This is a genomic window from Streptomyces sp. NPDC088553 (assembly GCF_044752965.1).
GTDB lineage: Bacteria > Actinomycetota > Actinomycetes > Streptomycetales > Streptomycetaceae > Streptomyces.
Genome location: NZ_JBIVMG010000008.1, coordinates 312,586 through 426,385, shown reverse-complemented (window position 1 = coordinate 426,385; position 113,800 = coordinate 312,586). Strand labels below are relative to the sequence as shown.

95 protein-coding genes, 3 pseudogenes and 1 riboswitch (1 of these 99 cut by a window edge) are annotated in these 113,800 nt (G+C 71.5%); of the genes and pseudogenes, 22 read left to right on the top strand and 76 right to left on the bottom strand.

Annotated features, from left to right (window positions below):
- A protein-coding gene (locus ACIP8Z_RS28290; protein ID WP_402088225.1) for a hypothetical protein crosses the window boundary here: on the top strand, window positions 1-1,126 show its 3' portion. 500 nt of this gene lie to the left of the window's left edge; the window shows 1,126 of its 1,626 coding nt (coding positions 501-1,626); its start codon lies off the left edge, out of view; the stop codon is at window positions 1,124-1,126.
- A gap of 144 nt (window positions 1,127-1,270) precedes the next feature.
- Here ACIP8Z_RS28290 and ACIP8Z_RS28285 read toward each other — a convergent pair whose 3' ends face one another.
- On the bottom strand, window positions 1,271-2,770 hold the full coding sequence (locus tag ACIP8Z_RS28285; protein WP_402088223.1) for a PLP-dependent aminotransferase family protein: 1,500 nt from the start codon (window positions 2,768-2,770) through the stop codon (window positions 1,271-1,273).
- 64 nt (window positions 2,771-2,834) lie between these two features.
- Here ACIP8Z_RS28285 and ACIP8Z_RS28280 point away from each other — a divergent pair, with 64 nt between their 5' ends.
- The 4 genes from ACIP8Z_RS28280 (at window position 2,835) to ACIP8Z_RS28265 (ending at window position 6,374) form a co-directional block, all read left to right on the top strand.
- Window positions 2,835-3,542: a YitT family protein gene (locus ACIP8Z_RS28280; protein ID WP_402088220.1), complete on the top strand. Its 708-nt coding sequence runs from the start codon at window positions 2,835-2,837 to the stop codon at window positions 3,540-3,542.
- Complete coding sequence (locus tag ACIP8Z_RS28275) at window positions 3,539-4,303, top strand: glycerophosphodiester phosphodiesterase family protein (protein WP_402088218.1); 765 nt, start codon at window positions 3,539-3,541, stop codon at window positions 4,301-4,303. The genes ACIP8Z_RS28280 and ACIP8Z_RS28275 overlap by 4 nt, the downstream gene beginning before the upstream one ends.
- 70 nt (window positions 4,304-4,373) lie before the next feature.
- On the top strand, window positions 4,374-5,744 hold the full coding sequence (locus ACIP8Z_RS28270; protein ID WP_402088216.1) for an MFS transporter: 1,371 nt from the start codon (window positions 4,374-4,376) through the stop codon (window positions 5,742-5,744).
- A 255-nt stretch (window positions 5,745-5,999) separates the two neighbouring features.
- Window positions 6,000-6,374 carry an RNA polymerase-binding protein RbpA gene (locus ACIP8Z_RS28265; RefSeq protein WP_015032218.1) on the top strand — a complete coding sequence of 125 codons (375 nt, stop codon included), beginning with the start codon at window positions 6,000-6,002 and terminating at the stop codon, window positions 6,372-6,374.
- A 119-nt stretch (window positions 6,375-6,493) separates the two neighbouring features.
- On the opposite strand, the gene fxsA is transcribed toward ACIP8Z_RS28265, so the two are convergent.
- From fxsA to ACIP8Z_RS28245, 4 genes are all read right to left on the bottom strand, one after another.
- Entirely contained in the window at window positions 6,494-7,087 is a 594-nt protein-coding gene (gene fxsA / locus ACIP8Z_RS28260) for an FxsA family membrane protein (RefSeq protein WP_402088213.1), read from the bottom strand.
- Window positions 7,088-7,161: 74 nt separating this feature from the next.
- Window positions 7,162-7,938, bottom strand: coding sequence for a polyprenol monophosphomannose synthase (locus tag ACIP8Z_RS28255; protein ID WP_402088212.1), 777 nt, complete (start codon window positions 7,936-7,938; stop codon window positions 7,162-7,164).
- A 570-nt stretch (window positions 7,939-8,508) separates the two neighbouring features.
- Window positions 8,509-10,152 carry an amidohydrolase gene (locus tag ACIP8Z_RS28250; RefSeq protein ID WP_402088210.1) on the bottom strand — a complete coding sequence of 548 codons (1,644 nt, stop codon included), beginning with the start codon at window positions 10,150-10,152 and terminating at the stop codon, window positions 8,509-8,511.
- 144 nt (window positions 10,153-10,296) lie between these two features.
- The gene (locus tag ACIP8Z_RS28245) at window positions 10,297-10,737 is read right to left on the bottom strand and encodes an Lrp/AsnC family transcriptional regulator (RefSeq protein ID WP_017242178.1); all 441 of its coding nucleotides are present in this window, start codon (window positions 10,735-10,737) and stop codon (window positions 10,297-10,299) included.
- A gap of 225 nt (window positions 10,738-10,962) precedes the next feature.
- Here ACIP8Z_RS28245 and ACIP8Z_RS28240 point away from each other — a divergent pair, with 225 nt between their 5' ends.
- A complete protein-coding gene (locus tag ACIP8Z_RS28240; RefSeq protein WP_266963850.1) occupies window positions 10,963-11,331 on the top strand; it encodes a hypothetical protein in 369 nt (122 codons plus the stop codon).
- Window positions 11,332-11,365: 34 nt separating this feature from the next.
- Here ACIP8Z_RS28240 and ACIP8Z_RS28235 read toward each other — a convergent pair whose 3' ends face one another.
- The gene (locus ACIP8Z_RS28235; RefSeq protein ID WP_402088207.1) at window positions 11,366-12,457 is read right to left on the bottom strand and encodes a phosphotransferase family protein; all 1,092 of its coding nucleotides are present in this window, start codon (window positions 12,455-12,457) and stop codon (window positions 11,366-11,368) included.
- 10 nt (window positions 12,458-12,467) lie between these two features.
- Window positions 12,468-13,604, bottom strand: a complete 1,137-nt coding sequence (locus tag ACIP8Z_RS28230) for a hypothetical protein (protein WP_402088205.1) — start codon at window positions 13,602-13,604, stop codon at window positions 12,468-12,470.
- A 160-nt stretch (window positions 13,605-13,764) separates the two neighbouring features.
- Between ACIP8Z_RS28230 and ACIP8Z_RS28225 the strand changes: the two genes are divergently transcribed.
- Window positions 13,765-14,112 carry a hypothetical protein gene (locus tag ACIP8Z_RS28225; RefSeq protein WP_402088203.1) on the top strand — a complete coding sequence of 116 codons (348 nt, stop codon included), beginning with the start codon at window positions 13,765-13,767 and terminating at the stop codon, window positions 14,110-14,112.
- 148 nt (window positions 14,113-14,260) lie between these two features.
- On the opposite strand, the gene ACIP8Z_RS28220 is transcribed toward ACIP8Z_RS28225, so the two are convergent.
- The 9 genes from ACIP8Z_RS28220 to ACIP8Z_RS28180 form a co-directional block, all read right to left on the bottom strand.
- Window positions 14,261-14,824, bottom strand: a complete 564-nt coding sequence (locus ACIP8Z_RS28220) for a dihydrofolate reductase family protein (protein ID WP_402088201.1) — start codon at window positions 14,822-14,824, stop codon at window positions 14,261-14,263.
- A 66-nt stretch (window positions 14,825-14,890) separates the two neighbouring features.
- Window positions 14,891-16,066, bottom strand: coding sequence for an acyl-CoA dehydrogenase family protein (locus ACIP8Z_RS28215; protein ID WP_402088198.1), 1,176 nt, complete (start codon window positions 16,064-16,066; stop codon window positions 14,891-14,893).
- A 378-nt stretch (window positions 16,067-16,444) separates the two neighbouring features.
- Entirely contained in the window at window positions 16,445-16,600 is a 156-nt protein-coding gene (locus ACIP8Z_RS28210; protein ID WP_402088196.1) for an SCO1431 family membrane protein, read from the bottom strand.
- 301 nt (window positions 16,601-16,901) lie between these two features.
- The gene (locus ACIP8Z_RS28205) at window positions 16,902-18,143 is read right to left on the bottom strand and encodes a hypothetical protein (protein WP_402088193.1); all 1,242 of its coding nucleotides are present in this window, start codon (window positions 18,141-18,143) and stop codon (window positions 16,902-16,904) included.
- A 152-nt stretch (window positions 18,144-18,295) separates the two neighbouring features.
- A complete protein-coding gene (locus tag ACIP8Z_RS28200) occupies window positions 18,296-18,607 on the bottom strand; it encodes a hypothetical protein (protein ID WP_402088190.1) in 312 nt (103 codons plus the stop codon).
- A 15-nt stretch (window positions 18,608-18,622) separates the two neighbouring features.
- Window positions 18,623-27,478, bottom strand: coding sequence for a SpvB/TcaC N-terminal domain-containing protein (locus ACIP8Z_RS28195; RefSeq protein ID WP_402088187.1), 8,856 nt, complete (start codon window positions 27,476-27,478; stop codon window positions 18,623-18,625).
- Between the two features lie 203 nt (window positions 27,479-27,681).
- Complete coding sequence (locus tag ACIP8Z_RS28190) at window positions 27,682-28,341, bottom strand: hypothetical protein (protein ID WP_402088184.1); 660 nt, start codon at window positions 28,339-28,341, stop codon at window positions 27,682-27,684.
- A gap of 44 nt (window positions 28,342-28,385) precedes the next feature.
- Entirely contained in the window at window positions 28,386-30,395 is a 2,010-nt protein-coding gene (locus tag ACIP8Z_RS28185; RefSeq protein WP_402088181.1) for an RNase A-like domain-containing protein, read from the bottom strand.
- Between the two features lie 184 nt (window positions 30,396-30,579).
- Window positions 30,580-31,992, bottom strand: a complete 1,413-nt coding sequence (locus ACIP8Z_RS28180) for a peptidase C39 family protein (RefSeq protein ID WP_402088178.1) — start codon at window positions 31,990-31,992, stop codon at window positions 30,580-30,582.
- 352 nt (window positions 31,993-32,344) lie between these two features.
- Between ACIP8Z_RS28180 and ACIP8Z_RS28175 the strand changes: the two genes are divergently transcribed.
- Together ACIP8Z_RS28175 and ACIP8Z_RS28170 are read left to right on the top strand one after the other, a co-directional pair.
- Window positions 32,345-32,974 (top strand): uridine kinase, encoded by a 630-nt coding sequence (locus ACIP8Z_RS28175; protein WP_402088175.1) that lies wholly within the window; start codon window positions 32,345-32,347, stop codon window positions 32,972-32,974.
- A 309-nt stretch (window positions 32,975-33,283) separates the two neighbouring features.
- Window positions 33,284-35,209, top strand: a complete 1,926-nt coding sequence (locus ACIP8Z_RS28170; RefSeq protein ID WP_402088172.1) for an AAA family ATPase — start codon at window positions 33,284-33,286, stop codon at window positions 35,207-35,209.
- A gap of 25 nt (window positions 35,210-35,234) precedes the next feature.
- Here ACIP8Z_RS28170 and ACIP8Z_RS28165 read toward each other — a convergent pair whose 3' ends face one another.
- The 10 genes from ACIP8Z_RS28165 to ribD form a co-directional block, all read right to left on the bottom strand.
- A complete protein-coding gene (locus tag ACIP8Z_RS28165) occupies window positions 35,235-36,284 on the bottom strand; it encodes a hemolysin family protein (RefSeq protein ID WP_402088169.1) in 1,050 nt (349 codons plus the stop codon).
- Window positions 36,281-37,717, bottom strand: coding sequence for a CNNM domain-containing protein (locus ACIP8Z_RS28160; protein WP_402088167.1), 1,437 nt, complete (start codon window positions 37,715-37,717; stop codon window positions 36,281-36,283). The genes ACIP8Z_RS28165 and ACIP8Z_RS28160 overlap by 4 nt, the downstream gene beginning before the upstream one ends.
- Window positions 37,718-38,071: 354 nt before the next feature.
- The gene (locus ACIP8Z_RS28155) at window positions 38,072-38,527 is read right to left on the bottom strand and encodes a PH domain-containing protein (protein WP_402088164.1); all 456 of its coding nucleotides are present in this window, start codon (window positions 38,525-38,527) and stop codon (window positions 38,072-38,074) included.
- Between the two features lie 41 nt (window positions 38,528-38,568).
- A complete protein-coding gene (gene hisG, locus ACIP8Z_RS28150; RefSeq protein WP_030316372.1) occupies window positions 38,569-39,417 on the bottom strand; it encodes an ATP phosphoribosyltransferase in 849 nt (282 codons plus the stop codon).
- 65 nt (window positions 39,418-39,482) lie between these two features.
- The gene (locus ACIP8Z_RS28145) at window positions 39,483-39,764 is read right to left on the bottom strand and encodes a phosphoribosyl-ATP diphosphatase (protein WP_073818722.1); all 282 of its coding nucleotides are present in this window, start codon (window positions 39,762-39,764) and stop codon (window positions 39,483-39,485) included.
- 35 nt (window positions 39,765-39,799) lie between these two features.
- A complete protein-coding gene (gene ribH / locus ACIP8Z_RS28140) occupies window positions 39,800-40,285 on the bottom strand; it encodes a 6,7-dimethyl-8-ribityllumazine synthase (RefSeq protein WP_015032243.1) in 486 nt (161 codons plus the stop codon).
- Window positions 40,286-40,315: 30 nt separating this feature from the next.
- Complete coding sequence (locus ACIP8Z_RS28135; RefSeq protein WP_402088161.1) at window positions 40,316-41,608, bottom strand: bifunctional 3,4-dihydroxy-2-butanone-4-phosphate synthase/GTP cyclohydrolase II; 1,293 nt, start codon at window positions 41,606-41,608, stop codon at window positions 40,316-40,318.
- Window positions 41,605-42,201, bottom strand: a complete 597-nt coding sequence (locus ACIP8Z_RS28130) for a nicotinamide riboside transporter PnuC (RefSeq protein WP_402088339.1) — start codon at window positions 42,199-42,201, stop codon at window positions 41,605-41,607. Before ACIP8Z_RS28130 ends, ACIP8Z_RS28135 begins: the two co-directional genes overlap by 4 nt.
- Before the next feature lie 44 nt (window positions 42,202-42,245).
- Window positions 42,246-42,854: a riboflavin synthase gene (locus tag ACIP8Z_RS28125; RefSeq protein WP_402088159.1), complete on the bottom strand. Its 609-nt coding sequence runs from the start codon at window positions 42,852-42,854 to the stop codon at window positions 42,246-42,248.
- A 2-nt stretch (window positions 42,855-42,856) separates the two neighbouring features.
- Window positions 42,857-43,954: a bifunctional diaminohydroxyphosphoribosylaminopyrimidine deaminase/5-amino-6-(5-phosphoribosylamino)uracil reductase RibD gene (gene ribD, locus ACIP8Z_RS28120; protein WP_402088156.1), complete on the bottom strand. Its 1,098-nt coding sequence runs from the start codon at window positions 43,952-43,954 to the stop codon at window positions 42,857-42,859.
- Window positions 43,955-44,127: 173 nt separating this feature from the next.
- Window positions 44,128-44,257, bottom strand: a riboswitch (FMN riboswitch).
- Between the two features lie 242 nt (window positions 44,258-44,499).
- Between ribD and ACIP8Z_RS28115 the strand changes: the two genes are divergently transcribed.
- Together ACIP8Z_RS28115 and ACIP8Z_RS28110 are read left to right on the top strand one after the other, a co-directional pair.
- Window positions 44,500-46,881, top strand: a complete 2,382-nt coding sequence (locus ACIP8Z_RS28115) for a chitinase C-terminal domain-containing protein (RefSeq protein WP_402088153.1) — start codon at window positions 44,500-44,502, stop codon at window positions 46,879-46,881.
- Window positions 46,882-47,019: 138 nt separating this feature from the next.
- Window positions 47,020-47,793 (top strand): SDR family oxidoreductase, encoded by a 774-nt coding sequence (locus ACIP8Z_RS28110; RefSeq protein ID WP_402088150.1) that lies wholly within the window; start codon window positions 47,020-47,022, stop codon window positions 47,791-47,793.
- Window positions 47,794-47,853: 60 nt separating this feature from the next.
- Here ACIP8Z_RS28110 and ACIP8Z_RS28105 read toward each other — a convergent pair whose 3' ends face one another.
- Window positions 47,854-49,044, bottom strand: coding sequence for an ROK family transcriptional regulator (locus ACIP8Z_RS28105; RefSeq protein WP_402088147.1), 1,191 nt, complete (start codon window positions 49,042-49,044; stop codon window positions 47,854-47,856).
- A gap of 124 nt (window positions 49,045-49,168) precedes the next feature.
- On the opposite strand from ACIP8Z_RS28105, the gene ACIP8Z_RS28100 reads away from it, so the two are divergent.
- The 3 genes from ACIP8Z_RS28100 (at window position 49,169) to ACIP8Z_RS28090 (ending at window position 52,752) form a co-directional block, all read left to right on the top strand.
- Window positions 49,169-50,383 carry an MFS transporter gene (locus ACIP8Z_RS28100; RefSeq protein ID WP_402088144.1) on the top strand — a complete coding sequence of 405 codons (1,215 nt, stop codon included), beginning with the start codon at window positions 49,169-49,171 and terminating at the stop codon, window positions 50,381-50,383.
- A 130-nt stretch (window positions 50,384-50,513) separates the two neighbouring features.
- Window positions 50,514-51,944, top strand: a complete 1,431-nt coding sequence (locus ACIP8Z_RS28095) for a uracil-xanthine permease family protein (RefSeq protein WP_402088141.1) — start codon at window positions 50,514-50,516, stop codon at window positions 51,942-51,944.
- A gap of 169 nt (window positions 51,945-52,113) precedes the next feature.
- Window positions 52,114-52,752 (top strand): DUF5995 family protein, encoded by a 639-nt coding sequence (locus ACIP8Z_RS28090; RefSeq protein WP_402088336.1) that lies wholly within the window; start codon window positions 52,114-52,116, stop codon window positions 52,750-52,752.
- Window positions 52,753-52,800: 48 nt separating this feature from the next.
- On the opposite strand, the gene ACIP8Z_RS28085 is transcribed toward ACIP8Z_RS28090, so the two are convergent.
- Both ACIP8Z_RS28085 and ACIP8Z_RS28080 read right to left on the bottom strand, forming a co-directional pair.
- Window positions 52,801-54,498, bottom strand: a complete 1,698-nt coding sequence (locus ACIP8Z_RS28085; RefSeq protein ID WP_355963711.1) for an NAD(P)/FAD-dependent oxidoreductase — start codon at window positions 54,496-54,498, stop codon at window positions 52,801-52,803.
- Between the two features lie 67 nt (window positions 54,499-54,565).
- Window positions 54,566-55,372 (bottom strand): carbon-nitrogen hydrolase family protein, encoded by an 807-nt coding sequence (locus ACIP8Z_RS28080; protein ID WP_402088138.1) that lies wholly within the window; start codon window positions 55,370-55,372, stop codon window positions 54,566-54,568.
- A gap of 287 nt (window positions 55,373-55,659) precedes the next feature.
- Here ACIP8Z_RS28080 and ACIP8Z_RS28075 point away from each other — a divergent pair, with 287 nt between their 5' ends.
- On the top strand, window positions 55,660-56,226 hold the full coding sequence (locus tag ACIP8Z_RS28075; RefSeq protein ID WP_402088135.1) for a Repetin: 567 nt from the start codon (window positions 55,660-55,662) through the stop codon (window positions 56,224-56,226).
- Window positions 56,227-56,330: 104 nt separating this feature from the next.
- Here ACIP8Z_RS28075 and ACIP8Z_RS28070 read toward each other — a convergent pair whose 3' ends face one another.
- Together ACIP8Z_RS28070 and ACIP8Z_RS28065 are read right to left on the bottom strand one after the other, a co-directional pair.
- Window positions 56,331-56,786 (bottom strand): Lrp/AsnC family transcriptional regulator, encoded by a 456-nt coding sequence (locus ACIP8Z_RS28070; RefSeq protein WP_015032260.1) that lies wholly within the window; start codon window positions 56,784-56,786, stop codon window positions 56,331-56,333.
- A 10-nt stretch (window positions 56,787-56,796) separates the two neighbouring features.
- Window positions 56,797-58,284, bottom strand: coding sequence for an amino acid permease (locus ACIP8Z_RS28065; RefSeq protein ID WP_383585250.1), 1,488 nt, complete (start codon window positions 58,282-58,284; stop codon window positions 56,797-56,799).
- 289 nt (window positions 58,285-58,573) lie between these two features.
- Here ACIP8Z_RS28065 and ACIP8Z_RS28060 point away from each other — a divergent pair, with 289 nt between their 5' ends.
- Entirely contained in the window at window positions 58,574-59,638 is a 1,065-nt protein-coding gene (locus ACIP8Z_RS28060) for a GDSL-type esterase/lipase family protein (RefSeq protein ID WP_402088132.1), read from the top strand.
- Here the strand turns inward: ACIP8Z_RS28060 and ACIP8Z_RS28055 are convergent.
- The 8 genes from ACIP8Z_RS28055 to fmt all read right to left on the bottom strand — a co-directional run bounded on the left by ACIP8Z_RS28055 (window position 59,619) and on the right by fmt (window position 67,222).
- Window positions 59,619-60,143: a GNAT family N-acetyltransferase gene (locus ACIP8Z_RS28055; protein ID WP_402088129.1), complete on the bottom strand. Its 525-nt coding sequence runs from the start codon at window positions 60,141-60,143 to the stop codon at window positions 59,619-59,621. The genes ACIP8Z_RS28060 and ACIP8Z_RS28055 overlap by 20 nt on opposite strands.
- A gap of 75 nt (window positions 60,144-60,218) precedes the next feature.
- Window positions 60,219-61,661 (bottom strand): GuaB1 family IMP dehydrogenase-related protein, encoded by a 1,443-nt coding sequence (locus ACIP8Z_RS28050; RefSeq protein ID WP_402088126.1) that lies wholly within the window; start codon window positions 61,659-61,661, stop codon window positions 60,219-60,221.
- A gap of 105 nt (window positions 61,662-61,766) precedes the next feature.
- Entirely contained in the window at window positions 61,767-62,099 is a 333-nt protein-coding gene (locus ACIP8Z_RS28045; RefSeq protein ID WP_402088124.1) for a barstar family protein, read from the bottom strand.
- A complete protein-coding gene (locus ACIP8Z_RS28040; RefSeq protein WP_402088121.1) occupies window positions 62,089-62,547 on the bottom strand; it encodes a ribonuclease domain-containing protein in 459 nt (152 codons plus the stop codon). The genes ACIP8Z_RS28045 and ACIP8Z_RS28040 overlap by 11 nt, the downstream gene beginning before the upstream one ends.
- Window positions 62,548-62,611: 64 nt before the next feature.
- Complete coding sequence (locus ACIP8Z_RS28035) at window positions 62,612-63,628, bottom strand: sugar-binding transcriptional regulator (protein WP_030316333.1); 1,017 nt, start codon at window positions 63,626-63,628, stop codon at window positions 62,612-62,614.
- 180 nt (window positions 63,629-63,808) lie between these two features.
- Window positions 63,809-64,492, bottom strand: a complete 684-nt coding sequence (gene rpe, locus ACIP8Z_RS28030; RefSeq protein WP_383868776.1) for a ribulose-phosphate 3-epimerase — start codon at window positions 64,490-64,492, stop codon at window positions 63,809-63,811.
- 150 nt (window positions 64,493-64,642) lie between these two features.
- The gene (locus ACIP8Z_RS28025) at window positions 64,643-66,055 is read right to left on the bottom strand and encodes an RsmB/NOP family class I SAM-dependent RNA methyltransferase (protein WP_402088118.1); all 1,413 of its coding nucleotides are present in this window, start codon (window positions 66,053-66,055) and stop codon (window positions 64,643-64,645) included.
- Between the two features lie 234 nt (window positions 66,056-66,289).
- The gene (gene fmt / locus ACIP8Z_RS28020) at window positions 66,290-67,222 is read right to left on the bottom strand and encodes a methionyl-tRNA formyltransferase (protein WP_402088115.1); all 933 of its coding nucleotides are present in this window, start codon (window positions 67,220-67,222) and stop codon (window positions 66,290-66,292) included.
- Window positions 67,223-67,481: 259 nt separating this feature from the next.
- On the opposite strand from fmt, the gene ACIP8Z_RS28015 reads away from it, so the two are divergent.
- Window positions 67,482-68,000: a hypothetical protein gene (locus tag ACIP8Z_RS28015; RefSeq protein ID WP_319322078.1), complete on the top strand. Its 519-nt coding sequence runs from the start codon at window positions 67,482-67,484 to the stop codon at window positions 67,998-68,000.
- Window positions 68,001-68,129: 129 nt separating this feature from the next.
- Here ACIP8Z_RS28015 and ACIP8Z_RS28010 read toward each other — a convergent pair whose 3' ends face one another.
- From ACIP8Z_RS28010 to pyrR, 14 genes are all read right to left on the bottom strand, one after another.
- Window positions 68,130-70,268, bottom strand: coding sequence for a primosomal protein N' (locus tag ACIP8Z_RS28010; RefSeq protein WP_402088112.1), 2,139 nt, complete (start codon window positions 70,266-70,268; stop codon window positions 68,130-68,132).
- A 94-nt stretch (window positions 70,269-70,362) separates the two neighbouring features.
- Window positions 70,363-71,571 (bottom strand): methionine adenosyltransferase, encoded by a 1,209-nt coding sequence (gene metK, locus ACIP8Z_RS28005; RefSeq protein WP_030316322.1) that lies wholly within the window; start codon window positions 71,569-71,571, stop codon window positions 70,363-70,365.
- Between the two features lie 235 nt (window positions 71,572-71,806).
- Window positions 71,807-73,018: a bifunctional phosphopantothenoylcysteine decarboxylase/phosphopantothenate--cysteine ligase CoaBC gene (gene coaBC / locus ACIP8Z_RS28000; protein ID WP_402088110.1), complete on the bottom strand. Its 1,212-nt coding sequence runs from the start codon at window positions 73,016-73,018 to the stop codon at window positions 71,807-71,809.
- A gap of 97 nt (window positions 73,019-73,115) precedes the next feature.
- A complete protein-coding gene (rpoZ, locus tag ACIP8Z_RS27995; protein ID WP_030316319.1) occupies window positions 73,116-73,388 on the bottom strand; it encodes a DNA-directed RNA polymerase subunit omega in 273 nt (90 codons plus the stop codon).
- Window positions 73,389-73,452: 64 nt separating this feature from the next.
- Window positions 73,453-74,025, bottom strand: coding sequence for a guanylate kinase (gene gmk, locus ACIP8Z_RS27990; RefSeq protein ID WP_073914561.1), 573 nt, complete (start codon window positions 74,023-74,025; stop codon window positions 73,453-73,455).
- A gap of 73 nt (window positions 74,026-74,098) precedes the next feature.
- Window positions 74,099-74,422 carry an integration host factor gene (locus ACIP8Z_RS27985; protein WP_030204477.1) on the bottom strand — a complete coding sequence of 108 codons (324 nt, stop codon included), beginning with the start codon at window positions 74,420-74,422 and terminating at the stop codon, window positions 74,099-74,101.
- 331 nt (window positions 74,423-74,753) lie between these two features.
- Complete coding sequence (pyrF, locus tag ACIP8Z_RS27980) at window positions 74,754-75,566, bottom strand: orotidine-5'-phosphate decarboxylase (RefSeq protein ID WP_402088333.1); 813 nt, start codon at window positions 75,564-75,566, stop codon at window positions 74,754-74,756.
- Between the two features lie 71 nt (window positions 75,567-75,637).
- Window positions 75,638-76,747, bottom strand: a complete 1,110-nt coding sequence (locus ACIP8Z_RS27975) for a quinone-dependent dihydroorotate dehydrogenase (protein WP_402088107.1) — start codon at window positions 76,745-76,747, stop codon at window positions 75,638-75,640.
- A 55-nt stretch (window positions 76,748-76,802) separates the two neighbouring features.
- Window positions 76,803-80,111, bottom strand: coding sequence for a carbamoyl-phosphate synthase large subunit (carB, locus tag ACIP8Z_RS27970; protein ID WP_402088104.1), 3,309 nt, complete (start codon window positions 80,109-80,111; stop codon window positions 76,803-76,805).
- On the bottom strand, window positions 80,104-81,246 hold the full coding sequence (carA, locus tag ACIP8Z_RS27965; RefSeq protein ID WP_402088101.1) for a glutamine-hydrolyzing carbamoyl-phosphate synthase small subunit: 1,143 nt from the start codon (window positions 81,244-81,246) through the stop codon (window positions 80,104-80,106). Before carA ends, carB begins: the two co-directional genes overlap by 8 nt.
- The gene (locus ACIP8Z_RS27960; protein WP_402088098.1) at window positions 81,243-81,815 is read right to left on the bottom strand and encodes a hypothetical protein; all 573 of its coding nucleotides are present in this window, start codon (window positions 81,813-81,815) and stop codon (window positions 81,243-81,245) included. The genes carA and ACIP8Z_RS27960 overlap by 4 nt, the downstream gene beginning before the upstream one ends.
- Complete coding sequence (locus ACIP8Z_RS27955) at window positions 81,812-83,098, bottom strand: dihydroorotase (protein ID WP_402088095.1); 1,287 nt, start codon at window positions 83,096-83,098, stop codon at window positions 81,812-81,814. Before ACIP8Z_RS27955 ends, ACIP8Z_RS27960 begins: the two co-directional genes overlap by 4 nt.
- A 2-nt stretch (window positions 83,099-83,100) precedes the next feature.
- Entirely contained in the window at window positions 83,101-84,087 is a 987-nt protein-coding gene (locus ACIP8Z_RS27950) for an aspartate carbamoyltransferase catalytic subunit (RefSeq protein WP_402088092.1), read from the bottom strand.
- An 87-nt stretch (window positions 84,088-84,174) separates the two neighbouring features.
- A complete protein-coding gene (gene pyrR, locus ACIP8Z_RS27945) occupies window positions 84,175-84,741 on the bottom strand; it encodes a bifunctional pyr operon transcriptional regulator/uracil phosphoribosyltransferase PyrR (protein WP_329276711.1) in 567 nt (188 codons plus the stop codon).
- 246 nt (window positions 84,742-84,987) lie between these two features.
- Between pyrR and bldD the strand changes: the two genes are divergently transcribed.
- Window positions 84,988-85,488 carry a transcriptional regulator BldD gene (gene bldD / locus ACIP8Z_RS27940; protein WP_015032294.1) on the top strand — a complete coding sequence of 167 codons (501 nt, stop codon included), beginning with the start codon at window positions 84,988-84,990 and terminating at the stop codon, window positions 85,486-85,488.
- A gap of 217 nt (window positions 85,489-85,705) precedes the next feature.
- Here bldD and nusB read toward each other — a convergent pair whose 3' ends face one another.
- From nusB to ACIP8Z_RS27895, 9 genes and pseudogenes are all read right to left on the bottom strand, one after another.
- Complete coding sequence (gene nusB, locus ACIP8Z_RS27935; RefSeq protein ID WP_189832318.1) at window positions 85,706-86,143, bottom strand: transcription antitermination factor NusB; 438 nt, start codon at window positions 86,141-86,143, stop codon at window positions 85,706-85,708.
- Window positions 86,144-86,145: 2 nt separating this feature from the next.
- Window positions 86,146-86,712: an elongation factor P gene (gene efp, locus ACIP8Z_RS27930; RefSeq protein ID WP_030316297.1), complete on the bottom strand. Its 567-nt coding sequence runs from the start codon at window positions 86,710-86,712 to the stop codon at window positions 86,146-86,148.
- Between the two features lie 49 nt (window positions 86,713-86,761).
- Window positions 86,762-87,874: an aminopeptidase P family protein gene (locus ACIP8Z_RS27925; RefSeq protein ID WP_402088088.1), complete on the bottom strand. Its 1,113-nt coding sequence runs from the start codon at window positions 87,872-87,874 to the stop codon at window positions 86,762-86,764.
- A gap of 127 nt (window positions 87,875-88,001) precedes the next feature.
- Window positions 88,002-89,123: an AAA family ATPase gene (locus tag ACIP8Z_RS27920; RefSeq protein ID WP_402088085.1), complete on the bottom strand. Its 1,122-nt coding sequence runs from the start codon at window positions 89,121-89,123 to the stop codon at window positions 88,002-88,004.
- 113 nt (window positions 89,124-89,236) lie between these two features.
- A complete protein-coding gene (gene aroQ / locus ACIP8Z_RS27915) occupies window positions 89,237-89,683 on the bottom strand; it encodes a type II 3-dehydroquinate dehydratase (RefSeq protein WP_319318030.1) in 447 nt (148 codons plus the stop codon).
- Entirely contained in the window at window positions 89,680-90,777 is a 1,098-nt protein-coding gene (aroB, locus tag ACIP8Z_RS27910; RefSeq protein WP_402088082.1) for a 3-dehydroquinate synthase, read from the bottom strand. Before aroB ends, aroQ begins: the two co-directional genes overlap by 4 nt.
- On the bottom strand, window positions 90,774-91,295 hold the full coding sequence (locus ACIP8Z_RS27905; RefSeq protein WP_319318034.1) for a shikimate kinase: 522 nt from the start codon (window positions 91,293-91,295) through the stop codon (window positions 90,774-90,776). The genes aroB and ACIP8Z_RS27905 overlap by 4 nt, the downstream gene beginning before the upstream one ends.
- Window positions 91,292-92,476, bottom strand: a complete 1,185-nt coding sequence (gene aroC, locus ACIP8Z_RS27900; RefSeq protein WP_319318036.1) for a chorismate synthase — start codon at window positions 92,474-92,476, stop codon at window positions 91,292-91,294. Before aroC ends, ACIP8Z_RS27905 begins: the two co-directional genes overlap by 4 nt.
- A 457-nt stretch (window positions 92,477-92,933) precedes the next feature.
- Window positions 92,934-93,179 (bottom strand): annotated as a pseudogene (locus tag ACIP8Z_RS27895) (IS5/IS1182 family transposase); the annotation flags it as partial.
- Here ACIP8Z_RS27895 and ACIP8Z_RS27890 point away from each other — a divergent pair.
- Window positions 93,132-94,239 (top strand): annotated as a pseudogene (locus ACIP8Z_RS27890) (IS110 family transposase). The pseudogenes ACIP8Z_RS27895 and ACIP8Z_RS27890 overlap by 48 nt on opposite strands.
- Here the strand turns inward: ACIP8Z_RS27890 and ACIP8Z_RS27885 are convergent.
- The 9 genes and pseudogenes from ACIP8Z_RS27885 to ACIP8Z_RS27845 all read right to left on the bottom strand — a co-directional run bounded on the left by ACIP8Z_RS27885 (window position 94,220) and on the right by ACIP8Z_RS27845 (window position 103,532).
- Entirely contained in the window at window positions 94,220-94,852 is a 633-nt protein-coding gene (locus tag ACIP8Z_RS27885) for a transposase (RefSeq protein WP_402088079.1), read from the bottom strand. The pseudogene ACIP8Z_RS27890 and the gene ACIP8Z_RS27885 sit on opposite strands and share 20 nt — an antisense overlap.
- 282 nt (window positions 94,853-95,134) lie before the next feature.
- Window positions 95,135-95,611, bottom strand: coding sequence for an RICIN domain-containing protein (locus ACIP8Z_RS27880; RefSeq protein ID WP_402088330.1), 477 nt, complete (start codon window positions 95,609-95,611; stop codon window positions 95,135-95,137).
- Between the two features lie 257 nt (window positions 95,612-95,868).
- Window positions 95,869-96,645: pseudogene (locus tag ACIP8Z_RS27875) on the bottom strand (IS5 family transposase).
- Window positions 96,646-96,845: 200 nt separating this feature from the next.
- Complete coding sequence (locus tag ACIP8Z_RS27870) at window positions 96,846-97,670, bottom strand: shikimate dehydrogenase (RefSeq protein ID WP_402088076.1); 825 nt, start codon at window positions 97,668-97,670, stop codon at window positions 96,846-96,848.
- Window positions 97,667-99,493 carry an endolytic transglycosylase MltG gene (gene mltG / locus ACIP8Z_RS27865; protein WP_402088073.1) on the bottom strand — a complete coding sequence of 609 codons (1,827 nt, stop codon included), beginning with the start codon at window positions 99,491-99,493 and terminating at the stop codon, window positions 97,667-97,669. Before mltG ends, ACIP8Z_RS27870 begins: the two co-directional genes overlap by 4 nt.
- A 102-nt stretch (window positions 99,494-99,595) precedes the next feature.
- Window positions 99,596-100,060 carry a Holliday junction resolvase RuvX gene (gene ruvX, locus ACIP8Z_RS27860; protein ID WP_030316278.1) on the bottom strand — a complete coding sequence of 155 codons (465 nt, stop codon included), beginning with the start codon at window positions 100,058-100,060 and terminating at the stop codon, window positions 99,596-99,598.
- 2 nt (window positions 100,061-100,062) lie between these two features.
- On the bottom strand, window positions 100,063-102,732 hold the full coding sequence (gene alaS / locus ACIP8Z_RS27855) for an alanine--tRNA ligase (protein ID WP_402088071.1): 2,670 nt from the start codon (window positions 102,730-102,732) through the stop codon (window positions 100,063-100,065).
- A complete protein-coding gene (locus tag ACIP8Z_RS27850; RefSeq protein ID WP_402088069.1) occupies window positions 102,732-103,088 on the bottom strand; it encodes a DUF6167 family protein in 357 nt (118 codons plus the stop codon). The genes alaS and ACIP8Z_RS27850 overlap by 1 nt, the downstream gene beginning before the upstream one ends.
- Window positions 103,089-103,094: 6 nt before the next feature.
- Window positions 103,095-103,532, bottom strand: coding sequence for a DUF948 domain-containing protein (locus tag ACIP8Z_RS27845; RefSeq protein ID WP_383868851.1), 438 nt, complete (start codon window positions 103,530-103,532; stop codon window positions 103,095-103,097).
- A 158-nt stretch (window positions 103,533-103,690) separates the two neighbouring features.
- Here ACIP8Z_RS27845 and ACIP8Z_RS27840 point away from each other — a divergent pair, with 158 nt between their 5' ends.
- On the top strand, window positions 103,691-106,003 hold the full coding sequence (locus ACIP8Z_RS27840) for an ATP-binding protein (protein WP_402088066.1): 2,313 nt from the start codon (window positions 103,691-103,693) through the stop codon (window positions 106,001-106,003).
- A 49-nt stretch (window positions 106,004-106,052) separates the two neighbouring features.
- Here ACIP8Z_RS27840 and rpsD read toward each other — a convergent pair whose 3' ends face one another.
- The 5 genes from rpsD to ACIP8Z_RS27815 form a co-directional block, all read right to left on the bottom strand.
- On the bottom strand, window positions 106,053-106,667 hold the full coding sequence (rpsD, locus tag ACIP8Z_RS27835) for a 30S ribosomal protein S4 (RefSeq protein WP_024758279.1): 615 nt from the start codon (window positions 106,665-106,667) through the stop codon (window positions 106,053-106,055).
- Window positions 106,668-107,130: 463 nt separating this feature from the next.
- Window positions 107,131-108,483: a replication-associated recombination protein A gene (locus ACIP8Z_RS27830; RefSeq protein ID WP_030316266.1), complete on the bottom strand. Its 1,353-nt coding sequence runs from the start codon at window positions 108,481-108,483 to the stop codon at window positions 107,131-107,133.
- Window positions 108,484-108,547: 64 nt separating this feature from the next.
- The gene (locus ACIP8Z_RS27825) at window positions 108,548-109,174 is read right to left on the bottom strand and encodes a vitamin K epoxide reductase family protein (RefSeq protein ID WP_319318052.1); all 627 of its coding nucleotides are present in this window, start codon (window positions 109,172-109,174) and stop codon (window positions 108,548-108,550) included.
- A 165-nt stretch (window positions 109,175-109,339) separates the two neighbouring features.
- The gene (hisS, locus tag ACIP8Z_RS27820; protein ID WP_402088063.1) at window positions 109,340-110,602 is read right to left on the bottom strand and encodes a histidine--tRNA ligase; all 1,263 of its coding nucleotides are present in this window, start codon (window positions 110,600-110,602) and stop codon (window positions 109,340-109,342) included.
- Between the two features lie 10 nt (window positions 110,603-110,612).
- The gene (locus ACIP8Z_RS27815) at window positions 110,613-111,320 is read right to left on the bottom strand and encodes an MBL fold metallo-hydrolase (protein ID WP_030316256.1); all 708 of its coding nucleotides are present in this window, start codon (window positions 111,318-111,320) and stop codon (window positions 110,613-110,615) included.
- Between the two features lie 172 nt (window positions 111,321-111,492).
- On the opposite strand from ACIP8Z_RS27815, the gene ACIP8Z_RS27810 reads away from it, so the two are divergent.
- Window positions 111,493-112,296: a peptidylprolyl isomerase gene (locus ACIP8Z_RS27810; RefSeq protein WP_402088060.1), complete on the top strand. Its 804-nt coding sequence runs from the start codon at window positions 111,493-111,495 to the stop codon at window positions 112,294-112,296.
- Window positions 112,297-112,526: 230 nt separating this feature from the next.
- Window positions 112,527-113,756, top strand: coding sequence for a DUF349 domain-containing protein (locus ACIP8Z_RS27805; RefSeq protein ID WP_402088058.1), 1,230 nt, complete (start codon window positions 112,527-112,529; stop codon window positions 113,754-113,756).
- Window positions 113,757-113,800 lie beyond the last annotated feature (44 nt).

Here is a 113,800-nt window from a genome sequence, read left to right as displayed (position 1 = left end):
CCCTCCGTACTTCACCGACGGCGAGCCCGCCGCACGCGCGCGCATCGAGCAGTTGCTGCACGCCAAGTCCGGGCGCGGCCGTGAGTACCGCTTCGACTGGGACGAGGAGGGCAACCGGCTCGTCATGAGCGTGCTGCCCGCCCTGCCCACCACCATCGCCGCCCAGCGCTTCGTCACCGTGCCGGGCGAGACCGTCCTGGGCTTCACCGACGCGGACGCCGTCCAGCGGACCGTCCCCGTGGTCGGCTCCGACGGTACGGAGGACGCGCCGGCCGTGGTCTGGCGCACCGGCCCCCGCTCCACCGAGCCGCATCTGCTGGTCGTCGGCCAGCCGGGCAGCGGCACCACCTCCCTGCTGCGCTCGATCGCGCTCCAGGCCCTCCCCCACGGCGACGTGCTGATCGTCGAGGGCGGCGGCACCGGCGAGTACGCGTGCCTCACCGGCCGCGACGGCGTCCTGGCCGTCGAGTGCGGGCTCTCCGGCGCACTGGCCACCCTGGAGTGGGCGGCGCACGAGACGGAACGACGGCTCATCGCCGCCAACCGGGCCCGCCAGGCGGGCCACCCGGCCCCCGAGGACACCCGGCGACCGCTCTGGATCCTGCTCGACCGGCCGGGCGTCCTCGCCGACCTGGCGGCCGCCAACGGCCGCCCCGACCCGCAGGAGCTGCTCCAGGTGCCGCTGCGGCACGGCCGCGCGGCCCAGGTCACCGTGGTGGTCGCCGAGCAGTTCGACAGCGCGGACACCCTGAGCGAGGCGGTACGGAGCCACACCAGGGCCCGGATCGTGCTCGGCCCCGCCACTCCCGACCAGATCGCCGCCGTCCTCGGCACCGAGCCGCACACCACCCCGACGCCCCAGGTCCCCGCGGGCCGCGGCTACGCGCGCCTGGGCACCGGCCCGGTGCTGCGCCTCCAGGTGCCGGCGACCCCCGACCCGTACGACGACGCGACCAGCGAGGCGCACCGGCAGGCAGTGCTCGAACTCCTCCCGGAGCGCCGCGCGGCGACGACCATGGCCATCGAGACGGTCACCGTGAAGAGCCCCGAACCGGCCCCCGCGCCCCGCGCCGAGCCGACCCCCGGACCCGCCCCGCTGCACGCCCCCGTCCCCGCGGAGGGCTGAGCACCCCGCGCGCGTGAAGAGGCCGGTACGGACCCCCCCAGGTCCATACCGGCCTCTTCGCGCTTCACGGGTCCGTACCCGGCCTCTTCGCGTGACGCGGGTTCCGTGCCGGCCTCTTCGCGTGACGGGCGAGCCCGCGGGCGGCTACGCCACGAACGAGCGCGGCGGTTCGGCCCCCCCGCCCGCGCCCGACTCGACCAGCCGGGCCGCGGCCGCCAACCGGGCGGCGGCCTCGTCGGCCACCGGTCCGCCGACCGTGAAGGGCAGCCGGACGAAGCCCTCGAAGGCCCCGTCCACGCCGAACCGGGGGCCCGAGGGGACCCTGACGCCGACCCGCTCCCCCGCCTCGGCGAGCCGGGAGCCGGAGAGACCGCCGGTGCGGACCCAGAGGGTGAGGCCGCCGCGCGGCACCGAGAACTCCCACTCCGGGAGTTCCCTGCGGACCGCGGCGACCAGCGCGTCCCGGTTCTCCCGCGCCTGGTCGCGGCGGAGGGTGACGGCCTCCTCCCAGCCGCCGGTGCGCATGAGCCAGTTCACGCCGAGCTGTTCGAGGACGGGGGTGCCGAGGTCGGCGTACGCGCGCGCGGCCACCAGGGAACGGATGACGTCGGGCGCCGCCCGGACCCAGCCGATGCGCATGCCCGCCCAGAAGGCCTTGCTCGCCGAGCCGACCGTGAGGACGGTGGAGCCGGCCGGGTCGAAGGCGCAGACCGGCCGGGGCATCTCCAGGTCGTCGTCCAGGTGGAGCTCGGCCATGGTCTCGTCGACGACGAGGACGGTGCCGGCCGAGCGGGCGGCGTCCACGAGCTGCCGGCGCTGGTCCTCGTCGGCCAGGGCGCCGGTCGGATTGTGGAAGTCGGCCACCACGTACGCGAGACGGGGTGCCGCGTCGCGCAGCACCTGCCGCCAGCGGCCCAGGTCCCAGCTGCCGAGCCCCTCGGACATGGCGACGGGCACGAGTCGGGCCCCGGCCTCCCGCATCAGCTGGAGGATGTTGGCGTACGACGGGGACTCGACGGCGATGCGCTCGCCGCGGCCCGCGAAGAGGTGACAGATGGCGTCGATGGCCCCCATGGCACCGGTCGTGACCATGATCTGCTCCGGCATCGTGGGGATGCCGCGCGCGGTGTACCGGTCGGCGAGCATCTGCCGCAGCGCGGGCAGCCCCGCCGGGTAGTCGCCGTGCGTGTGGGCGTACGGGGGCAGTTCCTCCAGGGCGCCCTGGACGCCGCGCGTGAGCCAGGGCTCGGGCGCGGGCAGCGCCGCGCAGCCGAGGTCGATCATCGAACCGAGCGCCTCCGGGGGCAGCGGTTCGAGTCCTCGCGCGGGCAGCGGGTTCCCGGCCGGTACGGCGGTCCAGCTGCCGGCCCCCCGCCGCGACTCCAGGAAGCCCTCGGCGCGGAGCGCCTCGTAGGCCGCCGCCACCGTCGTGCGGCTGACGGTCAGGGCGAGGGCGAGTTCCCGCTCGGCGGGCAGCCGGGCGGCGACCGGGACGCGGCCCTCCAGGACGAGCAGCCGGATCCCGTCGGCCAGGGCGCGATAGGCGGGCGGCTTCCGCGTCCCGGGTCCGGCGGGCCGCGGCTGCTGCGCCTGGAGCTGCCGGGCGAGCTGAGCCGGTCCTACCGCCGAAGTCCACTGGGCCATCGAAATCAGTCCACCTTCCTCGAATTGGCCATGGTTGGCACCCGTTCCACCGCCACAGAGTGTCATGAGCCAGTCCACTACCACCACCCTGGGGGGAAGAACCTTGTCCATCGCCTCCGGCCTCCACGGCCGGCACCTCACCCGTCGCCTCGTCCAGCTCTACGTGGGGCTGACGCTGTACGGGGTCAGCTCGGCGCTGCTGGTGCGCAGCGGTCTCGGCCTGGAGCCGTGGGGCGTGCTCCACCAGGGCCTCGCCGAGAAGACGGGCCTGACCATCGGCGTGGTGTCGATCATCGTCGGGGCCGTGGTGCTGCTGCTGTGGATCCCGATCCGGCAGCGGCCGGGGCTCGGCACGGTCTCCAACGTGTTCGCGATCGGCCTGGCGATGGACGGCACCCTGGCGCTCGTCCCGGACGTCCACGGTCTGGCGGGGCGGATCCCGCTCCTCGTGGCCGGCATCGTCCTCAACGGAGTGGCGACCGGTCTGTACATCGCGGCGCGGTTCGGCCCCGGTCCGCGCGACGGCCTGATGACCGGTCTGCACCGGCTGACCGGCCGCTCGATCCGGCTGGTGCGGACGGCGATCGAGGTGGCGGTGGTCGCCACCGGCTTCCTGCTCGGCGGCTCGGTCGGTGTCGGCACGGTGCTGTACGCGCTGGCCATCGGGCCCCTCGCCCAGTTCTTCCTTCGCTGGTTCGCCGTTCCCGAGCCGGAATCCGGAAGCACCGCGGTCGCCCCCGCGACACCGGAAGACGCCATACTGCGGCGGTGACTCGCGTACGCCACCCCTACCTCGACCACCCCACGCCCCTCCCGTTCGCCCACCGCGGCGGCACGGCGAACGGCCTGGAGAACACCGCGGCCGCCTTCCGCCGGGCCGCCGCCGCGGGCTACCGCTACTTCGAGACCGATGTGCACACGACGTCGGACGGAGCTCTCGTCGCCTTCCACGACGCGACCCTCGACCGGGTCACGGACGCCTCGGGCCGGATCGGCGACCTGCCGTGGGCGGCGGTGCGGGAGGCCCGCGTGGCGGGCAAGGAACCGCTGCCGCTCTTCGCCGACCTCATGGACGAGTTCCCGGAGGCCCGCTGGAACGTGGACCTCAAGGCCGAGTCGGCGCTGCATCCGCTGGTGAACCTGATCCGCAGGAAGCGCGCCTGGGACCGGGTCTGCGTGGGCTCGTTCACCGAGGCCCGGGTCGTTCGGGCCCAGCGGATGGCCGGTCCCGAGCTGGCCACCTCGTTCGGGGTGCGCGGCGTGATCGGGCTGCGGCTGCGCTCGTTCGGCATCCCGGCGGCGGTTCGGGCCGGGGCGATCGCCGCGCAGGTCCCCGAGCGGCAGGGCGGCATCCCGGTGGTGGACCGCCGCTTCGTCCGGGAGGCGCACGCGCGCGGGCTCCAGGTCCATGTGTGGACGGTGAACGATCCGGCCCGGATGAACGCTCTCCTCGACCTCGGGGTCGATGGCATCATGACCGATCAACTGGAGACGCTGCGCTCGGTGCTGACCGAGCGGGGTGTGTGGGTCTGAGCGCGCGTCCCGGTCGCTCCGGACCCGGATCACCGGGCCCGGCCACGGGGACGAACGAGGGGGCGCGGCCTTGACCGCTGGAACCACCGAACCGGAGGAGTACGCCTCCGATCCCGCCGAACGCAAGCGGGAACAGCGGGGCTGGTACTTCTACGACTTCGCGTGCTCCGTGTACTCGACGAGCGTGCTCACCGTGTTCCTCGGGCCGTACCTGACCTCGGTGGCCCGGGCGGCGGCCGACGCGGAGGGCTATGTGCACCCGCTCGGGATACCCGTGCGGGCCGGCTCGCTCTTCGCGTACGCCGTGTCGGCCTCGATCGTGGTCGCGGTGCTGCTGATGCCGCTGGTCGGCGCGATCGCGGACCGTACGGGCCGGAAGAAGCCGCTGCTCGCGGCCGCGGCCTACGTGGGCGCGACGGCCACGGCGGGGATGTTCTTCCTGGCCGGCGACCAGTATCTGCTGGGCACGTTCCTGCTGATCGTGGCGAACGCCTCGATCTCGGTCTCGATGGTGCTCTACAACGCCTATCTGCCGCAGATCGCGGAGCCTGACGAGCGGGACGCGGTCTCCTCGCGCGGCTGGGCCTTCGGCTACACGTCCGGCGCGCTGGTCCTGGTACTGAATCTGATCCTCTACTCGGGCCACGACTCCTTCGGCCTGACCGAGGGCGAGGCGGTCCGGATCTGTCTGGCCTCGGCCGGTGTCTGGTGGGGCGCCTTCACCGTCGTACCGCTGCGGCGGCTGCGGGACCGCCAGGTCGGCCCGGAGGGGCGGGAGGGAGCCGGCGGGGGCACGGTCGGGAGCGGCTGGCGGCAGCTGCGGGCGACCCTCAAGGACATGCGCAGGCATCCGCTGACGCTCTCCTTCCTGCTCGCCTACCTGGTCTACAACGACGGCGTGCAGACGGTGATCTCCCAGGCCTCGGTGTTCGGTTCGGAGGAACTGGGCCTCGACCAGACCACGCTCATCACGGCGGTGCTGCTGGTCCAGGTGCTCGCGGTGGCGGGGGCGCTCGGCATGGGGCGACTCGCCCGGTCGTACGGCGCCAAGCGGACGATTCTGGGATCGCTCGCGGTCTGGACGCTGATCCTGGTGGCGGGTTATCTCCTGCCGGCCGACGCGCCCGTGTTCTTCTTCTGTCTGGCGGCCGCGATCGGCCTGGTACTGGGCGGAAGCCAGGCTCTGTCGCGCTCGCTGTTCTCGCATCTGGTGCCGCGCGGCAAGGAGGCCGAGTACTTCTCGGCGTACGAGATGAGCGATCGGGGGCTCAGCTGGCTGGGTCCACTCGTGTTCGGTCTCGCGTATCAGCTGACCGGGAGCTACCGGGATGCCATCATCTCCCTGGTGATCTTCTTCGTGGTCGGCTTCGTCCTGCTCGCGCGGGTGCCGGTTCGGCGTGCGGTGGAGGCCGCCGGCAACCCGATACCCGACCGTATTTAGACGTGGCAGTGAAAGGGCGGTAGTGTACGCGTTTGGCCTGCCAGGCGGACCGTTACTGCGTGCTGCTTTGGTGAAGACACCGGGTCACATCTGCCGTCAGATGTGACAAAACGGGCACTGGTGGGTACAACAAGGGGCGGCACGACGGGCGACGCATGACCCGGCACGGGAATCTTTACCGCCGACCGGACGTTGACCGGATAACGACGACAGCGACACCTGTCCTGTGGGCGACAAGCCCGGGAGGCACGATTCATGAGTGAGCGAGCTCTTCGCGGCACGCGCCTCGTGGTGACGAGCTACGAGACCGACCGCGGCATCGATCTGGCCCCGCGCCAGGCCGTGGAGTACGCATGCGAGAAGGGCCATCGTTTTGAGATGCCCTTCTCGGTGGAAGCGGAAATTCCGCCGGAGTGGGAGTGCAAGGTCTGCGGAATCCAGGCACTCCTGGTGGACGGGGACGGACCTGAGGAGAAGAAGGGCAAGCCTGCGCGTACGCACTGGGACATGCTCATGGAGCGACGCACCCGCGAGGAATTGGAGGAGGTCCTCGCCGAGAGGCTGGCCGTCCTTCGTTCCGGCGCCATGAACATCGCCGTGCATCCGCGCGACAGCCGCAAGTCCGCCTAGCGGACGCACCGGTAGAACAACGCCGCGGGGCCCGGTACACGAACTGTGTACCGGGCCCCGCGGCGTTTTCCGTGCCCCGCTCCCTCACCGCGGTGAGGGAGCGGGGCACGGGTCAGACATCAGGGCGTCAGGGGCGGGCGGTGCTCCTCGACCCTGCGCGGGCCCTGAGCGGCGTCCTCGCGGATGACCTCACCCTGGACGACCTTGCCGTCCGGGCGGTGGATACGAGCCTGCTGAAAGGCGTCCTGGAGGCTACCGGGAGGCGCGGCGGCCATCCGGCGCTCGGCGGCCCGGTCCGCGTACCGCCCGAGGAGCGAGCGGACCGGCGGGATCAGCAGCAGCAGACCGAGGGCGTCCGAGATCAGGCCGGGGATCACCAGGAGCAGACCGCCGAGCATCAGGAAGCCGTTGCGGTCCTCCGCGCCGGTCCGCTCGGGAGCCGACGGCACGGTGCCCGACTGCGCGGCGGCCTGGGCCTGCTGGAAGGTCGAGGAGAGGTTGCGGAAGGCACGACGGCCCGCCCGCTTGACGACGGCGGCACCGAGCACGATGCCGCCGACGAGCAGGGCGAGGACGGTGAGTCCGCCCGCCGCGTCCGCCACCACCGTGAGCAGCCAGATCTCGAGGACCAGCCAGGCGGCGACGGCGAGCGGAAGGAAAGTACGCGCGCGTGAGCGCTTCGGGGCGAGGGGAGGCGTTGCGCCGGTCGTCATGGTCCCCAGTGTGCCTGGAGCCCCGCCGGAACGTCGTAAAGGAAGGATCAGCACAGGACGCCCCGGCAGGGGCGTCAGGAGGCCTTGCGGCCGAGCAACCGGCCGACCTTCTCCGCCCGCGCCGACAGACCCCAGCCGGTGACCCGCCAGAGCGCCTCGACCACGATGTTCCGGCTCATCTTCGAGTCGCCGATCTCGCGCTCCACGAAGGTGATCGGGACCTCGACGACATGGAAGCCGGCGGCGACGGCGCGCCGGGCCAGGTCGACCTGGAAGCAGTAGCCGGCCGAGGCCACGTCCTCCAGGCCCAGGCCCTCCAGGGTCTCCTTGCGGAAGGCCCGGTAGCCGCCGGTGACGTCGCGGATCGGCACGTCGAGCATCACACGCGAGTAGAGGCTGCCGCCCCGGGAGATGAACTCGCGGGACTTCGGCCAGTTCACGATGCGGCCGCCCGGCACCCAGCGGGAGCCGAGGACGAGGTCCGCGCCCTTGAGGGCGGTGAGCAGCCGCGGGAGCTCCTCGGGCTGGTGGGAGCCGTCGGCGTCCATCTCGACGAGGACGCCGTATCCGTGCTCGATGCCCCACCGGAACCCGGCGAGGTAGGCGGCGCCGAGCCCCTCCTTGCCCTTGCGGTGGAGGACGTGCACGTGGTCGTCCTCGGACGCGATCTCGTCCGCGAACTTGCCCGTACCGTCAGGGCTGTTGTCGTCGGCGACGAGGATGTGCGCCTCGGGTACGGCTTCCCGCACCCGCGCGACGATCGGCTTGATGTTCTCCGCCTCGTTGTAGGTCGGAATGATCACCAAGGCCTTGCCGAGCGGGCCGTAACGCCTCTGGCCACCGTCGTTCACTACTGCCCCTTCGGATACATACACAGGCCACCACCATAGCGAGGTCCCCGGAGTGCTCCGGCGCGGCGGGTCGACCGCGAGGGGCGGGGCGGCGGCCGGACGGAGCCGGAATCGCGGGCTCCGCGGCGGCACGGCGGGGCCGGATCGCAGGTGGGACGGTGGCCCGGCGGGGCCGAACGCCCGTGTGACGTGCGGTGCGGGGGGGCGCCGTACACCCGCCTGACGTGCGGTGCGGGGCCCGTCGTCCTTCGGTCCGACCCGGGATCCGCTGGCGGCGGATCGACCGAAAGCCGTTGTCTACTGAACGTCCGGGCCCCACCCGGGTCGCACCTTCCGCCGGAGAAACCTTCCCTCGCGGCCGAGGCGCGGGCGGCGTTCGGCGAATGCGTGGAGATGCTGTCCGGTCGGACGTCCTGTGGTGGACGCGGAGAACCTACCCGCCCCTGACGGTCGACTGTCAACACCCGCTTGACCTGCGGATACGTCCCAAAAGGCCAGGCCGGAGGGGAAGATCCGCAGGTCGGGGACAAGCGTACGGAAGAGGTGTCCCGGGTGGGACATATCCCTACATCACTCGTTCGGCCGTACGAACACCGGCTGTCCGTGCACGACCGTCCGCAGGCAGACGGGGAGATCCACTCCGGGGGACAGATCGGGCAGACCGGGTGTTCCGGAGCGCGGGTCGGTGGACCAGCGGGCCACTCGGTCGTCGGGGGCCTGGACGACGAGTTCCTCGGTGCGCCAGACCGCGTAGTCGGCCGGGGCGCCCGGTACCAGCGTCCCCGCGTCGTCCCGGCCCACGGCCCGCCAGCCGCCCCGGGTGTGGGCGGTGAAGGCGGCCCGGGCGGAGATCCGGTGCTCGGGGGTGCGGTGGAAGGCGGCGGCCCGGACGGCGCCCCAGGGGTCGAGCGGGGTCACCGGGCTGTCCGACCCGAAGGCCAGCGGCACACCGGCGCGCAGCAGCGCCGCGTACGGGTTGAGGGTGCGGGCCCGCTCGGCGCCGAGCCGGTCGGCGTACATGCCCTCCTCGCCGCCCCAGAGCGCGTCGAAGGCCGGCTGGACGGAGGCGGTGAGGCCGAGCTCGGCGAAGGCGGCGACGGTCTCGGGGGTGAGCATCTCGACGTGCTCGACGCGGTGCCGGGCGGCCCGGATCCTCGCCATGCCGAGCTTCTCGGCGGCCGCCCTGACCCCCTCGACGACGGCCGTCACGGCGGCGTCCCCGATGGCGTGGAAGCCGGCCTGGAGGCCCGCCTCGGTGCAGGCCACGACATGGAGGGCGATGGTGGCCGCGTCCAGGTGGGCCGCTCCCGTGTGGCCGGCGTCGGCGTGGTCGGCGTACGGCTCGTGCAGGCAGGCCGTGTGGGAGCCGAGGGAGCCGTCGGCGAACAGGTCGCCGGCCGCGCCCAGGGCGCCGAGGGCGCGGGCCCGCTCGACGTCGAGGTCCGCCCAGTAACCGACGATCCGGGGGCCGGCCTCGTCGCGGGCCAGGTCCAGGAGGCCGGTGAAGTCGTCCTCGGAGGAGATGCGGGGGCCGCCGCACTCGTGCAGGGTGCCGATGCCGAGGGAGGCGGCCCGGCTCCGGGCCGCGCGCTGCGCCTCGGTGCGCTGGCGCGCGGAGACGGCGCCGAAGGCGGCGGCCCGCACGGCGTGGTGGGCGTCGCCGGTGAGCGGCCGCTGTCCGTCGTGGAAGCCGTCCAGGTCGCGGACGCCGGGGACGAGGTCCAGGAGGGCGGTGGTGACGACGGCCGAGTGGACGTCGATACGGGTGAGGTAGAGCGGACGGCCGCCGGTGAGCTCGTCGAGCTCGGCGCGGGTGAACGGCCGGCGCTCGGGCCAGCGGGAGGCGTCCCAGCCGTGCCCGATGAGGATGCGGTCATCGGGGCGGGCGGCGGCGTGGGCGCGGATCAGCTCCGCCGCCCCGGCGAGCGAGGCGGCGGCGGACAGGTCGAGCCCGGTGAGGGCGAACCCGGTGGCGGTGGTGTGGACATGCGCGTCGACGAACGCCGGGGTGACGAGCGCGCCCTCCAGGTCGACCACCTCGTCCACGCCGGTCGCGAAGGCGTCGGCCGCGCCCTCCGAGCCCACCCAGGCGACGTGCCCGCGCTCCACCACCATGGCGGTGGCGAAGGGGTCGGCGGGGCTGTGGACTTCTCCACCGCGCAGCAGCACGGTGCGGTGTTCGGCGGGAGACGCAGGAGGCATGGACTCACTCATGCGACCAGGCTAGGACCTGCCGGGACCCGGTTTGTCCGGCAGGTCCCCCGTGAGGGCCGCACGCGCGCGTCGTACGGCCCTCACGCACACGTCGCACGGACCCACGCGCGCGTCGTACGGCTCCGCCCCGCGCGGCCGTCCCGGTCAGATGCGCGGCGGCCGCGCCTCGTACGGGGTGGAGAGGACGACGGTGGTGCGGCTGGAGACGCCGGCCTGGGAGCGGATGCGACTGAGCAGGTGCTCCAGCTCCAGCGGGGTGGCGACCCGGACCTTGAGGATGTAGTTCTCGTCACCGGCGACGCTGTGGCACGCCTCGATCTCCGGGATGTCGGCGAGCCGGTCGGGGGTGTCGTCGGGGGCGCTGGGGTCGAAGGGTTTGACCGAGATGAAGGCGGTCAGCGGCAGGCCGACGGCCTCCGGGTCCACGACGGCCGCGTAGCCGCGGATGACTCCGCGCTGCTCCAGACGGCGGACGCGCTGATGCACCGCCGACGTGGACAGGCCCGTGGCCTTGCCCAGGTCGGTGTAGCTCATGCGCCCGTCCTTGACGAGCAACTCGACGATCTGACGATCCAGCTCCTCCATGCGGTGACCCTATTGCTCCCGGAGGGGAGCGGCACCGCCGGGGCCGACCGCAATCGGGCGGTATGGGTCATCACGGGGCACCCTCGGCGGGCATGTGACGAACGCCACAGGTTTGCGTCCGGCCTCGGGTACTGCCACACGATTATGCGGACGGCCGCATGGGAAGTGCTTGCTGTGGTCGAGGCCGTACAGATCCGGCCGACCCACCCGAGGGGGAGATTCTCCATGCAGGAGCCTGTTGATTCGGTCGACACGTCCGAAGAGCTCGACGCGTACGACACCTTTGAGATGTTCCGGGTCATCTGCCCGGAGTGCGTGCAGCCGATCGCGCTGCTCGCGGACGAGGACGCGCTGCCGGAGCACGCGCTCTGCCCGACGCCGTGGAACCCCTTCGTCCTGACGGTCTGCCCGGGCACGGGCCTGTCGGCGACCGAGGCCCGCCCCGCCGACGACACCCTGGAGGTCCAGGAGCAGGACACCGCCCTGCTCCTGACGCTCCCCCAGGGTCTCGACTGGCGCACGCAGCCGTTCTCGCACGTCGGCGGACCGGGCTCGCGCCCGATCCGGGTGCCGCAGATGCGGCGCGCGGCCTAGGGCCCGTCCGGACGGGGCCTCCGGGCCCCTCCGCTCACCAGTAGCTTCCCCGCACCATCGCCGCCAGGGTGGCGTGGTGCAGGATCAGGCCGTCGGGGTCCGCGGGTACCTCGACCTCGCCGAAGTGGGCCTGTCGGTACGCGATCCTGAGCATCACGATCGCGTGCCGCAGTGCCGCGTAGAGGGTGTGGAACTCCATGTCGCGCGGGGTGTGTCCGGTCAGCTCCGCGTATCGCCGTTCGACCGCGTCGCGCCGCAGGAATCCGGGCAGCCCGGGCTGGCCGAAGCCGACGGTCAGGTCCTGGAAGAAGCGGTGCAGGTAGACCGCCCAGCCGAGGTCGACCTCGCGCGGGACGCAGGCCGCCATCTCCCAGTCCAGGACGGCGGCGGGGACGAATCCGTCGTAGACGATGTTCCCGATGCGCGCGTCGCCCCAGCCGAGGACGGCCGGGCCCTCGTCGGCCGGCCAGTGCGCCTCCAGCCAGTCGAAGGCCGACTCGATGAGCGGCGAGGGCGCCAGCCCCTCCACCACCCAGGCGTAGTAGGCGCGTTGGGCGTCGACATGACGACGCAACGGCGTCCCCGGGCCGTCCGGCAGCAGGAACTCGGCCTCCTTCGCCGGGAACTGGTCGTGCAGCCGCGCGAGGACGGAGACGGACTCGGCCTCCAGCAGGGCGCGTTCGTCGTCGGTGGCGGCGTGCAGCCAGTTCCCCTCGTACGTGTAGGGCATGACGTCCGGCGGGACCCGGCCCTCGGCGTGGGCCATCACGAAGAAGGGCGCGCCGAGCGGCTCGGGGTCCTCTTCGAGCCACAGCACACGCGGTACGGGGATGTCGGTGTGCTCGCCGACCAGCCGCATGACCCGGTGCTGGCGGGCCATGTCGTAGACGGGGAAGACGGTGTACGCCGCGGGGTCGGCGGCCAGCCGCAGGGCGCAGCCGCGTACCGGGGCCTCCGGGTGCTCCAGGTCGAAGAGCAGGGTCTCGCTGGACATGCCGTTGGAACCGGGCACGGCGAGCCCGGTGACACGGGCACCGGGCAGCTGCCGGTCCAGCCAGGCGGTGAGCCGGCGCCCGAGCTCCTCGGGGTCGCGGGTGGTGGTGCGGGGGCGGGGCGCAGAGGTCAAGGGAAGCTCCTCAGAGGGCCGTCGACGTGTGGTCGGCGAAGCCACTGGGGTCGTGGCGGCCGAACGAGCCGTGCTCGAAGATGCCGTAGCCGGTGTGGCCGTCGAGGGTGAAGCGGGCGGCGTGGTCGGTGACGCCGTACGCCGCCATGGGGTGGGCCGCCGGGTCCGTGAGGTCGTAGACGCGCCGGTCGGTCCAGCCGCGGCCCTGCCAGGTGCCGTGCTGCCAGTCGCTGGCGGGCGGGTAGCCGGCGCCGACGGCGAGTGGGGAGGAGGCGAGGATGTGGACGCCGATCTCCAGGGGCTTCCCGGTCGGGTCGGTGAGGTGGACGGTGGCCCGTTCCGGGTGGCGGGTGCCCGTGCGGTACGTGATCTCGGTTCGGGGCCAGCCGAGTTGGGTGTCGCGGTGGCCGTTCCGTACGAGCAGGGCCTCGTTGAGGGTGCGGTAGCCGTCGGCGTCCTCCTGGGCGATGACCATGAGGAACCGGTCCTCGAAGCGCATCGGGATCCAGAGCCAGTGGAAGCCCTCGGGGCGGAACTCGGCGCCGCGGCCGGGCTCCTCGCCGGGGATCGGGCGGACGCCCCAGCTGCGGTCGCGGGTGCCGGTCCACTCCCCCGGCGTGACCGCGAACTCCTCGCCGCCCGCCCTGATCGTGCCGGCGCAGCGGCCGGCCTGGACGAAGCGGCGGCCTTCCAGGGTGAGGCGGCCGCCGTGGCGCTGGGTGTGGTGGGGTTCCCAGACGGCGGGGAAGTCGCCGGTCCAGCTCAGGTCGTACGAGAGCCCCTCGGGATCGTCCGGATCGGCCGCGCAGCGCAGCGAGAGGCGCTTGAGGGGCTCGTCGACGGTGATCGTGAACGGGCCGACGGAGAGGTTCATGCGGTCGTCGCCGAGCGCGTCGGAGGCCCGGACGGCGTGCAGCCGGTCACCGACGCGGAGGGTGGCGTAGGCGTCGACGACCCCGGTGTTCGGATAGACCCCGAGACCGGCGACGAGCAGGGCGCGGCCGGTGTGGTCGAAGACGTGGAAGATGCACCGGTCGTAGGCGTTGCGGTCGCCGCTGACGTGGTGCTTCATCGAGAGCGGGGCCTGGTGCACGGGGTATTCGTCGAGTGCGACGGGCCGGTCGTCGACGTGCCGGTGCACGGACATGGCTGACCTCCTGGTCGGCGAACGCGTGTCTTCCGCGAGGGAAACTGACGGTACGTCAGGTTCGCGGCGGGGGGCCAGAGCCGTGCACCGGGTACCGGACGAACTGCCGCACGAATCCCCTCGGCGGTGACCACGGCCGCCGGGACGCGTTGGTCCGGGCATGACCACGCTGTACACGACCCCCAGCGGAATCGGTCGGCACCGACAGGCCGAGCCGCGCCTTGAAGAATCGGTTCCTCGCCCGCCGTCGGCGGCCGCCCCGACGGCCACGCCGGCGCATCCGCCCGCACCGGTGCCCGTCCCCGTACCGGCGCAGGCGCCCGCGCCGACCCACCTCCCCTCCGACCCGCCCATCTACAAGGCCGTGCTCTCCCTCTGGGCGAGCCAGGGACGCACCCTCCCGGGCCACCGCGACCAGGAGTGGGCGCGGCTCGCCTCCGGCCCCGTCTGGGCGGACCGCACGGTACGAGTCAGCGGGACTCTGGTCCGGCCGGGCGAGGCGCGGTGACCACCCGCCGGATCTGACGGGAACGGACGCGGACACACGGTGCGGAGGGGTGGACCCGGCCTGCCCGGCGTGTGGATCCGGCCTGCCCTCGCACGCAATGGCCTGGCTCGAGCGTGAGCCCGCGCTGCCCGCGCGCGAATCGGCCGGTCTAGCGCGCGACGCGGTAGCGCAGGTACACGACCCTGGGGCCGAACCTGCGCGTCTCGACGAGTTCGAGCTCGACCTGGCGCTCGTTCCGGGCGAAGAACGGAATGCCACCGCCGACCAGCACCGGGTAGACCATGATCTGGTACTCGTCGATCAGGCCCAGCTCGGCCGCCTCGGCCGCGAGCGTCGCGCCGCCGATCGCGATGTCGCCCTCCCCCGGCTCGGCGCGCAACCGCTCGATCTCCTCCGCCAGCCCACCGGAGGCGAGGCGGGCATGGCCCCGCACCTCCGTCAGCGTGCGGGAGAAGACCACCTTCGGAAGCGGATTCCAGAGCTCGATCCACTCACGCCCGTCGTCGTCGAGCGACTGATCCTGGTCGGCGGTCTCCCAGTACAGCATCGTCTCGTACAGCCGCCGCCCCAGCAGATGGACGCCGACGCCCCGGATCTCGTCGATCCAGAAGCGGAAGACCTCGTCCTCGGGGACCGTCCAGTCGAAGCCGCCGTCCGGCCCGACGATGTAGCCGTCGAGCGACATGCTCATCGAGTACGTCACGCTGCGCATCAGAAGTCCTCCTCGGGAAGGGGAGCCCCGCGCGGAGATCGTCGCGAAGGCGGTCCGGCTGCCCTGCTACCTTCCCCCCTTCAGCAGCGATCTGCTGATCACCACACGCTGGATCTGATTCGTGCCCTCGACGATCTGGAGCATCTTCGCCTCCCGCAGATACCGCTCCACGGGGAAGTCCGCCGTGTACCCGTAACCCCCGAGCACCTGCACCGCGTCCGTCGTGATCTGCATGGCGGCGTCCGAGCAGAACAGCTTGGCCATCGCCGCGCGGCGGCCGAAGGGCCGCCCCTCGTCCCGGAGCCGGGCCGCCTCCAGATAGAGCGCCCGGCCCGCCTCGATCCGGGTCGCCATGTCGGCGAGGAGGAAGCGGATCCCCTGGAAGTCGGCGATCGGCCGGCCGAACTGGCGGCGTTCCACCGCGTACGCCAGGGCCACGTCCAGTGCCGCCTGGCTGAGCCCGACCGCGCAGGCGGCGATGCCCAGCCGCCCCGAGTCCAGGGCGTCGAGCGCGATGGCGAAGCCCTGCCCCTCCGCGCCGAGGCGCCGCGCGTCGGGGACCCGTACGCCGTCGAAGTGGAGCTGCGCCGTGGGCGAGCCCTTCATGCCCATCTTGCGTTCGGGCGGGGCGGCGCTCAGTCCCGGCGCGTCACCCGGCACCAGGAAGGCGGTGATGCCCCGCGCCCCCTCCTCGCCGGTCCGGGCCATGACCGTGCAGAAGTCGGCGATCCCGCCGTGCGTGATCCACGCCTTGGTGCCGTCGATCACCCAGTCGCCGCCGTCGCCGTCCCGGACCGCCCGGGTGCGGAGGGCCGCCGCGTCCGATCCGGCGGAGGGTTCGGAGAGGCAGTACGCGCCGAGCAGGCCGCCGCCCAGCATCGCGGGCAGATGGGCGGCGCGCTGCTCGTCGGTGCCGTAGCGGGCGAGGGCGTGACAGGAGAGGCTGTGGACGCTGACGCCGAGCCCGACGGTGAGCCGGGCGGCGGCGAGCTCCTCGAGGACCTGGAGGTAGACCTCGTAGGGCTGACCGCCCCCGCCGTGCTCGGGGTCGTAGGGCAGTCCGAGCAGCCCGGATCGGGACAGCAGGGTGAACAGCTCGCGGGGGAAGTGTCCGGCGGCCTCCTCCTCGGCGGCGCGCGGGGCGATCTCCCGGCGGGCGATGTCCCGCGTCAGGGCGAGCAGCTCGCGGGCCTCGTCGGTGGGCAGCCGGCGTTCGACGCCGTCCGGGGTGCTGTCGGCCATGACCGGGCGCTCCTCCCTGCCGGGCGCGGGCACGAGCACGGGCGTGCGGGGCGCGCGCGGGGTCGCGGGGAGTATGCCCGTTCGAGGCATCGGGATCACCCGGCGACCGGGGGATCACACGGACGCCGGGGCCAGCACGGACGCCGGGGGATCACACGGACGCCGGGGCCGGCACGGACGCCGAGGGATCACACGGCCGCCGGGGGCGGGCACGGTCGCCCGCCGCGGCCGAGCGGAGGGCCCAGCCACGCAGGCCGTCGCCGGCTCAGGGCCGAGCGGAGCGCCCAGCCACGCGAGCGGTGCGCCGGCTCAAGACCGAGCGGAGGGCCCACGCCACGCGAGCGGTGCGCCGGCTCAGGTCCGAGCGGTCCGCCGACGTCACATGAGGCCGGCCCGGGTGACGAGCACGGCGAGCAGGACGACCAGGGTCCAGCCGAGGACGTGTTCGAGGAGCTTGGGGCCCCCGTCGTCCTTCGGGCCGCCCGTGCGGGCGCGGAGGAGGAGTCGGGTGGCGGAGGCGGAGGCGGAGGTCATGCCGACCACCTTGCGGTACGGGGGCGGCCCCGGGGTAGAGACGTCGGTCACGTCCCCCGGGGGCACGCCACCGCGTCGGACGACGCCGGGGGCCGCGCGTGCCGTGCGCCGCGCGGGCGAGGGCCGGTCGGGGAGGCAGAGGCGGCGGACCGCTCCTGTGCCGGAGACCACTCTCCCGCTCCCGTGGTACCGCCGGGCGCGGAGCCGGACGGTTCTCCGCAGGGGCGGGGCCCCGCTCACCACGCGGCCCCCCGCCCCTCCCCGTGTCAGGAGAGCCCGTGGGGCCGACGGCGGCCCGTGGTCATGCCTCCTCGTCGCCCCCGCGCCGGCGGAGCGCCCGCTCGGCGATGCCGCTGGAGAGCTTGCCCGTCGCCGACCTGGCCCGACCGAGGGTCTCGGTGCCGAGGCGGCGGGCGGCGTCGACGTTCTCCGCGCCCTTCTCCAGCGCCTTGTCCCTCACCTCGACAGCCGCGTCCTTCCATCGCCGAGCCTCCAACGACTCCTGACCGCGCTCGATCCCGAGCCGCCCGTGGAAGTCGACGACGGCGACCTCTACCTCGTTGCGCGCCCGCACCACGTCCCGGGACGTCGTCGGGTGCAACAGCACCTTCGCGTTGGCCGTACCGGCGGCCGCGTGCATCCGGGCCATCAGGCGCTCGGTACTGCGTGCGATGAGATCCGTCCGATTCCGCCTGGCGGCCCGCAGCCCGAGGCGATGCGAGTCCAGCTCGTCCGGAGCCGTGTCCCGCACCCGGTCGAGTTCGAGCACGGCGAACGCGTCCTGGAGCCGGAAGCAATGCGCGAGAACAGCGAGCCACTCCCGAGCCTTGGACTCGGCCTCCATCGACGCCTTGGCCAGCTCACCGATCTTGGTCTTGCCCTCCAACTTCTCCGCGAGCGCGTCGAGTCGACACAGCGCGTACGACTGGGTCTGGGCGATCGTCGTCGAGGTGTCCTGCACCTTCGACCAGGTCACCTCGGAGACCCGGCCCACCGTCTCCCGGATGGTCATGGCCTCCTCGATCACGAGGTCCACCCCGATCATGTTCGACAGCGCGAGGTCCTTCTGCGCGCGGAGCACGTCGTCGACCTTCTCGTCGATCGTGGCGAGATAGTCGGCGATTTCGTCCATGGCCTGCTGCATCGCCAGCTGAGCCATGATCGTGGCGATGCCGGCCAGCTGCGCCGGGTTGGTCCGCAGCGGTCCCGAACTCTTCGCGAACTCGACGAATCCCTTGATCTGGCCGCTGTCGCCCTTCAGCACGCCTGTGCTGAGACCTGTCGTGGCGCTCTCCCGCAGACCGTACGCGTCGATGCGCTGCGCGGACTCCTTGGTCAGCTTCACCCAGCGCCGTGAGTGGGCGGCAGCGTCGGAACCCGCCTGCGCGATTCCGGCCGCGTTGCCGAGGGCGGATCCGAACCGCCGCGGTCCGAGGTCCTTCGACGGCAGCCTCTCGGAACCGAGGAACCGCTCGACCGCCGACCGACTCCCGATGACCGTCAGGCCATCGCCGTCACTGATCAGCTGAATCTCGTCAGCCATGCTCAACTCCTCGTGTGGCCTTCCCCGACTGAGGAGGAAGCTCTCACATCGCCGGATCTCCCGCTGAAGGACGGCGACTTCAGGGGCAATCGCGGGGCCCGTCACCTGACCCCCGAGGGCGACCGCGCCACGGTTGCAGGTTCAACTGCGCGCTACTCCCGGTTTCCTCGCGCGGCTTCGACGCGAGCGGTGAGCAGTTGAACCCACGGGTTCTCGACGTTCCGCGGGTAGTTCGCCTGCTGAGCACCCGGCGCTGTTTCGATCAGATGCAGCAAGGTCCATGAAAGGCCGTAACAGTTGTCGGGGCCGAAGCACAACGCCAGCTCCTGCGCCTCTTCATCCGAGACCGGAGCAGCGATGTTCTCGAGAAGTCGCTGGGCCTCTGCGATTTCCTCCTCGGAAGCGTCCTCCGAGGGAAGCGCTCCCGCGCCGATCAGGTCCTCGACCTCACACCGAACCGACATTCCACACTTTCCCTTCTACATTTTTCCGATGCTCCGGTAATAGGCGAGCAGATCCCGGATTCCCTTGTTGTAGTAACTAGGATCGCCATACTGCTGTTGCCCTATTCGGCGCATGTCCCAAATATCTCTGGCGAGTACCGTCCGGAATGAAAGCCCAGCCTCCGCAGCCTTGGTGGCCCTGCCGCGAGCGCCATAGGTGCGGGTGAGGGCATGGTCCGCATGCGTCATCACGATCGCACCGCCATCGCTTCTGGGCAGGTGCCCAAGCGCATCCTGAGGCATGTGGTGGGGGGTGAGCCCGTCACCCGGCACACCGGGATCCATGTCGCCGAACCGTCCGGCCTGGTTCTCGACGACAGTCTTGCAGCTCGTGTTGTGAACGAGAACCGGGGCCGCCCCCGCCAGCACATAGTACGTATGCAGCTCATCGACCGTGAGATTGTGGACCCGCTTGTGCTGGAGCCACGCGCGTACGGCGCTCACCTGGGTGTAGGAGCCGTTTCCGGTCTGCAGCAGCGTGCCGGGGACGATTTCCTTGGCGTAGAGCCACTTGCCCAGTTCGGGTGCCCAGAACGGGTGGTTGTCCGTCGCGACGACCTTGCCCGGATGTCCGCCGGGGGCGGTGACGGTGATCTCGACCAGGTTCTTCTCGCCCTCACCGGTGATGAGCGCGGTGACCGTGCGCGAGCCGGTCTCTCCGGTCACCGGGTCGGTGGCGGTGACCGTGTCACCGATGCGTACCTGGCCGATGGCCTTGTGGGTGCCGTCGGCCATCACGACCCTGGTGTCCGGGGTGAAGCTGTTGCCGGTGCCGCAGCCCCCTCCCCCGGTGTCCGCGGCCTTGGGGGCGGGTCCGCTGTCGGCCGGTTTGGGTGCGGGAGGACTGTCCGCCGCCTTCGGTACGGGTGCGGTGTCGGCCGCCTTGGCCGTCGCCGCCGCGTCGCCCGCGTTGTTGGCGGTCTTGGCGGCCTGTGCGGCGTCGAGTGCCTTGTTGCCGTACTTGGCGGCGTTCGCCGCGTAGCCCGCGCCCGGGATCGCCGAGGCGGCGGAGAGGCCGGCGTTGACGTAGTCGCCTTCCGCGGCGTACCAGCCCGCGTTGGCCAGGTCGCCGACCTCACCGACGACCGGGACCATGCCGACGACGTCGAGGGTGGTGTGGCCGATCGTCTTCCACGACGGCATCTTCGGCCACTTGCCGGTCGGGTCCATGAGCTTGACCGGGTTGTTGTGGGCGTAGGTGTAGACGGCGAGGTTGCGCGGCTCGGCGATGCCGCCCGCCATGTCCCCGTCGAGGTAGTCGGGCAGTGCCGGGTCGCTGCCCGCCCAGAGCTGGGTCCGTGGGTTGTAGTAGCGGGCTCCGTAGTAGTAGAGCCCGGTCTCGACGTCGAGTTCCTTGCCGGTGAACTGGTAGGGCGTGTCCGCCTGTCCGGTCCGTTCCTCCACCCAGGTCTCCCCGTAGGGGAAGTACTCCAGGTGCTCGGTGACCTTGCCCTGCTTGTCGGTGACGTAGCCGGAGGAGCCGATGTGGTCGGCGTGGAAGAACTGCTGGGCGTCCTCGGGGCCGGTGGTCGCGACGGCCTTGGTCGTCACGCGGCTGTCGCCGACGAAGACGTGCTTGTAGCCGGTGGCGTCGCGTTCGCTGTAGTAGCGGTTCGGGTACAGCGAGAGCCCGTCCTCGCTCCGCTTGACGAGGCGGTCGCCCTTGTCGTCGTAGACGTAGGAGACGGTGGCGCCGGCGCAGCCGCCCGGGTCCTGCGTGAGGGTGCCGGTCGCCGTGTCCTGGTTGCAGACGAGGCGGTTCTCCTCGTCCCACACGTACTGCCGGCGCTTGTCGGCGGCAGCGGTGTTGACCGTGCCTGTCAGGTTGCCGTTGGCGTCGTAGGCATGGCTGATCGGACCGACCTCGGTCGGGGCATGCGGTCGGGCGCCGTCGTAGGCGTACGTGTAGTCGTAGGTGGTCCGGTCCTGGACGTCGCTCGGGTTGGACGGGTCCTCGACCGGTTCGATCGGCCCGGCTCCGCCGCCTCCGACCGGGAAGGCCGGGGTGCCGCCGGTGACCTCGTGGGTCTGCGACTTCCTCGTGGTGTTGTGGATCGAGTCGTAGCCCAGGCTCAGCGTGTACGTGTTGACCGCGTTGTTCTTGTCGGTGTACCGGCCGGACGCGGAGGTGAGCCGGTACTGGTCGTCGTATCCGTAGGTCTGGCTGCTCGGACCGCCGATGTCCCCGCCCTGCGGCGCGTCGTTCGCCAGCGAGGTGATGTTGCCGATCCTGTCGTACGCGTAGCCCAGGTTCTGGAACGCGGTTCCGCCCGGGGCCACGGACTTCAGTGCTCCGAGTCGGCGGTCCTCGGCGTCGTAGGTGTAGGTGGTGCGGACCCCGTTGCCGGTCTGCTGGAGGATCTTCTGCCCGAACTTGTCGTAGTCGACCCGGTCCAGGTACGTGTAGCCGGTGCCGTTCTTGGATCCGGTGGCCCGGCCGACCTGGCCGCCCGAGTCGTAGTCGTAGGTCAGGACCTCGCCGTCGGGATAGGTCATCTGCAGCACACGGTTGAAGGCGTCGTAGCGCCAGGCGGTGGTGTAGGTGCGCGGGGCGTCGCGGACCGCGGTGATGGTGCGGGTCTCCTTGATCACCTCGCCCAGTGCCCCGTAGGCGCGCTTCACCGTTCCCGCCGCGTCGTGCACCTCGGTGACGCGCGAGGCCGTGTTGTCCGGTGCGCCGGGGGCTCCGTACTCGTAAGAGACGTCGTTGTCCGGGAACGTCGGGTAACGGATGGCCTTCAGCCGCGAGTACTCGTAGTCGTACTCGACGGACTCGCCCGCCGCCCGCAGGTTCGCGGTGATCTTCGACGTGACGTTCCCGGCGAGGTCGTAGCGGGTCTCGGAGCGCCCGGCGTCCGGGCTGTCGAACGAGACGCGGCGTCCCAGAGCGTCGTAGCCGGCGCGCGTGACGTTGTTCTTGTCGTCGGTGATCGTCGTGACCTGACCTGAGGGGTCGTACGCGTAGCTGGTCCAGATCGCCGAGGAGCCGTTGAACTCCTTCACCGAGGTGGTGGCGCCCCGGACGTCGGTGTAGGTGCGCCGCTCCTTGCCGTTTCCGTCGGTCGCCGTCCGCTCGAAGCGGGTCGTGCCCGCCCGGTCCTGGCCGAAGCCGTACCGGGTGCTGGTGGTGACGCCGTCCGGTTGCACGGTCCTGACCGAGCGGTCCAGGACGTCGAAGGTGTCCTTCGTGGGTGCCACGGAGTCGAAGGAGGCGTTGAACGTGGTGTTCGCGGCTCCCTTCTCCTCGGTCACCGGGTAGTACTTCTCCACGGCGCGGCCGAGGTGGTCGAACGTCAGCCGGCCGGAGACCGTCATCACCTGGGTGGGCGTCGCCCCGGGCGAGGCGGACACCGAGGCGTCCTTCTTGGTCTGCAGGACACGCTTGAGGCCGTCGGTGAAGGTGACGGTGTCGATGGTGTCGTCGCGTACGCCCGAGGCGGCACGGTCGAGGTGCGCGGTCGTGGCGTACGGGACGGCCGCCTCGGGGTGGTAGCCGAAGGTGATCGTGGCCCGGTCGCCGTCCTTCTCGTAGGGCCCGGTCACCTTGTCGAGCCGGCCGACGCTGTCGTAGGACATCCGGAGCGGCTGGCCGTTGTGGTCGGTGTTCCGCTCCGGCCGGCCGTACTTGAGGTTGTACGCCGTGGACGACCGGTAGCCGAAGCTGTCCTCGATGGACTCGATGTGCACGCCGACGGTGGTGTCGTAGCCGTACTCCAGCGTGTAGCGCTGCCCCTTCGCGTTGGCCGGACCGGTGACCGATCTCAGGTTCCCGTCCGGGTGGTACGTCAGGTCGGAGACGGCCGCGGTGTCGTCGTCGAGGTACTCGCGTATCTGGCCCACGGCGCCGGTCGCGCAGTCGACGGTGGATTCACGGTGCCGCAGGAGGGCGCCGGTGGCCGCGGCCTTCTGCCATATCGCGTCGGCGATGCCGACGAGGTACCGGTCGCGGCACCGCGTGTCGGAGCCGCTGTACCCGTAGGTGGTCTCCAGGTCGTCCGCGGCGCCCTCGTCGCCCTTGTCGACGGTGCGGAGGACGTTGCCGTACTCGTCGTAGGAGAGGTCGGTGGAGGTGGATTTCCCTGCGCCGGCCGCGCCTTCGTAGTACTTGTCCTCGACGCGGGTGAGCTGCGGGAAGACGGTGGCTGTCCGGCTCTTCGGGTCGGCTTCCTGGTCCGTCGAGGTGTCGAGCAGCCGGTAGGTGTGGAGTGTCTCGCGGTACGGGTGGCCGGCGCCGTCCTCGGTCAGTGTGCGGGTCAGCAGGCCGCGGCTCGCGTATCCGTCGGTGCGGTACTCGTCGGTCACCGTGCGGCGGACGGCGTCGTCCGTGCCGGTGTCGCGGTCCTCGGTCACCACGCGGCCGAAGCCGAGGAACTCGCGCTCCAGCCGGTCGTACTGGCCCCGCTCGTAGCGGAAGGTGGTCCGACGGGTGTCGGCACCATCACCGGCGAGCCCGTCGAACACCGAGGTGCGGGAGAGCACCCAGCGGCTCGCCTGCATGTCGGCGGTGTTGCCCGACCGGGTGTAGTCCAGGTCGATACGGGCGCCCATCGGCCGGCTGACCGAGCGCAGCAGATTGGTGCGCCCGGTCTTGTTGACCGCGACCAGGAGTTCGTCGTCCCGGGTGGACTTGACGTGGTCGGCCAGGCCGTCGCCGTTGACGTCCCGCAGGCTGGTTTCGGCCCGGCTGATGCCGGTGGACGCGTTGACGCCGGGGTTGAAGACGAAGACGCCGACGGGAGTGGGCAGGCCGACGGTGAAGTAGACGCCCCCGCCGAGACTGGCGTTCTTGTCGACGGCGATGTCGGGGAAGCTGCCGCGGAAGGGGGTGGGCGCGGTGAAGCCGGTGCCGGTGTTGACCGCGACCTTGATCGGGTTGGCCCCGTCGGTGAACACCCGGTCGGTGAGGCCGTCGCCGTTGACGTCCGTCATGCTCGCGTGGGTGAACGAGGTTCCCAGCTCGGCGGAGACACCGCCGGCGAAGCCGTAGCGGTCGACGTTGAACCCGAGGTTGACGCCGACGTTGCGGGTGGACGCGTCGTTGATCGGTCCGGCCGGCCAGGGTTCGCGGGCGGCGAAGGAGTAGCCGAGGTTCAACTGGACGTCGCCGTTGCCGAACACCTTGTCCGGCAGCCCGTCCCCGTTGATGTCGATCAGGTCGACGCGGACGTCGGACTCGCCGCCGCCGAGGCTGCCGCCGATGCCGAGCGACGGCTGGACCGCGCCGGTGGTGGCGGTGTTGGCGCTGGTGCCCGCGTCGGGTGCGGCCATGCCCAGGGCGCTCGCGATGGTGGCGGTCTCGCTGCCCGCGGAGAGCGACACGTTGCCGGAGACGTTGTCCGCCTCGCGGACGTTGCCGCCGAGGGTGCCGCGTGTGGCGCCGAGCGCGCCGGTCATGTCGGAGAACTGGATCTCCTTGGCGCCCACGACGTCGGGGTAGCTGTCACCGTTGAGGTCGAGGTAGTCGACCGAACCCGCGGTGATCCCGCCGACCACGGTGCCGCCGAACGGGCCCGCCGCGAGGGTGGCCGACACCTGGCCGGTGACACCGCGGCGCATCACCGCCCGGTCGCCCGCCACGTCGGCGTCGGTGACGATGTCGATGGTGTCCGCGCCGAGGCGGGAGCTGGTCGCCATCGCGGCGGTGATCCAGGAGGACTCGTCCTGGGCGGCCCAGCCGCCCTTGGCGGGCACGGGGGCGAACACCGCGAGCCGCGGCATGGTGAGCCGGGGGTTCGCGGCGAAAGGCGCGACGTCCGCTTCCTTGGGCTCCTTGGGAAGCGCGTTCCTGAAGCTCTGGTCCAGCGTGAGTTCGGCCTGCTTGAGCGGTTGGGTGGCGCGGTCGCGGTTGCCCTGGTAGCCGATCACGCCCCAGCCGCGGTAGGGCTGGGCGAAGGCGCCCTGTCCGACGGAAGCGTGCATGGCGCTGGGCGCCGGGGTGAAGGTCGGCCAGGCCGAGGTCACGTCGTAGGTGACCGACGCGGACTGCGAGACGAGCAGGCCGAGCAGTCCGGTCTCGGTCGTGGAGTAGTCGATGTAGAGGTCGTCGCCGGCGGTGACCGGCACGGTCAGGTCCAGGTTCGGGCCACCGAAGGGGGAGGTGTCCTTGGCCTGGAAGACCCGTTTGCCGAGCAGTTGCCCGCCGCGCTTCTTCACCGTGAGCGCGATCTTGGCGTCACCGAGGAGGTTGAAGTTGAGGGAGACCTTGGGCCGCACCTTCAACTGGCCGGTCCTGGTCGCCTTGTAGGACTGCTGCGGCGCGGTGAGGGTGTTCGCCGGGAACATGTCCTGGTCGTACGGCGGGGTGATCACCAGCGTGGGATCGCCCGCGGCGTCGACGACCGACTCGACCCCCTGCGCGGCCGTGTAGTGCGCCTTCGGCGCCCAGGTCACCGCCGAGGCGTCGATCGGGGAGTCGGTCTTCAGCTTCCACGACATCTTCTCGAACGTTCTGACCGGGATGCTCACGTCGATCGCGGTGGTGCCGGTCGACGCGGCGGGCAGCACCTTGCGGAACACCTCAGCGCCGGGGTGGACGCCGTTGCCCTTCTCGATCACGACGGTCACGTCGTCGGAGGTCGCCTTGTTCTTGACCACGTCACCGGTCAGCCGCAGCGTGCCGTTCACCGGCACGGTCACCAGGGACGGCCTGCCACCGAAGGTGAAGTCGGCCGACGCGCGGAACACGGTGTCCGTCAACCCGTTCGCGTCCGTGCCGGCCGGCAGGTCGGTGTAGGTGATCGCCGGGTCCCACGCCACGGTGTCGTACGTGCCGTCCAGAATGGACTGGGTGCGGAAGTAGAGCGCGTCGCCCTTCCTCACCGGGATCGACGCCACATTGCCCGGGGTGAACTCGGTGTGGTCGTCGGGGCCGATCCGCTGCGCCCAGAGTTCGGTGTCCTTGTGCTGGATGGTGACCCGCACGCCGTCGGCCTTGGTGGAGGCCGCCCGTGCCGGGGAGGGGTCCTGCGTCAGCTGCACGCGGCCGTCCACGCGGACGGTGCCGTCGTACGGCGCGACCCAGCGGCGCACCGTGTCGAGCAGCGGCGAGTTGTCCACCTGCTGGTTGAACTGCGCGGTCTGATCGCCGACGATCTCGCCGGTCACCGTGCCGCCCCCGATCGGCACCGGGGTGCGGGTGGAGTCCGCGCTGTAGGCGGGTCGCCCGTTCGCGTCCAGGTAGCCGAACAGCACGCCGCCGTTGTTGACCAGGTCGGCTATGCCGTCGCCGTTGACGTCGCCGAAGAACCGGTCCGAGGTGGTCGTGGTGCCCACGAAGTCCAGCTGGGCCGAGGTGGTGAGGACGTACGACTCGACGCCGATGGTGCCGGACAGCGTGCGCTCGGTCGAGATTCCCGGGAGGCCGGTGAGCTTGATCGGCGTGTCGCCGAACTTCGGCGCACCGCCCGGTGTGGCCAGATTGGGCCGGTAGAACACGTCCTTGTTCCTGCGGAACACCTTGTCCGGCAGGTTGTCGCCGTTCACGTCGGTCAGCGTCGACAGGCCGTCGGACTGGCCGGCGTTGAACCCGACCTTCAGCCCGACGGATCCCTCCTTGGTCGGGAGTCCCTGCACGTTGTAGCCGGCGAACAGGTGCGCGCCGAAGCCGACCGACGTGTTCGCCGAGATCGCGCTGGCCTCGCCCTCGCGGATGTTCACCCCGAGGTCGTCGTCCGGCACCGACCAACCCGCCGCGTCGGCGAAGGTGTTGTAGGTGCCCGACGGGTCGCGCACGTCGTCGAAGTAGTCGAACGTGTGGGTGTTGAACAGCTCGTTGCCCTCGCTGAACTGCGACACCGAGGTGAGCAGCGTCTTGGCGAACGCGCCGGTCCGGTAGTTCAGCTCGTAGGCGCGGATCAGCTGGTCGTCCAGCTTGACCTCGACGCGCCGCAGCAGGTCGGCGGTGACCTTCTTGAACCCGTACGTGGCGTCGATCCGCACGTCCGGCCGGCGGGGCTCGCCGCGCTCACGGTCCCGGATGAACGTCACCGAGTACCTGCCGTCGGTGTCGCCGCGGCCGGTGTAGGTGATCTTCCGCGGGTACAGGTCGCTGCCCGGCACCGTGGAGCCCGCCGTGCCGCCGTCGGCCACCTTGGCGTACCGGTAGCGCAGGACGTTGTCGTTGCCGTCGCGGGTCTCGCGCGCCGCCCAGGTGGCGACGCGGCCCGTGCCGTCGGCCAGCGTGCTGTCGGCCGTGCCGCCGAAGAGCGTGCGGACACCCTGCTTGTCGGTGACCTCCCACCAGTAGTTGGTGGGGCTGTCACCGTGGCGCACGATCCGGTCGAACCGGCCCTCCACCCGGGTGTGGAACACCTTCTCGGCGGTGCGTGCCCGCAACGCGCTCCGGTGCGCCACCGGGGTCAGCTGCTCGCCGTTGAGCAGGTAGGTCTCGGTCTCCAGTCCGGCGTCGTAGCGGGGCACACCCCATCGGGTGTCGACCGTGACCATGGGGGTGGCGAGGTCCCACCCGACGCCGAGCCACCCGTTCGTCCCCGACGAGTTGTAGGTGACGGCCAGACTGGGCTCCAGGCCCGCGCGGCCCTTCGGCACCTCCAGCGGGTACGACAACCGCGCGTCGCCGCTGTTGTTCGCCGAGGGCGCCTCGACCAGGTTCACCCCGGAGCCGGGGTCGGCCGCCTTGACGTCCTTGATCTGGTTCGGGTTGAACGACGTGCCCTCCGGCCCCTCCGGGCCGTTGACCGCCGACCCGGCGTCCGGCACCGACGCGGCGGCGCTGCGCAGCAGTTCGGGCGAGGTCAGCCCGGACATGGTGAGCACCATGGCCAGGAGGATGATCACGCCCGTCCGTCTGCGGACCACGCGCTGGACAGTCATCAAAGAGCCCCCGTACCGCCGGACGTCCCCGGAGCACGGGTCATCCGACGACCGCCGCCCCCTGTACTACCGAACGGTAGATCGCGAGCCGCGTCGTTCGTACAGGCTTTCTGGACAAGACCGGTCCGCCCGGTCACGATCCGGCAACGGGCGGGCGGGCTCCCTTCGCCCACCCGCCCGTTGACCGACCCGCCCGCTGACGGTCAGGCCACGAGATAGCGAACCGCGTCCACGACGTGCGGACCGTACCCGAACGCCGAGCCGAGCCGCTCAAGGCGACGGTACGTCTCGGGCGACAGGCTTGAGCAGAGCTCGTCAGCGGCCCTCAGCAGGAAACGGAACGCCAGCTCCGAACACACCGTCTCGGCGCAGCGCACGAGAGCGTCCCGCACCGGTGCCGGCGGCACATGGCTACGGTCCGGCCGCCGGTCGAGGCTCGCGACCAGCTCCACCACCTCCACCACCTCGGCCGCCAGCCGCCGATGCTCCACCGCCACCGCACACTGCCCGGCCGCCCCGCACGCGGGGTACGAGGAGCGGTCGGCCTCCGACGCGCCACTCGAACGCGCGAGGGGCACGGCCACGTCGAGGAGCCGCTCCAGCCACGCACGCTCGGCGCCCCGGATCTCCGGCGAGCCGCCGTACGGCGGGTCCGTGGACCGCCACAGCAGGTTGAGCTCCTCACCGTCGAGACCGGAGTCCCGCAGCCGCAGGATGTCCTCGATGAGGAGGGCGAGGCCCACGGGGTCGCCCTCCGGGGCGCCGAGGTACGCCCGGACATGATCCAGTTCGTCCTCGGCGTCGAGGACCCAGTCCCCGTGGAAGGAGGCCCCCAGCGCGGTCACACCGAAGTCGAAGTCCAACCACTCATGCTGAGCTTCCGGGTTGTGCACGGAACTGCTCCTCGTCACAGCGGGTAGGCGGTCAGGACGTAGAAGCCGCCGGGCTTGTGGCCCTGCTTCACGGCCAGAGTCACGGAGAAGCGGTTGCTCGTCGTCTTCGTATGCTTGCCGAGGTGGTCGACACTGTCACCGAGCGACCCGGTCCCGTACGTCCCCGTCAGCGTGAGCTGCTGGGGCTTTCCGGGCTTTCCGGAGTCCCGTACCCACTTCTCGATGCGGGCCTTGTTCTCGTCGACGAGCTGGTTGACCGCCTTCTGCGCCAGGTCCGCGCTCGACCACCGCGAGCTGGGCGTAGGCCTGCCGATCTTCTCGGTCTTCTTGATCGCCAGGTTCTTCATCTGCTGCAGGTCCACGTCGACATGCTCGTCGAGAGTGTGCGCGACGCCCGGGAACAGACGCTGGGCACGCCCCAGGTCGGTGCAGTTGTGGACGAGGACGTCCTCGGTGCCGGCCTCCACGTAGTAGCTGTCGATGCCGCTCACGTCGAGGTCGTACGTGTCCTGGTGCCCGGCGAACCGGGTCGTCGCGGTCACCACGACCCGCGCGCCCTCCGCTGTCCGCAGACGGTCGCCCGCCACCACGGCGCCGGCGGACACCCAGGACCGGCGCTCGGGCAGCCAGTACCGGTGGCCCTCGGTGGACGTGACGGACGACTCCGTGCCGTCGCCCGCGGCGACCGTGAGACGTACGAACGTCTTGTCCGTCAGGGAAGAGGTGAACGGCACCGACAGGACCGGCCGGGGCTCGGTCGGCTCCATGGCACCGCCGGCTTCGGTCGCCAGGACCAGGTCGCCCTTCCGGACATCCTGGATCTTCCGGTGCGATCCGTCCGCCATCAGGACCCGCGTGTCCGCCGGGAAGCTGTTGCACGCGAAGACGTCGTCGGCCTTGCGGGCGGAGCGGATGTCGTCGGGGATGAGCTTGCCGCCGGTCTTGAGCCAGCGCAGCAGCGCGAGCGAGCCCAGGATCCGGTCCGTGGTGGTCAGTTGCTCGCCCGTGCCGGAGTCCTTGCCGGTGAGGGCGTCCAGAATCCCCTTGCCGTCGCCGATGCCCGGCAGCAGGTCGAGCAGCAGGGACATCCTGCGCTCCTGCGCGGCGAGTTCCGCGGGTGACATGCCGTTCGCGCCGATGTTGTCGGCGATCTTCGAGAAGTCGAATTCGATGTCCGGCAGTTCGTGGAGGCGGTCCGCCGCCTTGGTGAAGTCGGAGACCGCCTTCTTCGTCTGCTCCATGCCCTTGTTGGCCTGGGCGACGCCCTTGTTGAGCTCCTTCATGCCCTTGTTGGCCTGGGTCAGGCCCTTGTTGACCTGGTCGATGCCCCGGTTGACGTCGACCATCGCGTCGTTCATCTGGTCGAGGCCGGCGTTCATCTGGTCCATGCCCGCGATGGTCTGGTCGAGGGCCTTGTTGATGTCCTTGAAGAAGCCGCCGATGTCCAGGATCTCGACATCGTGGTCCGGCAGGGGCCTGGGAGGCTGGTGGTACTCCGGGGCCGCGAGGGTGAGCAGCACGAGGGCCAGGACGGAGTCGTTGTGATCGCCGAGGATCCGTGAGGCGTCCACCAGGTTGTCGCGGAGCCTGTCCAGGTGCGGCTTGGACGCCTTGAGCGCCTTGACCGTCTGCTCCAGGATCTGCCGCCTCTTCTCGGGATCCGTCTCCTTGTCCGAATCCAGCAGGGCGAGCGGCTGCAGGCTGTCGAGCGCCCGGAGTTCCTTGTTCAACGCGACGAACGACTTGCCGCCGTCCAGCATCGCCTTCTGCGAGATGAAGAGATAGAGCCCCACGCCGACGCCGATCTTGACGGACGTGAGCGCGAACTCCTTGTAGCACTTCGGCCGTTCGAGCAGCGGCTGCTCACCGCACTGGGAGTACCGCGAGAACCGTGCCGCGATCTCCAGCAGCGTGGGTTCCCGCTCGGCCTGCCCGGCCGCCGCCGCGGTGCCCGCGCCGCCGACGACGGTCAGGCACAGGACGGTGACGAGCGTGACGATCTTCTGTTTGATGTGCTGATGCATGCGTTCCTTACGGCGCGGGCCCCCTGGGCCCGCGCTCCCCCTGGCAGCGAATCCGCTGCCGTCGATGCCGTGCGCATGACGCGGCGCACGTGGTCGCCGCCGAGGGTAGACCGTTACCGCAGGTCATGATCATTCGTCGCTACGGTGCCCGGTGAGCACGGTGCCGGCCGGGGGCCGCCCATGCTCACAGCAAGCCGAGCGACCGCAGCGCACGATGCCGGCTCGGTGCCGGCTCGACCGGCCAGAAGATGTAGCAGACACCGCCCGTACCGCTTCTGACCTTGCCGTTCGCGTCGTAGCGCTTGGTCCGCAGCCAGATGTTCTCCCACTCGCGCCGCCGGTAGACCCGGCGGACGGCCTCGTTGCTCGGCGAGGCGGGGTCGTTCGCGATGACGTCGCCGTCCGCCGTGAAGCCGATGACGGTCATGAGGTGGCCGGAGGTGCCGTACCCGGCCCCGGTCAGTTCCTCCTTGAGGAAGGACTGGGACGTTATGGCCGGGACGCCGGCCCGGATCAGGCTCTCCAGTTCGGTGAGCGAGCTCAGCCGGGTGACCACGGCGTTCATGTCCGGGTACGTGGCCGCGTAGGCGGCGTTGAAGGGCCAGTTGCCGCAGCCCTCGTACTGGTGGTCGAACGTGAAGCGGGCCGCGTGGCAGACCTGGGGGTCGGCGAAGTCCGGGTTCACCCAGGACAGCTCCTCGGCCGACGGCCGGCGCCCCCAGTACTCGACGATCATCTGGGAGGAGGTCGGGCTGCACCACGCCTCGCCGCCGTTGTCGTACTCGGGGTACTGCCCGACGTGGGTGTTCTGCGAGTAGCGCGGCACGGCCAGCTCGCGCGCCAGGCCCGGCGCGGAGGCCGGGACGGTGAAGCGGTCCGGGATGTCCGAGGCCATCGCGCCGAGCCGCCAGACCGTGGGCGTGAGACCGCTGCCCGGGATGCGGTGGAGGGTCAACCGCAGGCGGTACGAGGCCAGCCGCAGCCCGCTCGTCGCGTCGTCGATCGCGAACGTGTCGGTCCAGACGGTGCTCCTGCCGTCGGTCTGGTCGTCGACCGAGGTCCGCCGGATGTCGTCGTCCCCGGAGGCCCAGCGGCCCAGGACGTACCAGGGGGTGGCGGTCGCGTCGGTGTACGTGCCGGACAGCTCGACCTGGAGCCAGGTGCCGGGCGGCGTGCGGGCGTTCCAGGAGGCGATGACCTCGGTGGCGGGCACGGCCGGGGTGTGCACCGGCGAGGTCCAGACGGCGTACTCCCACGCGGAGGTCCGCCCGGTGTGCGGGTCGGTGTAGTCGGTGACCCCGGCCGGGGTGTCGAGGACCAGGCCCGGACGGAGTCCGGCGACCGCCTTCGTGCCGGCCGCGCTGCCGCACCTCCAGTCCGTGTACGAGGACCAGAAGCGGTTGTCGACGAGGCCGGGCGCGGGCGCGTGGCCCCGTCCCGCTTCCTCGGCGGAGGCCGGGACCGCGCCGGGGGCCTCGGGTGGGCGGTCGGCGGCACGGTCGGGGACGGCGGCCACGGCGGGAGCGGCCGTGGCCGCCGACCCGGCGGCCGCGAGGGCCGCTGCGAGAACGGTTCTGCGCGGGGTGGAGCTGGTCATGGACGGTGACCCCCAGTCGAGAACGGTGGGCGTACGAACCTGTGGACGAGCCGGGTGAGCGGGTGGGTGGGGCGGGGCGAGCGGGCGAGTGGCAGACCGCGTTCGGAGGCGGGCGGGCGGCCGGGGCGGCACGCCGGGGCGGGCCTGTGGGCGGGCGGGCACGCGGGCGTCCGGAGCTCCGGGCAACGGGAGCCCGCGGGGTGCGCGGACGGGCCGCGCGCCCCACTATCGCGGCTCGCGCCACGCCTCCGCCAGCATTTCGCCACGCGTCGCCGCACCAATATTGGTCTCGACCACTGACGGCGGTACCTCCCTGACCTGCGACGGTCCCCCACTCCCCTACCCTGGGCCCATGAACGACCTCGATCGCGCAGCCCACGCGCTGCTCCGGCTGCCGCCCTCCTGCGGACCGGTCCGGCTGATCGCGGTCGACGGACACGCGGGCTCCGGCAAGTCCACGCTCGCCGCCCGCCTCTCCACCGCCCTGGGCGACGCCCCCGTCCTTCACCTCGACGACCTCGCCACACACGAGGAGCTCTTCGAGTGGACCGGGCGGCTGCGCGACGAGGTCCTCGATCCCCTCGCGCGCGGCGAGAGCGCCTCGTACCGCCCGTACGACTGGAACCTCCGTCGCTTCGGCGAGGCGCGCGCGCTCCCGCCCGCCCCGGTCGTCCTCGTCGAGGGGGTCGGCGCCGGCCGGGCGGCGGTGCGGCCGCTCCTCGCGTGGCTGCTGTGGATGGAGCGCGGTCCCGAGGAGTCCTGGGCACGGGGCCGTCATCGGGACGGCCCGGACCAGGCCGCTTTCTGGGACGGATGGACCGTGGCGGAGACTCGCCATTTCGCCGGGGACCCCTCCCGGCCCTTCGCCGACACCCTGGTACGCGAGTGCCACGAGCGCTACGACTGGCTCCCCGGGCCGGGTGTGACAGCGGGCGCGGACCAGATCATCACACACCGTGACGGCTTCATGTCCGTGAACTGAGGGGCCGAAAGTCCACTTCCGCAAGTGCCTCAACTCCGCTTGACCCAAGGGGCGTACAGGTCTTACGTTCTGAATGTGCGGCTTTTCGGAGCCGCCGCGGACGCGAAGCCCCCGGTTGTTCCCCCGTGATCGGGGGCTTCGTTCTGCCCCTGACGGCCCTCTCACGGGCCCTTCGCGGGCCCTGATGCTCACCCAGGGTCACCGCTTCCGGATCATGCGCTTCTCCTTAAGTACGCACCCCCTGCGCAGGTACGATGCCCCCAGGTGCGGTCAAATCCCGTCCATGCGAAGACGGTTGTGGGGGACCCGATGGACATCGGCACGCAGGGCGCGCAGGCCCCGGCCGAGCTCGCCTGGCTGCGCGGAATCGACGCCTACACGATGGGCGCGTATCCGCAGGCGGAGGACGAGTTCCGGACGGCGGTAAGGATCGACCCCGGGATGGCGGACGCCTGGCTCGGGCTGCACGCGCTCCGGGTCGACACCACGACCGCGCTGCTGCGCATGTACCGCAACCGCGACCGCTTCGGCGAGCAGCGGACCCGGTACCGGCGCACCCTCAACTCCTGGTACTGGCTCGGCTGGTGGGTCCAACCGGTGCTGGAGAGCCCGCGCGACCTGCTGCTCGCGCACGCCTCCCACTGGCTCGACGGGCGCCACGTACCGGAGCTGGACCGGGCCCTCGCGGGGCTCCCCCCGGTCGACACCGACCCGCAGGTCCGCTTCCTGCACGCCTGCCGGGCCTATCTCGTCAAGGACTGGGACCAGCTCGTCCGGCACACCGAGACCCTCGTCGACGACCCGCTGCTCGGCATCGAGGCCGGGCTCTTCGGCGGCATGGCCCGGGTGCGCCTGGAGATGTACGGGCAGGCCGAGCCGCTGCTGTCGGCCTCGCTGATGCGCTGCCGCAGCGAGCAGCCCCAGCGCAAGGAGCTGCGGTACTGGCTGGCCCGCGCCCACGAGGGGACCGGGCGCAGCGCCGCCGCGCTGCCCCTCTACCGGGCCGTGCACCGGATCGACCCCACCTTCATGGACACGGCCGCCCGGCTCGCGGCGATCGCCGAGTACGACGGCTTCGAGGGGTACGACGGCGTCGACGACCCGGCCGGACTCGCGACGGTCGCCCTGGGCACCGCCGGCGGGGGTCTCGGCCAGGACGCCGTGGACACCGCGCCGGGCGCCGAGCCCGACCCGTCGGCCGGCCCGCTGGGCGACGGAGTGCGGCTCGCGCCCGATCCCGTACCGCCGACGGCACCGGTGACGCCGCCCGAGACCGTACGCCAGAAGGCCCCGCTGCCGAACCAGCCGGTGCCGCCGCGTTTCCCCGCGGGTCCCACCGATCCGGTGCGGCTCGCGGAGGCGCTCGCCGAGCTGGAGGGCATGGTCGGCCTGGAACCGGTGAAGCGGCAGGTCAAGGCGCTGTCGGCGCAGCTGGAGATGGCGCGGCTCCGTGCCGGTCAGGGCCTTCCGGTCCAGCCGCCCAAGCGTCACTTCGTCTTCTCCGGCCCCTCGGGCACCGGGAAGACCACCGTCGCGCGGATCCTCGGCCGGGTCTTCTACGCCCTCGGGCTGCTCGGCGGCGACCATCTCGTGGAAGCCCAACGGGCCGACCTGGTGGGCGAGTTCCTCGGGCAGACCGCGGTCAAGGCCAACGAACTGATCGACTCTGCCGTCGGCGGGGTGCTCTTCGTGGACGAGGCGTACGCCCTCTCCAACACCGGCTACAGCAAGGGCGACGCCTACGGGGACGAGGCCCTCCAGGTGCTCCTCAAGCGGGCCGAGGACAACCGCGACCATCTCGTGGTCATCCTGGCCGGCTACCCCGAGGGCATGGACCGGCTGCTCAACACCAACCCCGGTCTCTCCTCCCGGTTCACCACCCGGGTGGACTTCCCCTCGTACCGGCCGCTGGAGCTCACCGCCATCGGCGAAGTCCTCGCGGCGGCCAACGGCGACGGCTGGGACGACGAAGCCCGCGAGGAGCTGCGCTCGATCAGCGGGCACGTCGTCGAGCAGGGCTGGATCGACGAGCTCGGCAACGGCCGCTTCCTGCGCACCCTGTACGAGAAGTCCTGCGCCTACCGCGACCTGCGGCTCTCCGGCTACGCCAGCACGCCGACCCGGGAGGATCTGGCGACCCTCCGGCTCGCCGACCTCATGCAGGCGTACGGCGAGGTCCTGTCGGGCCGCGGCCCGGTCGACCGCGGCCCCCAGCAGGAGCCCCCGGGTTACTAGGACCCGGGGGCTCCCGCACCGAGCCCTACGCGGTGGGCACCCGGTCCGACGCGACCCGGTGGGCGGGGTCGCGGACCTCGCCCACCAGCATCTCCAGGACGTCCTCCAGGGCGACCAGGCCGAGCACCCGGCCCGAGCCGTCCGCGACCCGCGCCAGATGGGTCGCGGCGCGGCGCATCACGGTGAGGGCGTCGTCGAGGGGCAGTTCGGGGCGGACCGTGGCCATCGGCCGCCACAGCCGCTGGGGCACCGCCCGCTCCCGCTCGTCCAGGTCGAGGACGTCCTTCACGTGCACGAAGCCCATGAAGGTGGTGCCCGCCTCGGCGCGGACCGGGAAGCGCGAGTACCCGGTGCGTACGGTCAGCTCCTCGATCTCCCGCGGGGTGACCGTCGGCGGGACCGTGACCAGGGAGGACGGTGCGATGAGGACGTCCGTCACCGGGCGGGTGCCCAGTTCGAGGGCGTCCTCCAGGCGCTCCTGCTCGGCCGGGTCGAGCAGTCCGGCCTGGCCGGCGTCCTCGACGAGGCGGCCGAGCTGGGCGCTGGTGAAGACCGCCTCCACCTCGTCCTTCGGCTCGACCTTGAACGCCCGCAGGACCAGCCGGGCGCAGGCGCCGAGCGCGGCCGTCACGGGCCGGCAGAGCCGGGCGAAGCCGACCAGGCCGGGGGCGAGCCAGAGCGCGGTCCGCTCGGGCGCGGCCATCGCCAGGTTCTTCGGGACCATCTCGCCGATGACGAGGTGGAGGAAGACGACCGCGGAGAGGGCGATGACATAGCCGAGCGGGTGGATGAGCCCCTCCGGGACCCCGACCGTGTGGAAGACGGGTTCGAGGAGACGGGCCACGGTCGGCTCGGCGACGGCGCCGAGCGTCAGCGAGCAGACGGTGATGCCGAACTGCGCGGCCGCCATCATCTGCGGAAGGTTCTCCAGACCGTGCAGGACCTGCTTGGCACGGGCGCCGCCGAGCGGCTCGATCTGGCTGCGGCGGACGGAGACGAGCGCGAACTCGGCCCCGACGAAGAAGCCGTTGGCCAGGACGAGGAGGACGGCGAAGAGAAGCGGAAGGGTGCTCATCGGGCCGCCTCCGCCGCCACGGGGACGGGCGCGGCCAGGTGGCCGGACGCCGGATCGGACACCGGGCCGGACACCGGATCCAGCGCCGAGCCGGACGCCGGGTCCGACACCGTGCCGGACGCCGGGTCCGTCCGGACGATCCGTACCCGCTCGGCGCGGTAGCGGTCGACCTGGCGCACCGAGAGCCGCCAGCCGGGCAGTTCGGCCCGGTCACCGGGGGCGGGGATGCGTCCCAGGAGATCGGCGACGAGCCCGGCGACGGTCTCGTACGGCCCGTCGGGCACGTCGAGGCCTATCCGGCGCAGGGTGTGGACCCGGCAGGAGCCGTCGGCCTCCCAGGCGGGCCGGCCGTCCTCGGCGGGAGCGGCGGCCAGCTCGGGCCGCCCGTCGGCCACCGTGTCGTGCTCGTCGCGGACCTCGCCGACGAGTTCCTCGACGATGTCCTCCAGGGTGACCACGCCCGCCGTGCCCCCGTACTCGTCGACGACCACCGCGATCGGCTGCTCCCTGCGCAGCCGCTCCAGAAGGGTCTGGGCGGGCAGCGTCTCGGGCACGAGGAGCGGCGGGACCGCGATCCGGCCGACGGGGGTGCGCAGCCGGGCGTGCGGCGCGACGGCGAGCGCGTCCTTGAGGTGGACCATGCCGACGATCTCGTCGATGCGGTCGCGGTAGACGGGGAAGCGCGAGAGGCCGGTGGCCCGGGTGAGGTTGAGGACGTCGGCCGCGGTGGCGTCCCACTGGAGGGCGCTCACCTTCACCCGTGGGGTCATGACCTGCTCGGCGGTGAGGCCGCCGAGGGACAGGGTGCGTACGAAGAGGTCGGCGGTGTCCTGTTCGAGGGCGCCGGCCAGGGCGGAGTGCCGGGCCAGGGAGACCAGTTCGCCGGGGGTGCGGACGGAGTCCAGCTCCTCGGTGGGCTCGACGCCCAGGAGCCGTACGAGCCGGTTCGCGACCCGGTTGAGCAGGGAGATCACCGGCCGGAAGAGGGCGGAGAAGTACCGCTGCGGGGTGGCGACGAAGCGGGCCACCTGGAGCGGCCGGGAGACCGCCCAGTTCTTCGGCACGAGCTCGCCGACCACCATCTGGACGGCGGAGGCGAGCAGCATCCCGATCACCACCGCGATGCCGGACACGGCGCCGGCGGGCAGTCCGGTCGCGGTGAGCGGTCCGTGCAGCAGTCCGGCGAGCGCGGGCTCGGCGAGCATGCCGACGACGAGGGAGGTGATGGTGATGCCCAGCTGGGTGCCGGAGAGCTGGAAGGACAGCTCGCGCAGGGCGGTGACGACGGTGCGGGCGCGCCGGTCGCCGGCGGCCGCGGCCCGTTCGGCATCGGCGCGCTCGACGGTCACGAGTCCGAACTCGGCGGCCACGAAGAAGCCGTTGGCGAGGATCAGGACGAAGGCCGCGAAGAGCAGCAGAAGGGAGATGATCATGCCGCCGCCTCCTGGGAGGGGGCGGCGCGGGTACTACCGGACGATCCGTCCATTGCTGGAGGGAGTCACTCCTCGGGTCGAAGGGTGGCCTCGCGGGCCGCGGGATCGCGGCCCTGCACACGCGAGGCGGTGGTGCCGCTCGGCACCACCGCCTCCAGAGTAGTCACGCGAAGGCCCGGAGGGGCAGGGGGTCGGCCCCGGATGGGGGACATCACGCCCCCGGCCGTCAGACGGTCCGCTTCCGCCCCGGCCGTCAGGCCGGCCGCTGAGCCCGGCCGCCGGACCGTCCGCTCAGCCCCGGCGTCAGGCCGGCCGCTGAGCCCCGGCGTCAGGCCGGCCGCTGAGCCTCGGGCGTCAGGCCGTCTGCTCCGCGCCCGTGCCGCGGCTGTCGGCCAGGGCCCGCAGGGCGCGGGCGTCCCGGATGGCCGACTCCTTGGCGATCCCGGGCTGGATGCCCAGCGCCGGCAGGCTGGTGCCGTCGCTCAGGTCGAGGAAGACCCAGGGGTCGCCCGGGCGCAGGTTGACCTTGAGGATCTCCGCCCAGGCCAGTCGCCGGGTCCGGGTGATGTTGACGACCGTGACGCCCTCGTCGTCGGCGACGACCTTGGGGCGGCTCAGCAGCAGCAGTCCTCCGGAGAGCAGCGCGGCGGTGAGGAAGAAGCTGGCGCGCTCCCCCGGGCCGAGCCGCTCCAGCAACACCGCGACGACGCTGATCACAGCGAAGATCGCGACGCTCATCGTGATCAGGACGACCCGGGTGCGACCGGGGCGGAACGTGACCGGGAGGACGGGCGTCTCTGCTTGGGACATCGGTGGTTCCTCGGTGCCTTCGGTGCGGGCGGTCCGTGCCGTCAGAGGCGGCAGGCGTGGATGGCGGTGGTGAGGATGGCGCGGGCACCGATCTCGTACAGGTCGTCCATGATCCGCTGCGCCTCCTTGGCGGGGACCATCGCGCGGACGGCGACCCAGCCCTCGTTGTGCAGCGGGGAGACGGTCGGCGACTCCAGGCCCGGGGTGAGGGCGACGGCCTGCTCCAGGTGCTCGGCGCGGCAGTCGTAGTCCATCATCACGTACGACCGGGCGACGAGGACGCCCTGGAGGCGGCGCATGAACTGCTGGACCTGCGGGTTGTCGTCGGTGGCGCCGTGGCGGCGGATCACGACGGCCTCGGAGGTGAGGATCGGCTCGCCGATGACCTCGAGTCCGGCGTTGCGCAGGCTGGTGCCGGTCTCGACGACGTCCGCGATGATCTGGGCGACGCCCAGCTGGATCGCGGTCTCGACGGCGCCGTCCAGGTGGACGACGGAGGCGTCGATGCCCTGGTCGGCGAGGTGCTTGGCGACGATGCCCTCGTAGGAGGTGGCGATCGTCATGCCGCCGAAGTCCTCGGGGCCGTTCGCGGTGCCCGGGCGGGTGGCGTACCGGAAGGTGGAGCGGCCGAAGTTCAGCGCGAGGATCTCCTCGGCGCTGGCGCCGGAGTCCAGGAGCAGGTCACGGCCGGTGATGCCGATGTCCAGCTTCCCGGAGGCGACGTAGATCGCGATGTCCTTCGGGCGCAGGTAGAAGAACTCGACCTCGTTGTCGGGGTCGATGACGACGAGCTCCTTGGACTCCTTGCGCTGGCGGTAGCCGGCCTCATGGAGCATTGCCGACGCAGGTCCGGAGAGGGAACCCTTGTTGGGAACGGCGATGCGCAGCATGGGGTGAGCTTCCTTTGCCTGGGAGTGGTGGGGAGTCCGGGCGGCACGCGCCCGGAGGGGTGTGCTCAGAGGTGGGCGTAGACGTCGTCGAGCGAGATCCCGCGGGCGACCATCATCACCTGGACGTGGTACAGCAGCTGCGAGATCTCCTCGGCGGCGGCTTCCTTGCCCTCGTACTCGGCGGCCATCCAGACCTCGGCGGCCTCTTCGACGACCTTCTTGCCGATGGCATGGACGCCCTTGTCCACCAGTTCCGCGGTGCGGGAGGTGGCCGGGTCGCCGGTCTCGGCCTTGAGCTTGAGCTCGGCGAAGAGCTCTTCGAAGGTTTTGGGGGTTCCGTTCGCCATGATGGTCCTAAGAGTACGGGGTGAGGGTCGCGTCATCAGCGCCAGGGTTCGCTCACCGTGCGCAGCGTGGTCGCGGTGGCGACGGCGGCGGTGACGGCCTCGTGGCCCTTGTCCTCGGTGGATCCTTCGAGGCCGGCCCGGTCGAGGGCCTGCTCCTCGGTGTCGACGGTGAGGACACCGAATCCGACGGGTACGCCGGTGTCGATCGAGACCTGGGTGAGGCCGTGGGTGACGCCCTGGCACACGTACTCGAAGTGCGGCGTTCCGCCGCGGATGACGACGCCGAGCGCCACGATGGCATCGTAGCCGCGCCCCGCGAGGACCTTCGCCACGACCGGGAGCTCGAAGCTGCCGGGGACGCGGAGGAGGGTCGGCTCGTCGATGCCCAGCTCGCTCAGGGCGCGCAGGGCGCCGTCCACGAGACCGTCCATGATCTTCTCGTGCCACTGCGCCGCGATGACCGCGACCCGCAGGTCGCCGCAGTTCTTCACGCTGAGGACGGGTGCGCCCTTGCCGCTCATGATTCTCCTTGCCGGTGGATTCGTACGTGATTACTGGTTGGCGCAGGTGGAGGCCGGGGAGCCGTCCAGCCAGGGCAGGTCGTGGCCCATCCGGTCCCGCTTGGTGCGCAGGTAGCGGAGGTTGTGCTCGCCGGCCGTGACGGGCATGGGCTCGCGGCCCACGACCGTGAGGCCGTGCCGGGTCAGGGCGTCGATCTTGTCGGGGTTGTTGGTCATCAGGCGCAGGCTCCGGACGCCGAGGTCGGCGAGGATCTGCGCGCCGGCCGCGTAGTCGCGGGCGTCGGCGGGCAGCCCGAGTTCCAGGTTGGCGTCGAGGGTGTCGCGGCCGCGCTCCTGGAGCTCGTACGCGCGGAGCTTGGACAGCAGGCCGATGCCGCGGCCCTCGTGGCCCCTGAGGTAGACGACGACGCCGCGGCCGGCCTCGGTGATGCGGTCCATGGAGGCCTGCAGCTGGGGGCCGCAGTCGCAGCGCAGCGAGTGGAAGATGTCGCCGGTGAGGCACTCGGAGTGGACCCGGACCAGGACGTCCTCGCCGTCGGCCGTGTTCTCGATGTCGCCGTGGACGAGGGCGACGTGCTCGACGCCGTCCACGGTGGAGCGGTAGCCGTACGCGGTGAAGTCGCCGTGCGCGGTGGGGAGCTGGACCTCGGCCTCGCGGCGGACGGTCGGCTCGGCGGAGCGCCGGTAGGCGATCAGGTCCTCGATGGAGATGATCGTGAGGCCGTGCTTGCGGGCGAAGGGGACCAGTTCGGGCAGGCGCAGCATGACGCCGTCCTCGCCGGCGATCTCGACGATCGCGCCGGCCGGGCGGAGGCCCGCGAGGCGGGCGAGGTCGACGGCGGCCTCGGTGTGGCCGTTGCGGGCCAGGACGCCGCCGGGCTTGGCGCGGAGCGGGAAGATGTGGCCGGGCCGCACGAAGTCGGAGGGCTCGTGGGCGCCGCTCGCGAGCATCCGCAGGGTGGTGGCGCGGTCGGCGGCGGAGATGCCGGTGGTGACGCCGTGGGCGGGGGCCGCGTCGACGGAGACGGTGAAGGCCGTGCGCATCGACTCGGTGTTGTGCTCGACCATCTGGGGGAGCTGGAGGCGCTCCAGTTCGTCGTTCTCCATGGGCGCGCAGATCAGTCCGCGGCACTCGCTCATCATGAAGGCGACGACCTCGGGGGTGGCCTTCTCGGCGGCGATGACGAGGTCGCCCTCGTTCTCGCGGTCCTCGTCGTCGACGACGACGACGGGGCGGCCGGCGGCGATGTCGCGGATGGCCTGCTCGACGGGGTCGAGGGCGAGGTCGGTGGCGTCCCAGGGGGGAAGGGCGGCGGCGCTCATGCGTGGGCTCCTTCCAGAGCGGTGGCGGAGGCCGTGCGCGTCCGGAGCCACCAGTCGCGCATGCCCCAGACGACGAGGGCGAAGTAGATGACGTAGACCAGGCCGGAGAAGGCGAGGCCGCTGTTGAAGGCGAGCGGGACGCCGACGAGGTCGACGAGGAGCCAGGCGAACCAGAACTCGACCAGGCCGCGGGCCTGCGCGATCATCGCGACGAGGGTGCCGACGAAGATGTACGCGTCGGCCCACGGGCTCCAGGAGAGCGACGGGTAGAGGGTGAAGAGGCCGCCGACGGCGAGGGTGCCGGCGACCGCGCCGGCGAGGAGCAGCCCACGCTCCTTCCAGGTGGCGAAGCGGACGGCGATGGAGCCGTCCTGGGCCTGCCGCCTGCCGCGGTTCCACTGCCACCAGCCCCAGGCGGCGACGCCGATGACGAGGAGCTGCTTGCCGACGCCGCCGGAGAGGTGGGCGGAGGCGTAGGCGCCGACGAGGATCAGGCCGGAGAGCAGCTGGGCGGGCCAGGTGAGGATGGAGCGGCGCCAGCCGAGCGCGAGGGCTATGAGTCCGATCGTGTTGCCGATCATGTCGGACCACATGATGTGCTGACCGAAGGCGCTGAAGGCCTCGGAGTTGAGCCAGCTCACTTGTCGCTCTCCTTGGCGTTCTGGCCGAGCAGCCGCTCGACGTACTTGGCAATGACGTCCACTTCGAGGTTGACCGGGTCGCCGGCCTGCTTGATGCCGAGCGTGGTCAGGTCGAGGGTGGTGGGGATGAGGCTGATGGTGAACCAGTCGTCGGTGACCTCGACGACGGTGAGGCTGACGCCGTCGACCGTGATCGAGCCCTTCTCGACGACGTACCGGGAGAGGTGGGCGGGCAGGCCGACCTTGACGAGTTCCCAGTGCTCGGACGGGGTGCGCTCCAGGATCGTGCCGGTGCCGTCCACGTGGCCCTGGACGATGTGACCGCCGAGGCGGCCGCCGACGGCCATGGGCCGCTCCAGGTTGACGCGGGAGCCGACCTCCAGGGCGCCGAGGCTGGACCGCTTGAGGGTCTCGGCCATGACGTCGGCGGTGAACTCGCCGTCGCCGAACTCGACGACCGTGAGACAGACACCGTTGACGGCGATGGAGTCGCCGTGCTGGGCGCCTTCCGTGACCAGGGGGCCGCGCAGGCGGAAGCGGGAGGCGTCCTCCAGCTGCTCGACGGCGGTGACCTCGCCCAGTTCTTCGACGATTCCGGTGAACACGGTCAGGCTCCCTTGAGGGTGGCGGTGAGGTGCGGGGTGGCGGTGACGCGGAGGTCGGGTCCGACGCGCACGGTCTCGTTGACGTCGAGCCGCAACGCTTCGGTGATGGTGCTGATTCCTGCGTCGGCGAGCGCGTGGGGGCCGGCGCCGAGGAGGACGGGGGCGAGGTAGCCGACGACCTGGTCGACGGCGCCCGCGGCGACGAAGGCGCCCGCGAGGGTGGGGCCGCCTTCGAGGAGGACGGAGCGGACGCCGCGCGCGTGGAGGGCGTCCAGGAGGGCGGGTACGGACAGGCCGCGCTCGGCCCTGGGGAGGCGTACGACGTCGGTGTCGTCGAGGGAGGTCCCGGCGTCCTCCGCGATCGCGATCAGGGTGGGGGCCGCGTCGTCCAGGACGCGTGCGCCGGGCTTCACGGCGGTCGCCTCGGTGTCGACGACGACCCGGAGCGGCTGGACGGCCCCTTCGATGCCGCGTACGGCGAGATGGGGGTCGTCCGCGCGGGCGGTGCCGGAGCCGACCACGACGGCGTCGGCCTCGGCGCGCAGCCGGTGGACGTCGGCGCGGGACTCGGCGGAGGTGATCCAGCGGGAGGTGCCGTCGGCGGCGGCGATCCGGCCGTCGAGGGTGGCGGCGTACTTCCAGCGGACGAAGGGACGGCCGTGGCGTACGGAGGTGAGCCAGGCGATGTTGCCGGCCTCGGCCTCGGCCTCCAGGAGGCCCTGTCCGACCTCGACCCCCGCGGCGCGCAGGGTGTCGGCACCGCCGGTGGCCTGCGGGTTCGGGTCGCCGACGGCGTACACGACGCGGCTGACCCCGGCCTCGATCAGGGCCTGGGCGCAGGGGCCGGTGCGGCCGGTGTGGTTGCAGGGTTCGAGGGTGACGTAGGCGGTTCCGCCGCGGGCGAGGACGCCTGCCTCGCGCAGGGCGTGGACCTCGGCGTGGGGGCCGCCGGCGCGCTGGTGGAAGCCTTCGCCGACCACGTGTCCGGAGGCGTCGGTGATGACGCACCCGACGACCGGGTTGGGGCTCGTGGCGCCGAGACCGCGTGCGGCGAGCTCGACGGCGCGTCGCATGGCGGTGATGTCGGCCTGCTGGGCCACCGGGTCCTCCTGCCTCTTCGGGCACGGACTCCGGGGCCTGTCGATGTCGACAGAGAGCGGAAAGACGCCTCGCGCAGGGTGCGCCGAGGCCGAGGTCCTGCGGGTACGCCGATCGGTGTCGATACGGCGACCAGCGGACGTACGGCCGGCACACCCCTGACAGGGGTCGCCCGCCGCGCACTGCCTCCCATCCGGACTTTCACCGTCGGTCCAGGAATTCCACCTGGTCAACCGGCCGCTGGCTGCGGACGGGTCGCGGACTATACCGCCGGTTCGGAATTACACCGACCCCGGAGTGCGCTGCTGCTGATACAGGGCCAGTCTGCCACGACCCGCGGGGGGCGACGTGGCCGAGTTCCTGTGGTCTGGCTCACAGAGTTCCATAGAACTCTTCTTTGGTCCAGACCTATTGACGCACTGGTCTAGTCCTCTTAATCTCCGTGTCACCTCCGAGGAACGGTCCGGCGGGGTGCGCACTCCACGGGCCCAACACGACCCACCCCCTTGTTCGTTGTGTTTACCCACCTCCCCAGGAGGAACCGATCGTGTTGTCCCCCACCACGAAGAGGGCCTCGCTGCTCGCTTCCGGCGCGGCGGTCGCCGGACTTCTGCTCAGCTCCCTCTCCGGCGGCGTCTCGTACGCGGCCGACAACGAGTCCTGTCGCCCCGACGGGCTCTACAAGACCCCGGGCGTCGACGTCCCCTACTGCTCGGTCTACGACACCGAGGGCCGCGAGAAGATGGGCGCGGACCACCAGCGCCGGGTCATCGGCTACTTCACCGGCTGGCGCGACGGCAAGAACGGGCAGCCCGCCTACCTGGCCAAGGACATCCCGTGGGAGAAGATCACCCACATCAACTACGCCTTCGGCCACATCGGCGGGGACAACAAGCTCTCCGTCGGCACGGACGGTCCGAACAACGCGGCCACCGGGATGACCTGGCCCGGTGTCGCAGGCGCCGAGATGGACCCCGCGTACGCCTACAAGGGCCACTTCAACCTGCTCAACAAATACAAGAAGCAGCACCCGAACGTGAAGACGCTGATCTCGGTCGGCGGCTGGGCCGAGACCGGCGGCTACTTCGCGGACAACGGTGACCGGGTCAACTCCGGCGGCTTCTACTCGATGGCGACCAACGCCGACGGTTCGGTCAACCAGGCCGGGATCGACACCTTCGCCGCCTCGTCCGTCGACTTCATCCGCAAGTACGGCTTCAACGGCGTCGACATCGACTACGAGTACCCGACGACCATGAAGGACGCCGGAAACCCGCTCGACTGGCAGCTCGCCAACGCGCGCCGCGCCGGACTCGTGCAGGGCTACGCGGCCCTCATGAAGTCCCTGCGCGAGAAGCTCGACGCGGCGGGCGCCGCCGACGGCAAGCACTACCTGCTGACCGTCGCCGCCCCCTCCTCCGGCTACCTGCTGCGGGGCATGGAGACCTTCCAGATGCAGAAGTATCTGGACTACGTCAACATCATGTCCTACGACCTGCACGGCGCCTGGAACGAGTACGTCGGGCCCAACGCCTCCCTCTTCGACGACGGCAAGGACGGCGAGCTCGCCGCCGCCAACGTCTACGGCTCGGCGCAGTACGGCAACATCGGGTACCTCAACACCGACTGGGCGTACCACTACTTCCGCGGCTCGATGCCGGCCGGCCGGATCAACATCGGCCTGCCCTACTACACTCGCGGCCACAAGAACGTGCAGGGCGGCACCGACGGTCTGTGGGGCAAGGCCTCCGCGACCACCTGCCCGGCCGGAGCCGGTCTGACCAAGTGCGGTGACGGCGCCACCGGCATCGACAACCTGTGGCACGACAAGGACACCAACGGTGTCGAGTCGCCCGCAGGCTCCAACCCGATGTGGCACGCCAAGAACCTCGAGAAGGGGATCGTCGGCGACTACGTCACGCAGTACGGCTTCCCGGCGAACACCACCCTGACCGGCACCTACGCCCGCAAGTACGACTCGACCCTGGTCGCGCCGTGGCTGTGGAACGCGCAGAAGAAGGTCTTCCTCTCCACCGAGGACGAGCAGTCGGTGGCCGCCAAGGCCGACTACGTGGTCAACAAGGGCATCGGCGGCACGATGGTCTGGGAGATGGCCGGCGACTACGCCTGGAACGCCGCCAAGGGCCAGTACGAGATGGGCTCGACCCTCACCTCGCTGATGTACGACAAGTTCAAGGCGGCCACCCCGTACGGCGCGAAGAAGTCCAACGCGACCCTGCCCACCAAGGCCGTGAAGATCGACGCGCAGTTCACCGAGTTCAAGCTGGGCGACTCGAACTACCCGATCACCCCGAAGATCAAGATCACCAACAACACGGCGACCGCCCTCCCGGGCGGCACGGAGTTCCAGTTCGACTACGGGACGTCGGCCCCGGCCAACGCCTCCGACCAGTCGGGCTTCGGCACCAAGGTGATCAGCAGCGACCACACGGGCAGCAACGTGGGCGGCCTGAAGGGCGACTTCCACCGCGTCTCCCTGAAGCTCCCGGCCTGGCAGTCGCTGGCCCCGGGCGCCACGGTCGACCTGGCGTTCAACTACTACCTGCCGGTGTCCACCCCCTCCAACTGGACGGTGAACATCAACGGCACGACGTACGCCCTCGCCGGTGACCTGGCGCGTGGAACGACGGTGGTGGAGCCGGGCACGACGACCCCGCCGACCACCCCGCCGACGACGCCGCCCACCACGCCTCCGACGACCCCGCCCACGACTCCCCCGACCACGCCTCCGACGACGCCGCCCACCGGCTGCGGCACGGTCCCGGCGTACGTGGCGGGCACGGTCTACAACGCGGGCAACGAGGTCTCCCACAACGGCCGCAAGTACAAGGCCCAGTGGTGGACCCAGAACGAGACGCCGGGCACGACCGGCGAGTGGGGTGTCTGGAAGGACCTGGGTCCCTGCTGACGCACCCCCTCCGAACCCCCGGCGGCGGAATCTCACGGCCCTTGCCGCCGCCGGGCTCCCCCCAGCGCCGCGCCCCCCTGTCCGGGGCGCGGCGCCTCCGCGTGTGCGGAGGAGGCCGAGGACGGTCAGGCTTGAGACATGAGCACGATCCTGGTGACCGGTGGCACGGGAACCCTCGGCCGGCCCGTCTGTGAGCGGCTGCGCGCGGACGGCCACGACGTACGGGTCCTCAGCAGGCACTCACCGCCGTACGCGGTCGACCTCCGGCAGGGCGGGCCGCTGCTCGACCGGGCCGTCGACGGGGTCGACGCGGTCGTCCACTGCAGCAACATCCTGCGCGGCGACAGGGACGCGGCCCGCATCCTGATCGAGGCGGCCCGGCGCGCCGGGGTGCCGCATCTGCTCTACATCTCCATCATAGGCGTCGACCGGGTGCCGCTCGGCTACTACCGCACCAAGTACGCGGTGGAGCGCATGATCCAGGGCTCGGGCATCGGCTGGACGCTGCTGCGCACCACCCAGTTCCACGACCTGGTCCTCCAGCTGCTCCAGGGGCTGGCCAAGCCCCCCGTGATGCTGCTGCCCAAGGAGGTACGGGACCAGCCCCTGGAGGTGACGGAGGCGGCCGCGCGCCTCGCCGCGCTGGCCGCGGGGCCGCCGGCGGGCCGGGTGGAGGACATGGGCGGCCCCGAGATCCGGACCTTCGTCGAGCTGGCCCGCTCCTATCTGCGGGCGAGCAGCCGCCGGCGCCGTCTCGTCGAGGTGCCGTTGCCGGGCAGGGTCTACCGGGGGCTGCGGCGCGGCGAGCACCTGGCGCCGGACCGCGCGGTGGGGCACGTGACGTTCGACGAGTTCCTGGCGCGGCGGTTCGGCGGGGCGGGCGGGCCGGGCGGGGCGGCGACGGGCGCCTGAGGGCCTGGTCCGCCCGAGGCCCTGGTGTGCCCCAAGGCCGCGTTCCGGAGTCCCGCCGTTCTACAGTCCCGCCGTCGGCGCCCCGAAGAGCGCGTCCTGCGCGGTGTCCCGGGCCAGGAGCAGGGCGCCGCGCAGCACCGCCGCACCGCCCAGGGCCGTCGCGCGGACCTCCGTACGGAGCGGGGAGAGGGCGGCGAGTTCGGCCTCCACGCGCGCGGCGAGCGCGGCGCCGCCCTGGTGTCCGGTCTCCCCGGCGAGGACCACGCAGCCGGGGTCGAGGACCGAGACGACGGCGGCCGCACCGAGGGCGAGGCGGCGGGCCAGGGCGTCGAGGAAGGCGGCATGACCCGAAGCCGGCGCCGTCCCCGTGGCGGGGCCCTCCGCCCCGACGTCCCCCGAGGTCAGCGCCTCCGCTGCCGTGAGGCCGTGGGCGGCGGCCAGGGACTCGACGGCCGCAGCGCAGGCCAGCTCGTGGAAGCCGCCGTCGCAGCCGGTGGCCGAGGGGAGGCCCGAGGTGCCGGGCACGGGCAGGAAGCCGATCTCGCCCGCGCCGCCGGAGGCCCCGCGGCGCAGTCGCCCGCCGAGGACGAGGGCCGCGCCGACGCCCTGGCCGAGCCAGAGCAGGACGAAGTCCTCGCGGTCGCGGGCCGCGCCCTCGCGCAGTTCGGCGACGGCGGCGAGGTTGGTCTCGTTCTCGACGAGGACGTGCGCGGGCAGCCGTTCCTGGAGGACGCCGACGAGCCGCCGGTGCCAGGCGGGCAGTCCCGTGGAGTCGCGGAGTTCGCCGGTGGCCGGGTCGATGAGGCCGGGGGCGCCGACGGCCACGCTGTGCAGCCGGTCCGCGCCCGCTTCCTTCACGGTCCGCTCCAGGAGCGCGACCGCCTTCTCGACGGCGGGTCCGGTGTCGCTGTCGTCGCCGACGGGCACGGAGGCCTCGGCGAGGGTGGTGCCGAGCAGGTCGGCGACGGTCACGGAGACCGAACGGGTCCGTACGTCGAGGGCGGCGAGGTGCGCCCGGTCGGCGACGAGTCCGTACAGCCTGGCGTTGGGCCCCCGGCGTTCGGCTCCGGACTCCCCGACGACATGGACGAGTCCGGAGCCCTGGAGCCGCTCGACGAGGTCGGCGACGGTGGGCCGGGAGAGTCCGGTGAGGGTCTTGAGCTGAGTGGCCGTCAACGGGCCTTCGTCCTGGAGCAGTCGCAGGGCGAACCGGTCGTTGATGGCTCGTGCGGTGCTCGGGGATGCGGCCATGCGGCGATCCTCTCAGACGCGCTCGGGTACGGAGGCCGTCCTGCGGTCTATTTATCAGGCAGGGTTCCTGATAGTTTACGGCCGCACCACCCGGCCATGCCACATCACCACCCAGGGAGGGCCCATGGCGGCGGAGACCGTCACCAGCACCGATCGCCTGCGGCGGGCGCGCTTCGCCGTCGCCGCCGTCTTCTGCGTCCACGGCTCCGTCACCGGCAGTTTCGCGACCCGCATCCCCTGGATCCAGGAGCACGCGGGCGTGAGCGCCGGGCAGCTCGGACTCGCGCTCGCCTTCCCGGCCCTCGGCGCCTCCGTCGCGATGCCGCTGGCCGGGGCCGTGTCCCACCGGTTCGGCGCCCGCACGGCCCTGCGCGGCCTGCTCACCCTCTGGACGCTCGCCCTGACGCTGCCCTCGCTCGCCCCGAACGTCTGGGGCCTGTGCGCCGCGCTGTTCGTGTACGGCGCGACCGCCGGGATGTCCGACGTGGCGATGAACGCGCTCGGGGTCGAGACCGAGAACCGGCTCGGCAAGTCCATCATGTCGAGCCTGCACGGCATGTGGAGCGCGGGCGCCCTCATCGGCTCCGCCGCCGGCACGGTCGCCGCCCACCTCGGCGGCGACGCCCGGCTCCACCACCTGATCGCGGCCCTGGTCCTCACCGCCCTCGGCCTGGTCTTCTGCCAGGGCGTCCTGGACATGCGCAGCACACCGGACGAGGAGCCGCCCCCGCGCTTCTCGCTGCCGCCGAAGTCCGCGCTGATCATCGGCGCGATCGGCTTCTGCGCGGTGTTCGCGGAGGGCGCCAGCCTCGACTGGTCGGCCGTCTACCTCCGGGACGAGCTGGGCAGCTCCGCCGGGCTCGCGGCCGCCTCCACCACCGCCTTCGCGCTGACGATGACCGTCGCGCGGCTGGCCGGGGACCGGGTCGTGGACCGCTTCGGCGCGGTCCGTACGGTACGGGTCGGCGGGGCCGTCGCCACCCTCGGCGGGGTCCTGGTCGTCCTCGCCCCGCACGCCGCCGTCGCCATGGCCGGATTCGGGCTCATCGGACTCGGGGTCGCGGTCGTCGTCCCGCTCGCCTTCGCCGCGGCGGGGCGCAGCGGCCCGAACCCGAGCCAGGCCATCGCGGGCGTCGCCACCATCACGTACACCTCGGGGCTCATCGCGCCCTCGGCGATCGGCGGCATCGCCGACGCGACCTCGCTGGTCTTCTCGTTCGGCCTGGTCACCCTGCTCGCCCTGGGGCTCGTCGTGGGCGCGGGCGTCCTCAGGCCGGGCGAGCGGAAGGCCGCACCGGCGAAGCCGGCCCCGGAGAAGGCCCCGGGGCCCGTCGGGTAGGGGTTCCGGGCCCGCGGGCAGGGGGACCGGGCCCGGGGCGAACGTCCGCGGGCCCGGGCGGCGCATACCATGTGGCTGATCTTTTGCGGTCACGACACGGCCGCCGGAACCGGAGAACGGGAGCCACCTCATGAACCTCGGCGTGCGCTGGACCTTGCACGGCGACGGGAAGACACCCGCTCCGGGAGCCGTCGTCCGCCCGGACGAACGGCTCTCCTGGCCCCGTACGGTCGGGCTCGGCGCCCAGCACGTGGTCGCCATGTTCGGGGCGTCGTTCGTCGCTCCGGTGCTCATGGGGCTCGACCCGAACCTCGCGATCATGATGTCCGGTTTCGCGACCGCGATCTTCCTCCTCGCGACCCGCGGCACCGTCCCCTCCTACCTGGGCTGCTCGCTCTCGTTCGTCGGCGTCGCCGCCGCGATCCGGGCCTCCGGCGGCACCAGCGCCACCGTGACCGGCGCGGTCCTCGTCGTCGGCGCGGTGCTCTTCCTCGCCGGTCTCGCGGTCAGGAAGTTCGGCGCGCGGATCATCCACGCGGCGATGCCGCCGATCGTGACCGGCGCCGTCGTCATGCTGATCGGCTTCAACCTGGCCCCGGTCACCGCGGCGACGTACTGGCCGCAGGACCAGTGGACGGCGCTCCTCGTGATGCTGTTCACCGGCCTCGCCGTCGTCTGTCTGCGCGGCTTCTGGTCCCGGATCGCGATCTTCCTCGGCCTGATCTTCGGCTACGGCATCTCGTGGATCTTCGACCTGGTCTTCGGCAAGATCAACTCGATGTCCGCGAGCGGGCAGGTCACCGACCACTGGCGGCTCGACCTCTCCGGTGTCTCCCAGGCCGACTGGGTCGGTCTGCCCTCGTTCCACGGCCCGAGCTTCGAATGGTCCGCGATCCTGGTCGCGCTGCCCGTCGTCATCGCCCTGATCGCCGAGAACGCCGGACACGTCAAGGCCGTCGGCGAGATGACCGGCACCCCGCTGGACGACCAGCTCGGCACCGCGATCGCCGCCGACGGCGCCGCCTCGATGCTGTCCACAGCCGTGGGCGGCCCGCCGAACACCACGTACTCCGAGAACATCGGCGTCATGGCCGCCACCCGGGTCTACTCGACGGCCGCCTACTGGGCCGCCGCCGGCTTCGCCCTGCTCTTCGGTCTCTGCCCGAAGTTCGGCGCGGTCGTCGCCGCCATCCCCGGTGGTGTCCTCGGCGGCATCACCGTGATCCTGTACGGCATGATCGGCCTGCTCGGCGCCCAGATCTGGATCAACGCCAAGGTCGACCTGCGCAACCCGCTGAACCTGGTCCCGGCCGCCGCGGGCATCATCATCGGCGTCGGCGGGGTGAAGCTGACGTTCACGGACACCTTCGAGCTGGGCGGCATCGCGCTCGGCACGATCGTCGTCATCACCGGTTACCACGTGCTGCGGGCCTTCGCCCCGGCCCACCTCAAGCAGCAGGAGCCGCTCCTCGACTCCGGCACCAGCTCGTACGAGGGCACGCCCGGTGAGGGCACGTCCGGCGAGAGCACGTCCGGCGACGAGCCGCTGTCGAAGAACTGAGTGATTCGCCCGTTCTGGGTAAGCCGGGCCGGAGGAGTTCCCTCCCGCGCCCGGCGACTGGGAGCCTGCCCGCATGGCGCAGACCCAGCAGATCGGGCAGAGCGAACAGACACAGCGGGTCGGGCGGCAGCCCGGCCCGTTCCTCGCGGTCGACCCCGTGGTGGACCGGATGCGGGCGTTCCGCTCGGCCTGGCATCCGGCCGACGGGGTCGCCGTCTTCAACCGGGTCTATCTGACCGTCACCGAGGAGATCGGCCACGCCATCGAGGCGGGCGGCTTCGCCGACCGGCGTGCCGCCACGACCCTCGACGTGCGGTTCGCCGAGCGGTACCTGACCGCGGTCGACGCGGCCGCGACCGGCCGCCCCTCCCCCGCCTGCTGGCGGCCGCTGTTCCGCTACCGCCGCCATCCCGGCGTACGGCCGCTGCAGTTCGCGCTGGCCGGGATCAACGCCCACATCGGCCACGACCTGGCCCTCGCGGTGGTCGACACCTGCCGGGTCCTGGAGTGCGCGCCCGCCGACCTGGAGGACGAGTTCGACCGGGTCGGCGACGTCCTGGTCCTCCTGGAGGAGCGCATCCGGGAGGAACTGATGCCGGGCCCGGACCTCCTGGAGATCGCGGACCCGCTGACCCATCTGCTCGGCTGCTGGAGCCTCGACCGGGCCCGCGACGGGGCCTGGCTGGCGGCGCGCTCGCTGTGGCAACTGCGCGGCCTGCCCGAGCTGGCCGAGGAGTTCACGGAACGCCTCGACCGCTCGGTGGGCCTGGTGGGGCGGATGCTCCTCACGCCCCTGACCAGGCCCTGAACCGGCCGGGCCGTGGTGGACCCGGCCGGGCCCCGATCCGTACGGGGATCAGTCCTCCGGCAGCTCGACCGGGGCGATCTCGTCGTACACGTCGCCCGGACCCGGGTTGGTGGCGTCGGTGCCTCCGCCGAAGTGGTGCATCACGCCCCACACCGCGTTGAGCGCCGTCTGCACCGCACCCTCGGCCCAGCCGGCCGTCCAGGAGATGTCGTCGCCCGCGAGGAAGATGCCCCGCTTGTCCTCGGGCAGCCGGTCCTGCATGAAGTGGGTGAAAAGGCGCCGCTGGTAGCGGTAGTGCCCGGGCAGGTTCGCCTTGAACGCGCCCATGAAGTAGGGCTCGTTCTCCCAGGAGACCGTCACCGGGTTGCCGATGATGTGCTTCCGGATGTCGACCTTCGGGTAGATCTCGCCGAGCGACTTCAGCATGACCTCCATCCGCTCGTTCGCGGACAGCGGCAGCCACTTCAGGCTGTCGTCGCACCAGGTGTACGACAGACAGATCGTGGCCGGCTTGTCCGGACCGTCGTCCAGGAGGTACGTGCCGCGGGTCATCCGGTCGGTCAGCGTCATCGACATCACGTCACGGCCGGTCTCCTCGTCCTTGTCCAGCCAGAACGGCCGGTCGACCGGGACGAAGAGCTTCGAGGACTCCATGTAGTGGGTGCGCTCGATCGCCGTCCAGTGGTCGATCGGGAAGAGCGAGTCGTCACAGGCGATCTTGGAGAGCAGCATCCAGGACTGGGCGGTGAAGATCGCCGCCTGGAAGGTGCGGATGTCGCCGGAGGCGTCGGTGACGGTGATCCGGTTGCCGGCGGTCCGGTTCAGCCGGGTCACGGCCGGCTTCGGGGTGCCCTCGTGCAGGGAGCTGAGCGAGGTGCCCTGCGCCCAGTGGACGATCTTCTCCGGCTCGCGCTCCCACAGGCGCAGCGGCAGCTGCTGCGAGCCGCCGACGATGCCGCGGTGGTGGTCGTCCGCCTCGGTGTAGACGACGCGGAGGATCTCCAGGATGGAGTTGGGGAAGTCGGTGTCCCAGCCGCCGGTGCCGAATCCGACCTGGCCGAAGATCTCGCGGTGGCGGAAGGACTTGAAGGACTCCGACTCGCAGAGGAAGCCGTAGAAGGTCTGGTTGTCGAGCTTCTCGACGAGCTTCGACCAGATCTCGCGGATGCGCGGGACGTCGCGCTCGCGCATGGCCTGGTTCATGTCGGAGAAGTCGGCGCCCTCGTCGAGGCAGGCGTTCCACGCGTTCATCACGTCGCGGTAGACCTGCGGGAGGTCGTCGACGGTGGTGGCGTAGTGCGACTCGCCCTTGAGGTCGACGACGGTCGAGGGGGTCGTCTCGGCCAGCGGGTTCGGGAAGGGCGTGGTCTCCAGGCCGACCAGGTCGATGTAGTGCTGGAGCGCGGTCGAGGAGGGCGGGAAGCGCATGGCGCCCATCTCGGCGGTGAGGCCCTCGGTGGCGGTGCCCTCGAAGCCGACGGTGCGCAGCCGGCCGCCGATCTGGTCGGCCTCGTAGACGACGGGCTTGAGGCCCATCTTCATCAGCTCGTACGCGGCGATGATGCCGGAGAGCCCGCCGCCGATGACGGCGACCTCGGTGCCGTGCTCGGTCGCCGGTATCTGGCCGAGCCCGGCCGGGTGGGCCAGGAAGTCGTCGTAGGCGTACGGGAAGTCCGGACCGAACATGGTGATCGGCGGCTGGCCGTCGCTGTGGGGGACGGCGGTCGTGGGCACCGTGGACGTCATGGGGTACGGACTCCTTGCACGGAAAAGAGGGTGAGGCCTGGCGACTGCGCGAGTGGGGCGGGGCGGCTCAGACGAGTGAGCCGTAGAGGCCCGGGCGCCGGTCGCGGAGGTAGGGGTTCTCCTCGCGGGAGGCCGCGAGGAAGGCCGGGTCGACATCGCCGAGGACGAGGTCCTCGCCGCGCCCGGCGCGGGCCCGGGCGGTGCCGTCGGGTCCCGCGAGGGCGGAGAGGCCGACGAACTCGAACGCGCCCTCCGGGCCGGTCCGGTTGGCGTACGCGATGTAGAGCTGGTTCTCGAAGGCGCGGACCGGCACCACGGACAGGGGTACGACCTCGGCGGGGTGCATGAGCGCGGTCGGTACGAGGAGGAGGTCCGTACCGGCCAGCGCGTGCGCCCGCACGTTCTCGGGGAACTCGACGTCGTAGCAGATCATCATGCCGACGGTGAGGCCGTCGAGCTCCGCCTGGACGACGGCACGGTCACCGGGGGTGAACCACTTCAGCTCGAAGTCTCCGAAGAGGTGGGTCTTCCGGTACCGCGCGAGCGAGACGCCGTCGGCGCCGATGAGCTGCGCGGAGTTGTACAGGACACCGTGCTGCCCGGTGTCCCGCTCCGGGTAGCCGTAGCCGACGGCCAGGCCGTGGCGCACGGCGATCGCCGCGACGGCGCGGGCGGAGGGGCCGTCGGCCGGCTCGGCCAGGCGCGCGATGTCGGCGCCGATGGCGTACCCGGTGAGGAAGAGCTCGGGGGCGAGCAGCAGTCCGGCACCGGCCGCGGCGGCGCGGCCGGCGGCCTCGTCGAGGATCTTGAGGTTGGCGGCCACGTCACCGAGTTCACCGGAGCTCTGGAGCAGGGCGGTGCGCAGCGCGGGCATGCGTGATCCTCGGGGGTCGAAGTACAGGGGGAAGACGTCAAAAACGGTACGGTTTCGCGCTCGGCCGGGACAAGACGGCAGCGTTGCGGACCGACCGTCGAACCGTTGCGCGATCGGCCGTGCGGGCGGCGATTCGTTGCGTACGGCTCCGACCGGGGTCGCGGTCCCTCTCCGCCGCGCGGCGGAGGCGGAACCGTCCTGCGGCTCGACGCCCGGCGGCGGGGGCCGCGGAAGAGTGGTGGTCGTCCGGAGAACCCCGGACGACCTGCCGAAAGGACCGCTTGGCCATGAACCGTCGTACGAAGATCGTCGCCGTCTCCGCCGCCGTTCTGCTCACCCTGGGGGCCGGGGGCATGGCCGCCGCCTCTGCGGACGACAGCCACCGCCCCGCCCCGGCCCAGGCCGCCGTCACGGAGGCCGCGGCCCTGACCGGTTCGGCGAAGCTGTACCGGCCGGCCGGGGACGACATCACGTTCACGTTCGACGCGCACCTCGCCCACAAGAACCGGAACGACGCGCTGGCCGCCACCGGCACCTTCCGCTACAGCCACTACAAGAACGGCGAGGGCGGCTCCGCAGAGGTGAAGGTCGACTGCCTGGCGACGGGCGGCAAGGTGGCCACCGTGACGGGCATCGTCACCAAGACCGACGTGCCGGGGCTCCTGCACAAGCGGGTCGGCGTGTCGGTGCACGACGACGGCCGGCACGACCGGCTCGGCTACAGCTGGCTCGCCTCGAACCCGACGAAGGACGAGGTGCCCCCGTGCAACGCCGCGGCGCCGTACGAGCGGGTCAAGGCCGGCACCGGCGACTTCCAGGTCCTGCCGTGGAAGTTCGACTACCCGACGAAGTAGATCGCCGGCCGCGCGCGTCGGACCGCCCCACGGGGGTGGGCGGGCGAGGGGCGGTGCGGGAACCACGGCCCGCGCCGCCCCGACAGCCGGCGTCCCCGCAGGGGTTACGCGGGCGAGCCCGAGGAGAAGCGCCGCAGCAGCGGCGACAGCACAAGGACGGACTTGGTGCGCTCCACGAAGGGCTCGCCCGCGATCCGCTCCAGGACCCGCTCGAAGTGGCGCATGTCCGAGGCGAAGACCTGGACGACGGCGTCCGCGTCACCAGTGACGGTCGACGCGGACACCACCTCAGGGTACCGCTCCAGACCTCGCCGGATGTCGTCCGGCGAGGTGTTGTGGCGACAGTAGATCTCGACGAAGCCCTCGGTCTCCCAGCCGAGCGCCGCCGGGTCCACCCGTACGGTGAATCCGGTGATGGCGCCCTCGGCCCTGAGCCGGTCCACACGCCGCTTCACGGCGGGGGCGGAGAGTCCGACGAGCGAGCCGATGTCGGCGTAGCTGCGGCGGGCGTCTTCCGCGAGGGCGTGGACGATGCGTTCGTCGAGGTCGTTGAGTCGCACTACGGGTGGATCACTTCTCTGCTGAGGTCTCTGCCACGGTCGGCGCGGAGGCCAGTCGGGAGCGGCGCATGCCGTACAGGAAGTAGAACACGAGGCCCGCGGCCATCCAGCAACCGAAGACCACCCAGGTGACCGAGTCCAGGCTGAACATGTTGTACACGCAGAACAGGAAGCCCAGGATCGGGAAGGTCCAGCCGAGCGGCACGCGGAAGGTGCGGTCCATGGTCGGGCGGGTGCGGCGCAGCACGATCACCGCGATGTTGACCAGGGCGAAGGCGAACAGGGTGCCGATGCTGGTGGCGTCGACGAGCTTGCCCAGCGGGATGACGGAGGCGAGGGCGCCGCAGAACAGCGACACGAGGACGGTGTTGACCCTCGGGGTGCCGGTCTTGGCGTTGACCTTCCCGAAGACCTTGGGGACGAGGCCGTCGCGGGACATCGCGAAGAGCACGCGGGTCTGGCCGTAGAGGACGGTGAGGACGACGCTGGCGATCGAGATGACGGCGCCGGCGGCGAGCAGGGTGCCCCAGAACTTCTGGCCGCTGACGTCGTTCATGATCGCGGCGAGAGTGGCCTCGGAGCCGTCGAAGTCCTTCCAGTTCCACGCACCGACCGCGACGGCCGCGACCAGGACGTAGAGCACGGTGACGATGAGCAGCGAGAGCATGATCGCGCGGGGCAGGTCGCGCTTCGGGTCCTTCGCCTCCTCACCGGCGGTGGAGGCGGCGTCGAAGCCGATGTAGGAGAAGAAGAGGCTCGCGCCGGCGGCGCTGACGCCGGCCATGCCGAGCGGCATGAAGTCGGCGTAGTTGCCGGACTTGAAGCCCATGAAGCCGATGGCGCAGAAGAGCACCAGCGCGGCGATCTTCACGAAGACCATGATGGTGTTGACGACGGCGGACTCGCGGGCGCCACCGAGCAGGAAGACCATCGCGAGCAGGACGACGATCAGGCCGGGCAGGTTGATGAAACCGCCCTCGCCCGGGGCGGAGGAGAGCGCGTCGGGGATGGTGACCCCGATCGTTCCGTCGAGCAGCTCGTTGAGGTACTCGCCCCAGCCGACGGCCACGGCGGCGACCGAGACGCCGTACTCCAGGACCAGGCACCAGCCGCAGACCCAGGCGACGAGTTCGCCCATCGTTGCGTAAGCGTACGAGTAGGAGGAACCCGCGACCGGTATGGAGCCGGCCAGCTCGGCGTACGAGAGGGCGGAGAAGAGCGCCGTGAGGCCGGCGATGACGAAGGCGACGGTGACCGCGGGGCCTGCCTTCGGAACGGCGTCACCGAGGACGACGAAGATGCCGGTGCCGAGCGTGGCACCGATGCTGATCATGGTCAGCTGCCACATGGAGAGCGAGCGGCGGAGATTGCCACCCTCGCCCTGCCCACCCTCTGCGACCAGCTGTTCCACCGGCTTGCGCCGGGTCAGTGCGCCGAGAGCGGAGGTCTTGCGGGTGGCCGATTCCTCGACCGGTGGGGCTGCGCCATGGTCCAGCACTGCGGAGGCTCCTTATCGCTGCCTGTCGTCGTGACGTGGGACCGCAGCGGTGCGTGGGCATGACGAAAGAGGCCCACGGGGGAGGGGAACCGCCGAGCAGGCGGTCCCCGCCACTCCTGGTACGAGGCATGAGCCTAAGGGGCAGAGGTTCGCACTCGTAATGCAGGGTTGTTGCGCACTGCCGAATGATCATTGCGCGCTCGGGTCGCAGACGGGGAAACATTGCGCTCCCCCGCATGAATCCACACATTGGGGGTGTGAACCGGGCTCCCGCGAGCATTGACTCCTCATGCCCCGTGACCCACGCTGCGAGCCCACGACGACCCCCCGATCGGAGGCGGAGGTGGGCTGGCTCGACCCGGCGCCGTTCCTGCGCGGTACGGCCTGGCTGGACGGGAACCGGCCGGTACGCGCCGATCCCGACGACCTGGAACGGCTGCCGTGGGACGTCGCCGAGCGGGCCGCGCTGCCCATCGGCGTACGAGTGGAGTTCACGGCCGCCCCCGGCACGCGCGCGGTGCGGCTGCGCTACCGGGCGGCCGTCCCTGAGCCCGACGACCCGCTCGCCGGACTCCGCCACTGCTTCGCGCTCTGGAGCGGTACGCGGCTCGTCGGCGAGGCCTGTGCCGCCCCGGCCCCCGAGGCCACCGTCACGCTCCCGCTGCCCCCGGGCGGCGGCGTCTTCACCGTCCACCTCCCGGAGGGCCAGGCACCGGTGCCGCTCGCCCTGCGGGCCGTCGGCGGGGCCCTCTCCCCCGCCCCCGCGCAGCCCCGCTGGCTGGTCCACGGCGACTCCATCACCGAGGGCTGGTGGTCGACCCGCCCCGCCCACTCCTGGCCGGCCACGGCGGGACGGCTCCTCGGCCTCGACGCGGTGAACCTCGGGTACGCGGGCGGGGCACGCGGCGAACTCCCGCTCGCCGAACACCTGGCGCGGCTCCCCGGCGAGGTGATCACCCTCGCGTTCGGCACCAACTGCTGGTCCACGGTGCCCGCGACGGCCGACTGGCTCTACGCCACCGTCCGGGCCTTCGTGGGCCTGGTCCGGCAAGGGCACCCGGACACCCCGCTGATGATCGTCTCGCCCGTGCTGCGCCCGGCGGCCGAGCACACCCGCAACGTCCTCGGAGCGACCCTCACGGAGCTGCGCAGGGCCATGGAGCGGGCCGGCCGGGACCTGGCGGCCGAGGGCGACACACGGCTCCTGGTCCTCCCGGGGCGGCCCCTGCTCGGCCCGGAGCACCTGGCGGACGGACTGCACCCGAACGACCGGGGCCACGCCAGGATCGCGGCGGCCGTCGCGGAGGCCCTCAGCGGGGTCCTGGAGCCCCCGCTCAGGCGTCCGGCGCCGTGAGCTCCCTGACCAGGAAGGTGCACGGGTCGGCCTCGTCGTGCGGGCGCCCGTCCGCGTCCGTCCAGCTCCAGCGGTCCGTGTACGCGACGACGGGGGCGTAGCCGAGCCGGGCGTACAGCGCCGCCGCGCGCGGGTTGTCGCGGCCCACACCGAGCCCCAGGACGGTCCCGCCGCGCTCGCGCGCGAGCTCCTCGGCCGCGTGGATCAGGGCCGTACCGATGCCCTGTCCCCGGAGCCCGGCCCGTACGTCGAGGCCGTTGAACTCCGGGCACCCCCCGACCGCGGCCCGCACCTCGGGGGCCGCGCAGCCGTCCCAGCGGACCTGTCCGTGGCCCACGGGCACGCCGCCCCGCCAGGCGAGGAGGTACGTGCCCGTCCCGGCCTCCTGGCGCGCGAACCGGTCCGCGTGGCGGGTCGGCGCGCCGGGCGCGGGCAGGTGCCGGTCGAGCAGGGGCAGGTCGGCGGCGCGGCAGGGCCGGATCTCCGTACGGTCCAGTTGGTCCATGCGGCGACCGTACGGGACGACAGCGGGCCCCCGGGAAGGTTCCCGGGGGCCCGCTCAGGTCACGACGTGACGGGACTAGCTCCAGCTGGCGTGCAGCGGCTTGCCCTCGGCGTAGCCCGCGGCGGACTGGATGCCGATCACGGCCTTCTCCTCGAACTCGGCGAGCGAGCCGGCACCGGCGTAGGTGCAGGAGGAGCGGACGCCCGCGATGATCGAGTCGATCAGGTCCTCGACGCCCGGACGAGCCGGGTCGAGGAACATGCGCGAGGTGGAGATGCCCTCCTCGAAGAGACCCTTGCGGGCGCGGTCGTAGGCCGACTCCTCGCTCGTGCGGTTCTGCACGGCGCGGGCCGAGGCCATGCCGAAGGACTCCTTGTACGGGCGGCCGTCGGCGGTGTGCTGGAGGTCGCCCGGGGACTCGTACGTCCCGGCGAACCAGGAGCCGATCATCACGTTGGACGCGCCGGCGGCGAGCGCCATGGCGACATCGCGCGGGTGCCGGACGCCACCGTCGGCCCAGACGTGCTTGCCGAACTTCTTGGCCTCGGCGGCGCACTCCAGGACGGCGGAGAACTGCGGGCGGCCGACGCCGGTCATCATGCGCGTGGTGCACATGGCGCCGGGGCCCACGCCGACCTTGATGATGTCCGCGCCGGCCTCGATGAGGTCGCGCACACCCTCGGCGGCGACGATGTTGCCGGCGACGATCGGAACCTGCGGGTCGAGGGCGCGCACGGCCTTGATCGCGGCGATCATCGACTCCTGGTGGCCGTGCGCCGTGTCGATGACGAGCGTGTCGACGCCCGCGTCGAGCAGCTGCTTGGCCTTGCCCACGAAGTCGCCGTTGATGCCGACCGCGGCGGCGATGCGCAGCTTGCCATCGGCGTCGGTGGCCGGGGTGTAGAGGGTCGCGCGGAGCGCGCCCTTGCGGGTCAGGATGCCGACGAGACGGCCGTCCTTGTCCACGGCCGGCGCGTAGCGGCGGTTGGCGTGGTCGAGCGTGTTGAAGGCGTCGCGCGGCTCGATGTCGGCGTCGAGGAGCAGCAGGTCCTTCGACATGACCTCGGAGAGCTGCGTGAAGCGGTCCACCCCGGACAGGTCGGCGTCGGTGACGACACCGACCGGACGACGGTCCTCGTCGACGACGACGGCGGCGTCGTGCGCCCGCTTGGGCAGCAGCGAGAGCGCGTCGGCGACGGTCTGGTGGGGGGCGAGGACGATCGGGGTGTCGAGCACGTGGTGGCGGCTCTTGACCCACGAGATGACGTCGGTGACGACCTCGATCGGGATGTCCTGCGGGATGACGACCAGTCCGCCCCGGCGGGCGACGGTCTCGGCCATACGGCGGCCGGCGATGGCGGTCATGTTGGCCACGACCAGCGGGATCGTGGTCCCGGTTCCGTCCGGCGAGGAGAGGTCCACCGCCTGGCGGGAACCGACGGCCGAGCGGCTCGGCACCATGAACACATCGTCGTACGTCAGGTCGTAGGGCGGCTTGACGTCATTGAGGAAACGCACGTGCTGACATCCCAGTCGTTCGGATCGGCCCCTAGGCATTTCAGCCAGGGGAAAAAGCACGTAGTTCATTGTCCCACGCCCGTACGCATACCATCCCCGGGCTAATCATCCGAGGCTTGCGGCAGAGGCTTCGTCGGATCCTCCGAAAGCCTCTCCGAGGGCGACGAGGACCATGAGGCGGGTGGGGCGCTGGTCCACGGCTGTGGCGAAGACGTCCTGGGCGGTCCGCCACTCGCGCGGGCGCGTCCTGGCGTACTCCCGCCAGCCGGTGACGACGAGGGTGACCGGCTCGGGCAGATCGGTGAGGCAGTCGGCGAGGGCGTCCCAGTTCCGGCCGAACCAGTCGGGCAGGGCGAGGACGGTGACGCACCGGTCCATGAGTCCGGCCTTGTCCGTGACGCCGGTCAGGTCGAGGACGAGGGGATCGTCAATCCTCATCCGTGATCACCTCCCGGAAGCTCTCGTAGTGGTCGTCGGTCCAGTAGATCTCGCCGTCCCGCCCGGTGACGATCCGGCGCGCCCCGCGGTCGCGTTCGCCGGGGGTCCGCACGGTGTACTCGCGGTAGTAGCCGCGTTGCTCGCGGGGCAGGATCCGCTCGAAGTTGGAGAAGACGGCGCCGTCCTTGGCGTACGGGTAGGGGCCGCCGCGCGCGATGAGGTCGAGCGTCCTGCGCGCCTCGGGCGGCAGGTCGGCGGCCCGCACGGTGGGCAGTCCGGAGGTTCCGGTGGGCGCCGCCGCCTCGGCGGTGGCGCCGAGGGTGCTGCGGGCGGGGGCGGCCGGTCCGCCACCGCCGCCCGACGAGGAGCACCCGGCCAGGAAGACGCAGAGGACGAGTCCGACGAGTCCGACGAGCCCGGTGAGCATGCGCGAGGGCCGGAGCAACATGTCCCGAACATACCGTTACGGGATGGCTCCGGCCCTCGATCGACTCCGCTGACGAGGTCCTCGTTCAGACGCCGTCCGGGTCCGTCCGGTCGAGCGCCGGGTGCGTCCCCGGGCTGGACTCGGTGAGCAGGTAGTCCGCCGCGGCGCGGTCGGTGACCAGGCTGGTGACGAGGCCGGAGCGGAGCACCGCGCCGATCGCCGCCGCCTTGCGCTGGCCGCCCGCGATGGCGACGACCTCGGGGATCCGGCGCAGCCGGTCCGCCTCGACGGTGATGCAGCGCTCGCCCAGGTCGCGGCCGACCCGGCGCCCCTCGGCGTCGAAGAGGTGCGCGGACATCTCGGCGGCGACGCCGAGCGAGGCGTAGTGGGCGCGTTCCTCGTCCGAGAGCATGTCGTGGACGGTCGAGATGCCCGGCTCCCAGGAGCCGATGGAGACGCAGGCGACGGTCACCTTGTCGAAGTACTCGAAGGCCCGCGCGATACCGGTCTGGCTGCGCAGCGCGGCCGCGGTCGCCGGGTCCGGCAGCAGCATGGGCGCGTAGATCGGGTGCGCCTCGCCGCCGGAGACCTGGGCGGCGCGGCGGACGGCCTCGACGGAGCCGCGCTCGGCGGTCCCGGCGTCGTACACACCGGTGAGCTGGACGACGGTGCACGGGGGCAGCCGGTCGAGCGCGGCCGCCATGTGGATGGTGGAGCGGCCCCAGGCGAGGCCCAGGACGTCGCCCTCGGTGACGAGCTCGCCGAGCAGGTCGGCCGCGACCTCGCCGAGGTTCTCGGGGTCGGGCGACTCGTCCTCGCCCTCCGCCGGGGACTCGACGACGACGGCGTGACGGAGCCCGTAGCGGGCACGGAGCGCGTCGGAGCGCTCGGCGTCCAGCTCGGCCGGTACGCGGATCTCGATGCGTACGAGATCACGCTCCAGGGCGGTCTCCAGGACCCGGGCCACCTTGAAGCGGCTCACGCCGAACTCCTCGGCGATCTGGATCTTGGACTTGCCCTCGAGGTAGAAGCGACGGGCCATGGCCGCCGCCTGCACCAGCTCCGCGGGGCCCATCCGCAGGGCTGACCGTCCCGCCGACATACCCGCCACCGCGATCTCCTCACCTGTTCACGTACCGCTGTTCACGTACCGACGTTCATGTACCGCTGTTCGCGTACCGCTGTCGTTCACACTCTGGACTCGCCGTCCATCCTGTCAGATACGGCGGGCCTTGATCAGTCCTGTCGGCGGCCCGACGGACCGCGTTCATCAGCCGGAGGCTCAGTGGCCACACGCCCACGGGGCGGCGGCCGTCGCGGCCTCCGCGCGGGCCCGCAGCGAGGCGACGGCGGCGGCCGGGTCGGCCGCGCCGTAGACCGCGGAGCCCGCCACGAAGACATCGGCGCCGGCCTCCGCGCACCGCTCGATCGTGGACTCGGCGACCCCGCCGTCGACCTGGAGCCACAGCTCCAGACCGTGCTTGGAGATCAGCTCACGGGTACGGCGGATCTTGGGCAGCATGATGTCGAGGAAGGCCTGACCGCCGAAGCCGGGCTCGACGGTCATGATCAGCAGCATGTCGAGCTCGGGGAGCAGGTCCTCGTACGGCTCGATGGGCGTGGCCGGCTTGAGCGCCATCGAGGCGCGCGCGCCCTTGGCCCGGATCTCGCGCGCGAGCCGGACGGGCGCCGCGGCCGCCTCGACGTGGAAGGTCACCGAACCGGCACCCGCCTCGACGTACTGGGGCGCCCAGCGGTCGGGGTCCTCGATCATCAGATGGCAGTCGAGGGGGGTGTCGGTCGCGCGGGCGAGCGACTCCACGATCGGCACACCCAGGGTCAGGTTGGGCACGAAGTGGTTGTCCATCACATCGACGTGGAGCCAGTCGGCCCCGTCGACGGCCTTCGCCTCATCGGCGAGCCGGGCGAAGTCCGCGGACAGAATGCTGGGGTTGATCTGCGCCATGAGCCAAGCCTCCCACGTTCTTGGGTACTTCTTTGCCGCCGAGCGGTTTCGGATGCGGTCCAGACCATTTTCGGTGCGAAGCGACGAGCCGGGACCCGCGCAGACCGGGATATTACGGTCAGGTGATCGAAGGGCCGGCGGACCGCGGGGTCACGCCGTGCGGCGGATGAGCGCCAGATACATGGCGTCCGTGCCGTGCAGATGCGGCCAGAGCTGAAGGTCCGGACCGTCGCCGAGCGCCGGTACGCCCGGCAGCAGCGGGCGGGCGTCGATCAGCTCGGCGCCGCCGACCTTCTTCAGGACGTCGTCGACGACCACCCGGGTCTCGGCGAGGTGCGGCGAGCAGGTCGCGTACCCCACGACACCGCCGACGCGGACCGCTCCGAGCGCCTCCGTGAGCAGGGCGCGCTGGAGCGGCGCGAAGCCGTCCAGGTCCTCGGGGCGACGGCGCCAGCGGGCCTCGGGGCGGCGGCGCAGGGCGCCGAGGCCCGAGCAGGGCACGTCCATCAGGACCCGGTCGAAGGAGCCGGGGCGCCACGGCGGGCGGGTGCCGTCGGCGGCGATCACCTGGTACGGGCCGGGGTTGCCGGCGAGGGCGCGCTCGACGAGGCGCGCACGGTGCGGCTGCTTCTCGGAGGCGAGCAGGGCGGCGCCCCGCTCGGAGGCGAGGGCCGCCAGGAGCGCGGCCTTGCCGCCGGGGCCCGCGCAGCCGTCGAGCCAGCGGGCGTCGGGGCCGTCGAGCGGCGCGTTGGCGAGGGCGATCGCGACGAGCTGGCTGCCCTCGTCCTGGACGCCGGCCCGGCCGTCCTTGACCGCCTCGATGGCGCCGGGCTCGCCGCCCTCGGCCATCCGCACGGCGTACGGCGACCAGCGGCCCGGCAGGGTCTCGGTGGCCTCGGCGAGCTCGTCGGTGGTGGACCGGCCGGGACGGGCGACGAGGGTGACCTCGGGGCGCTCGTTGTCGGCCTCCAGGAGGTCCTCGATCCCGGCGCGGCCGCCGCCGAGGGAGTCCCAGAGCGCCGAGACGACCCAGCGGGGGTGCGAGTGGACGACGGCGAGGTGGTCCTCGGGGTCCGCGTCGTACGGCGGGGCGACCTGCGCCACCCAGGCGTCGAGGTCCTGCTGCGAGATCTTCCGCAGCACGGCGTTCACGAACTTGGCCCGCCCGTCGCCGAGCACGACCCGCGCCAGCTCGACACTGGCGGAGACGGCGGCGTGGGTGGGGATCCGGGTGCCGAGCAGCTGGTGGGCGCCGAGCGCGAGCACGTCGAGGACGGGCGGGTCGACCTCGCGCAGCGGCCGGTCGATGCAGGCGGCGATGATCGCGTCGTACGTGCCCTGGCGGCGCAGCGTCCCGTAGACCAGCTCGGTCGCGAGCGCCGCGTCCCGGCCGTCGAAGCTGCCGCCCTCGCGGGCCTTCTTGAGGAGCGGCGGCAGCACCAGGTTCGCGTAGGCGTCCCGCTCGTCCACCGCCCTCAGCGCCTCGAAGGCGAGCATCCGGACGGGGTCCTTCTGGGGCCGCCGGTAGGGCTTGTGGGGACGGCGACGTGCCTGCTCGCTCAAAGGTGCTCCGCGTGACGAAATGACGAGGTCGAACCCCCCAAGCCTACGTCCGCCGCGCCCCCACCCGCTCCCGGCCCCGGAGAGGCCTCGGCGTCCCCTCGCCGCCCGGGCCCGCGGGGACCCGTCGGCGCCCCTCGGCACCCGGGCCCGCGGAGACGCCGCCTCCCGCCGGCGCCCGGGCCGGCTGGGGGATCGCCTTCCCCGACAGCCGGGCCCGCCGGAGGCCTCATGGCCTCAGACCCCGAGGACCTCGCCCGGCGCGATGCGCACGCCGCGCGCCCAGTCGGCGGCCTTCATCGGCTTCTTGCCCTGGGGCTGCACCCAGAGCAGCTCGACGGCGTACGAGCCGGTGCCCGCGTACACGTTGTTCTTGCCCGAGACGAGCTGCCCCGGGGCCAGGTCGGTGCGGTCGGGCAGCGGGGTGACCTGGATCAGCTTGAGGCGCTCGCCCCGGAAGACCGTCCAGGCACCGGGGGCCGGGGTGCAGCCGCGGACCACCCGGTCCACCCGCAGCGCGGGGGCGGCGAAATCGACGTGGGCGTCCTCGACCTGGATCTTCGGCGCGAGCGTGATCCCCTCGACCGGCTGCGGCACGGCCTGGAGCGAGCCGTCCTCGATGCCGTCCATGGTGGCGGCGAGCAGCCCGGCACCCGCGAACGCGAGCCGGGTGAGCAGGTCGCCGCTGGTGTCGGTGGGCCGGATGTCCTCGGTGACGACGCCGTAGACCGGGCCGGAGTCCAGGCCCTCCTCGATCAGGAAGGTGGACGCGCCCGTGACCTCGTCGCCCGCCATCAGCGCGTGCTGCACGGGGGCGGCGCCCCGCCAGGCCGGCAGCAGCGAGAAGTGCAGGTTGACCCAGCCCCTGGCGGGGATGTCGAGGGCGACCTTGGGCAGCAGCGCGCCGTAGGCGACGACCGGGCAGCAGTCCGGGGCGATCTCCCGCAGCCGGGCGAGGAAATCCTCGTCCCGGGGCCTGGCCGGCTTCAGGACCTCGATCCCGGCCTCCTCCGCCCGCTGGGCCACCGGGCTGGCGACGAGCCGCCGGCCGCGCCCCGCCGGGGCGTCCGGCCGGGTGACGACGGCGGCCACCTCGTGCCGGCCGGAGGCGAGCAGGGCGTCCAGGGCGGGAACGGCGACCTCGGGGGTGCCTGCGAAGACGAGCTTCATGAGTGGCGACTGCCTGTCTCTCCGGGGGCTTTACGGGCAGCGCACCAGTCTAGGGCGCGTCCGGCTCCCGGGCGCCGGGGCCCCGACGCCCCTGACGGAGGGGGCGTACGGAAGGACGAGCGCCCCGCGCATATGCGTGTACGCCCCCGCAGCGTGACCCAACCCCGGGTGGCGCGTTGGTCAAGAGAGATTGACCGAATCGGGTCGCCGTTCCCCCCGGCGGCCCTTCCCCTTACATGCCGGTTCGAGAGGCTTTCACATGGCCGACCACGCAACCCACGACGCCCAGGCTCGGGCGAGTCTGCACCTGCTGGTGCGGGACATCGAGCGGGTCCGGCGGCAGGTGGACGCACTGCGCACGCTCACGGCCCAGCTGGGCAATGTCTACCGCCCTCGCCGCTCCGGCCCGTCCACGGGCTTCGTCGTCTACGGGCGGGCCCCCGCCCCCACCGTTCGTCTCGCCCAGGAGCTGCGGGACAGTGTCGAGACCCTGGTGACCGCGGCGGTCGACTTCGACCGCTCGCTCGGGTTCTCCTGGGACGCGGTGGGCTCCGCGCTCGGAGTCACGAAGCAGGCCGTCCACCGCCGTTACGGTGCCCGGCGCGCCCCCCAGCCGGGTGCCGGCATCGACCAGGACCCGATCGTGGAGCCGAGCGCGACCCGCACGCTCCCCTCGGTGCCCGCCGCCCGCTCGATGCCCCCGCAGCCGACCTCGGGCAGCGCCTCCCTCCGCGAGGAGCCGCGGACCTCGGCCTTCCCCGGCCCCCGCAACGGCTGACCCCCACACGTCGTACGGCCGTCCGTCCCCACCGGGGACGGGCGGCCGTCCCATGCCCCGTCCGGGCACGGCCCTGCCGCAGCGGCCGTCGGACACGAGGGGCGCCCGTTCGACACCCCTCGCGGCCCGTCAGCCGATGTCCGGGGGGTCCACCCGGATCCGCACCGGGTCCCCGCCGCCCCGTGTCATCCGGGCCGCCCTGGCCTGCTTGAGCGCGGTCGCCAGGGCCGCGCCGCTGCCCGGCGGGACCCGGACCAGGGCGCGCTCCCACTGCTCGCCCGGCGGCGGGTCACCCGGTCTCCGGGGTCCCCCCGGACGGACCACCGGCAGCGGCACCGGGCCCAGCACCTCGGCGTCGGCGGGCAGCCCCGCCGCCGCCAGGAGGCCCTCGACGGCCGCCGGCGGACCCGTGACCGCCGCCATCCGGGAGACCGGCGGGAAGCCCAGCTCGGCCCGTTCGGCCAGCTCGCGCTGGGCGTGCCCGACCGGGTCCCAGCGGACGAGGGCCTGCACGGGCCGGAGCGTCGGCTCGGCGACCACGACCACGGTGCCGCCGTCGGGCTGGCCCCGGACGAGCGAGGCCGCGTCGATCCAGCGGCGCAGGGCCTCCTCCCCCGCGCGCAGATCGGGCCGGCCGAGCATGGCCCAGCCGTCGAGGAGCAGCGCGGCCGCGTAGCCGCCCTCGGCGACCGGTTCGGCGCCGGGGGTGCAGACGACGAGCGCGGGGCGCCCGGGCACGGTGTCCAGGATGTGGTCCCGGCCCGAGGTCCTGACCGGCACCGCGGGGAACGCGCGGCCGAGCTCCTCCGCCGTCCGGCGCGCACCGACGACCTGGGCCCGCAGCCGGGTCGAGCCGCACTCCACGCAATGCCAGTCGGAGGCCCCGCGCCCGCACCAGCCGCAGTGCAGCTCCTGCTGCTCGGGGGCCTCCAGGGGCCCGGCGCAGTGGCGGCAGCGGGCGGGCGTCCGGCACCGCTCGCAGGCGAGCCTCGGTACGTATCCCCGGCGGGGCACCTGGACCAGGACCGGCCCGGTCTTAAGTCCCTCCCGCACGGTCTGCCAGGCCAGGGAGGGCAGCCGGGCGGCGCGCGCGGCCTCGTCGCGGGCCAGTTCGCCGTCGCCCACGGTCCGGATCAGCGGGGCGGCCCTGCGGACCTGCTCGCGTCCGGCGAACAGCGTCCTGGCCCAGCCGGACTCGACGAGCTGGGCGGCCTCGACGGTGCAGCCGGTGCTGCCGAGGAGGAAGGCGCAGTGGTCGTGGGCGGCGCGGAGCAGCAGGACCTCGCGGGCGTGGGGCTGCGGGGCGTGCAGCTCGCTGTGGCTGCCGTCGCCGTCGTCCCAGATGACGACGAGCCCGAGGTCCCGGACGGGGGCGAACATCGCGGCCCGGGTGCCGACGACGGCCCGTACCGCGCCGCGCCGCACGGCGAGCCATTGCGCGTACCGCTTCTCGGGGCCCGCCTCGGCGGTGAGCAGGGCGTGTCGCCCCTCCCCCAGGACGGTGGTGAGCGCCGCGTCGACCCGCCCCGCCGCGCGGCCGTCGGGGACGACGACGAGCGCGCCCCGGCCCGAGGCCAGGGTGGCGCCCACGGCGCGGGCGATCTCCTCGGCCCAGTGCGGTCCCGGGAGCGCGTTCCAGACGGCCCGGGGTGTCCCGCCGCGCGTGAGGGAGTCGAGGAAGGCGGGCCCTCGCTCGTACCGCGTCCAGGTGCCCGGTTCCGGCGCGGCGGGCGGTGGCAGCGGCTCCGGCGAGGGGCGGCCCTCGGCGCGGGCGCTGCGCGGCGGCACGGCGAGCTGGAGCACGTCGGCGAGGCTGCCGGCGTACCGGTCGGCGACGGCACGGGCGAGTCCGAGGAGTTCGGGGCCGAGGACCGGTTCCGGGGAGACGACGTCGGCGAGCGCGGCCAGGGGGCCCGAGTAGTCGGAGGTGGCCCGGCGCTCGACGAGGAAGCCGTCGATGAGCCGTCCGCCCTCCCGGCGTCCGTTCTTGACCTGGTGCGCCCCCGCGCCGAAGCGCACCCGCACCCGCACTCCGGGCTGGGCGGCCTCGTCCAGTTCCTCGGGGACCGCGTAGTCGAAGAACTGGTCGAGATGGAGCGACCCCTTGTTCACGACGACCCGCGCGACGGGCAGCTCCTTGGCCAGCGCGGCCCCGCGCCAGGTGCGCGGCTTGGCGCGCGGCACCTTCGCCTGCCGCACGGTCTCCCGAATGAGCGCGAGCTGCTCGGGTTCAGCGGTCTCGCCGGGATTCTCTTTCTCGCTGCTCACAGCCCCATACCTACCAGACGCCACCGACAGCCGGGCATGCCGAAGCCCGGCACCCCCACGGGGTACCGGGCTTCGGTCAGGTGCCTCGGGGGACCTACAGGCCGGCGGCCTGCTTGAGGGCGTCCACGCGGTCCGTGCGCTCCCACGTGAAGTCCGGCAGCTCACGGCCGAAGTGGCCGTAGGCGGCGGTCTGGGAGTAGATCGGGCGGAGCAGGTCGAGGTCACGGATGATCGCGGCCGGGCGGAGGTCGAAGACCTCGGCGATGGCGTTCTCGATCTTCTCGTTGTCGACCGTGTTGGTGCCGAAGGTCTCGACGAAGAGACCGACGGGCTCGGCCTTGCCGATCGCGTAGGCGACCTGGACCTCGCAGCGCGCGGCGAGGCCGGCGGCGACGACGTTCTTGGCGACCCAGCGCATGGCGTAGGCGGCCGAGCGGTCGACCTTGGACGGGTCCTTGCCGGAGAAGGCGCCGCCACCGTGGCGGGCCATGCCGCCGTAGGTGTCGATGATGATCTTGCGGCCGGTGAGGCCGGCGTCGCCCATCGGGCCGCCGATCTCGAAGCGGCCGGTCGGGTTCACCAGGAGGCGGTAGCCGTCGGTGTCGAGCTTGATGCCGTCCTCGACGAGCTGCTTGAGCACGTGCTCGACGACGAACTCGCGGATGTCGGGCGCGAGCAGCGACTCCAGGTCGATGTCGGACGCGTGCTGCGAGGAGACGACGACCGTGTCGAGGCGGACGGCCTTGTCGCCGTCGTACTCGATGGTGACCTGGGTCTTGCCGTCGGGGCGCAGGTACGGGATGGTGCCGTTCTTGCGGACCTCGGTCAGCCGGCGGGAGAGCCGGTGCGCGATGTGGATCGGCAGCGGCATCAGCTCGGGGGTCTCGTCCGACGCGTAGCCGAACATCAGGCCCTGGTCGCCGGCGCCCTGCTTGTCCAGCTCGTCCTCGTCGCCCTCGACCCGCTGCTCGTACGCGGTGTCCACGCCCTGGGCGATGTCCGGGGACTGAGACCCGATGGACACCGACACGCCGCAGGAGGCGCCGTCGAAGCCCTTCTTCGAGGAGTCGTAACCGATCTCGAGGATCTTGTTCCGGACGAGGGTCGGGATGTCCGCCCACGCCTTGGTGGTCACCTCACCGGCGACGTGCACGAGGCCGGTGGTGATCAGCGTCTCGACGGCGACGCGCGAGGTGGGGTCCTCTCGCAGCAGTGCGTCGAGGATGGTGTCGCTGATCTGGTCAGCGATCTTGTCGGGGTGTCCCTCGGTGACGGACTCCGAGGTGAACAGACGACGGGACACAACGCTCCCTGGGGTTGCAGCGGCTGCTGGCTCTTCTTTGTCGGACCGGCAGGGGGCTGCGCCCCAAGACGTTCCGCGGACAGTCTATCGGTCGTGGTCGCGGGATGGACCAGGTGTCTCGCCTGGCGAATGCCCTGAGCGGGTGAATCCGGCCGCTTCGCGGCGGGTGAACCCCCTGATGGGGCGTACATCACACGCGTCCCGCCGGATTCGTGGTCCTCGTGGGCCGGATGCGTCAGGTCGTGGTGCGCAGCCGCGGCAGGACCAGGTCCCAGACCGTCTCGGCGAGCGCTTCCTTCGGACCGTACGGTACGGGGGTCTCGGCGCCGTCCGAGGCGAGCACGACGGCCTCGTTCTCCTCGGAGCCGAAGGTCTTGCGCTCCCCCACCTCGTTGACGACGAGGAGGTCGCAGCCCTTGCGGCGGAGCTTCTCGCGGCCGTGGGCGAGGACGTCGTCGGTCTCGGCGGCGAAGCCGACGACCACCTGACCCGGCAGGGCCCGGTCGGCGGAGATCTCGGCCAGGATGTCGGGGTTGCGGACGAGCTCGACGGTGGGCGCTCCGCCGTCGTCCTTCTTCTTGATCTTCCCGGTGGCGTAGACGGCCGGGCGGAAGTCGGCCACGGCGGCCGCCATGACCACGGCGTCGGCGTCGGCGACGGCCTTGAGCACGGCCTCGCGGAGCTGGACGGCGGTGCCGACGTGGACGACGTCGACGCCGGCCGGGTCGGGGATGCCGGTGTTGGCCTCGACGAGGGTGACCCGGGCGCCCCGGGCGGCGGCGGCCCGCGCGAGCGCGTACCCCTGCTTGCCGGAGGAGCGGTTGCCCAGGTAGCGGACGGGGTCGAGGGGCTCCCGGGTGCCGCCGGCGCTGACCACGACGTGCCGTCCCACGAGGTCGGGGGCCGCGGTGCCGCGGGCGAGGATCCTCCGGCAGATCTCGAAGATCTCCGCCGGGTCGGGCAGCCGGCCCTTGCCGGTGTCGACGCCGGTGAGGCGGCCGACGGCCGGCTCGATGACGACGGCGCCGCGGCGGCGCAGGGTCGCCACGTTCTCCTGGGTCGCCGGGTGCTCCCACATCTCGGTGTGCATGGCGGGGGCGAAGACGACGGGACAGCGCGCGGTGAGCAGCGTGTTGGTGAGCAGGTCGTCCGCGAGGCCGTGGGCGGCCTTGGCGAGCATGTCGGCGGTGGCGGGGGCGACCACGACGAGGTCGGCGGCCTGGCCGATGCGGACGTGCGGCACCTCGTGGACGCTCTCCCACACCTCGGTCGACACGGGGTTGCCGGAGAGCGCGGACCAGGTGGCGGCGCCGACGAAGTGGAGGGCGGAGTCGGTGGGGACGACGCGGACGTCGTGGCCCGACTCGGTGAGCCGCCGGAGCAGCTCGCAGGCCTTGTAGGCGGCGATGCCGCCGCTGACGCCCAGAACGACCTTCGGCTTGGTCACCACTGCCACTCCCCGCACTCGGATGCCTACGACTCCATCAGACACCACAGGCCCGGCGGATGTTCCGCCGGGCCTGTGGTGAAGAAACGTGACGTGCTTACGTGGCCGGGCCCTCGATGGCCTCGGACGTCAGCAGACCCGCGTTGATCTCGCGCAGGGCGATCGAGAGCGGCTTCTCGTGGACGTGGGTGTCGACCAGCGGACCCACGTACTCCAGCAGGCCCTCGCCGAGCTGGGAGTAGTACGCATTGATCTGACGCGCGCGCTTGGCCGCGTAGATCACGAGGCTGTACTTCGAGTCCGTGGCCTCGAGCAGCTCGTCGATCGGCGGGTTGATGATGCCCTCGGGCGCGGTGATGGAAGAGGACACGCTCTACCTTCCGAAGATGGAAAAAGGATCGGACAGCCGTTGGGTGTCCGGGGGAACAAGTGGATCATTCCCCAGAAGTCAACAGCATCAACGTTAGCAGCTCACGCGCAACGTCCTCGACGGAGGTGTTGACGAGGGTGGTGTCGAACTCCGACTCGGCGGCCAGCTCGACCTTCGCGGCGGCGAGCCGACGCTCGATGACCTCGGGCGACTCGGTGCCTCGGCCGGTGAGGCGGCGGACCAGTTCCTCCCAGCTCGGCGGGGCCAGGAAGACCAGCTGGGACTCGGACATCGAGTCCTTCACCTGGCGGGCGCCCTGGAGGTCGATCTCCAGGAGCACGGGCTCGCCGGCGTCGAGGCGGTCGAGGACCGCGCGGCGCGGGGTGCCGTAGCGGTTGCCCGCGAACTCGGCCCATTCGAGGAGCTCACCGTTGGCGATCAGCTTGTCGAACTCGTCGTCCGTCACGAAGAAGTAGTGGACGCCGTGCTTCTCGCCGGGGCGGGGCTTCCGTGTCGTCGCCGACACCGAGAGCCAGACCTCGGGGTGGACCTTGCGCATATGAGCGACGACCGTGCTCTTGCCGACCCCTGAGGGGCCGGAGAGCACGGTCAGCCGCGGACGTACCTCTGCTGCCATGCAGCGATTATTCCAGCTTTACCGGTGTGCCCGGGACGCGTGTCCCGGATCGGTAGCCGGACCGGTCGCCGGATCAGGCGCCGGTGCTGCCGAACTCGCGCTCCAGGGAGGCGATCTGGTTGGAACCGAGACCGCGCACCCGGCGGCTCTCGGAGATGCCGAGCCGCTCCATGATCTGCTTGGCGCGGACCTTGCCCACGCCGGGCAGGGACTCGAGCAGCGCGGAGACCTTCATCTTGCCGATGACGTCGTTCTCCTGGCCGGTCTTGATGACCTCGTGGAGGGAGGCGCCGGAGTGCTTGAGTCGATTCTTGACCTCGGCCCGCTCCCGGCGAGCCGCGGCGGCCTTTTCGAGCGCGGCTGCGCGCTGTTCAGGGGTAAGGGGCGGAAGAGCCACGCCTACGTCACCTCGGATGTCGATCTGTCGGATACGGACCGGTGAGGAACCTCGCGCCCCACACCAGTGGAGCAACGCTCAACGGAGTGGTCGTTGAACGCCTGCTCTGCCCCGGAGACTAGCGGCCGAGGCCGCTCCAGTCAGCGAGAACGGAGGAAAAGTCCTGGTCAGCATCGACCGACCGGGACTTTTCCGGCAAAACGACCCGGTTTTGAGCCAAGTTTTCGTCAAGTAGTGAGACGGCCCGGTGGGACGGGTCGTCCCACCGGGCCGAAACAGTGCCGACATCCGGGCCGATCCGCTCCGACCTGCGGAGAGACCGTGATGCTCGTTACCCGGCGACGGCCGCGCGGATCTCGTCCGCGTACCGGTGCGCCGCGTCCCGCAGGGCGGCCGCGTCCGGTCCGTGCCGCAGGACCCCGCGGCTGACGTTCGGGACGACGTTGCCGACGGCCGCGCCGAAGACGGCCGGGAGGTCGGCCGGGGTCGCGCCCTGGGCGCCGATGCCGGGGGCGAGGAGCGGGCCGTTGATGTCCAGGTCGAACGAGGACAGGTCGCCGAGGGTCGCACCGACGACCGCGCCGAAGGAGCCCATCGGGGTCTCCCCCGCGTTCTCCGCGGCGAGGTGGCCCAGCATGGTGGCGCCGATCGTGCGGCCGTCCTCACGGACGGCCCGCTGGACCTCCGCGCCCTCCGGGTTGGACGTCAGGGCCAGGACGAAGAGACCGGCGCCGGACTCGCGGGCCAGGTCCACGGCCGGCTTCAGGGAGCCGTAGCCGAGGTACGGGGAGACCGTGAGCGCGTCGGAGAAGAGCGGGGAGTCCTTGCGCAGGTAGGTCTCGGCGTACGCGGCCATGGTCGAGCCGATGTCGCCGCGCTTGGCGTCCATGACGACCAGACCGCCCGCCGCGCGCAGAGCGGCCGTGGCGCGCTCCAGGACCGCGACACCGCGTGAGCCGAAGCGCTCGAAGAAGGCGGACTGCGGCTTGAAGACGGCCACGGTGTCCGCGAGCGCCTCGACGACGGTGAAGGTGAACCGCTCGAGGCCGGCGATGTCGTCGGTCAGGCCCCAGGAGTCGAGCAGGGCGGCGTGCGGGTCGATGCCGACGCAGAGCGGGCCGCGCTCGTCCATGGCGGAGCGCAGACGGGTGCCGAAGGTGAGGGGCCGCCCGAAGGGCGTCGTCGAGGAGCGGTGGTCGGGCGACGGGAGGGCAGTCACTTGACGGCCTTTCGGGAGTCGGCGCCGACGGCCTCGGCGAGGGTGGCGTACGGGGAGGCCGCGAGGCGTGCGGCGAGGCCCTTGTGGATCGCGCGGGCGTAGAACGGGCCCTCGTAGATGAAGGCGCTGTAGCCCTGGATCAGGGTGGCGCCGGCGAGGATGCGCTGCCAGGCGTCCTCGGCGTTCTCGATGCCGCCGACGCCCACGAGGACCAGGCGGTCCCCCACGCGCGCGTGGAGGCGCCTGAGGACCGCGAGGGAGCGCTCCTTGACGGGCGCGCCGGAGAGGCCGCCGGTCTCCTTGATCAGCGCGGGGTCGGACTTCAGGCCGAGGCCCTCGCGCGCGATGGTGGTGTTGGTCGCGATGATGCCGTCCAGGCCGAGCTCCAGGGCGAGGTCGGCGACCGCGTCGACGTCCTCGTCGGCCAGGTCGGGGGCGATCTTGACCAGGAGCGGGACCCGGCGATCGGTGACCGTGCGGTCGGCGGCTTCCCGGACGGCCGTGAGGAGCGGCCGCAGGGACTCGGTGGCCTGGAGGTTGCGCAGGCCGGGGGTGTTCGGCGAGGAGACGTTCACGACGAGGTAGTCGGCGTGCGCGGCGAGGCGCTCGGTGGACTTCACGTAGTCGGCGGCGGCCTCGGCCTCGGGGACGACCTTCGTCTTGCCGATGTTGACGCCGACGACGGTCCTGAAGACCGGTACGCGCGCGTGGAGGCGTGCGGCGACGGCGGCGGAGCCCTCGTTGTTGAAGCCCATGCGGTTGATGAGCGCGCGGTCCGGGATCAGCCGGAAGAGGCGCTTCTTCGGGTTGCCGGGCTGGGCCTCGCCGGTGACGGTGCCGATCTCGACGTGATCGAAGCCGAGCATCGACATGCCGTCGATGGCGACGGCGTTCTTGTCGAAGCCGGCGGCGAGCCCGAAGGGGCCGTGCATCCGCAGGCCGAGGGCCTCGGTGCGCAGCTCCTTGTACCGGGGCGCGAGGACGGCGGCGACGAAGGTCCGCAGGACGGGGACGCGGGCGGCGAGGCGGATCCAGCGGAAGGCCAGGTGGTGGGCCTTCTCGGGGTCCATGCGCTTGAAGACGAGGTCGAAGAAGAACTTGTACATGTGGGTGTCCTCAGCAAGAGGGGGACACCGTTTCCGGTGTCCCCCTCGTGGGTTGCTAGTCGCGGGCCGCGGTCAGGTGTTCCGCGTGTTCCTGGAGCGAGCGGACCCCGACATCGCCCCGGTTGAGCGCGTCGATGCCCTGGACGGCCGCGGCGAGCGCCTGGACCGTGGTGAGGCACGGGACGCTGCGCGCCACCGCGGCCGTACGGATCTCGTAGCCGTCGAGGCGGCCGCCGGTGCCGTACGGGGTGTTGACGATCAGGTCGACCTGGCCGTCGTGGATGAGCTGGACGATCGTCTTCTCGCCGTTCGGGCCCTCGCCCTCGCTCAGCTTGCGCACGATCGTGGCGTTGATGCCGTTGCGCTTGAGGACCTCGGCGGTGCCGGAGGTGGCGAGCAGCTCGAAGCCGTGGGCGACCAGCTCGCGCGCCGGGAAGATCATCGAGCGCTTGTCGCGGTTGGCGACCGAGATGAACGCGCGGCCCTTGGTGGGCAGCGGGCCGTAGGCGCCGGCCTGCGACTTGGCGTACGCCGTGCCGAAGACCGCGTCGATGCCCATGACCTCGCCGGTGGAGCGCATCTCCGGGCCGAGGACCGTGTCGACGCCGCGGCCGTGCACGTCGCGGAAGCGCGACCACGGCATCACGGCCTCCTTGACGGAGATCGGCGCGTCGAGCGGCAGGGTGCCGCCGTCGCCGGTCTTCGGCAGCAGGCCCTCGGCGCGCAGCTCGGCGATGGTGGCGCCGAGCGAGATGCGGGCGGCGGCCTTCGCGAGCGGGACGGCGGTCGCCTTCGACGTGAAGGGGACGGTCCGGGAGGCCCGCGGGTTGGCCTCCAGGACGTAGAGGATGTCGCCGGCCATGGCGAACTGGATGTTGATCAGGCCGCGCACGCCGACGCCCTTGGCGATGGCCTCGGTGGAGGCGCGCAGACGCTTGATGTCGAAGCCGCCGAGAGTGATCGGGGGCAGGGCGCAGGCCGAGTCGCCGGAGTGGATGCCGGCTTCCTCGATGTGCTCCATGACGCCGCCGAGGTAGAGCTCGTGGCCGTCGTAGAGGGCGTCGACGTCGATCTCGATGGCGTCGTCGAGGAAGCGGTCGACCAGGACCGGCCGGGTGGGGCTGATCTCGGTGGACTCGGCGATGTACGACTCCAGGCGGGCCTCGTCGTACACGATCTCCATGCCGCGGCCGCCGAGCACGTACGAGGGGCGTACGAGGACGGGGTAGCCGATCTCGTCGGCGATGGCCTTGGCGCCGGCGAAGGTGGTCGCGGTGCCGTGCTTGGGCGCGGGGAGGCCGGCGTCGGCGAGGACCTGGCCGAAGGCGCCGCGGTCCTCGGCGGCGTGGATGGCCTCCGGGGAGGTGCCGACGACCGGCACGCCGTTGTCCTTGAGCGCCTGCGAGAGGCCCAGCGGGGTCTGGCCGCCGAGCTGGACGACGACACCGGCGACGGGGCCCGCGAGGGTCTCCGCGTGGACGATCTCCAGCACGTCCTCGAGCGTCAGCGGCTCGAAGTACAGGCGGTCGGAGGTGTCGTAGTCCGTGGAGACGGTCTCCGGGTTGCAGTTGACCATCACGGTCTCGTAACCGGCATCGCTCAGGGCGAAGGAGGCGTGGACGCAGGAGTAGTCGAACTCGATGCCCTGGCCGATGCGGTTCGGGCCGGAGCCCAGGATGATCACCGCGGGCTTGCTGCGGGGCGCGACCTCGGTCTCCTCGTCGTACGAGGAGTAGAAGTACGGGGTCTTGGCGGCGAACTCGGCGGCGCAGGTGTCGACCGTCTTGTAGACCGGACGGACGCCGAGGGCGTGCCTGACCTCGCGGACGACGTCCTCGCGCAGCCCGCGGATCTCGGCGATCTGGGCGTCGGAGAAGCCGTGGCGCTTGGCCTCGGCGAGGATCTCCGGGTGGAGCTTGTCGGCGGCGGCCAGCTCGTCGGCGATCTCCTTGATCAGGAAGAGCTGGTCGACGAACCACGGGTCGATCTTCGTGGCGTCGAAGACCTCCTCCGGGGTGGCTCCGGCGCGGATGGCCTGCATGACGGTGTTGATGCGGCCGTCGGTCGGGCGGACCGCGTCGCGGAGCAGCTCGGCCTTGTCGCCGGGCTCGCCGACGAAGGTGAACTGCGAGCCCTTCTTCTCCAGGGAGCGCAGGGCCTTCTGGAGGGCCTCGGTGAAGTTGCGGCCGATCGCCATGGCCTCGCCGACCGACTTCATGGTCGTGGTCAGCGTGGAGTCGGCGGAGGGGAACTTCTCGAAGGCGAACCGCGGGGCCTTGACGACGACGTAGTCGAGCGTGGGCTCGAAGGACGCCGGGGTCTTCTCCGTGATGTCGTTCGGGATCTCGTCCAGCGTGTAGCCGACGGCGAGACGGGCCGCGATCTTGGCGATCGGGAAGCCGGTCGCCTTGGAGGCGAGCGCCGAGGAGCGGGAGACGCGCGGGTTCATCTCGATGACGATGATCCGGCCGTCGACCGGGTCGATCGCGAACTGGATGTTGCAGCCGCCGGTGTCGACGCCGACCTCGCGGATGATCGCGATGCCGATGTCGCGGAGCCGCTGGTACTCGCGGTCGGTGAGGGTCATCGCCGGGGCGACGGTGATCGAGTCACCGGTGTGGACGCCCATCGGGTCGAAGTTCTCGATGGAGCAGACGACCACGACGTTGTCGTTCTTGTCGCGCATCAGCTCCAGCTCGTACTCCTTCCAGCCGAGGATGGACTCCTCCAGGAGCACCTCGGTGGTCGGGGAGAGCGTGAGGCCCTGGCCGGCGATGCGGCGCAGCTCTTCCTCGTCGTGGGCGAAGCCGGAGCCGGCGCCGCCCATGGTGAAGGAGGGGCGGACGACGACGGGGTAGCCGCCGAGGGTGTCGACGCCCTTGATGACGTCGTCCATCGTGTGGCAGATGACCGAGCGGGCGGACTCGCCGTAGCCGATCTTGGCCTTGACGGCCTCGACGACGCCCTTGAAGAGGTCGCGGTCCTCGCCCTTGTTGATGGCCTCGACGTTGGCGCCGATGAGCTCGACGCCGTACTTCTCCAGGACGCCCTGCTCGTGCATGGAGATCGCGGTGTTGAGCGCGGTCTGGCCACCGAGGGTGGGCAGGAGGGCGTCGGGGCGCTCCTTGGCGATGATCTTCTCGACGAACTCCGGGGTGATCGGCTCGACGTAGGTGGCGTCGGCGATCTCCGGGTCGGTCATGATCGTGGCCGGGTTGGAGTTGACCAGGATCACCCGCAGGCCCTCGGCCTTGAGGATGCGGCAGGCCTGGGTGCCGGAGTAGTCGAACTCGGCGGCCTGGCCGATGACGATCGGGCCGGAGCCGATGACCAGGACGGACTGGATATCGGTGCGCTTAGGCACGCTCGGCCTCCATCAGGGATACGAAACGGTCGAAGAGGTACGCGGCGTCGTGCGGGCCCGCGGCCGCCTCGGGGTGGTACTGGACGGAGAAGGCCGGCTGGTCGAGCAGCTGGAGGCCTTCCACGACGTTGTCGTTCAGGCAGACGTGCGAGACCTCGGCACGCCCGAAGGGGGTCTCGGAGACCGTGTCGAGGGGCGCGTCGACGGCGAAGCCGTGGTTGTGCGCGGTGATCTCGACCTTGCCGGTCGTACGGTCCTGGACCGGCTGGTTGATGCCCCGGTGGCCGTACTTCAGCTTGTAGGTGCCGAAGCCGAGCGCGCGGCCGAGGATCTGGTTGCCGAAGCAGATGCCGAAGAGCGGCGTCCTGCGCTCCAGGACAGCCCGCATGAGGGCCACGGGGCCGTCCGCGGTGGCCGGGTCGCCCGGGCCGTTGGAGAAGAACACGCCGTCCGGGGCGACCGCGTACACGTCCTCGGCGGTGGCGGTGGCGGGCAGCACGTGGACCTCGATGCCGCGCTCGGCCATGCGGTGGGGGGTCATGCCCTTGATGCCGAGGTCGATCGCGGCGACGGTGAACCGCTTGGTGCCGATCGCGGGGACGACGTACGTCTCCTTGGTGGCGACCTCGGCGGAAAGGTCCGCGCCCTTCATCTCGGGCTGCTGGCGGACCTCGGCGAGCATGGTGCCCTCGTCCGGCAGCGCGCTGCCGGAGAAGATGCCGACGCGCATGGCGCCGCTCTCACGCAGGTGGCGGGTGAGGGCGCGGGTGTCGACGCCGGAGATGCCGACGACGCCCTGGTCGCGGAGCTCCTCGTCCAGCGAGCGCCGGGCGCGCCAGTTGGAGGAGACGCGGGCGGGGTCGCGGACCACGTAGCCGGAGACCCAGATGCGGCCGGACTCGGGGTCCTCGTCGTTGACGCCCGTGTTGCCGACGTGCGGGGCGGTCATGACGACGACCTGGCGGTGGTACGACGGGTCGGTGAGGGTCTCCTGGTAGCCGGTCATGCCGGTGGAGAACACGGCCTCGCCGAAGGTCTCCCCCACGGCCCCGTAGGCGCGGCCGCGGAAGATGCGGCCGTCCTCCAGGACGAGTACGGCGGGAACCTTGCTGGTTCCCCGGGTGGAGGTCGTCATCGTGCGATGCCTTCCGTCGTGGTGATCATGGAGTTGATGGCCTCGACCCAGGCGGTGTGCTCGGCCGCCCGGTCGGACCGGAAGCCTGAGTCGAGCAGCTTGTCGCCGTGCGTCCAGGTGACGATCAGCAGGCCGCCCTCGGCGAGGACCTTGCCCGCGATGCCCTTGTCGAGGCGCGCCTCGCGCAGGGCCTCGGCCGGGACGAAGAAGTCGTTCGCCCCGGGGCGTACGACCGCGAGCCCGGCGTCGGTGAGCGTGAGCTCGACGCGGCTGCGGGTGCCGAGACCGTGGGCCACGATCCGGTCGAGCCACTGCCCGGCGGTCGTGGAGCCGTGGTAGCGCCCGCTGAGAGTCAGTCTCGCCGTACCGGCCGCCTCGGGCGCGGTGGGGAGCTCGGGGAGGTCCGACTGGAGGCTGCCGCGCCACTTCCAGCCCTGGCGCATCAGCCAGTACACGAAGGCGATGAAGAGCAGCAGTCCGGCGACCCAGCCGAGCCGTCCGGCCCAGTCGGTCACCTCCGCCGACTTCTGATCGGCAGCCTCTGCGGCGATTGCGATGAGTGGTGTCACGCCAGCTTCCCGTCCACGACCGTTGCCCGGCCCCGCAGGAAGGTGTGGGTGACGCGTCCCGGCAGCTCACGGCCCTCGTAGGGGGTGTTTCGGCTGCGGGAGGCGAAGTCCGCGGGGTCCACGACACCACGGTAAGCCGGATCGACCAGCGTCAGGTTCGCGGGCTCACCAGCCGAGACGGGTCGTCCGTGGCCCGTGGCCCGTCCGATGCGGGCGGGCGCGAAGGACATCCGGTCGGCGACGCCGGCCCAGTCGAGGAGGCCGGTCTCGACCATCGTCTGCTGGACGACGGAGAGCGCGGTCTCCAGGCCGACCATGCCCATGGCGGCCGCGGCCCACTCGCAGTCCTTGTCCTCGTGGGGGTGCGGGGCGTGGTCGGTGGCGACGATGTCGATCGTGCCGTCGGCCAGCGCCTCGCGGAGCGCGAGGACGTCCTTCTCGGTGCGCAGCGGCGGGTTGACCTTGTAGACCGGGTTGTAGCTCCGGACCATCTCGTCGGTGAGGAGGAGGTGGTGCGGGGTGACCTCGGCGGTGACGTCGATGCCGCGGGACTTGGCCCAGCGGACGATCTCGACGGAGCCGGCGGTGGAGAGGTGGCAGATGTGGACGCGGGAGCCGACGTGCTCGGCGAGGAGGACGTCGCGGGCGATGATCGACTCCTCGGCGACGGCCGGCCAGCCGCCGAGACCGAGCTCGGCCGAGACGATGCCCTCGTTCATCTGGGCGCCCTCGGTGAGGCGGGGCTCCTGGGCGTGCTGGGCGACGACGCCGTCGAAGGCCTTCACGTACTCCAGGGCGCGGCGCATGATCACGGCGTCGTCGACGCACTTGCCGTCGTCGGAGAAGACGGTGACGCCGGCGGCGGAGTCGTGCATGGCGCCGAGCTCGGCGAGCTTCTTGCCCTCCAGGCCGACGGTGACGGCGCCGATGGGCTGCACGTCGCAGTAGCCGGACTCCTTGCCGAGCCGGTAGACCTGCTCGACGACACCGGCGGTGTCGGCGACCGGGTGGGTGTTGGCCATGGCGAAGACGGCCGTGAAGCCGCCGGAGGCGGCGGCGCGGGTGCCGGTGAGGACGGTCTCGGAGTCCTCGCGGCCGGGCTCGCGCAGGTGGGTGTGGAGGTCGACGAGGCCGGGCAGCAGGATCTGGCCCTCGGCCTCGATCACGGTGGCGCCCTCGGCGGACAGGCCGGCACCGACCTCGGCGATGGTCTCGCCGTCGATCAGCACGTCCTGGACGGCGCCGCCCAGCACCTGCGCACCGCGGATAAGGATCTTGCTCATCTTTACTTGTTCTCCTCGGTACGGGTGTGGGTGACGGCGGAGTCGGAGTCGTTGCCGCCCAGAAGCAGGTAGAGGACCGCCATCCGGACGGAGACGCCGTTGGCGACCTGCTCGACGACCGTGCAGCGGTCGGAGTCGGCGACCTCGGCGGTGATCTCCATGCCGCGGACCATGGGGCCGGGGTGCATGACGATGGCGTGCTCGGGCATCTTCGCCATCCGCGCGCCGTCGAGCCCGTACCGGCGCGAGTACTCGCGCTCGGTGGGGAAGAAGGCGGCGTTCATCCGCTCGCGCTGCACACGCAGCATCATGACCGCGTCGGACTTCGGCAGCACGCGGTCGAGGTCGTACGAGATCTCGCAGGGCCAGGTCTCGACGCCGACGGGGACCAGGGTGGGCGGGGCCACCAGGGTGACCTCGGCGCCGAGGGTGTGCAGCAGGTCGACGTTGGAGCGGGCGACCCGGCTGTGCAGGACGTCGCCGACGAGCGTGATCCGCTTGCCCTGGAGGTCGCGGCCGAGGCCGGCGTCCCGGCCGACCAGGCGGCGGCGCATGGTGAAGGCGTCCAGGAGGGCCTGGGTGGGGTGCTGGTGGGTGCCGTCGCCGGCGTTGATGACGGGGGCGTCGATCCAGCCGGAGGTGGCGAGGCGGTACGGGGCTCCGGAGGCGCCGTGGCGGATGACGACCGCGTCGACACCCATGGCCTCCAGGGTCTGCGCGGTGTCCTTGAGGGACTCGCCCTTGGAGACGCTGGAGCCCTTGGCGGCGAAGTTGATCACGTCGGCGGAGAGGCGCTTCTCGGCGGCCTCGAAGGAGATCCGGGTCCGGGTGGAGTCCTCGAAGAACAGGTTGCAGATGGTCCGGCCGCGCAGGGTCGGCAGCTTCCGGATGGGCCGGTCGGCCACCCGGGCCATCTCCTCGGCGGTGTCGAGGATCAGGACGGCGTCGTCGCGGGTGAGGTCGGCGGCCGAGATGAGGTGACGCATCATCGGTGTGTCTCTCCGTGGTGGGGAGGTGTGAGGGCATGCGGGGGCGCAGGGGGGTGCCCCGGCCCCGCGAGGGAAAGGCCGGTCCGGCTAGGCGGTGGGCCGGGCGCCGAGCAGGACGGTGTCGCGACCGTCCTCCTCGGCGAGCTGGACCTTGACCGTCTCCCGCAGCGACGTGGGGAGGTTCTTGCCGACGTAGTCGGCGCGGATCGGAAGCTCGCGGTGGCCGCGGTCGACGAGGACGGCGAGCTGGACCGCACGGGGGCGGCCGATGTCGCCGAGGGCGTCGAGGGCGGCGCGGATGGTGCGGCCGGAGAAGAGCACGTCGTCGACGAGGACGACCAGGCGGCCGTCGACGCCGTCACCGGGGATCTCGGTGCGGCCGAGGGCGCGGGCCGGCTTCATCCGCAGGTCGTCCCGGTACATGGTGATGTCCAGGGAGCCGACGGGGACCTTGGTGCCGGTGATCGATTCGAGCTTCTCGGCGAGCCGGCGGGCGAGGAACACACCGCGGGTGGGAATGCCGAGGAGAACCACGTCGTCTGCGCCCTTGGCGCGCTCGACGATCTCGTGTGCGATGCGGGTCAGGACCCGCGCGATGTCGGGGGCCTCGAGAACGGGCCGCGCGTCGTCGCCGTACTGCTGCTGGGTGTCCATGAAGAAACGGACCTCCTTCTCCGCCTCACGGGACGGCTCTTAAAGGACGTCGGATTTGCGACGTCAACGATACCAGGGGCGGACGGAGGCCTCCCTCGCACCCCTGGCGCCACTCCGGGCGCCGTCCCCCGGGAGGGGGCGGTACGGACCATTCGGCTTGACGGGAAAGAGTAACGCTGCGTAACCTCACAGTGAGTTACCAGCCGCGCGGCGCAGCCGCATGTCGTCACAGCGTCCGGGAGCGTTATGTCCAGCGAATACGCAAAGCAGCTCGGGGCCAAACTCCGTGCCATCCGCACCCAGCAGGGTCTCTCGCTCCACGGGGTGGAGGAGAAGTCCCAGGGCCGCTGGAAGGCGGTCGTGGTCGGTTCGTACGAGCGCGGGGACCGCGCGGTGACCGTGCAGCGTCTTGCCGAGCTGGCCGACTTCTACGGGGTGCCGGTGCAGGAGCTCCTGCCGGGCACCACGCCGGGCGGGGCCGCCGAGCCGCCGCCGAAGCTCGTGCTCGACCTGGAGCGCCTGGCGCACGTCCCCCAGGAGAAGGCCGGCCCCCTCCAGCGCTACGCGGCGACGATCCAGTCGCAGCGCGGCGACTACAACGGCAAGGTGCTGTCGATCCGTCAGGACGACCTGCGCACCCTCGCCGTCATCTACGACCAGTCCCCCTCGGTCCTCACCGAGCAGCTCATCAGCTGGGGCGTCCTCGACGCGGACGCGCGCCGCGCGGTCGCCCACGAGGAGAACTGACCCCCTCTGGGGACCCAGCAGAAACGTACCGCCGGGCCCGTGGACGTCACCCGACGTCCACGGGCCCGCGGCGTTTCCACCGTCGCCCACTCCGGTCCGACCCGCCCTCACGAGCCCTGCCGCTTCCGCCGTCGCGAACCAGGAGCCCGGGATACGCCGAAGGGGCCCGCAGCACGAGTGCTGCGGGCCCCTTCGACTGCCGGTGACGTCTTCCGCCTCAGGCGTCCGCGTCCCGGCGCAGACGCGGCTTCAAGTCCTTGAAGCGCGCCAGCAGACCGTTGACGAAGGTCGGGGACTCGTCCGTGGAGAACTCCTTGGCGAGCTGCACCGCCTCGTCGATCGCGACCGCGTCCGGCGTGCCGTCCTCCCAGATCAGCTCGTACGCACCGAGGCGCACGATGTTCCGGTCGGCGACCGGCATCCGGTCGAGGTCCCAGTCCACCGCGTAGGTCGCGATGAGCTCGTCGATCCGAGCCACGTGGGACGCGTAGCCCTCGACCAGCTGCATGGTGAAGTCGTTCACCGGCGGCTGGCGGTCGTCCGACCGCGCGTGCCGGACCTGGTCCGCGAGAACCTCCTGGACGGAGGCACCACGCTGGTCCGCCTCGAAGAGGATCTGGAAGGCGCGCTTGCGGGCCTTGCTCCGAGCGGCCACGGTTACTTGTTCACCCGGCCGAGGTAGTCGCTGGTGCGGGTGTCGACCTTGATCTTCTCACCGGTGGTGATGAAGAGCGGGACCTGGATCTCGTGACCGGTCTCCAGCGTGGCGGGCTTGGTGCCGCCGGTGGAGCGGTCGCCCTGGACGCCCGGGTCGGTGTGCTTGATCGTCAGCTCGACGGCGGCCGGGAGCTCGACGTAGAGCACCTCGCCCTCGTGCTGGGCGACGGAGGCGGTGAAGCCCTCGATGAGGAAGTTGGCGGCGTCGCCGACGGACTTGCGGTCGACCATCAGCTGGTCGTAGGTCTGCTCGTCCATGAAGACGAAGTAGTCGCCGTCCATGTAGGAGAACTGCATGTCGCGGCGGTCGATGGTGGCCGTCTCGACCTTCACGCCGGCGTTGAAGGTCTTGTCGACGACCTTGCCGGACAGCACGTTCTTGAGCTTGGTGCGCACGAAGGCCGGGCCCTTGCCGGGCTTGACGTGCTGGAACTCGACGACGGACCAGAGCTGGCCCCCGTCGAGCTTGAGCACCATGCCGTTCTTGAGGTCGTTCGTGGAAGCCACGGTTGCGGAATCTCCTGGACTGACGTGGGACCGAGGATGCGTACGCGCCCTACAGCGCGAGCAGCTCCTTGGTCGTGATGGTGAGTAGCTCGGGTCCGCCGTCCGCCTCCTGGCGCACGACGAGCGTGTCATCGATCCGGACCCCGCCCCGTCCCGGGAGGTGAACCCCCGGTTCGACGGTGACCGGCACACAAGCGTCCAGTTTACCCATGGCCGAGGGTGAGAGCTGCGGGTCCTCGTCGATTTCGAGCCCCACCCCGTGCCCGGTGAGGGGTACGGCGGCCTCTCCGTGCCCCGCCGAGTCCAGAATCTGGCGGGCCGCCCGGTCCACGTCGCGGTACTCGGCGCCCGGTACGAGGGACTCCCGCCCGGCCCGCTGAGCGGCGAAGACGAGCTCGTACAGCTCGATCTGCCAGTCGGCCGGCGTCGTGCCGATGACGAAGGTGCGGCCGATCTCGCAGCGGTAGCCCCGGTAGTCGGCGCCGAGGCAGACGGAGAGGAAATCACCCTCCTCGACCCGGCGGTCGGAGGGCCGGTGACCCCGGCGGCCGGAGTGCGGGCCGGTCGCCACCGAGGTCGGGAAGGCCGCCCCGTCGGCGCCGTGGTCGACGAGCCGCCGCTCCAGTTCCAGGGCGAGGTGCCGCTCGGTCCGCCCCACCAGGATCGACTCCAGGAGCTCGCCGAGCGCCTGGTCGGCGATCTCGGCGGCGATCCGGAGACAGGCGATCTCGTCCTCGTCCTTGACGATCCTCAGCTGCTCCACGGCGCACGCGAGGTCGGCGAGCCGCAGACCGGGCGAGACGGAGCCCATGGCCCGGTGCCGGGTCACGGTCAGATCGTGCTCCTCGACCGCCAGCGCGTCCGCGCCCGCCCGGCGGGCGAGGTCGACCGCGGCGACGGCAGGATCTCCGCCGCCCGCGGGCAGGACCTGCCGGCGGAGGAGTTCGTCGAGCCGCCCGTCGGCCGGTTCACCCGTGGGCGCGACCGGGCAGAGCAGCACGTCCGCGTCGGGCTCGGGCCCGACGAGGAGGACCGCTCCCGGGGGCGAACCGCCCGCGAGATAGCGGACGTTGGCAGGGCGGGAGACCAGGGCCGCCGGGCTGCCCGCGGCCGCGCAGCGATCGCGCAGCCGTACACGGCGGTCCGCATACACCTCTGACATGCTCCGAGCGTACGAGCAGCGGGCCGCGGTGGCCTGTTCAGAACGGCCGACCGGGCGGGGAACCCCCCGCCGGGCCGTGGTCGGGCGCCGCGGGCCGGGCCGGGCCTCCCCGGACCCGGCCCGGGGGTCACCAGGTGGGCGGGCTGGCGATCGCGCGGGCCAGGACGTCGTCGAGGACGCGGGCGGTGGTCTCGACGTCGTACGTGGAGTTGTCGATGATCGGCAGGCCGGAGCCGTACCAGCCGGCCATCCGGCCGTGGATGGCGGCGACCTCCTCGTCCGAGAGCCGCCGGTTGCCGCTGCGCTCGGCGTTGCGCTCCAGGACGATCTCCAGACCGGGCAGGAGCACCACGGGCAGCAGTCCGGGGCCGACGTGGCGCTTCCAGCCGCCGAGGCCGACGACGGGCCGGTCGGGGAAGACGGCGTCGTCGACGATGCAGGAGATGCCGTTGGCGAGGAAGTTGCGCGCGGCGAAGCCGCAGGTGCGGCGGGCGAGCCGGTACTGCGCCTCGGAGTGCTCGTTCCACCCGGACTGCGGGTCGGCGAAGCCGGAGCAGACCCACTCGCGGACGTCGTCGAGGCTGATGTGCGCGGTGGGCACCCGGCGGCGCTGGGCCCAGTGCCGGGCCACGGTGGTCTTGCCGGCGCCGGCGGGGCCGATGAGCAGCACGGCGAGGGTCGCGGCCCCGGTACCGCCGCCGTGCTCCACGGCGGGCGCGAGCGGCGCGCTCACCGGCGGCAGGGGCAGGTGTCCGGTGAGGTCGACGCGGGGGGGCTGCCCGCCGGGGTACTGCGATCCGCCGGGGTGCTGCGGACCGCCGGAACGCTGCGGTACGGCTCCGGAACCGCCCCAGCCGGGCGTCCCGGGTCCCGCGGGCGGCGCGGAGTGCGGAGGCGGGGCCGAGTGCGGAGGCGGCGCGGAATGCGACGGCGACGCGGCGTGCGGGGGCCGGGGCGCGCCGCTCTGGACGGTCGGGTGCACGCCGAGCCGGGATCCGGCGGGCGGGCCCGGGTACGGGGCGCCGGGCGGAGGCGGCGGTATCGGCGGCCGCCCGCCCGGGGCACCGCCGGCCGCGGCGGACACGGGTCCGGCCGCTGCTCCGGTCCCGGCTCCGCGACCCGGGCCGGTGCCGGGCCCGGGGACGCCCCCGGGCGCGGAAGCGGAATCGGGTCCCGGCCCGGTGCCGGGACCGGTCGCCCCACCCGGTCGCTCCGGCGGTGGCAGCGGACCCCCCACTGCGTGCTGCATCCGGTCCCACTCCGTCTCGTACGCCTGTTGTATCCGGTGTATCCGGTGCGCCGGAACGTTACCGCCCCCGGCCCCCACACGGGGAACGGCCGGGGCCTCCCCCGGGTGCCCTGTCAGTCCGTCAGTTCCTCGGCGAGCGCCCGCAGCGCCAGCCGGTAGGAACCGATCCCGAACCCGGCGACCGTCCCGGTCGCCACGGCCGCGACGACCGAGGTGTGCCGGAACTCCTCCCGGGCGTACGGGTTCGAGATGTGGACCTCGATCAGCGGCGCGGTCCGCTGGGCGGCCGCGTCCCGCATCCCGTACGAGTAGTGCGTGAACGCGCCCGGGTTGATCACCACCGGGGTCGAGCGGTCCGCCGCCTCGTGCAGCCAGCGGATCATCTCGCCCTCGTCGTTCGTCTCCCGCACCTCGACGTCGAAGCCGAGCTCCGCCCCGAGGGTCTTGCAGGACTCGACGAGCCCCTTGTAGGAGGTGGCGCCGTAGATGTCGGGCTCGCGGGAGCCGAGCCGGCCCAGGTTGGGGCCGTTGAGCACCAGAACGGGACGGGGATCGCTCACGCGGACACCTCGCCGTACGCGGCGATCAGGACCGCCGGGTCGGGACCCTCCAGGACGGTCGGCTTGCCGATCCCGTCGAGCACGATGAAGCGCAGCAGGTCGCCGCGGGACTTCTTGTCCACCCGCATGGTCTCCAGCAGCTTGGGCCACTGGTCGCCGCGGTAGGTGAGCGGCAGTCCGACGGACTCCAGGATCGCCCGGTGCCGGTCGGCGGTCGCGTCGTCGAGGCGCCCGGCGAGGCGGCCGAGCTCGGCGGCGAAGACCATGCCGACGGAGACGGCGGCGCCGTGGCGCCACTTGTACCGCTCGTTCTTCTCGATGGCGTGGGCGAGGGTGTGGCCGTAGTTGAGGATCTCGCGGCGGCCGGACTCCTTGAGGTCGCCGGAGACGACCTCGGCCTTGACCCTGATCGAGCGGACGAGCAGCTCGGCGGTGTGCGGACCGGCGGGGGTGCGGGCCGCCTGCGGGTCCTCCTCGATGAGGTCGAGGATCACCGGGTCGACGATGAAGCCGGCCTTGATGATCTCCGCGAGGCCGCTGACGTAGTCGTGCACCGGCAGCGAGTCGAGCGCGGCCAGGTCGCAGAGGACCCCGGCGGGCGGGTGGAAGGCGCCGACGAGGTTCTTGCCCTCGGCGGTGTTGATGCCCGTCTTGCCGCCGACGGCCGCGTCCACCATCGCGAGGACGGTGGTCGGTACGGCGATCCAGCGGACGCCCCGCAGCCAGGTCGCGGCGACGAAGCCGGCCAGGTCGGTGGTGGCGCCGCCGCCGACGCCCACGATGACGTCGCTGCGGGTGAAGCCGGTCTGGCCGAGCGCCTTCCAGCAGTAGGCGGCGACCTCGGCGGTCTTCGCCTCCTCGGCGTTCGGCACCTGGATGGCGACCGTCTCGTAGCCCTGGTCGGCGAGGTCCGCGCGGAGCGCCTCACCGGTGTCGGCGAGCGCCTCCGGGTGGATCACGGCGACCCGCTTGGCCTGGTTGCCGATGAGGGCCGGGAGCTCGCCCAGCAGCTGCCGGCCGACCAGCACCTCGTACGGATCCGTGCCGGCGCTGCCCGCGACGTGGATACGGGTGACTTCCTGGTCCGTCGTCATGCGTCCTTCTTCAGATCCAGTGCCGCGAGGACCGCGTCCGCGACCTCTTCGGGGGTGCGGTCGTCGGTGGTGACGACGGCCCGGGCGACTTCCGTGTACAGATGGCGGCGCGCGTCCATCAGCTCGCGCCACTGGCGGCGCGGGTTGACGGCGAGCAGCGGGCGCGCGGTGTTGAGGCCGACGCGCCGGACCGCCTCGTCGACGTCCATCGAGAGGTACGCGACGGGCAGCCCGGCGAGCAGGGCGCGGGTTCCGGCGTCGAGGATGGCGCCACCGCCGAGGGCGAGGACGCCCTCGTGCCCGGCGAGGGCCGCGGCGACCGCGTCCCGCTCCAGGGCGCGGAAGTGCTCCTCGCCGTCCTCGACGAAGATGTCGGAGATCTCGCGGCCCTCGGCGGCGACGATGTCGGCGTCGGTGTCCCGGTAGGGCGCGCCGAGCCGTTCGGCCAGGAGCGCGCCCACCGTGGACTTGCCGGAGCCCATGGGCCCGACGAGGACGACCAGGGGACCGCCGGTCACCGGATGCGCAGGTTCTCGAGGTACGACCGCACGTTGCGCCGGGTCTCCGGGACGCTGTCGCCGCCGAACTTCTCGACGACGGCGTCCGCGAGGACGAGCGCGACCATGGCCTCGGCGACGATGCCGGCCGCGGGGACGGCGCAGACGTCGGAGCGCTGGTGGTGGGCCTGGGTGGCCTCGCCGGTGGCGACGTCGACGGTGGCGAGGGCGCGCGGCACGGTCGCGATGGGCTTCATCGCGGCGCGGACCCGGAGCAGTTCGCCTGTGGTCAGGCCGCCCTCGGTGCCGCCGGAGCGGCCGGAGGTGCGCTTGAGGCCGTCCTCGGTCCTCACGATCTCGTCGTGGGCCTTGGAGCCGGGCACGCGGGCCAGCTCGAAGCCGTCGCCGACCTCGACGCCCTTGATGGCCTGGATGCCCATGAGGGCGGCGGCGAGCCGCGCGTCGAGACGCCGGTCCCAGTGGACGTGGGAGCCGAGGCCGACGGGCACGCCGTAGGCCAGCACCTCGACGACACCGCCGAGGGTGTCGCCGTCCTTGTGGGCCTGGTCGATCTCGGCGACCATCGCCTTCGACGCGTCGGCGTCGAGGCAGCGGACCGGGTCGGCGTCGAGCTTCTCGACGTCGGCGGGGGTCGGGTAGACGCCGTACGGGGCCTTGGCGGCGGCCAGTTCGACGACGTGGGAGACGATCTCGATGCCCGCGGTCTCCTTGATGAAGGAGCGGGCGATCGCGCCGAGGGCGACACGGGCCGCGGTCTCCCGGGCGCTGGCGCGCTCCAGGATCGGCCGGGCCTCGTCGAAGCCGTACTTCTGCATGCCGGCGAGGTCGGCGTGACCGGGACGCGGCCGGGTCAGGGGGGCGTTGCGGCCCGTCTCCTTGAGCTCGGAGGGGTCGACCGGGTCGGCCGCCATGACCTTCTCCCACTTGGGCCACTCGGTGTTGCCGACCATGACGGCGATCGGGGAACCGAGGGAGAGCCCGTGCCGGACTCCGCCCAGGAAGGTGATCTCGTCCTGCTCGAACTTCATCCGGGCGCCACGCCCATAGCCGAGGCGTCGCCGCGCGAGGTGGTCCGCCACCAGCTCAGTGGTGACCGGGACGCCGGCGGGAAGACCCTCCAGTGTCGCGACCAGCGCGGGTCCGTGGGATTCCCCAGCGGTCAGCCAACGCAACCTGCTCAACGATGCTCCTCATGCTCGCGCCTGGGTACTGCGACGGCGCGACCGGGTGCGCGGCCCTGGCCCGCCATCCCTGATCCTCCCACGTCCGCGGGACGAACCCGTCCTCCGGTCCAGCTGTCGGACGTCCGTCTCGCTCACTGTCAGCCCAACAGAGCGCCAGAGACCGACTCGACTGAAGAGGCGGCTCGCACTTCCCTAAGGCGCAGGATCGATCATCCTCGGAGACCGCTGCTGACGGGCGCCCCCCACGTTGCCTTCCGACGGTTCACCACGAGGTATCTGCTCACAATTTCTTTCCAGGAAGCCCAAGACAAGTTGCGTCCTCGGAGGGGTCGTCGATGCGGTCGCCGTTCTCGCTGTCGGCGCCGTAGCACTGAACCCCCATCGTTGTCTCTCCCTCACCCTGTCAACGCCGGTCGCGGTCATCATGGCATGAGGAACCGACAGCTCAGGACGGTCATAACCATTCGCCGATCGCGGCAATCAGGATGGTGGCCTCGAAGCGGACCGCCAGCTTGTCGAACCGCATGGCCACCGCCCGATTGCGCTTGAGCCGGTTGATCCCGCGCTCGACCGCATGCCGGGCCTTGTAGTCCTCGCGGTCGAAAACCGGAGGCCGCCTGCCGGCCTTGCCGGGTCGCTTGCGGTTCGCGGCCTGGTCAGCAGGCTCCCGGATCGCGCACCGGATTCCCCGCTTTCGCAGGCCCACCACGACGTCGCACTCGTCGATGCGGGCGGGCATCAGCTCGCCAAGGTGCGGATCAGCGACGATGCCGCAGGGTTTGCCCAGCTCATGGCTCTGCTGGCCGAGCACGGCGACAGCGAGGAATCACCTATTCCGGTGGCGATCGAGACGTCACGCAGACTGCTTGTCGCCTGCCTACGGGCCATCGGTCCACCGGTCTTCGCGATCAATCCGCTGGCGGTCGCCCGCTACGGGGACCGCCACTCCGTCGCCCGCAAGAAGTCAGACGCCGTCGACGCCGCTGCCCTGGCCAACATCCTGCGAACCGACATGGCTGCCCACCGCCCGCTGCCGGCGGACTCCGAGCTCGTCCAGGCCATCGCCGTGGTCGCCCGGGCCCAGCAGGACGCCGTCTGGGCCCGCGGCCAGGCCCCCAGCAAGCTTCGATTCTCCAACAGGCGGGCCGCGTCCGCGGCATCCATGCCGAAGCCGAACGGCTCCACGAAGTCTTCAAACGCGACTACCTCCACCAGCTCCCGCAGGTCGAAGCGGCTCTCGGACATCAGACTTCCGCTCTGCTCAGGCAGCTGACCACCGCCTGCGACAACGCCGACCAGCTCGAAGAAGCCGTCACGCAGGCCTCGACGAGCATCCGGACGCGCCGGTCATCCGCAGCCTTCCGGGTCTCGCCGCACTGACCGGCGCCCGGGTCCTGGCGGAGATCGGCGACGACCGGACCCGCTTCGCCACCGCCGGCTCCCTCAAGGCCTACGCGGGAAGCGCCCCGGTCACCAGGGCCAGCGGCAAGAGCTGCAAGGTCATGAGCCGGAAGGTCAAAAACCAGAGACCGGTCGCAGTCGGCTACGTCTGGGCCTTCGGCGCTCTCACCAGGTCGCCAGGCGCCATAGCCCACTACGACCACCGACGAGCAGCCGGCGACCGTCACGTCGCAGCACAGCGGAACCTCTCCGACCGTTTCATGGGCATGCTGTTCCACGGCCTCCAGAACGGCCACACCTACGACGAAGCAATCGCCTTGCCACGGGCCTCAACAGGCCTCAAGGCAGCAGCAGCCTGACGCCTATCCGCGTGGGATGTCTTGTCGCTCCCACCCGCAGCGGACGGACACGGGGACGGCCAGGACCGGTGCGGGGCACCCGGATGCCTTCCAGGACGGCGGTGAACCGAGGGCTGTCACCACGCTGACCTGCGGTGACCAGCAAAGGCAGCGGCCGCTGGCCCTGCTCGCAGGCGAGGTGGATCTTGGCGGTGAAGCCTCCCCGGGACCGGCCCAGGCCGTGGTCGTCGGGTTCGGTGCGGGTGCCGCCCAGCGGTTCCTTCTGAGCCTGTCCGTCGCGGCGGCGCCTGCGGCGTGCTGGTGAGCCCGGCAAATCGTGGAGTCGATGTTGACCTCCCACGTGATCAGCCCTGCCCCATCCGCCTGGGCCTGCAGCCGGGTCAGCAGCACTGGCCACGTGCCATCCCGCTGCCAACGGCGGAAGAGCCCATAGACGGTCTGCCACCGGCCCGTACTCCGACGGCAGATCCCGCCACGGAGCACCGGTCCGCACCCGCCACCGGATCCCGTCGATCAGCCTCCGCCAACCCACCGCCGGCCTGCCCCGCATCGCGACCGGCAACAGCGGCTCCAGCACGGCCCACTGACCGTCAGAAAGATCCCCTCGCCCCACACCGCGATCATCACGACGCAGGGCGAACGACGAAACCCACTTCTAAACACGGCCTAGCCCGGCCGTAAATCTTCAAGCAGCCTGCCGAGAAGATGGACTCTACCGCCACAAACCATCGAGACAGATTTTCAATTTCGGCAATCCAGCCAAGGTCTCCATATACGAATAGAGAACTCTTACAGCTCCGCCTCCTTGGGTACACCGTCGCCCACCAGAGATTTACCACAAGAGACGCAATGGAGACCCGACCAGGATAGAGATGAGTAATTCAGTGACAGATCACTACCTCATCAAATTCATGTGCCAATTTTGCGACGGCGGCCAATCAGCAGTATTACAAGACCACAGCGTAAGCCATGTACCATTACCGCCATTGCCGCCATAGTTTGTGATGCACTTGGACCCAAACATAGTGTACGTGATCTGCGGACTGGAGGGAGCCCACGTATTACCAACCGTGAAATACTGTGAATCATCTTCATTGGAAGCGCTCAAGCAAGACCAAAGCGTAAGCACCGTTCCATTTTGCCTAGAAGCACCCCCCTTGGGTGTTATGCACTTACCGCTCGCAACATGTCGAACTCTATAGTCACTCTGCCAAACAAATTTCTGCAGCGAACTGCCGGTGCAGTCCCAGATCGTCAAGATCGTCCCATTAGTCGTATCACCACCCAGAGGCGTAGCACACTTCACCCCAAATCCCCAAGTGTGAAGCGAATCGACTTCGCTCCTCTCCGCGTGGGCCGGCACTGAACCCATCACAGTAAAGGCCACAAAAGCCGATAGAACTACGGCGAAACGCCTCATAAAAAAACCCACCGCTCCAGTAGTTGCTCACCGCGACGCCACAGAAGCGTCACATTATCGACCGGCGACACTACTCACACGCAGTCCAAAAATCAAGAATGCCCCTCTTAATCCATCACAAAAATTTACAGATGTCCAATATAGTCGCACCATATCGGATAATTCAGCACTAATATCGTGTCCTATGTGGCGAGGCGAACGAGTCGCTTCTAGCAGCAAACAGCTGCGGCGAGGCCGAGGAATGCCAGGTAGTTGCGGCGGAGGCGCTCGTAGCGGTGGTTGAGTCTGCGGTAGCCGGTCAGCCAGGACATGGTCCGCTCGATCACCCAACGGCGGCGTCCGAGGCGTTCCGACGACTCGATGCCCGACGCCGATGCGTTTCCCGCGGAGCCATTTACGCAGCTCAGGTGTGTCGTAGGCCTTGTCGGCGTGCAGGCGCTGGGGCTTGAAGTGGCGGCCCCGGTGGGGATCATCTCTCGTTTGGTGACCCAGCACCATGGGCTTCACAGCCTGGCTGTCTTGGGTGTTGGCGGCCTAGACGCGGACGACCAAAGGCAGTCCGGCAGCGTCCGACAGGACGTGCATCTTGGAACCCGCTTTGCCCCGGTCCACGGGGCTTGGACCTGTGAGTTCGCCGCCTTTTCAGCCCTCAGGCGGGCCGCGTCCGGGACGGCCCGGGAGAGGTCGAGGAGGCTGGCGTCGTCGAGGCGGCGCAGGATCTCCTCGTGCAGCCGGCCCCAGACTCCGGCCCTCGACCAGATCAGGAACCTGCGGTGGGCCGTGGACTTCGATATCCCGAAGCAGGGCGGCAGCGACCGCCAGGCACATCCGCTGACCAGGACGTAGATGACCGCCGCGAACAGCGTCTCATCAGGCGTGTCCTGCGTCCCGCCGCTCTGCGACCGCGCCTTCGACGGCGGGATCAGCAGCTCCGCGATCTCCCACAACCCGTCCGGAACCATCCAACTCCACGTCCCCCACCCCATACCGACATCAACGAGCTCGCTTGCCCTTCTTGCATCGACCCACCTGCGGAAGGACGAGACGTTCCCTCGACTCGCGGCCGGGTTCGGCGTCTCGGCCGCGAGAGCTTGGCTCCAGATCGAACGCGTCTTTTCGCGTCTGAAGTCCTGGCGAATTCAACAACGAGCCGCAGACCATGGCTCTTTCGCCCTGCTATTTCCTACTAGGCGGCCAGTGCCCGCTCACCCGCGATTCTCATAGCGGCTAGCGGGGCGGTTGCCACTCCGGTCATCTGCTCGACCTGGAGGACGGCCTGGTGGACGAGGAGGTCGAGTCCGCCGACCACCTTGCCGCCGCGGTCGGACCAGGCGGCGGCGAGCGCCGTCGGCCACGGGTCGTACAGGACGTCGAAGAGGGTGCCGACGGCGTCGGGGACGGCGCCCGCGAGGGCGTTCGTCGTACCGGCGGGGGTGGTCGCGACGACCAGCGGCGAGGCGAAGGCCTCCGCCGCGTCGTCCCAGGCGGCCGTACGGACCTCCACGCCGAGCCGCTCGCCCCAGCCGCGCATCTCCTCGGCCCGCGCCTCGCTCCGCACGTACGCGGTGACGGGTCCGTCGCAGATCCGGGCGAGCGCGGCCAGCGCGGAGGAGGCGGTGGCGCCGGCGCCGAGGACCGCCGCCGACTCCACCTTCTCGACACCCCGCTCCCGCAGGGCGGCGAGCATGCCGGGGATGTCGGTGTTGTCACCGACCCGGCGGCCGTCCTCGCGGAGGACGACCGTGTTCACCGCCTCGACCGAGGCGGCCGTGTCGCTGATCCCGTCGAGCAGCGGGATGATCGCCCGCTTGAGCGGCATGGTCAGCGACAGTCCGGCCCAGCTGTCGTCCAGCTCGCGGACGAAGCCGGGCAGCCCGGCCTCGTCGACCTCGAAGCGTTCGTACGACCAGTCGTCGAGACCGAGCGCCGCGTACGCGGCCCGGTGCAGGACCGGGGAGAGCGAGTGCGCGATCGGCGAACCGAGGACGGCCGCACGGTGATTCTTGCTCACTGCCCCTGCTTCCGTTCCTTCTCGTACTCCGCGACGTTCTGGTTGTGTTCCTTGAGGGTCACGGAGAAGACGGTCTTATTCTCGTTGATCGACACGAAGTAGTACCACGGGCCGTCGGCGGGGTTCATCGCCGAGTTCAGCGCCTCGATGCCCGGGTTGCTGATGGGACCGGGGATGAGGCCCTTCACGTCGTACGCGTACGTGTTGTACGGATCCTTGATCTTGCGCATCTCCTCGACGGTGCCGACGTCGAGGGTGCTCTCGCCCTTGAGGTAGTTCACCGTCGAGTCGAACTCCAGGCGGCCCACGGTCTCCACGTTGTTCGGCTTGAGGCGGTTGTAGACCACCCGCGCCACCTTGTCGAAGTCGTGCTTGTACTTGCCCTCGACCTGCACCAGGCTCGCGATCGTCAGGACTTCCCACGGCCCCTTCAGACCGTGCTCCTTCGCCTTCACTTCGAGGTCGAGCTTCCCGTACTCCTGGTTGGCACGCGAGACCATCTTGCGGAGCGCGTCCTCCGGCTTGGTGCCCTTCGCGACGGGGTACCGAGCGGGGAAGAGGAACCCTTCCAGCGGGTCCTTGAGATCCTCGTGCCCCTTGGCCCAGTCGGGCAGGCCGAGCGAGTCGGCCTTTTCGAGCGCGATCTCCTTGGTGGTGCCTGGCTTGAGGCCGAGCCGCTGGTCGAGCGCCGCGTAGACCCAAGCGTTCCGCCTGCCCTCGGGAATGGTGAGGTTGGCCTGGCTCGCCGGGGTGAGCATCAGCGCGACCGCGCTCTCGGCCGACATCCCCTTCTTCAGCGTGTAGACACCGTCCTGGATAGAGGTGCCGTCGGGGTTCCGCTGCTGGGCCGAGACGAAGGCGTCGACACTCTTGACGACGCCCGCCTTCTTCAGGATGTTGCCCATCTCGGAGCCGAGCGCGCCCTTCGGGATCTCGACCTGCACCTCACCCGAGCCCGTGCCCGCGTAGTCCTCCGCCGCGCCGAACTGGCCCTGCCAGAACTGGTAGCCGAAGTAGCCGACGCCGCCGACGCCGCCCGCGAGGACGAGCGCGACGACCAGGCAGGCCACGCCGTTCTTGCCCTTGCGCTTGTTCGCCTTGCTCCGGCGTTCGCGGTCGCCGCCGCGGGAGCCCCGGCCGCGGCCCGGCTCCTCGTCGTACTCGTCGTCGTCCGGGGCTTCCTCGCCGGTGAAGAAGGGGTGCTTCTCCTCCTCCGGCTCCGGCTCGGGCTGGGCCTCCTCCTCCGGCGCCCAGTCGATCACCGGTTCCGGCGGGTGCTGCCGGCGGCCGGGAGGCTGGGGCGGGGGGTACGCCTCGGGCGTGCCGTACAGGTCGGGGTTCTGGCCGCCGTACGGATCGGCCGGAGTCCCGGCGTACGGCATCGCCGCCTGGCCCGTCTCCCAGTTGCCGTCGTACTGCTGTCCGAGGTGCCCGGGCGTGTCGTAACCGCCCTCGTACCCGGTCGCGTACTGCTGCTGATGCTGCTGCTCGTACGCCTGCTGCTGTTCGTACGACTGCTGGTACTGCTGCTGCGCCGCGTGCTGCTGCGCCTGCTGCTGGTACTGCTGCTGCGGATCGGCGTACCCCTGCGGCTGCTGCTGGTACTGCTGGGCATGCTGCTGGTACGGGTCGGCCTCATAGCCCTGACCGGCCTGGCCGCCCTGCCCGTACGGGTCCTGGTAGCCGTGAGCGCCCTGGTCGTACTGGTTCGCCTGCTGCGGGTGCGGGTAGTGCTGCTGCTGGCCCTCCCACCCCTGGTCCCCGTACAGCGGGTCCCCGGGGTGCCACGGTTCGGAGCCGGGGCTCCGGCCATACTCAGTCATCGATCCCCAAAACAGCCGCGAGGCTTCCGGACGATCCGCCTCTACGTAGTGCGGCAGCTGTTCGAACACCGCCGCATCGCGCGGAACGTTACCGTATCGCGATCAGATGACCACTTCGACGCCCTCACCGGGCGGATTACCTGATACCCGTTCGGACTCAAGAGCGTTCTGAAGGATGATCACAGCGGCGGCCTGATCGATGACGGACCGCCCCTTCTTGGCCTTCACACCGGAGGCCCGCAGCCCCTGGGTCGCGGTGACCGTGGTCATCCGCTCGTCGACCAGCCGGACCGGCACCGGGGCGATGCCCTTGGCCATCTCCCCGGCGAAGGCACGGACCTTGGTCGCGGCCGGACCCTCCCGCCCGCTGAGCGAGCGGGGCAGGCCCACGACGACCTCGATCGGCTCGTACTCCTCGACGATCTGGCGGAGCCGCCGGTGGGCGGCCGGGACGTCACGTCCCGGCACGGTCTCCACCGGCGTGGCGAGGACCCCGTCGGGGTCGCACGAGGCGACCCCGATCCGGGCGTCCCCGACGTCGACCGCGATACGGCGGCCGCGACGCATCGTCACGCCGTCTCCACCACGAGACGCTCGACGGCGGCGATGGCCTCGCCGACGGCCTCCGGGTTCGTACCGCCGCCCTGGGCGACGTCCGGCTTGCCGCCGCCACCGCCACCGAGGGTCTTGGCGGCCGTGCGGACCAGCTCGCCGGCCTTGAGGCCGCGCTCGCGGGCGGCCTCGTTGGTGGCGATGACCGTGAGCGGCTTGCCGTTGGCCGTGGTGAACAGGGCGACGACGGCCGGGCGGCCGCCCGAGATGCGCCCTCGCACGTCGAGGACCAGCTTGCGCAGGTCGTCGGCGCCGGTGCCGTCCGGGACCTGACCGGTCACCAGGGCGACGCCGCGGACGTCCTGGGCGGAGTCGACGAGACCGGCGGCGGCCTGGAGGACCTTCTCCGCGCGGAACTTCTCGATCTCCTTCTCGGCGTCCTTCAGCTTGCCGAGCATGGTGGAGATCTTCTCCGGCAGCTCTTCCGGACGGCCCTTGACCAGCTCCTGGAGCTGGGCGACGACCGTGTGCTCCTTGGCGAGGAAGTTGTACGCGTCGACACCCACGAGGGCCTCGATACGGCGCACACCGGAGCCGATGGAGGACTCGCCGAGCAGCTTCACCAGACCCAGCTGGGCGGTGTTGTGGACGTGCGTACCGCCGCACAGCTCCTTGGAGAAGTCGCCGATGGTGACGACGCGGACCCGCTCGCCGTACTTCTCGCCGAACTCGGCGATGGCGCCCTGGCGCTTGGCCTCGTCGATCGGCATGACCTCGGCGTGCACCTCCAGCTCGCGCGAGAGGACCTCGTTGATCTTCTGCTCGACGTCGGTGAGGACCGTGCCGGGGACGGCGTTCGGCGAACCGAAGTCGAAGCGGAAGCGGCCGGGCTGGTTCTCCGAACCGGCCTGGGCGGCCGTCGGGCCGAGGGCGTCGCGCAGCGCCTGGTGGGTGAGGTGGGTGGCCGAGTGGGCGCGGGCGATGGCCCGGCGGCGGCGCACGTCGATGGTGGCGTAGGCGGTGGCGCCCACGGTCACCTCGCCGACCTGCACGGAACCCTTGTGCACGGAGACACCGGGAACGGGCTGCTGGACGTCGCGGACCTCGATGACCGCGCCGCTGTGCAGCTTGATCCGGCCCTGGTCGGCGATCTGACCGCCGCCCTCGGCGTAGAACGGGGTGCGGTCGAGGACGACCTCGACCTCGTCGCCCTCGGAGGCGGCCGGCGAGGAGACGCCGTTGACGAGGAGACCGACGACGGTGCTCTCGCCCTCGGTGTTGGTGTAGCCGGTGAACTCGGTGGCGCCGTTGCTGTCGGCGATCTCCCGGTACGAGGTCATGTCGGCGTGGCCGGTCTTCTTCGCCTTGGCGTCGGCCTTGGCGCGGTCCCGCTGCTCCTTCATCAGGCGGCGGAAGCCGTCCTCGTCCACGGAGAGGCCCTGCTCGGAGGCCATCTCCAGGGTGAGGTCGATCGGGAAGCCCCAGGTGTCGTGGAGCAGGAACGCCTTGTCGCCGGAGAGGATCGTTCCGCCGGCGGCCTTGGTCTCGGTGACGGCGGTGTCGAGGATGTTGGTGCCGCCCTTGAGGGCCTTGAGGAAGGCGGCCTCTTCGGCGAGGGCGACGGTCTCGATCCGCTTGCGGTCGGTGACCAGCTCCGGGTACTGCTCGCCCATCGTGTCGATCACGGTGTCGACGAGGTCCTGGACGACCGGGCCGGTGGCGCCGAGCAGGCGCATGTTGCGGACGGCGCGGCGCATGATGCGGCGCAGCACGTAGCCGCGGCCCTCGTTGCCCGGGGTGACGCCGTCGCCGATGAGCATGACGGACGTACGCATGTGGTCGGCGACCACGCGGAGCGAGACGTCGCTGTCGTGGGCCTTGCCGTAGGCGACGCCGGTGAGCTCGGTGGCCTTGTCGATGACGACCTGGAGGGTGTCCGTCTCGTACATGTTCTGGACGCCCTGGAGGATCATCGCCAGGCGCTCGAGGCCGAGGCCCGTGTCGATGTTCTTCGACGGCAGCTCGCCGAGGATCGGGAAGTCGTCCTTCCCGGTGCCCTCGCCGCGCTCGTACTGCATGAAGACCAGGTTCCAGATCTCCACGTACCGCTCGTCGTTGACGGCCGGGCCGCCCTCGACGCCGAACTCGGGGCCGCGGTCGTAGTTGATCTCGGAGCACGGGCCGCAGGGGCCGGGGACGCCCATCGACCAGTAGTTGTCCTTCTTGCCGAGGCGCTGGATGCGCTCGGCGGGGACGCCGACGACGTCGCGCCAGATCTGCTCGGCCTCGTCGTCCTCCTGGTAGACGGTGATCCAGAGCTTCTCCGGCTCGAGCCCGTAGCCGCCGTGCTCCACCGGGGTGGTCAGCAGCTCCCAGGCGAGCTTGATGGCGCCTTCCTTGAAGTAGTCGCCGAAGGAGAAGTTGCCGCACATCTGGAAGAACGTGCCGTGGCGGGTCGTCTTGCCGACCTCTTCGATGTCCGGCGTACGCACGCACTTCTGCACGCTGGACGCGCGCGTGAAGGGCGGCTTGACCTCGCCCAGGAAGTAGGGCTTGAAGGGCACCATGCCGGCGGGGACGAGCAGCAGAGTCGGGTCGTCCGCGATGAGCGACGCCGAAGGGACGACGGTGTGCCCGCGCTCCTCGAAGAAGCTCAGCCAGCGGCGGCGGATTTCAGCCGACTCCATCAGTGGTCCTCATTCCGGTTGTACGAGATCGTGGGAATTGCATGCGTGGTCGGGTACGGGGTCGGGCCGAGGGCTCCCCGGCGGCGCGGCTCCGGAAGCTCCCGGTCCTGGGCCGGGCCCGGTTCGACGGGAGCGTCGAGGCCGAGTGCCTCCTCCAGTTCGGCCTCCCGCTGGACCATGCCCGCCCTCACGTCGAGGGCGAAGTCCTTGAGGCGGTGGCCGGTCTCGATCGCCTTGTTCGCCGCCTGGGCCGCGAGGCTCTCGGGGGTCAGCTGCTTCAGCTTCCGGTTGACCTTGGTGGTGGCCCACACGCCGGCGGCTGCGCCGGCCGTGAACCAGAACGTGCGGCGGAACATCGCGGCTCAGCCCTTCTGCTTCCGGCGTCGCGAGGACGGCACGGTACGGCCGACGATCACAGTACGTCGCGAGGAGGCCCCCGGCACGTCCGCGCCGTCCCCGCCGCGGCCCAGCGCCTTGCGCACCCCGTAGCCGAAGGCCGCGACCTTGACGAGCGGGCCGCCGAAGGTGGAGGCGACGGTGGAGGAGAGCGCGGAGGCGTTGGAGGTGACCTCCTGGACGTCCGAGGCGATGGCGTCGACCCGGTCGAGCTGGGTCTGTGCCGAGCGGACGGTCGCGGAGGCGTCGGCCAGCAGGGGGACGGCCTGCTCGGTCACGTCCGCCACCATCTTGGTGGTCGCCCTGAGCGTCTGCGCCAGCCTCACCAGAACCACGGCGAGGAAGGAGACCAGGATCGCCCAGAAGACGGCCACCAGGATCCCGGCAACCTCTCCACCGGTCACTCTGCACCGCTCTCTGCTGTCGTTGGGCCCTTACGAAAAGTCGTCCCCCGACCCTATCGCGCCCGGGCTGTCGCCCCGCACCGCATTACCGCCTGTGCGACGGGAGTTACGGGAACCGATTGTACGGAGCGCGCGGGGGTGAGTACGCTCCGTGTCCCATGCGACGGAGCAATCTCCCGGCGGAGCTCAACCGGTTCGTCGGACGGGCCACCGAGCAGGCCGCACTGACGGCGCTCCTCGACACGTCCCGCCTGGTCACGGTCGTGGGCGTGGGTGGGGTCGGCAAGACCCGGCTCGCCCTGAGGGCTGCCGCGAGGGCGCAGAAACGCTACAGCGACGGGGTGCGGCTCGCCGAGCTCGCGCCGCTGCGCGACCCCGAGCTGATCGAGTACGCCCTGGTCGAGGCGCTCGGCCTGACCGACCACACCCCGCGGCCCCCGCGCGAGGTGCTCGTCGAGCATCTCGCCGAGCGGCGGACGCTGCTGGTCGTGGACGGTTTCGAGCACCTCGTGGAGGACTGCGCGCAGCTGGTGCGGGAACTCCTCGAGCGCGCTCCCGGGCTGACCGTCCTCGCGGTCGGCCGGCGGCCCCTGCGGGTGGCGGGCGAGACGGTGCTCCCGCTGGCGCCGCTGGGCGAGGAGGACGCGATGACGCTGCTCGCGGAGCGGGCGGCGGAGGCGGGCGCGCCGACCCTGCCGGGGGCGGGGGCCGGAGCCGGGGCGGGGGCCTGGGCCGGGGCCGGGGCCGGGGCCCTCCACGGTGTTCCCACGCGGACGGGCGTGCCCGTCGCCCACCCGGGCACGGCCGCGGCCCTGCCCGGAGTCCCGGGAGGCCGGGCCGCCGGAGGCCCGCCCCGGGACGCCGTACGGGAGTTGTGCCGGCGCCTCGACGGGATTCCGCTCGCCCTCGAACTGGCGGCCGGCCGGCTGCCGCTGCTCTCCGTCGAGCAGATGCTGTACCGCCTCGACGACCGCTTCCGGCTCCTCACGGACGGCGAGCGCGGGGCACTCCCCCGCCATCAGACGCTGCGCACCGCGATCGGCTGGAGCCATGAGCTGTGCACCCCGGAGGAGCGGCTCCTCTGGGCGCGGCTCTCCGTCTTCCCCGGTCCCTTCGACCTGGAGGCGGTGGAGTACGTGTGCGGGGGCCCGGAGCTGCCGCCGGAGCGGATCCTGGATCTGCTCGGCGGACTGCTCGCGCAGTCGCTGCTCACCCGGGAGGACACTCCGGCCGGTTCCGCGTACCGGATGCTCGACACGGTCTCGGCGTACGGGGCGGAGTGGCTCGCGGCGCTCGACGACACGGTGCGGATGCGGCGGCGGCACCGCGACTGGTACATGGGCCTGGCCACCTGGTGCGAGCTGGAGTGGTTCAGCCCGCGCCAGCCCGAGGTGGCGGCCCTGACGGAGGCGGCGCTGCCGCATCTGCGGGCGGCCCTCGAACTCTGCCTGGAGCTGCCCGAGGACGCGCATCTCGCCCAGCACCTGGCGGGCACGCTCTGGTTCGCCTGGGTGGGCTGCGGGCGTCTCTCGGAGGGCCGGCACTGGCTGGACCGGGCCCTGGCGCTCGAATCCGGCCACGAGGAGGCGCGGCTCAAGGCGCTGTGGGTGCTCGGGTACGTGGCGGTGCTGCAGGGCGACGGTACGGCGGCGGTGGCGGCGCTCCACGAGTGCGGGGAGCGGGCCAGGTCCTCGCGGAACGCGCTGGCGGAGGCGTACGCGACGCACCGGATGGGCTGTCTCGCGCTGCTCACGGACGACATGCCGCGGGCCGAGGACCTGATCGGGCGGGCGCTCGACGCGTACCGGGAGCTCGGCGAGCTGAACAGCAACGTGCTGATGGCACAGATCGAGCTGGCGATGGCGCGGGCCTTCCGGGGCGACCTGGAGGGGGCGGGCGCGCTCTCCCGGGAGGTCAGGGAGGTCTGCGAGGAGCGGGGCGAGCTGTGGACCCGGGCGTACGCCCTCTATGTGCTGGGGTATCTGGCGTGGGCCGGGGGCGCGTACGGGGAGGCGCGGGAGCTGCTCACCGAGTGCGTGTCGATCAACGACGGCTTCCGTGATCTGGTCGGCCTCGTCCTGGCGATCGAGCTGCTCGCCCTGGTGACGGTGAGCGAGGGCGACGCGGAGGAGGCCGCGGTCCTCCAGGGGGCGGCGGTCCCGGTGTGGGACACGGTGGGCGTCCGGCTCTTCGGCTCGGAGGCGTTCGACGTGCCGAGGGCGCTGTGCCAGCAACAGGCCGAGGAGGCGCTGGGTGCGGAGGCGTACGGCGCCGCGTTCCGGGCGGGCCAGGGGCTCTCGGCGGCGGAGGCGGTGGAGCGCGCGCTCGTGGCCGGCCGGAGTCCGGCCGTCGGCGTCCCGGCGGAGGAGGCCGCGCCGCGTCCGTTCCGTACCGCCGGCACGGCGGCGGTCCCGGGAACGCGAAAGCCCGCCGGCTCCCCCACCGGCAAGGGCGGGGAAGCGGCGGGCTGAACACCGCGGGGGTGGTACTACGTCCCCCGGCTCGCGCCGGGGGCCCGGATCAGCGGGCGTAGTACTCGACGACCAGCTGCTCGTCGCAGATGACCGGGATTTCCTTGCGGTTCGGGTCGCGGTCGAGGCGGAAGGCCAGGGCCTTCAGGTTGACCTGCAGGTAGCGCGGGGTCTCACCGTCGGCGGCGAAGCCACCCTCACGGGCGACCTCGAACAGCGGCTTGGTGCGGCTGCGCTCGCGGACCATCACGACGTCGTCGGGACGGACGCGGAACGACGGCTTGTCGACCTTGCCACCGTTGACCTGGATGTGGCCGTGGACGACCATCTGACGGGCCTGGTAGATGGTGCGGGCGATGCCCGAACGCAGGACCAGGGCGTCGAGGCGACGCTCGAGCTCGACGACCAGCGCCTCGCCCGTCTTGCCCTCGGCCTTCTTGGCACGGTCGTAGGCGCGCGCCATCTGGCGCTCGCTGATGTCGTACTGGGCGCGCAGGCGCTGCTTCTCGAGCAGACGGACCTTGTAGTCCGAGTTCTGCTTGCGGCCACGGCCGTGCTCGCCCGGCGGGTAGGGGCGGGCCTCGAAGTACTTGACAGCCTTCGGGGTCAGCGCGATGCCGAGGGCACGCGACTTCTTGACCTTGGGACGGGACTGGTTCGGCATGAACCAACCTCTCTACTGGTACGAAACGGCTTCACCAGGGTTAGGGGAGGTCGCATCCGCAGCCCGGGAAACCCGTCGGGTCCGTACAGGACGGACCGTGCCGGGCAGCCGCTCCCAGGTCTGGGCACATACGTGCAGCACGCGAACGACCCACCGCCGCTCCCGGGAATCCCGGGTGGTGGTGGGTGGCACGCGACACCTTCGAAGGTGCGCGACGCTCCTGGAAACCCCGCCCGAGGGCCGGGTCTCCGGCTGACTGTCCCGTTCTGGTGGTGCCGACCGGAGCCGGACACGGGACGCAGCAATCCCGACCAGTGTACCGGCTCCGCGGGACTCCCTCGCACGCGCTACCGGCGGCCTCAGCGGCAGGTGGCGAGCAGCTCCTCGACGGCCTTCTTCTCCGGCGGGGACACCGTGGGACGAGGCCAGGTGCGCGGGGTGCGGGTCCGGGCGAAGGGCGCGCCTACTCGTCACCCTTCAGGCGGGCCCTCACGCGCTCCACCACGTCCGCGTACCGCGCCTCCGCGCCGTAGCGGGTCGGCTCGTAGTACTGGCGGCCGTGGATCGTGTCCGGGGCGTACTGCTGGGCCGCGATGCCGCCCGGGACGTCGTGGGGGTAGACGTAGCCCTGGGCGTGGCCGAGCTTGGCCGCGCCCTTGTAGTGGCCGTCGCGCAGATGCGGCGGGACCGATCCCGCGAGGCCGTTGCGCACGTCCGCCAGGGCGGCGCCGATCGCGGTGGTCGCCGCGTTCGACTTCGGGGCCAGCGCCAGGGCGATCGTCGCGTGGCTCAGGGTGAGCGCCGCCTCGGGGAAACCGATCATCGCGACGGCCTGTGCGGCGGCGACGGCGATCGGCAGCGCGTTCGGATCGGCGAGGCCGATGTCCTCGCTCGCGGAGATCATGAGGCGGCGGGCGATGAACCGCGGGTCCTCCCCCGCCTCGATCATCCGGGCCAGGTAGTGCAGGGCCGCGTCCACGTCCGAGCCGCGGATCGACTTGATGAGCGCGCTGGCCACGTCGTAGTGCTGGTCGCCGTCCCGGTCGTACTTCACGGCCGCGCGGTCGACGGTCTCCTCGACCGTCTCCAGGGTGATCTCCGGCTCGCCCTTGGCGATGGCCGCGCCCGCGGCCGCCTCCAGGGCGGTCAGGGCGCGCCGGGCGTCGCCGCCCGCGACCCGCAGGAGGTGGGCCTCGGCGTCCTCCGGGAGGGTCACCGCCCCGCCGAGCCCGCGCTCGCCGGTGAGCGCCCGGGCCATCAGGCCGCGCAGGTCGTCGTCGGTCAGCGGCTCCAGGGTGAGGAGCAGGGAGCGGGAGAGGAGCGGGGAGATGATCGAGAAGTACGGGTTCTCGGTGGTGGCCGCGATGAGCGTGACCCAGCGGTTCTCGACGGCGGGCAGCAGCGAGTCCTGCTGGGCCTTGGAGAAGCGGTGGATCTCGTCGAGGAAGAGGACGGTCTCCTTGCCGTAGCCGCCGACCGCGCGGCGGGCTCCGTCGATGACGGCGCGGACCTCCTTGACGCCCGCGGTGATCGCCGACAGCTCCACGAACCGCTTGTTGGTCGCCTTGGAGACCACGTACGCCAGAGTGGTCTTCCCGATGCCGGGCGGGCCCCAGAGGATCACGGAGGAGGCGCCGGCGGGGCCTCCGTCGCCGTCGCCCACCAGTCGGCGCAGCGGCGATCCGGGCTTGAGCAGGTGCTTCTGCCCCACCACCTCGTCGAGGGTGCGCGGACGCATCCGGACGGCCAGCGGGCTGCTGGCGGGGTCCTTCTCCTGGCGGTCTTCGGCTGCTGCCGTAAAGAGGTCGGGCTCCACAGTCATGAAGCCTAGGTCACGCCACCGACAGCGCCGTCTCCGCCGGCTGTCCCCCGGCGGACGGTCAGCTGGTCCAGAAGTCCCACCAGCGGGTCAGGATCAGCATGCCGATGATCCCGATGTGCAGGACGGGGAGGATCCAGGTGAACTCGTCGAAGAAGGTCCTGAGGCCGCGGGGGGCGGGGATGACGCCGCTGCGGACGTTGTGCGAGGTCACATACCAGAACATGACGATGGTGGCGACCCAGGCCAGGCAGCACCACAGGCACAGCGAGTTGATCTCGTACAGCGACTGGTACATCAGCCAGGTGCAGAATCCGACGCCGAAGAGGGTGCCGGCGTTGAGGCCGAGCCAGTACCAGCGGCGGTAGCGGGCCCCGGCGAGCAGCGCGAGACCGATGGCGATCACCATGGCGTACGTCACGAGGCCGAGCATCGGGTTCGGGAAGCCGAAGACCGAGGCCTGCTCGCTCTTCATGATGTTGCCGCAGGAGACGATCGGGTTGAGGCTGCACCCGGGGACGAAGTTCGGGTCTTCGAGGAGCTTGAACTTGTCGATCGTGATGACCCAGGCGGCGAGCACCCCGGCCGCTCCGGTGATCACGAGCATCCAGGCGAAGGCCCTGCTCGCCCCGATCGTGCCGCCGTCGTGCCGGCCGGACGCGGCCTCGTCCACCGCTGCCTTCGTCATGTCGCCTGTTCCCTCGCTCGCGAGCCTTGTGGGCACGGTCATTCTGCCGTACGGGGCGGCGGGCCCGCCGTTCGCCGGGGATAAGTGAAGCGAACACAAGGACGACGGGAAGGGGCCCGGACCCACGCGCGCGCGTGGGTCCGGGCCCCTTCTCCGGACGGCCCGTCAGGCCAGCTTGGCCCGTACCGCGTCGAGCAGCGTGTCCACGGCGACGGCCTGCTGCTCGCCGGACTCCATGTCCTTGAGCTGGACGACGCCCTCGGCGAGGTCGCGCTCACCGGCGACGACGGCGAGCCGGGCGCCGGAGCGGTTGGCGTCCTTCATCGCGCCCTTGAGGCCCTTCCCGCCGAACGAGAAGTCCGCGGAGATGCCCTCCCGGCGCAGCTCGGTGATCTTGCCGAAGAGGATCCGGCGCGCCTCCTCGCCGATGGCCACGGCGAAGACGCTGGTGACGGCGGGGAGGTCGAGCTCGATGCCCTCGGCCTCCAGGGCGAGGACCGTGCGGTCCACCCCGAGCGCCCAGCCGACGGACGGCAGCGCGGGGCCGCCGATCATCTCGGAGAGCCCGTCGTAGCGACCGCCGCCGCCGACCGCCGACTGCGAGCCGAGTCCGCCGTGGACGAACTCGAAGGTCGTGCGGGTGTAGTAGTCCAGGCCGCGCACCAGCTTGGGGTCGTCCTCGAACTCCACGCCCGCCGCGGTGACCAGGGCGCGCACCTCCTCGTGGTACGCCTTGCACGCGTCGCAGAGGTAGTCGCCGAGGAGCGGGGCGCCGACGAGCTGCTTCTGCACGGACTCGCGCTTGTCGTCGAGGACGCGCAGCGGGTTGATCTCGGCGCGGCGCAGGGTCTCCTCGTCGAGGTCGAGCCCGCGCAGGAAGCCCTGGAGCGCCTCGCGGTAGACGGGACGGCACTCCTTGTCGCCCAGCGAGTTGAGCAGGATGCGGAAGTTCCGCAGTCCGAGCGAGCGGTACGCCTGGTCGGCCAGGATGATCAGCTCGGCGTCGAGCGCCGGATCCTCGGCGCCGATCGCCTCGGCACCGACCTGGGAGAAGTGGCGGTAGCGGCCCGCCTGGGCCCGCTCGTAGCGGTAGTACGAGCCGGAGTACCAGAGCTTCACCGGCAGGTTGCCCTGCTTGTGCAGGTTGGCCTGGAGGGCCGCGCGCAGGACGGACGCGGTGCCCTCGGGGCGGAGGGCGAGGTGGTCGTTGCCCTTCGTGGTGAGGGTGTACATCTCCTTGGTCACGATGTCGGTGGACTCACCGACACCGCGGGAGAACAGCTCGACGTTCTCGAAACCGGGCGTCTCGATGTAGCCGTAGCCGGAGTTCCTCAGCGGCGTGGAGATCGCGTCCCGGACCGCCAGGAAGGTGGCGGAGCGGGGCGGGATCAGGTCGTACGTGCCCTTGGGGGCCTGAAAGGTGCTCACGAAAGTCTCGTCACATTCCTCGTCGGGGAGCGTCCGTGCTCCCGAGACCGGCGGCCACGTCCCGCAGATAGGGGTTCGTGGCGCGCTCCTGGCCGATGGTCGTCTGGGGACCGTGTCCCGACAGCACCACGGTCGAGTTGTCGAGCGGCAGGCACACACGGGCCAGCGAAGCGAGCATCTCGTCCATGTCACCGCCGGGAAGGTCGGTGCGTCCGATGGAGCCGGCGAACAGCAGGTCCCCGGAGAAGAACACGGAGGGGATCTCCGTGGTCTCCGGCATCCTGAAGGTCACCGACCCCTTGGTATGACCGGGCGCGTGGGCGACGGAGAAGTCCAGACCGGCGAGCTTCAGCTCGGCGCCGTCCGTCAGTTCTCGCACGTCGTCGGGCTCCCCCACGGTCAGCTCGCCCATGAGGGGCATCCCGATGGAGCGGCCGAGGGCCTTCTCCGGATCGCTCATCATGTAGCGGTCGGACGGGTGGATCCACGCGGGGACGTCATGGGCGCCGCACACCGGGACGACGGAGGCGACGTGGTCGATGTGTCCATGGGTGAGGACGACGGCGACGGGCTTGAGCCGATGCTTCTTCAGCGTCTCCTCGACACCCTGGGCGGCCTGGTGGCCCGGGTCGATGATCACGCACTCCTCGCCTGCGGCGGGGGCGACCAGATAGCAGTTGGTCCCCCAGGCCCCGGCGGGGAACCCGGCAATCAGCACGTTCGTCCTTAGTTGTCGTCCGGCACGGGGGCGCGGAATTCGCGGAGCCCGCGGAAAACGCGGAATACGGCAGATCAGAGCCTACCGGCGGTGCCGGTTCCACAGCCAACCCGTATACGGTACGGGCACACCCGGCCAGGACAGGAACACTCGAGCGACAGGAGCGGAACCGGTGGTCACCAGCGATCAGCGGCGGCGGCAGCTTGCCAGGGAGAAGTACGCGCGGCAGCAGCAGCGGCGGGAGGAGAACCGGCGCAAGGCGAAGCGCCGCAACGCCGTCATCGCGGCCGCCCTCGCGGTGGTCCTCGCGGCCGGCGGCGCGGTGTACGCGTCCGTGGCACTGACGGGCGACGACACCAAGGACAACGCGGGCTCCGACAACTCGGCGAGCAGCTCGCCCAGCAGCCCGGCGCCCTCGCAGAGCGAGTCGTCGAGCGCCGAGCCGAAGATGTCGGTGGACGCCAAGGCCACGTACGCCATGGCGCTCAAGACGAACGAGGGCGACATCACGATCACCATGGACGCGGCGAAGACCCCGCGCACGGTGAACTCCTTCTCGCACCTCGCCGGGAAGAAGTACTTCGACGGGACGAAGTGCCACCGCCTCACCACCAGCGGCATCTTCGTGCTCCAGTGCGGCGACCCCAAGGGCGACGGCACCGGCGGCCCGGGCTACACCATCCCGGACGAGAACCTGGACGCCCTGGGCAAGGCGGGCGCGGACGGCTCGGTCACCTACCCCGCGGGCACCGTGGCGATGGCGAACACCGGGCAGCCTGGCAGCGGCGGCTCGCAGTTCTTCCTCGTCTACAAGGACACCAAGCTGCCGCCGAGCTACACGCCGTTCGGCACGATCGACACGGCCGGCCTCCAGGTGGTCAAGGACGTCGCCGAGGCCGGTGTCACGGGCGGCGCCACCGACGGCGCCCCGAAGAAGGCCGTCACCATCGAGAAGGCGACCGTGGCGAAGAAGTGAGCCGGGGTCCGCACGCGCGCGTGACCGCCGGATCCCGGTCGTCGCGCGCGCGTGACCGCCGAATCTCGGTCGCGCTGAGTGCGGACAGCCGGGCCGCCGTTCGCCTAGATTGGCGTTGTGCAGCGTTGGGCCGTCGGCCGCGCTGCGGATGGCGGGCGAGGCCCGCCGGGAAACTGTGGACGATGCCCGGGGGGTACGACCCCGCGACGGCATCATGGTGAGGAGGCGCTGTGAGCAGCGACCCGTGGGGCCGCGTCGACGAGACGGGCACCGTGTACGTGCGGACGGCCGAAGGCGAGAAGGTCGTCGGATCGTGGCAGGCCGGCACCCCTGAGGAGGCTCTGGCCTACTTCGAGCGCAAGTACGAGGGCTTGGTTGTCGAGATCGGCCTCCTCGAGAAGCGGGTGAAGACCACCGACCTCTCGGCGAAGGACGCCACCGCGGCGATCGAGCACATCCGCCAGCAGGTCGACGAGCACCACGCCGTCGGCGACCTGGCCGCCCTCGCGACCCGCCTCGACAAGCTCGTCGAGACCGTCGACTCGCGCCGCGAGGAGCGCAAGGCCCAGAAGGCCAAGCAGACCGACGAGGCGCGCTCCGCCAAGGAGAAGCTCGTCACCGAGGCCGAGGAGCTGGCCCAGAGCGAGCAGTGGCGCTCCGCGGGCGAGCGGCTGCGCGCGCTCGTGGACACCTGGAAGGGCCTGCCCCGGCTCGACCGCAAGTCCGACGACGAGCTGTGGCACCGCTTCTCGCACGCCCGCTCGGCGTTCTCGAAGCGCCGCAAGGCCCACTTCGCCTCGCTGGACGCCCAGCGCGAGGACGCCCGCAAGGCCAAGGAGCGCCTGGTCGCCGAGGCGGAGTCGCTGTCGAACTCCACCGACTGGGGCACCACGGCGGCCCGCTACCGCGACCTGATGACGGAGTGGAAGGCGGCCGGCCGCGCCCAGCGCGAGCACGAGGACGACCTGTGGAACCGCTTCCGCGGCGCTCAGGACGTCTTCTTCGCGGCGCGCGGCGAGGTCTTCGCCGAGCGGGACGCGGAGCAGACCGAGAACCTCAAGCTCAAGGAGGAGCTCGCGACCGAGGCCGAGAAGCTGCTGCCGGTGTCGGACCTGAAGGCGGCGCGCGCCGCCTTCAGGTCCCTCAACGAGCGGTGGGAGGCCATCGGCCACGTCCCGCGTGACGCCCGTCCCAAGGTCGAGGGCCGGATGCACACGGTGGAGCGGGCCATCCAGGAGGCCGAGGAGACCGAGTGGCGCCGGACGAACCCGGAGGCGCGCGCGCGTGCCGCGGGTCTGACCGGTCAGCTCCAGGACGCGGTCGAGAAGCTGCGCAAGCAGATCGACGCGGCCCGGGCCGCCGGCAACGACGCCAAGGCCGACAAGCTCTCCCGTGAGCTGGAGGGCCGCCAGGCCCTGCTCGACCAGGCCATGAAGGGCCTGGAGGAGTTCGGCGGCTGACACGGCCGTGACCGTACGAGGAAGGCCCCCCGGCGCTGAGCCGG

What these genes read in the sequence shown, in the direction of transcription:
- ACIP8Z_RS27850 (WP_402088069.1), bottom strand. Translation starts at nt 103,088, where the DNA reads ATGTTCCGCCGCACGTTCTGGTTCACGGCCGGCGCAGCCGCCGGCGTG.
- ACIP8Z_RS28055 (WP_402088129.1), bottom strand. Translation starts at nt 60,143, where the DNA reads ATGGACCAACTGGACCGTACGGAGATCCGGCCCTGCCGCGCCGCCGAC.
- mltG (WP_402088073.1), bottom strand. Translation starts at nt 99,493, where the DNA reads ATGACTGAGTATGGCCGGAGCCCCGGCTCCGAACCGTGGCACCCCGGG.
- ACIP8Z_RS28220 (WP_402088201.1), bottom strand. Translation starts at nt 14,824, where the DNA reads ATGCGCAGCGTGACGTACTCGATGAGCATGTCGCTCGACGGCTACATC.
- alaS (WP_402088071.1), bottom strand. Translation starts at nt 102,732, where the DNA reads ATGGAGTCGGCTGAAATCCGCCGCCGCTGGCTGAGCTTCTTCGAGGAG.
- gmk (WP_073914561.1), bottom strand. Translation starts at nt 74,025, where the DNA reads ATGGCAGCAGAGGTACGTCCGCGGCTGACCGTGCTCTCCGGCCCCTCA.
- ACIP8Z_RS28135 (WP_402088161.1), bottom strand. Translation starts at nt 41,608, where the DNA reads ATGAGCGCCGCCGCCCTTCCCCCCTGGGACGCCACCGACCTCGCCCTC.
- ACIP8Z_RS28195 (WP_402088187.1), bottom strand. Translation starts at nt 27,478, where the DNA reads ATGACTGTCCAGCGCGTGGTCCGCAGACGGACGGGCGTGATCATCCTC.
- ACIP8Z_RS28230 (WP_402088205.1), bottom strand. Translation starts at nt 13,604, where the DNA reads ATGTCCGTGCACCGGCACGTCGACGACCGGCCCGTCGCACTCGACGAA.
- ACIP8Z_RS27925 (WP_402088088.1), bottom strand. Translation starts at nt 87,874, where the DNA reads ATGTCAGAGGTGTATGCGGACCGCCGTGTACGGCTGCGCGATCGCTGC.
- hisG (WP_030316372.1), bottom strand. Translation starts at nt 39,417, where the DNA reads ATGCTGCGCATCGCCGTTCCCAACAAGGGTTCCCTCTCCGGACCTGCG.
- ruvX (WP_030316278.1), bottom strand. Translation starts at nt 100,060, where the DNA reads ATGCGTCGCGGCCGCCGTATCGCGGTCGACGTCGGGGACGCCCGGATC.
- ACIP8Z_RS27955 (WP_402088095.1), bottom strand. Translation starts at nt 83,098, where the DNA reads ATGAGCAAGATCCTTATCCGCGGTGCGCAGGTGCTGGGCGGCGCCGTC.
- aroB (WP_402088082.1), bottom strand. Translation starts at nt 90,777, where the DNA reads ATGACGACGGACCAGGAAGTCACCCGTATCCACGTCGCGGGCAGCGCC.
- ACIP8Z_RS28080 (WP_402088138.1), bottom strand. Translation starts at nt 55,372, where the DNA reads ATGCCCGCGCTGCGCACCGCCCTGCTCCAGAGCTCCGGTGAACTCGGT.
- ACIP8Z_RS28215 (WP_402088198.1), bottom strand. Translation starts at nt 16,066, where the DNA reads ATGGCCGACAGCACCCCGGACGGCGTCGAACGCCGGCTGCCCACCGAC.
- ACIP8Z_RS28130 (WP_402088339.1), bottom strand. Translation starts at nt 42,201, where the DNA reads ATGTGGTCCGACATGATCGGCAACACGATCGGACTCATAGCCCTCGCG.
- ACIP8Z_RS28145 (WP_073818722.1), bottom strand. Translation starts at nt 39,764, where the DNA reads ATGGCGAACGGAACCCCCAAAACCTTCGAAGAGCTCTTCGCCGAGCTC.
- ACIP8Z_RS28200 (WP_402088190.1), bottom strand. Translation starts at nt 18,607, where the DNA reads ATGTCGGTTCGGTGTGAGGTCGAGGACCTGATCGGCGCGGGAGCGCTT.
- ACIP8Z_RS28185 (WP_402088181.1), bottom strand. Translation starts at nt 30,395, where the DNA reads ATGCATCAGCACATCAAACAGAAGATCGTCACGCTCGTCACCGTCCTG.
- ACIP8Z_RS28280 (WP_402088220.1), top strand. Translation starts at nt 2,835, where the DNA reads ATGAGCCAGTCCACTACCACCACCCTGGGGGGAAGAACCTTGTCCATC.
- ACIP8Z_RS28090 (WP_402088336.1), top strand. Translation starts at nt 52,114, where the DNA reads ATGCGGGCGTTCCGCTCGGCCTGGCATCCGGCCGACGGGGTCGCCGTC.
- rpsD (WP_024758279.1), bottom strand. Translation starts at nt 106,667, where the DNA reads ATGCCGAACCAGTCCCGTCCCAAGGTCAAGAAGTCGCGTGCCCTCGGC.
- ACIP8Z_RS28160 (WP_402088167.1), bottom strand. Translation starts at nt 37,717, where the DNA reads ATGATCATCTCCCTTCTGCTGCTCTTCGCGGCCTTCGTCCTGATCCTC.
- ACIP8Z_RS28245 (WP_017242178.1), bottom strand. Translation starts at nt 10,737, where the DNA reads ATGGAGGAGCTGGATCGTCAGATCGTCGAGTTGCTCGTCAAGGACGGG.
- ACIP8Z_RS28110 (WP_402088150.1), top strand. Translation starts at nt 47,020, where the DNA reads ATGAGCACGATCCTGGTGACCGGTGGCACGGGAACCCTCGGCCGGCCC.
- ACIP8Z_RS27840 (WP_402088066.1), top strand. Translation starts at nt 103,691, where the DNA reads ATGCGACGGAGCAATCTCCCGGCGGAGCTCAACCGGTTCGTCGGACGG.
- bldD (WP_015032294.1), top strand. Translation starts at nt 84,988, where the DNA reads ATGTCCAGCGAATACGCAAAGCAGCTCGGGGCCAAACTCCGTGCCATC.
- ACIP8Z_RS28180 (WP_402088178.1), bottom strand. Translation starts at nt 31,992, where the DNA reads ATGACCAGCTCCACCCCGCGCAGAACCGTTCTCGCAGCGGCCCTCGCG.
- ACIP8Z_RS28105 (WP_402088147.1), bottom strand. Translation starts at nt 49,044, where the DNA reads ATGGCCGCATCCCCGAGCACCGCACGAGCCATCAACGACCGGTTCGCC.
- rpe (WP_383868776.1), bottom strand. Translation starts at nt 64,492, where the DNA reads ATGGCGCAGATCAACCCCAGCATTCTGTCCGCGGACTTCGCCCGGCTC.
- ACIP8Z_RS28045 (WP_402088124.1), bottom strand. Translation starts at nt 62,099, where the DNA reads ATGAGGATTGACGATCCCCTCGTCCTCGACCTGACCGGCGTCACGGAC.
- ACIP8Z_RS28175 (WP_402088175.1), top strand. Translation starts at nt 32,345, where the DNA reads ATGAACGACCTCGATCGCGCAGCCCACGCGCTGCTCCGGCTGCCGCCC.
- ACIP8Z_RS28075 (WP_402088135.1), top strand. Translation starts at nt 55,660, where the DNA reads ATGAACCGTCGTACGAAGATCGTCGCCGTCTCCGCCGCCGTTCTGCTC.
- ACIP8Z_RS28265 (WP_015032218.1), top strand. Translation starts at nt 6,000, where the DNA reads ATGAGTGAGCGAGCTCTTCGCGGCACGCGCCTCGTGGTGACGAGCTAC.
- ACIP8Z_RS27920 (WP_402088085.1), bottom strand. Translation starts at nt 89,123, where the DNA reads ATGCAGCACGCAGTGGGGGGTCCGCTGCCACCGCCGGAGCGACCGGGT.
- ACIP8Z_RS28170 (WP_402088172.1), top strand. Translation starts at nt 33,284, where the DNA reads ATGGACATCGGCACGCAGGGCGCGCAGGCCCCGGCCGAGCTCGCCTGG.
- ACIP8Z_RS28210 (WP_402088196.1), bottom strand. Translation starts at nt 16,600, where the DNA reads ATGACCTCCGCCTCCGCCTCCGCCACCCGACTCCTCCTCCGCGCCCGC.
- carA (WP_402088101.1), bottom strand. Translation starts at nt 81,246, where the DNA reads ATGACGACCTCCACCCGGGGAACCAGCAAGGTTCCCGCCGTACTCGTC.
- ACIP8Z_RS28165 (WP_402088169.1), bottom strand. Translation starts at nt 36,284, where the DNA reads ATGAGCACCCTTCCGCTTCTCTTCGCCGTCCTCCTCGTCCTGGCCAAC.
- ACIP8Z_RS28155 (WP_402088164.1), bottom strand. Translation starts at nt 38,527, where the DNA reads ATGTCCCAAGCAGAGACGCCCGTCCTCCCGGTCACGTTCCGCCCCGGT.
- ACIP8Z_RS28240 (WP_266963850.1), top strand. Translation starts at nt 10,963, where the DNA reads ATGCAGGAGCCTGTTGATTCGGTCGACACGTCCGAAGAGCTCGACGCG.
- ACIP8Z_RS27825 (WP_319318052.1), bottom strand. Translation starts at nt 109,174, where the DNA reads ATGACGAAGGCAGCGGTGGACGAGGCCGCGTCCGGCCGGCACGACGGC.
- ACIP8Z_RS28250 (WP_402088210.1), bottom strand. Translation starts at nt 10,152, where the DNA reads ATGAGTGAGTCCATGCCTCCTGCGTCTCCCGCCGAACACCGCACCGTG.
- ACIP8Z_RS27880 (WP_402088330.1), bottom strand. Translation starts at nt 95,611, where the DNA reads ATGGGTTCAGTGCCGGCCCACGCGGAGAGGAGCGAAGTCGATTCGCTT.
- ACIP8Z_RS28205 (WP_402088193.1), bottom strand. Translation starts at nt 18,143, where the DNA reads ATGGCTGACGAGATTCAGCTGATCAGTGACGGCGATGGCCTGACGGTC.
- ACIP8Z_RS28060 (WP_402088132.1), top strand. Translation starts at nt 58,574, where the DNA reads ATGCCCCGTGACCCACGCTGCGAGCCCACGACGACCCCCCGATCGGAG.
- ACIP8Z_RS28100 (WP_402088144.1), top strand. Translation starts at nt 49,169, where the DNA reads ATGGCGGCGGAGACCGTCACCAGCACCGATCGCCTGCGGCGGGCGCGC.
- pyrR (WP_329276711.1), bottom strand. Translation starts at nt 84,741, where the DNA reads ATGGACACCCAGCAGCAGTACGGCGACGACGCGCGGCCCGTTCTCGAG.
- ACIP8Z_RS28040 (WP_402088121.1), bottom strand. Translation starts at nt 62,547, where the DNA reads ATGTTGCTCCGGCCCTCGCGCATGCTCACCGGGCTCGTCGGACTCGTC.
- ACIP8Z_RS28285 (WP_402088223.1), bottom strand. Translation starts at nt 2,770, where the DNA reads ATGGCCCAGTGGACTTCGGCGGTAGGACCGGCTCAGCTCGCCCGGCAG.
- fmt (WP_402088115.1), bottom strand. Translation starts at nt 67,222, where the DNA reads ATGAAGCTCGTCTTCGCAGGCACCCCCGAGGTCGCCGTTCCCGCCCTG.
- ACIP8Z_RS28015 (WP_319322078.1), top strand. Translation starts at nt 67,482, where the DNA reads ATGGCCGACCACGCAACCCACGACGCCCAGGCTCGGGCGAGTCTGCAC.
- ACIP8Z_RS27950 (WP_402088092.1), bottom strand. Translation starts at nt 84,087, where the DNA reads ATGATGCGTCACCTCATCTCGGCCGCCGACCTCACCCGCGACGACGCC.
- ACIP8Z_RS28035 (WP_030316333.1), bottom strand. Translation starts at nt 63,628, where the DNA reads ATGTCGGCGGGACGGTCAGCCCTGCGGATGGGCCCCGCGGAGCTGGTG.
- ACIP8Z_RS28085 (WP_355963711.1), bottom strand. Translation starts at nt 54,498, where the DNA reads ATGACGTCCACGGTGCCCACGACCGCCGTCCCCCACAGCGACGGCCAG.
- ACIP8Z_RS27975 (WP_402088107.1), bottom strand. Translation starts at nt 76,747, where the DNA reads ATGTACAAGTTCTTCTTCGACCTCGTCTTCAAGCGCATGGACCCCGAG.
- ACIP8Z_RS28095 (WP_402088141.1), top strand. Translation starts at nt 50,514, where the DNA reads ATGAACCTCGGCGTGCGCTGGACCTTGCACGGCGACGGGAAGACACCC.
- ribH (WP_015032243.1), bottom strand. Translation starts at nt 40,285, where the DNA reads ATGAGCGGCAAGGGCGCACCCGTCCTCAGCGTGAAGAACTGCGGCGAC.
- ACIP8Z_RS28225 (WP_402088203.1), top strand. Translation starts at nt 13,765, where the DNA reads ATGACCACGCTGTACACGACCCCCAGCGGAATCGGTCGGCACCGACAG.
- fxsA (WP_402088213.1), bottom strand. Translation starts at nt 7,087, where the DNA reads ATGACGACCGGCGCAACGCCTCCCCTCGCCCCGAAGCGCTCACGCGCG.